Origin of the sequence: Brackiella oedipodis DSM 13743, assembly GCF_000621025.1 — a bacterium.
Taxonomy (GTDB): domain Bacteria; phylum Pseudomonadota; class Gammaproteobacteria; order Burkholderiales; family Burkholderiaceae_B; genus Oligella; species Oligella oedipodis.
In genome coordinates this window covers 57,672-173,014 of the sequence record NZ_JHZJ01000010.1, presented here as the reverse complement: position 1 = coordinate 173,014, position 115,343 = coordinate 57,672, and the positions used below count along the sequence as shown (strand labels likewise).

General features: G+C 47.4%; 107 protein-coding genes, 1 tRNA gene, 1 other RNA gene and 2 riboswitches (2 of these 111 cut by a window edge). Of the genes, 70 read left to right on the top strand and 39 right to left on the bottom strand.

Features of this window, described 5'->3' with window-relative positions:
- The 4 genes in view from Q335_RS0102295 to epsC are tightly spaced (at most 38 nt apart) and all read left to right on the top strand, a layout consistent with a single transcriptional unit that may run on beyond the window.
- Positions 1-2,240, top strand: partial view of an efflux RND transporter permease subunit gene (locus Q335_RS0102295; protein WP_028357251.1) — the 3' portion only. It extends 838 nt beyond the left edge of the window; 2,240 of the gene's 3,078 nt are visible here — the last part of the coding sequence; its start codon lies off the left edge, out of view; its stop codon occupies positions 2,238-2,240.
- A complete protein-coding gene (locus Q335_RS0102290) occupies positions 2,241-5,339 on the top strand; it encodes an efflux RND transporter permease subunit (protein WP_028357250.1) in 3,099 nt (1,032 codons plus the stop codon).
- Between the two features lie 4 nt (positions 5,340-5,343).
- On the top strand, positions 5,344-6,807 hold the full coding sequence (locus Q335_RS0102285; RefSeq protein WP_051532243.1) for an efflux transporter outer membrane subunit: 1,464 nt from the start codon (positions 5,344-5,346) through the stop codon (positions 6,805-6,807).
- A gap of 38 nt (positions 6,808-6,845) precedes the next feature.
- Positions 6,846-7,793: a serine O-acetyltransferase EpsC gene (epsC, locus tag Q335_RS08975; protein WP_051532242.1), complete on the top strand. Its 948-nt coding sequence runs from the start codon at positions 6,846-6,848 to the stop codon at positions 7,791-7,793.
- 123 nt (positions 7,794-7,916) lie between these two features.
- Here the strand turns inward: epsC and gshA are convergent, their stop codons facing one another.
- A complete protein-coding gene (gshA, locus tag Q335_RS0102275) occupies positions 7,917-9,512 on the bottom strand; it encodes a glutamate--cysteine ligase (RefSeq protein ID WP_028357248.1) in 1,596 nt (531 codons plus the stop codon).
- A gap of 163 nt (positions 9,513-9,675) precedes the next feature.
- Between gshA and Q335_RS0102270 the strand changes: the two genes are divergently transcribed.
- The 7 genes from Q335_RS0102270 to Q335_RS0102240 all read left to right on the top strand — a co-directional run bounded on the left by Q335_RS0102270 (position 9,676) and on the right by Q335_RS0102240 (position 18,287).
- A complete protein-coding gene (locus tag Q335_RS0102270) occupies positions 9,676-10,236 on the top strand; it encodes a hypothetical protein (RefSeq protein WP_028357247.1) in 561 nt (186 codons plus the stop codon).
- Between the two features lie 179 nt (positions 10,237-10,415).
- Positions 10,416-11,582, top strand: coding sequence for a homoserine O-succinyltransferase MetX (gene metX / locus Q335_RS0102265; RefSeq protein ID WP_038369257.1), 1,167 nt, complete (start codon positions 10,416-10,418; stop codon positions 11,580-11,582).
- Between the two features lie 8 nt (positions 11,583-11,590).
- Positions 11,591-12,250 (top strand): methionine biosynthesis protein MetW, encoded by a 660-nt coding sequence (gene metW, locus Q335_RS0102260; protein ID WP_084493507.1) that lies wholly within the window; start codon positions 11,591-11,593, stop codon positions 12,248-12,250.
- 47 nt (positions 12,251-12,297) lie between these two features.
- Positions 12,298-13,539, top strand: coding sequence for an AmpG family muropeptide MFS transporter (locus Q335_RS0102255; RefSeq protein WP_051532241.1), 1,242 nt, complete (start codon positions 12,298-12,300; stop codon positions 13,537-13,539).
- A gap of 105 nt (positions 13,540-13,644) precedes the next feature.
- Entirely contained in the window at positions 13,645-15,168 is a 1,524-nt protein-coding gene (gene scpC / locus Q335_RS0102250) for a succinyl-CoA:acetate CoA-transferase ScpC (RefSeq protein ID WP_028357243.1), read from the top strand.
- 138 nt (positions 15,169-15,306) lie between these two features.
- Entirely contained in the window at positions 15,307-16,485 is a 1,179-nt protein-coding gene (locus Q335_RS0102245; RefSeq protein WP_028357242.1) for an acetyl-CoA C-acyltransferase, read from the top strand.
- 140 nt (positions 16,486-16,625) lie between these two features.
- A complete protein-coding gene (locus Q335_RS0102240) occupies positions 16,626-18,287 on the top strand; it encodes a long-chain-fatty-acid--CoA ligase (protein WP_051532240.1) in 1,662 nt (553 codons plus the stop codon).
- Positions 18,288-18,370: 83 nt separating this feature from the next.
- Here the strand turns inward: Q335_RS0102240 and Q335_RS0102235 are convergent, their stop codons facing one another.
- Positions 18,371-19,816, bottom strand: a complete 1,446-nt coding sequence (locus Q335_RS0102235; protein WP_028357240.1) for an MFS transporter — start codon at positions 19,814-19,816, stop codon at positions 18,371-18,373.
- A gap of 436 nt (positions 19,817-20,252) precedes the next feature.
- On the opposite strand from Q335_RS0102235, the gene Q335_RS0102230 reads away from it, so the two are divergent.
- Complete coding sequence (locus Q335_RS0102230) at positions 20,253-20,744, top strand: aminoacyl-tRNA deacylase (protein ID WP_028357239.1); 492 nt, start codon at positions 20,253-20,255, stop codon at positions 20,742-20,744.
- On the opposite strand, the gene Q335_RS08970 is transcribed toward Q335_RS0102230, so the two are convergent.
- Positions 20,745-22,148, bottom strand: coding sequence for a chloride channel protein (locus Q335_RS08970; RefSeq protein ID WP_084493506.1), 1,404 nt, complete (start codon positions 22,146-22,148; stop codon positions 20,745-20,747).
- A 184-nt stretch (positions 22,149-22,332) separates the two neighbouring features.
- Between Q335_RS08970 and Q335_RS0102220 the strand changes: the two genes are divergently transcribed.
- On the top strand, positions 22,333-23,634 hold the full coding sequence (locus tag Q335_RS0102220; RefSeq protein WP_028357238.1) for an arsenic transporter: 1,302 nt from the start codon (positions 22,333-22,335) through the stop codon (positions 23,632-23,634).
- Between the two features lie 376 nt (positions 23,635-24,010).
- Here the strand turns inward: Q335_RS0102220 and Q335_RS0102215 are convergent.
- Positions 24,011-24,085 (bottom strand) — tRNA-Arg (locus Q335_RS0102215).
- 253 nt (positions 24,086-24,338) lie between these two features.
- Between Q335_RS0102215 and Q335_RS08965 the strand changes: the two genes are divergently transcribed.
- From Q335_RS08965 to Q335_RS09990, 6 genes are all read left to right on the top strand, one after another.
- A complete protein-coding gene (locus Q335_RS08965; RefSeq protein WP_051532239.1) occupies positions 24,339-24,911 on the top strand; it encodes a c-type cytochrome in 573 nt (190 codons plus the stop codon).
- Between the two features lie 110 nt (positions 24,912-25,021).
- Positions 25,022-25,501: a hypothetical protein gene (locus Q335_RS0102205; RefSeq protein WP_028357237.1), complete on the top strand. Its 480-nt coding sequence runs from the start codon at positions 25,022-25,024 to the stop codon at positions 25,499-25,501.
- A 208-nt stretch (positions 25,502-25,709) separates the two neighbouring features.
- Complete coding sequence (locus Q335_RS0102200) at positions 25,710-26,120, top strand: hypothetical protein (RefSeq protein WP_028357236.1); 411 nt, start codon at positions 25,710-25,712, stop codon at positions 26,118-26,120.
- Positions 26,120-26,422: a cell division protein ZapA gene (locus tag Q335_RS0102195; protein ID WP_028357235.1), complete on the top strand. Its 303-nt coding sequence runs from the start codon at positions 26,120-26,122 to the stop codon at positions 26,420-26,422. Before Q335_RS0102200 ends, Q335_RS0102195 begins: the two co-directional genes overlap by 1 nt.
- 59 nt (positions 26,423-26,481) lie before the next feature.
- A non-coding RNA gene (gene ssrS, locus Q335_RS10095) (6S RNA) lies at positions 26,482-26,663 on the top strand.
- A gap of 74 nt (positions 26,664-26,737) precedes the next feature.
- On the top strand, positions 26,738-27,463 hold the full coding sequence (locus tag Q335_RS09990) for an SIMPL domain-containing protein (RefSeq protein ID WP_051532238.1): 726 nt from the start codon (positions 26,738-26,740) through the stop codon (positions 27,461-27,463).
- Here Q335_RS09990 and lgt read toward each other — a convergent pair.
- The gene (gene lgt / locus Q335_RS0102180; RefSeq protein WP_028357233.1) at positions 27,432-28,223 is read right to left on the bottom strand and encodes a prolipoprotein diacylglyceryl transferase; all 792 of its coding nucleotides are present in this window, start codon (positions 28,221-28,223) and stop codon (positions 27,432-27,434) included. The two genes, Q335_RS09990 and lgt, sit on opposite strands and share 32 nt — an antisense overlap.
- Positions 28,224-28,389: 166 nt before the next feature.
- Here lgt and Q335_RS0102175 point away from each other — a divergent pair, with 166 nt between their 5' ends.
- Positions 28,390-28,671, top strand: coding sequence for a copper-binding protein (locus tag Q335_RS0102175; protein ID WP_028357232.1), 282 nt, complete (start codon positions 28,390-28,392; stop codon positions 28,669-28,671).
- Positions 28,668-29,150, top strand: coding sequence for a GyrI-like domain-containing protein (locus Q335_RS09985; RefSeq protein WP_051532237.1), 483 nt, complete (start codon positions 28,668-28,670; stop codon positions 29,148-29,150). The genes Q335_RS0102175 and Q335_RS09985 overlap by 4 nt, the downstream gene beginning before the upstream one ends.
- Before the next feature lie 56 nt (positions 29,151-29,206).
- Here the strand turns inward: Q335_RS09985 and hslU are convergent, their stop codons facing one another.
- The 3 genes from hslU to dksA form a co-directional block, all read right to left on the bottom strand.
- Positions 29,207-30,538: an ATP-dependent protease ATPase subunit HslU gene (gene hslU, locus Q335_RS0102165; protein WP_028357231.1), complete on the bottom strand. Its 1,332-nt coding sequence runs from the start codon at positions 30,536-30,538 to the stop codon at positions 29,207-29,209.
- A gap of 12 nt (positions 30,539-30,550) precedes the next feature.
- Positions 30,551-31,084, bottom strand: a complete 534-nt coding sequence (gene hslV / locus Q335_RS0102160) for an ATP-dependent protease subunit HslV (protein WP_028357230.1) — start codon at positions 31,082-31,084, stop codon at positions 30,551-30,553.
- Positions 31,085-31,258: 174 nt separating this feature from the next.
- Positions 31,259-31,636, bottom strand: coding sequence for an RNA polymerase-binding protein DksA (gene dksA, locus Q335_RS10430; RefSeq protein WP_425393502.1), 378 nt, complete (start codon positions 31,634-31,636; stop codon positions 31,259-31,261).
- 19 nt (positions 31,637-31,655) lie between these two features.
- Between dksA and Q335_RS10425 the strand changes: the two genes are divergently transcribed.
- Complete coding sequence (locus tag Q335_RS10425) at positions 31,656-32,060, top strand: hypothetical protein (protein ID WP_156929873.1); 405 nt, start codon at positions 31,656-31,658, stop codon at positions 32,058-32,060.
- Position 32,061: 1 nt separating this feature from the next.
- Here Q335_RS10425 and Q335_RS0102150 read toward each other — a convergent pair whose 3' ends face one another.
- The gene (locus tag Q335_RS0102150; protein ID WP_028357228.1) at positions 32,062-33,141 is read right to left on the bottom strand and encodes a CobW family GTP-binding protein; all 1,080 of its coding nucleotides are present in this window, start codon (positions 33,139-33,141) and stop codon (positions 32,062-32,064) included.
- 124 nt (positions 33,142-33,265) lie between these two features.
- Complete coding sequence (locus Q335_RS0102145) at positions 33,266-33,733, bottom strand: transcriptional repressor (RefSeq protein ID WP_038369228.1); 468 nt, start codon at positions 33,731-33,733, stop codon at positions 33,266-33,268.
- Between the two features lie 152 nt (positions 33,734-33,885).
- On the opposite strand from Q335_RS0102145, the gene Q335_RS10180 reads away from it, so the two are divergent.
- From Q335_RS10180 to Q335_RS0102080, 13 genes are all read left to right on the top strand, one after another.
- Positions 33,886-34,059, top strand: coding sequence for a hypothetical protein (locus Q335_RS10180; RefSeq protein WP_156929872.1), 174 nt, complete (start codon positions 33,886-33,888; stop codon positions 34,057-34,059).
- 33 nt (positions 34,060-34,092) lie between these two features.
- Positions 34,093-34,803 carry a metal ABC transporter ATP-binding protein gene (locus Q335_RS0102135; RefSeq protein ID WP_245588261.1) on the top strand — a complete coding sequence of 237 codons (711 nt, stop codon included), beginning with the start codon at positions 34,093-34,095 and terminating at the stop codon, positions 34,801-34,803.
- Position 34,804: 1 nt separating this feature from the next.
- Positions 34,805-35,662 carry a metal ABC transporter permease gene (locus Q335_RS0102130; RefSeq protein WP_028357225.1) on the top strand — a complete coding sequence of 286 codons (858 nt, stop codon included), beginning with the start codon at positions 34,805-34,807 and terminating at the stop codon, positions 35,660-35,662.
- Positions 35,663-35,740: 78 nt separating this feature from the next.
- Complete coding sequence (locus Q335_RS0102125; RefSeq protein ID WP_028357224.1) at positions 35,741-36,805, top strand: metal ABC transporter solute-binding protein, Zn/Mn family; 1,065 nt, start codon at positions 35,741-35,743, stop codon at positions 36,803-36,805.
- A 75-nt stretch (positions 36,806-36,880) separates the two neighbouring features.
- The gene (gene dapF / locus Q335_RS0102120) at positions 36,881-37,768 is read left to right on the top strand and encodes a diaminopimelate epimerase (RefSeq protein ID WP_028357223.1); all 888 of its coding nucleotides are present in this window, start codon (positions 36,881-36,883) and stop codon (positions 37,766-37,768) included.
- Positions 37,769-37,770: 2 nt separating this feature from the next.
- On the top strand, positions 37,771-38,436 hold the full coding sequence (locus Q335_RS0102115) for a DUF484 family protein (protein WP_028357222.1): 666 nt from the start codon (positions 37,771-37,773) through the stop codon (positions 38,434-38,436).
- On the top strand, positions 38,433-39,386 hold the full coding sequence (gene fmt / locus Q335_RS0102110) for a methionyl-tRNA formyltransferase (protein WP_028357221.1): 954 nt from the start codon (positions 38,433-38,435) through the stop codon (positions 39,384-39,386). Before Q335_RS0102115 ends, fmt begins: the two co-directional genes overlap by 4 nt.
- A 17-nt stretch (positions 39,387-39,403) precedes the next feature.
- Positions 39,404-40,831: a 16S rRNA (cytosine(967)-C(5))-methyltransferase RsmB gene (rsmB, locus tag Q335_RS0102105; protein ID WP_038369226.1), complete on the top strand. Its 1,428-nt coding sequence runs from the start codon at positions 39,404-39,406 to the stop codon at positions 40,829-40,831.
- A complete protein-coding gene (locus tag Q335_RS09975; RefSeq protein ID WP_169733493.1) occupies positions 40,815-41,513 on the top strand; it encodes a DUF4390 domain-containing protein in 699 nt (232 codons plus the stop codon). The genes rsmB and Q335_RS09975 overlap by 17 nt, the downstream gene beginning before the upstream one ends.
- Positions 41,465-43,780: a sensor histidine kinase gene (locus Q335_RS08950; RefSeq protein ID WP_084493504.1), complete on the top strand. Its 2,316-nt coding sequence runs from the start codon at positions 41,465-41,467 to the stop codon at positions 43,778-43,780. The genes Q335_RS09975 and Q335_RS08950 overlap by 49 nt, the downstream gene beginning before the upstream one ends.
- Positions 43,781-43,883: 103 nt before the next feature.
- Positions 43,884-44,588 carry a response regulator gene (locus Q335_RS0102090; protein ID WP_028357219.1) on the top strand — a complete coding sequence of 235 codons (705 nt, stop codon included), beginning with the start codon at positions 43,884-43,886 and terminating at the stop codon, positions 44,586-44,588.
- 6 nt (positions 44,589-44,594) lie between these two features.
- Positions 44,595-45,971, top strand: coding sequence for a Trk system potassium transporter TrkA (trkA, locus tag Q335_RS0102085; protein WP_028357218.1), 1,377 nt, complete (start codon positions 44,595-44,597; stop codon positions 45,969-45,971).
- 9 nt (positions 45,972-45,980) lie between these two features.
- Positions 45,981-47,450, top strand: coding sequence for a TrkH family potassium uptake protein (locus tag Q335_RS0102080; protein WP_028357217.1), 1,470 nt, complete (start codon positions 45,981-45,983; stop codon positions 47,448-47,450).
- A gap of 100 nt (positions 47,451-47,550) precedes the next feature.
- Here Q335_RS0102080 and Q335_RS0102075 read toward each other — a convergent pair whose 3' ends face one another.
- Entirely contained in the window at positions 47,551-48,021 is a 471-nt protein-coding gene (locus tag Q335_RS0102075; protein ID WP_028357216.1) for a tRNA (cytidine(34)-2'-O)-methyltransferase, read from the bottom strand.
- Positions 48,022-48,064: 43 nt separating this feature from the next.
- Positions 48,065-48,799 (bottom strand): ComF family protein, encoded by a 735-nt coding sequence (locus Q335_RS08945; protein ID WP_051532235.1) that lies wholly within the window; start codon positions 48,797-48,799, stop codon positions 48,065-48,067.
- A 106-nt stretch (positions 48,800-48,905) separates the two neighbouring features.
- Here Q335_RS08945 and Q335_RS0102065 point away from each other — a divergent pair, with 106 nt between their 5' ends.
- Complete coding sequence (locus Q335_RS0102065) at positions 48,906-49,826, top strand: methyltransferase domain-containing protein (RefSeq protein WP_038369223.1); 921 nt, start codon at positions 48,906-48,908, stop codon at positions 49,824-49,826.
- A 67-nt stretch (positions 49,827-49,893) separates the two neighbouring features.
- Here Q335_RS0102065 and Q335_RS0102060 read toward each other — a convergent pair whose 3' ends face one another.
- The 4 genes from Q335_RS0102060 to Q335_RS08935 form a co-directional block, all read right to left on the bottom strand.
- A complete protein-coding gene (locus Q335_RS0102060; RefSeq protein WP_051532234.1) occupies positions 49,894-50,937 on the bottom strand; it encodes an NAD(P)H-dependent glycerol-3-phosphate dehydrogenase in 1,044 nt (347 codons plus the stop codon).
- A gap of 9 nt (positions 50,938-50,946) precedes the next feature.
- A complete protein-coding gene (secB, locus tag Q335_RS08940; RefSeq protein WP_084493503.1) occupies positions 50,947-51,534 on the bottom strand; it encodes a protein-export chaperone SecB in 588 nt (195 codons plus the stop codon).
- A 106-nt stretch (positions 51,535-51,640) separates the two neighbouring features.
- Entirely contained in the window at positions 51,641-51,901 is a 261-nt protein-coding gene (gene grxC, locus Q335_RS0102050; RefSeq protein WP_028357213.1) for a glutaredoxin 3, read from the bottom strand.
- Positions 51,902-51,937: 36 nt separating this feature from the next.
- The gene (locus tag Q335_RS08935) at positions 51,938-52,372 is read right to left on the bottom strand and encodes a rhodanese-like domain-containing protein (RefSeq protein ID WP_051532233.1); all 435 of its coding nucleotides are present in this window, start codon (positions 52,370-52,372) and stop codon (positions 51,938-51,940) included.
- A 173-nt stretch (positions 52,373-52,545) separates the two neighbouring features.
- Between Q335_RS08935 and gpmA the strand changes: the two genes are divergently transcribed.
- The 4 genes from gpmA to Q335_RS0102025 are packed head-to-tail and all read left to right on the top strand — an operon-like array spanning position 52,546 to position 57,638.
- The gene (gene gpmA / locus Q335_RS0102040; protein ID WP_028357212.1) at positions 52,546-53,292 is read left to right on the top strand and encodes a 2,3-diphosphoglycerate-dependent phosphoglycerate mutase; all 747 of its coding nucleotides are present in this window, start codon (positions 52,546-52,548) and stop codon (positions 53,290-53,292) included.
- Positions 53,293-54,882 carry a peptidoglycan DD-metalloendopeptidase family protein gene (locus tag Q335_RS0102035; protein ID WP_028357211.1) on the top strand — a complete coding sequence of 530 codons (1,590 nt, stop codon included), beginning with the start codon at positions 53,293-53,295 and terminating at the stop codon, positions 54,880-54,882.
- Positions 54,883-54,905: 23 nt separating this feature from the next.
- Entirely contained in the window at positions 54,906-56,837 is a 1,932-nt protein-coding gene (locus tag Q335_RS09970) for a S41 family peptidase (protein WP_051532232.1), read from the top strand.
- A gap of 30 nt (positions 56,838-56,867) precedes the next feature.
- Positions 56,868-57,638, top strand: coding sequence for a HesA/MoeB/ThiF family protein (locus Q335_RS0102025; RefSeq protein ID WP_028357210.1), 771 nt, complete (start codon positions 56,868-56,870; stop codon positions 57,636-57,638).
- Between the two features lie 103 nt (positions 57,639-57,741).
- On the opposite strand, the gene Q335_RS08925 is transcribed toward Q335_RS0102025, so the two are convergent.
- Positions 57,742-59,544, bottom strand: coding sequence for a M61 family metallopeptidase (locus Q335_RS08925; RefSeq protein WP_051532231.1), 1,803 nt, complete (start codon positions 59,542-59,544; stop codon positions 57,742-57,744).
- A gap of 304 nt (positions 59,545-59,848) precedes the next feature.
- On the opposite strand from Q335_RS08925, the gene Q335_RS0102015 reads away from it, so the two are divergent.
- The 10 genes from Q335_RS0102015 to tcuC all read left to right on the top strand — a co-directional run bounded on the left by Q335_RS0102015 (position 59,849) and on the right by tcuC (position 68,789).
- Positions 59,849-60,259, top strand: coding sequence for an ATP synthase subunit I (locus tag Q335_RS0102015; protein ID WP_028357209.1), 411 nt, complete (start codon positions 59,849-59,851; stop codon positions 60,257-60,259).
- A 59-nt stretch (positions 60,260-60,318) separates the two neighbouring features.
- The gene (gene atpB, locus Q335_RS0102010; RefSeq protein ID WP_028357208.1) at positions 60,319-61,203 is read left to right on the top strand and encodes a F0F1 ATP synthase subunit A; all 885 of its coding nucleotides are present in this window, start codon (positions 60,319-60,321) and stop codon (positions 61,201-61,203) included.
- A gap of 110 nt (positions 61,204-61,313) precedes the next feature.
- Positions 61,314-61,556 (top strand): F0F1 ATP synthase subunit C, encoded by a 243-nt coding sequence (atpE, locus tag Q335_RS0102005; RefSeq protein ID WP_028357207.1) that lies wholly within the window; start codon positions 61,314-61,316, stop codon positions 61,554-61,556.
- 152 nt (positions 61,557-61,708) lie between these two features.
- Positions 61,709-62,179 carry a F0F1 ATP synthase subunit B gene (locus Q335_RS0102000; RefSeq protein ID WP_028357206.1) on the top strand — a complete coding sequence of 157 codons (471 nt, stop codon included), beginning with the start codon at positions 61,709-61,711 and terminating at the stop codon, positions 62,177-62,179.
- 12 nt (positions 62,180-62,191) lie between these two features.
- Complete coding sequence (locus tag Q335_RS0101995) at positions 62,192-62,731, top strand: F0F1 ATP synthase subunit delta (RefSeq protein ID WP_028357205.1); 540 nt, start codon at positions 62,192-62,194, stop codon at positions 62,729-62,731.
- Between the two features lie 34 nt (positions 62,732-62,765).
- The gene (gene atpA / locus Q335_RS0101990; protein ID WP_028357204.1) at positions 62,766-64,304 is read left to right on the top strand and encodes a F0F1 ATP synthase subunit alpha; all 1,539 of its coding nucleotides are present in this window, start codon (positions 62,766-62,768) and stop codon (positions 64,302-64,304) included.
- A gap of 75 nt (positions 64,305-64,379) precedes the next feature.
- Entirely contained in the window at positions 64,380-65,303 is a 924-nt protein-coding gene (gene atpG, locus Q335_RS0101985) for a F0F1 ATP synthase subunit gamma (RefSeq protein ID WP_028357203.1), read from the top strand.
- 41 nt (positions 65,304-65,344) lie between these two features.
- Positions 65,345-66,748, top strand: a complete 1,404-nt coding sequence (gene atpD, locus Q335_RS0101980) for a F0F1 ATP synthase subunit beta (RefSeq protein ID WP_028357202.1) — start codon at positions 65,345-65,347, stop codon at positions 66,746-66,748.
- A gap of 14 nt (positions 66,749-66,762) precedes the next feature.
- Entirely contained in the window at positions 66,763-67,197 is a 435-nt protein-coding gene (locus Q335_RS0101975; protein ID WP_028357201.1) for a F0F1 ATP synthase subunit epsilon, read from the top strand.
- A gap of 278 nt (positions 67,198-67,475) precedes the next feature.
- On the top strand, positions 67,476-68,789 hold the full coding sequence (tcuC, locus tag Q335_RS0101970; RefSeq protein ID WP_028357200.1) for an MFS transporter: 1,314 nt from the start codon (positions 67,476-67,478) through the stop codon (positions 68,787-68,789).
- A 54-nt stretch (positions 68,790-68,843) separates the two neighbouring features.
- Here the strand turns inward: tcuC and Q335_RS0101965 are convergent, their stop codons facing one another.
- Positions 68,844-70,523, bottom strand: a complete 1,680-nt coding sequence (locus Q335_RS0101965; RefSeq protein WP_038369221.1) for a formate--tetrahydrofolate ligase — start codon at positions 70,521-70,523, stop codon at positions 68,844-68,846.
- A gap of 254 nt (positions 70,524-70,777) precedes the next feature.
- Between Q335_RS0101965 and pepD the strand changes: the two genes are divergently transcribed.
- Together pepD and Q335_RS0101955 are read left to right on the top strand one after the other, a co-directional pair.
- Positions 70,778-72,253, top strand: coding sequence for a beta-Ala-His dipeptidase (gene pepD, locus Q335_RS0101960; protein WP_028357198.1), 1,476 nt, complete (start codon positions 70,778-70,780; stop codon positions 72,251-72,253).
- On the top strand, positions 72,254-72,841 hold the full coding sequence (locus Q335_RS0101955; protein ID WP_028357197.1) for a DUF2569 family protein: 588 nt from the start codon (positions 72,254-72,256) through the stop codon (positions 72,839-72,841).
- Between the two features lie 19 nt (positions 72,842-72,860).
- Here the strand turns inward: Q335_RS0101955 and Q335_RS08920 are convergent, their stop codons facing one another.
- A complete protein-coding gene (locus Q335_RS08920) occupies positions 72,861-73,448 on the bottom strand; it encodes a 5-formyltetrahydrofolate cyclo-ligase (RefSeq protein ID WP_051532230.1) in 588 nt (195 codons plus the stop codon).
- A 64-nt stretch (positions 73,449-73,512) separates the two neighbouring features.
- Between Q335_RS08920 and Q335_RS0101945 the strand changes: the two genes are divergently transcribed.
- Together Q335_RS0101945 and Q335_RS08915 are read left to right on the top strand one after the other, a co-directional pair.
- Positions 73,513-75,594, top strand: coding sequence for a lytic transglycosylase domain-containing protein (locus Q335_RS0101945; protein WP_084493501.1), 2,082 nt, complete (start codon positions 73,513-73,515; stop codon positions 75,592-75,594).
- A complete protein-coding gene (locus Q335_RS08915) occupies positions 75,594-76,769 on the top strand; it encodes a tRNA nucleotidyltransferase/poly(A) polymerase-related protein (protein ID WP_051532229.1) in 1,176 nt (391 codons plus the stop codon). Before Q335_RS0101945 ends, Q335_RS08915 begins: the two co-directional genes overlap by 1 nt.
- Here the strand turns inward: Q335_RS08915 and Q335_RS0101935 are convergent.
- Positions 76,738-77,922 (bottom strand): class I SAM-dependent methyltransferase, encoded by a 1,185-nt coding sequence (locus Q335_RS0101935; protein WP_028357195.1) that lies wholly within the window; start codon positions 77,920-77,922, stop codon positions 76,738-76,740. The genes Q335_RS08915 and Q335_RS0101935 overlap by 32 nt on opposite strands.
- A gap of 7 nt (positions 77,923-77,929) precedes the next feature.
- On the bottom strand, positions 77,930-78,628 hold the full coding sequence (gene pyrE / locus Q335_RS0101930; RefSeq protein WP_038369219.1) for an orotate phosphoribosyltransferase: 699 nt from the start codon (positions 78,626-78,628) through the stop codon (positions 77,930-77,932).
- 133 nt (positions 78,629-78,761) lie between these two features.
- Here pyrE and Q335_RS0101925 point away from each other — a divergent pair, with 133 nt between their 5' ends.
- The 5 genes from Q335_RS0101925 (at position 78,762) to Q335_RS0101905 (ending at position 85,145) form a co-directional block, all read left to right on the top strand.
- Positions 78,762-79,562 (top strand): exodeoxyribonuclease III, encoded by an 801-nt coding sequence (locus tag Q335_RS0101925; RefSeq protein WP_028357193.1) that lies wholly within the window; start codon positions 78,762-78,764, stop codon positions 79,560-79,562.
- Between the two features lie 79 nt (positions 79,563-79,641).
- Positions 79,642-79,728: riboswitch (glycine riboswitch) on the top strand.
- A 17-nt stretch (positions 79,729-79,745) separates the two neighbouring features.
- Positions 79,746-79,887: riboswitch (glycine riboswitch) on the top strand.
- Positions 79,888-79,973: 86 nt separating this feature from the next.
- Positions 79,974-81,083: a glycine cleavage system aminomethyltransferase GcvT gene (gcvT, locus tag Q335_RS0101920; RefSeq protein ID WP_028357192.1), complete on the top strand. Its 1,110-nt coding sequence runs from the start codon at positions 79,974-79,976 to the stop codon at positions 81,081-81,083.
- A gap of 78 nt (positions 81,084-81,161) precedes the next feature.
- Positions 81,162-81,533, top strand: a complete 372-nt coding sequence (gene gcvH, locus Q335_RS0101915; protein WP_028357191.1) for a glycine cleavage system protein GcvH — start codon at positions 81,162-81,164, stop codon at positions 81,531-81,533.
- A gap of 27 nt (positions 81,534-81,560) precedes the next feature.
- Positions 81,561-84,437: an aminomethyl-transferring glycine dehydrogenase gene (gcvP, locus tag Q335_RS0101910; protein ID WP_028357190.1), complete on the top strand. Its 2,877-nt coding sequence runs from the start codon at positions 81,561-81,563 to the stop codon at positions 84,435-84,437.
- A gap of 129 nt (positions 84,438-84,566) precedes the next feature.
- Positions 84,567-85,145, top strand: a complete 579-nt coding sequence (locus tag Q335_RS0101905; RefSeq protein ID WP_211248236.1) for an HdeD family acid-resistance protein — start codon at positions 84,567-84,569, stop codon at positions 85,143-85,145.
- On the opposite strand, the gene Q335_RS0101900 is transcribed toward Q335_RS0101905, so the two are convergent.
- The 5 genes from Q335_RS0101900 to Q335_RS0101880 are packed head-to-tail and all read right to left on the bottom strand — an operon-like array spanning position 85,146 to position 91,653.
- Positions 85,146-86,069 carry a hydroxymethylglutaryl-CoA lyase gene (locus Q335_RS0101900; RefSeq protein ID WP_028357188.1) on the bottom strand — a complete coding sequence of 308 codons (924 nt, stop codon included), beginning with the start codon at positions 86,067-86,069 and terminating at the stop codon, positions 85,146-85,148.
- Complete coding sequence (locus Q335_RS0101895; protein WP_028357187.1) at positions 86,062-88,050, bottom strand: acetyl/propionyl/methylcrotonyl-CoA carboxylase subunit alpha; 1,989 nt, start codon at positions 88,048-88,050, stop codon at positions 86,062-86,064. Before Q335_RS0101895 ends, Q335_RS0101900 begins: the two co-directional genes overlap by 8 nt.
- Entirely contained in the window at positions 88,043-88,861 is an 819-nt protein-coding gene (locus Q335_RS0101890; protein ID WP_028357186.1) for an enoyl-CoA hydratase-related protein, read from the bottom strand. Before Q335_RS0101890 ends, Q335_RS0101895 begins: the two co-directional genes overlap by 8 nt.
- A 9-nt stretch (positions 88,862-88,870) precedes the next feature.
- Complete coding sequence (locus Q335_RS0101885; RefSeq protein ID WP_028357185.1) at positions 88,871-90,472, bottom strand: carboxyl transferase domain-containing protein; 1,602 nt, start codon at positions 90,470-90,472, stop codon at positions 88,871-88,873.
- Between the two features lie 8 nt (positions 90,473-90,480).
- On the bottom strand, positions 90,481-91,653 hold the full coding sequence (locus Q335_RS0101880) for an isovaleryl-CoA dehydrogenase (protein WP_028357184.1): 1,173 nt from the start codon (positions 91,651-91,653) through the stop codon (positions 90,481-90,483).
- Between the two features lie 129 nt (positions 91,654-91,782).
- Between Q335_RS0101880 and Q335_RS0101875 the strand changes: the two genes are divergently transcribed.
- The gene (locus Q335_RS0101875; protein WP_028357183.1) at positions 91,783-92,403 is read left to right on the top strand and encodes a TetR/AcrR family transcriptional regulator; all 621 of its coding nucleotides are present in this window, start codon (positions 91,783-91,785) and stop codon (positions 92,401-92,403) included.
- A gap of 79 nt (positions 92,404-92,482) precedes the next feature.
- The gene (locus Q335_RS0101870) at positions 92,483-94,192 is read left to right on the top strand and encodes an AMP-binding protein (RefSeq protein ID WP_028357182.1); all 1,710 of its coding nucleotides are present in this window, start codon (positions 92,483-92,485) and stop codon (positions 94,190-94,192) included.
- An 11-nt stretch (positions 94,193-94,203) separates the two neighbouring features.
- Here Q335_RS0101870 and Q335_RS0101865 read toward each other — a convergent pair whose 3' ends face one another.
- Both Q335_RS0101865 and Q335_RS0101860 read right to left on the bottom strand, forming a co-directional pair.
- A complete protein-coding gene (locus tag Q335_RS0101865; protein WP_084493500.1) occupies positions 94,204-95,205 on the bottom strand; it encodes a Nudix family hydrolase in 1,002 nt (333 codons plus the stop codon).
- A 14-nt stretch (positions 95,206-95,219) separates the two neighbouring features.
- Positions 95,220-96,092, bottom strand: coding sequence for an ATP-binding protein (locus tag Q335_RS0101860; RefSeq protein WP_028357180.1), 873 nt, complete (start codon positions 96,090-96,092; stop codon positions 95,220-95,222).
- Between the two features lie 267 nt (positions 96,093-96,359).
- Between Q335_RS0101860 and ispB the strand changes: the two genes are divergently transcribed.
- On the top strand, positions 96,360-97,328 hold the full coding sequence (gene ispB, locus Q335_RS0101855) for an octaprenyl diphosphate synthase (protein WP_028357179.1): 969 nt from the start codon (positions 96,360-96,362) through the stop codon (positions 97,326-97,328).
- A gap of 104 nt (positions 97,329-97,432) precedes the next feature.
- The gene (gene ilvD / locus Q335_RS0101850; protein WP_028357178.1) at positions 97,433-99,295 is read left to right on the top strand and encodes a dihydroxy-acid dehydratase; all 1,863 of its coding nucleotides are present in this window, start codon (positions 97,433-97,435) and stop codon (positions 99,293-99,295) included.
- Positions 99,296-99,377: 82 nt separating this feature from the next.
- Here the strand turns inward: ilvD and Q335_RS0101845 are convergent, their stop codons facing one another.
- From Q335_RS0101845 to Q335_RS09965, 11 genes are all read right to left on the bottom strand, one after another.
- The gene (locus Q335_RS0101845) at positions 99,378-99,704 is read right to left on the bottom strand and encodes a YnfA family protein (protein WP_038369216.1); all 327 of its coding nucleotides are present in this window, start codon (positions 99,702-99,704) and stop codon (positions 99,378-99,380) included.
- Positions 99,694-100,311 carry an alpha-ketoglutarate-dependent dioxygenase AlkB family protein gene (locus tag Q335_RS0101840; protein ID WP_051532228.1) on the bottom strand — a complete coding sequence of 206 codons (618 nt, stop codon included), beginning with the start codon at positions 100,309-100,311 and terminating at the stop codon, positions 99,694-99,696. Before Q335_RS0101840 ends, Q335_RS0101845 begins: the two co-directional genes overlap by 11 nt.
- Positions 100,312-100,349: 38 nt before the next feature.
- On the bottom strand, positions 100,350-103,160 hold the full coding sequence (gene ppc, locus Q335_RS0101835) for a phosphoenolpyruvate carboxylase (protein WP_028357175.1): 2,811 nt from the start codon (positions 103,158-103,160) through the stop codon (positions 100,350-100,352).
- Positions 103,161-103,326: 166 nt separating this feature from the next.
- Positions 103,327-104,499: a glutamate 5-kinase gene (proB, locus tag Q335_RS08910; RefSeq protein ID WP_038369214.1), complete on the bottom strand. Its 1,173-nt coding sequence runs from the start codon at positions 104,497-104,499 to the stop codon at positions 103,327-103,329.
- A 117-nt stretch (positions 104,500-104,616) separates the two neighbouring features.
- Entirely contained in the window at positions 104,617-105,714 is a 1,098-nt protein-coding gene (gene obgE, locus Q335_RS0101825; RefSeq protein ID WP_028357174.1) for a GTPase ObgE, read from the bottom strand.
- A 225-nt stretch (positions 105,715-105,939) separates the two neighbouring features.
- Entirely contained in the window at positions 105,940-106,200 is a 261-nt protein-coding gene (gene rpmA / locus Q335_RS0101820) for a 50S ribosomal protein L27 (RefSeq protein WP_028357173.1), read from the bottom strand.
- Between the two features lie 111 nt (positions 106,201-106,311).
- Positions 106,312-106,623, bottom strand: a complete 312-nt coding sequence (gene rplU, locus Q335_RS0101815) for a 50S ribosomal protein L21 (protein ID WP_028357172.1) — start codon at positions 106,621-106,623, stop codon at positions 106,312-106,314.
- Positions 106,624-107,021: 398 nt separating this feature from the next.
- Positions 107,022-108,245, bottom strand: a complete 1,224-nt coding sequence (gene argJ, locus Q335_RS0101810) for a bifunctional glutamate N-acetyltransferase/amino-acid acetyltransferase ArgJ (protein WP_028357171.1) — start codon at positions 108,243-108,245, stop codon at positions 107,022-107,024.
- Between the two features lie 184 nt (positions 108,246-108,429).
- Positions 108,430-109,722 carry a glutamate-1-semialdehyde 2,1-aminomutase gene (gene hemL / locus Q335_RS0101805; RefSeq protein ID WP_028357170.1) on the bottom strand — a complete coding sequence of 431 codons (1,293 nt, stop codon included), beginning with the start codon at positions 109,720-109,722 and terminating at the stop codon, positions 108,430-108,432.
- Between the two features lie 12 nt (positions 109,723-109,734).
- A complete protein-coding gene (gene thiE / locus Q335_RS0101800; protein WP_028357169.1) occupies positions 109,735-110,409 on the bottom strand; it encodes a thiamine phosphate synthase in 675 nt (224 codons plus the stop codon).
- Positions 110,406-111,215, bottom strand: a complete 810-nt coding sequence (locus tag Q335_RS09965; RefSeq protein WP_051532227.1) for a bifunctional hydroxymethylpyrimidine kinase/phosphomethylpyrimidine kinase — start codon at positions 111,213-111,215, stop codon at positions 110,406-110,408. Before Q335_RS09965 ends, thiE begins: the two co-directional genes overlap by 4 nt.
- Positions 111,216-111,362: 147 nt before the next feature.
- On the opposite strand from Q335_RS09965, the gene Q335_RS0101790 reads away from it, so the two are divergent.
- The 7 genes in view from Q335_RS0101790 to Q335_RS0101760 are tightly spaced (at most 57 nt apart) and all read left to right on the top strand, a layout consistent with a single transcriptional unit that may run on beyond the window.
- Entirely contained in the window at positions 111,363-111,527 is a 165-nt protein-coding gene (locus Q335_RS0101790) for a rubredoxin (protein ID WP_028357167.1), read from the top strand.
- Between the two features lie 37 nt (positions 111,528-111,564).
- Complete coding sequence (locus Q335_RS0101785; protein ID WP_028357166.1) at positions 111,565-112,140, top strand: YqgE/AlgH family protein; 576 nt, start codon at positions 111,565-111,567, stop codon at positions 112,138-112,140.
- Positions 112,133-112,528, top strand: a complete 396-nt coding sequence (gene ruvX / locus Q335_RS0101780; protein ID WP_028357165.1) for a Holliday junction resolvase RuvX — start codon at positions 112,133-112,135, stop codon at positions 112,526-112,528. The genes Q335_RS0101785 and ruvX overlap by 8 nt, the downstream gene beginning before the upstream one ends.
- Positions 112,529-112,585: 57 nt before the next feature.
- Entirely contained in the window at positions 112,586-113,101 is a 516-nt protein-coding gene (gene pyrR / locus Q335_RS0101775) for a bifunctional pyr operon transcriptional regulator/uracil phosphoribosyltransferase PyrR (protein WP_028357164.1), read from the top strand.
- Positions 113,102-114,055, top strand: a complete 954-nt coding sequence (locus Q335_RS0101770) for an aspartate carbamoyltransferase catalytic subunit (RefSeq protein WP_028357163.1) — start codon at positions 113,102-113,104, stop codon at positions 114,053-114,055.
- Positions 114,052-115,338, top strand: coding sequence for a dihydroorotase (locus Q335_RS0101765; RefSeq protein ID WP_028357162.1), 1,287 nt, complete (start codon positions 114,052-114,054; stop codon positions 115,336-115,338). Before Q335_RS0101770 ends, Q335_RS0101765 begins: the two co-directional genes overlap by 4 nt.
- On the top strand, positions 115,338-115,343 hold the beginning of the coding sequence (locus Q335_RS0101760; protein WP_028357161.1) for a lysophospholipid acyltransferase family protein. Its footprint extends 741 nt past the window's final position; 6 of the gene's 747 nt are visible here — the first part of the coding sequence; it begins with the start codon at positions 115,338-115,340; the stop codon falls past the right edge of the window. Before Q335_RS0101765 ends, Q335_RS0101760 begins: the two co-directional genes overlap by 1 nt.

The following is a 115,343-nucleotide window of genomic DNA, read 5'->3' as shown; positions in this document are numbered from 1 at the left end:
CGATTTTATTGCGTATTCAGCGACAACCTGGCGCCAATGTGATTGCTGTGGTTGATGCGGTTGCACAATTACTCCCTACGTTACAAAAAGGTCTTCCGGAATCGATTCAAATGCAGGTGGTAGCAGACCGCACGATTTCGATTCGTGAGTCCATCGACCATGTCCAAAAAGAGATGGTGTTTGCCATTATCTTGGTGGTTTTCATTACCTATGTGTTTTTGCGTAGCCTAAGCGCTACCCTGATTCCCACAGTGGTGGTGCCCCTATCTCTGATTGGTACCTTTTTAATCATGTATTTTTTGGGCTTTAGTCTCAATAATTTAACCTTGATGGCACTGACGATTGCTACAGGTTTTGTGGTTGACGATGCCATTGTCATGATTGAAAACATCGCTCGTCATGTCGAAGAGGGTTTAAGCCCTATGCAAGCGGCTTTTAAAGGTGCCGCTGAAATTGGCTTTACGCTGGTTTCATTGACGATCTCCTTGATTGCGGTCTTGATTCCGCTGCTCTTTATGGGCGATATTATTGGCCGCCTCTTCAATGAGTTTGCGGTGACCTTAGCGACGGCAATTTTGATTTCTTTGGTGATTTCGCTCACGCTGACGCCGATGATGTGTGGTCGTATGTTACGCCCCGAGTCACAGCAGTCAGACAGTCGTCTTCATCATTATTTGGGCGCTTGGATTGATTATTTGATACGACTCTATGAGCGCGGCCTAAGTATCGTGCTTAAGCATCAATTCAAGACACTGGTGTTTGCCATTGCGACCTTAGTATTAACTGCATTTTTGTACATTATAGTGCCTAAAGGTTTCTTCCCCGAGCAGGACAATGGCTTGATTCAAGTGATCACTGAAGCGCCGCAGTCAGTCTCTTTTGAGAGTATGAAAAAAAGACAGCAAGCCTTGATCGATGAGCTCCTCAAAGAAGAGCAAATCGAGCGTATCACCGCCTCCGTGGGGGTGGATGGTGAAAACGCCAGTCTCAATACCGGTAGACTGCAAATTGAACTGAATAACGCGCAGCGCAGTGATAATATCGATACCGTCATCCAACGCTTGCAAGAATCGGCTAAGCATGTCAAAGGTATTGCGGCCTATTTTCAGCCAAGTCAGGATTTAAGTGTCGATACCACAGTGTCACGGAGTCAATATCAGCTGACATTATCCACCATTAACGCTGAACTGTTACAACAATGGGTACCCGATTATGTGCAAGCGCTAAAAGCCATTAAAGGGGTTAAGGACGTTGTCGATGACTATCAGACTCAAGGTCTACGCGTCAGTGTGAATGTTGATCGTGCCGCTGCGAGTCGCTTGGGCATCAATATGGCCGATATTGAAGAGGCCTTATATAACTCATTTAGTCAACGCTTGATTTCGACCATTTTTACCCAATCCGCTCAGTATCGAGTGGTGCTTGAAGTTGATCCAAGCTATCGCTCTGGCCTAGAAAATCTGCAAGATGTCTATGTGCGTGGTCGCAATGGTTTAGTGCGCTTAGATCAGATAGCACGGATTGAACCAGGATTCACGCCGGTGGAAATCCAACGCATTGACCAGTTTCCAGCGACATTAATCTCTTTTAATCTCGAAGAAGGTTACTCCTTATCCGATGTTTCGGGTGCGATTCAAGATTGCGCCGAAAAAATCGGTATGCCGGCGGCGATAGAGATGCGTTTCCAGGGTTCCAGCCAGGCTTTCCAAGACTCATTAAGCAATACCTTATGGTTATTGGCAGCGGCTATCTTTACCATGTATATCGTCTTGGGGGTGCTCTACGAAAGCTTTATTCATCCAGTGACCATTTTGTCGACCTTACCATCCGCCGCCATTGGTGCTTTAATTGCCTTGATTATTTCAGGAAATCAATTAGATATGGTCGGCATTATCGGGATTATTTTGCTGATCGGTATTGTCAAGAAAAATGCGATTTTAATCATCGATTTTGCTCTACAGGCGGAGCGTCAGCAAGGCTTGAGTCCGCTCGAAGCGGTACGTCAAGCCTGCTTATTGCGTTTTAGACCGATTCTGATGACGACTTTAGCCGCCTTATTTGGTGCGATTCCATTGATGATGGCCTCAGGCATGGGCTCTGAACTACGCCAACCCTTAGGCATCTCCATGGTGGGTGGTTTATTGTGTAGCCAATTGCTGACGTTATTTACGACACCTGTGGTGTATCTGTATTTTGAGAAACTGAGCAAACTGAAGTTTGGCAAAGGTAAAACCGCATAAATGAATATTTCTGCACCTTTTATCCGCCGACCGATAGCCACTATCTTATTGGTAGTGGCTATGGTGGTGACGGGTGTCATCAATTATGCACGACTCGAAGTTGCGCCTTTGCCGCAAATGTCCATCCCTTTTATTGCTGTGTCGGCGCGTTTGCCTGGTGCCAGCCCACAAACCATGGCGACGAGTGTGGCCACACCATTACAACGCTCACTCGGCAGTATAGCCGGTGTCAAGGAAATGAATGCCAGCAGCTCCGAGGGCAATACTCAGGTGGTGCTTGAATTCGATATCAGTAAGGATGTGAATGATGCGGCGCGTGAGGTGCAAGCCGCCATTAATAAAGCGCTACCGTTGATGCCCAGCGGTATGTATGAGCCGCCCACTTACCAAAAATTCAATCCTTCTTCCGTACCGGTCATCACCCTGACCATGACCTCCGATACCTATGGTAAAGACAAGCTCTACGATATGGCGAGCACTGTCTTGTCACAAAAAATTGCTCAAGTCGAGGGTGTGGCGGACGTCGATGTGGGGGGAAGTTCCATGCCTGCTGTGCGCATTGACGTGGATCCCGCTAAGCTTAGCGCTTACCATATCAATCTGAGTGAGCTGCGTAACACCATTGCTCAAGCCAATCAAATGCGGCCACGCGGCTACATCGCCAATGGCGATTGGCGTTGGCAAATTAGTACCAATGGTCAAATGCATAATGCGGCTGAATTCCAAGAGCTCGTAGTGCATTGGCAAGAGGATCAAGCCGTTAAACTGAGTGATGTTGCACACGTTTATGACTCGGTTGAAAATGAATTTAATGGCGGTTTTTTTAATAATCAAGACGCTATTATTTTGACTATTCGCCAAGAGGAAGGCGCCAATATTATCAAAACAGTCTCTGCAGTAAAAGCGCAGATGGCGGCCTTGCAATCTTTATTGCCTGCGGGTGTGGACTTGGCCGTAGGGCAAGATCGCACACCAAGTATTCGGGCGACTTTGCACGAAACCGAATTAACCCTCATCATTGCCACCGTGCTGGTGGTCCTTGTGGTGCTGTTATTTTTGCGTAATTACCGAGCCACCTTGATTCCTGCGGTGGCGGTGCCTGTTTCCTTATTGGGCACCGTGACCGTTATGCATTTCATGGATTTTTCCCTGAATAATATCTCCCTAATGGCCTTGATTGTCGCTACGGGTTTTGTGGTCGATGATTCGATTGTGGTGGTAGAAAACATTGTGCGTTATTTGGAAATGGGCCATAAACCCAAAGACGCAGCCCTTAAGGGAGCCAAAGAAGTGGGCTTTACCGTGATTTCGATAAGCCTGTCTTTAGTGGTGGTGTTTTTGCCCTTAATATTAGTCGGAGGCCTGGTCGGCAATCTGTTTTATGAGTTTGCCATGACGATGTCGGTAGCGGTCATGGTGTCGTTGGTGATTTCTTTGACCTTAACACCGATGATGTGCGCCTATTGGCTCAAATTAGAAAACCTGCAAAACCCCAAACAAAACCCTGTATTAGACGGCTTTCATTATTACTTTGAGTGGTTTTTTGCGGCCTACAAGAAAACACTAGGGCTAGCGATCAAACATCGGTTTTTAACCCTAATGAGCTTATTGGCGGCCATTGCCCTGAATGTGCTGCTGTTTATGCTGGTGCCTAAAGGCTTACTACCTCAACAGGATACAGGCGTGGTCATGGGTATATTTAGGGCCGATAAAGGCACGTCCTTTGAATCGGCGGTCCCAAAGCTGGATCAGTACCGCAAAATTATTGGTAAAAATCCGAATGTCGCGACGGTCATGGGTTATGTCTCAGGGCGAGGCGGTAATAATCGTTCCTTTTTATTGATTCAGCTCGAACCTTTCGGGCAACGCATTGCCTCAGCCCAAGATGTCATTAATGAGCTCAATCAAGAATTAGGGAAAGTGTCGGGGACACGCATGTTTTTGGTGCCGCAACAAGATATTCAAGCAGGCGGTGGTCGGGGCCCTGCCGCTGGAGAATATACCTACACGCTCAAGTCAGGGGATCTTGAACTGCTGAACGAATGGGTACCTAAAGTCACAGAGGCCTTCAAAGAATTACCTGAGCTTGTCGGCGTCAATGGTGGTGGCGATGACAAAGGCTATCGACTCGAAATCTCCATCGATCGTGACAAGGTGGCGCGTTTAGGCTTGAGCATGAGTAGCATCACAGATAGTTTGAATAGTCTTTATAGCCAGCGTCAAATCTCTCGTATGTATGATGATTTGAACCAATACAATGTGGTCCTGGGGGCCGACAAAATTTATGCACGAAGCCAACGGGATTTAGAAGATTTAGTACTATTGACTGCCGATGGTCGGCAGGTGCCTTTAAGCAGTATTGCGCGTACACAGGTGCGCAATGCGCCCCTCAGTATCCACCAAAAAGACGGCATGTTGCGTGAATCGATTGATTTTGCGCTAGCACCTAATGTGTCTTTAGATCAGGCGTCCAAAGCGATTGATGAGGCGTTATTGCGCATTAAACTGCCGACGAAACAGATTTTGGCGGGTTTTGATGGCAATGCTTTACTTTTTCAGCAAATGTCGCAGCAACAGCCTCTGATGCTGTTAGGCGTTCTCGCTCTTTTATACTTATTATTTGGTATTTTGTATGAGAGTTATGCGCACCCGCTAACGATTTTATCGACGCTACCATCGGCAGGGCTAGGCGCTTTTATTGCCTTGATGGCGTTTCGCATGGAATTTACCCTTATTGCGTTGATTGGCGTGTTCTTGTTGATTGGGATTGTCAAAAAAAATGCCATTATGCTGATTGATTTTACGCTTCATAAACAACGCCAAGACAAAATCTCGGCCGAGCAAGCCGTCTATGAGGGCTGTTTGGTGCGTTTTAGACCTATTATGATGACCACTATGGCCGCCATGTTAGGAGCTTTTCCTTTGATTATAGCTACCGGAGCGGGTGTCGAGATGCGTCAACCTTTGGGGGTGGTCATTGTCGGGGGGCTGATCGTGAGCCAAATACTGACCCTTTACACCACCCCAGTGGTGTATATTTATCTGGATAAAATGGCAAGTGCTATTCGTCAACGCTTCAAAATTTTTGCAAAAGAATAAAGGTATGTGGTTTATTTTGGGTTCTAAACAAAAACGTCTGTTTGCGGGGTCCAAGCATCGCTTTCTGCTCAGTAGTGCGACGCTTATGCTATTGAGTGCCTGCGCTGTCGGTCCAGACTATGAGGCAGCGGTCACAGAAACGGCGGCTGACTATAAGGCCGTACAAGAAGGACATTGGCAGCGCGCCACGCCGGCGGATGACCTCAGTAAGGGAAATTGGTGGGAGCGCTTTGAGGATGCTGATCTGAATGCCTTAATGGTGCAATTAAATCATCACAATAACTCGATAGCCGAGGCTTTTGCTAAGTATCAAGCTGTACAAGCGCAGGCCAAGGTTGATCGCGCCCAAGGTTTGCCAAGTATTTCAAGTACTGGTCGCGCCCAAAATCGTGGAGGTTCCAATACGTCTTCAGGACATGATTTGTCTATAGGTGCCAGTGCTCAATGGGAAATTGATTTATGGGGGCGCATCCGTCGCCTGGTTGAATCTGGCGAGGCACAAGAACAAGCGAGCGCTGCGGATTTGGCTAATGTACGTTTGAGTATGCAAAGTGATCTTGCTCAGGCGTATTTTTTGGTGCGTATGGCTGATGCCCAGGAGAAGCTCTTGTTGAGTATTGTGCGTGCTTATGAACACGCTGTCAGAACTAATCAAAATCAATACGATCAAGGCATTATTGCTAAGGGCGATGTGGTGCAAGCGCAGACGCAACTCGAAAATGCCAAAGCCGCGGCCATCGATATTCATGATCAGCGTCGTGCCCAAGAGAACCGTATTGCCGTGTTGATTGGTCAAGCACCGGCCAACTTTAGAATAAGTCAGCGCGACTATCAGCCTCATATGCCGACCATTCCTGTGGATTTACCTTCTGCACTATTGCAACGTCGACCTGATATTGCCGCCGCAGAGCGGCGTATGGCGGCCGCTAACGCCGATATTGGTGTGGCGCAGAGTGCCTGGTTTCCCGCTGTTAATTTAGCGGCTAGTGGTTCACTACAATCCTCTCAATTGCACGATTGGCTTAGCTCACCCCTCAATGTGTGGGCCTTGGGACCCACATTAGCCTATACGATTTTTAATGGTGGGGCGCGCCAGGCCCAAGTCGCGATTGCCAAAGCCAATTATCAGGCTCAAGTGGCTGCTTATCGTCAAACCGTCTTGAATGCTCTGCAAGAAGTCGATACCGCCTTGAATACCGCTAATGTCTTGGATCAAGAACTTCCTAGACGCCTCAAAGCTGTGGAGCTGGCGAGTCAGTCCCTGCAAATCACCAGAAACCAATATGATGCCGGTATGATAGACTACCTGAGCGTGGTTCAAGTCGAAAATACCACCCACAATACCGCCATTCAAACCTTACTATTGCAATCACAGCGTTTGCAGAATTTAGTCCAATTAGTCAAGGCACTGGGCGGTGGCTGGGATTTGCAGCACGATGCCCTATATCAACGTCTGGACAATGATTAACGACTAAAGCGCTGACTATAATAATTTTAGGGGGGAACATGTCTTTTTTTAATTGCACCCATTGCGGCGATGATCAATATACCTTTGATCTGGATGATGTCGTTCAGGGACTCAAAGATGAGCGCAGAAAGTGGCGCACCGATCATCACCGTTTGTCCGAAAAAGGTGGACGGCGCATGCCATCACCGCCGGTCCTAGACGAGGCCATGGATTTATTGCGAGGTGCCTTATTTCCGATGCGTTTAGGCCCCGATGATTTGACGGTCAGTCATGAGGATTTCTATGTCGGCTACACCATTGGGCGTGCCCTTAATATGTTGTTGTCTCAGGTGCGTCTCGAAATTGTTTACCAAAATCGTGGCCAAAAGCTCGACGAAAAAACCATCATGGATCAAGCCTTTGAGATTGTCAGTAAATTTTCTAGACAATTACCAAAAATTCGAGGCTTGCTTGATGATGATGTGCATGCGGCCTATCGCGGTGACCCTGCGGCGGATTCGGTAGATGAAATCTTGCTCTGTTATCCAGGCATCTATGCTATGTGTTATCACCGCGTCTCGCATGAGCTCTACTCCTTGGGCGTGCCCTTAGCGGCTCGTGTCATCGCTGAGTTGGCGCACAGTAAAACAGGGATTGATATTCATCCTGGCGCGCAAATTGGTCCAGGCTGTTTTATCGACCACGGCACTGGCGTGGTCATCGGCGAAACCGCCATCCTAGGCAAAAATGTGCGGATCTACCAGGCCGTGACCTTGGGCGCGAAGAGCTTTGAGGCTGACGAAGACGGTAATCTGCATAAGGGTATTTTGCGTCATCCGATCGTCGAAGACGATGTGGTGATTTATTCAAATGCTACGGTTTTGGGACGCATTACAATTGGTCAGGGAGCAGTGATAGGCGGTAACGTCTGGGTCACTAAAGATGTTCCTGCGGGTAGTTTTGTATCGCAAAGTGGCATTAAAAGCAAGGCTCAAAGCGGGCTCTAAAGCCAACTGATGAGGTCCTCAAAAAAACCTTGGTACTGGCAATGTACCAAGGTTTTTTGCTGAGAGAAGGATGCTATTCTAGATCCCAGATTCCACCAGATCCTAGATCCTAGCCCCTAGGGCTTAGTCATCGTCTGAGGCGGCGTTCTGGGCTTTATCGGGATCGATTAATTCCTCTAAAAAGCGTTTGAGATATTCTTCAAAACTAATATCGTCGTTCAGTTCTAATTGCTTTTGCGCATCGATGGAGTCTTTTGCCGCTTGAATGAATTGTTGCTGCACATCCTCGTCTAGCTCGCTGAGACGCAATTGTTGGCTTTGTTGCAGACTATTACGAAGTACCAGCTCATTAAAGCCCAACTCGGTAGTTTGAAGTTGTTCTACAAAACGTGCCGAAGGCGTCTGACGGACATCATGGAATTTTTGGGCCTGCTGCTCTAGTGCCTCGGTATGGGCGTTGGTCTCGAGCGCTTGATCGAGTAAGGCCGCCACAGGACGCATATCTTGAAGCAGTTCTAGCCCCCAATCCTGGAGTGAAATCGCGCCACTACCATCGGCTTTTTGGAGTTGCAGGTCAGGATGGCGTCCTTCAGTGACGACCTTGGCGAAATTCTGATTGCAAATATTACAGTTGCCATGCTTATCGAAGTTATGACTATCTTTGAGAACGCACCAGAGTAGGAAGGTATCCATAAAATAGCAGGTCACTGGACTGACACCGGTGGCTTCAAAAGGATCAATATCCAAACAACGCACCTCGATGTATTGCACGCCTTTTTGGAGGAGGGCGGTGTTGGGGCGCTCACCCCTGGCCGTCGTACGTTTAGGACGAATGGTCGAATAGAATTCGTTTTCGATTTGTAGAATATTGGTATTGAGCTGAATCCACTCGCCGTCACGGTGTGTGCCGATGGCTTGGTACGGAGGCCAAGGCTTGGTGACGGCTTTGTACATCATGCGGACATAGTCATCCAGATGATTAAAGCTGCCATTGAGGCTGTCTTGAGCCTCATCTTTGTAGCCAAAGTCGCTCATGCGTAAGCTTGTAGCATAGGGCATATAGGAGGTTAGCTCATTGAGCTCCTTTAATGTATCGCTGTTTTGCTCGATGAAGTCACGATTCATGGCAGGCGAAGCCCCAAAAAGATACATTAACATCCAGCTATAGCGTTTAAAGTTACGCAATAAAGCAAAATAACCTGTTGATTGTTTTTCTTGGGTGTTTGCGCCTTTAAAGTTGAGGACTTCCCACACCTCTGAAGGTAAAGAAAAGTTATAGTGTATGCCCGCAATGCATTGCATTTTTTTGCCATAGCGCTCTGCCAAGCCGCGACGATAAACATGCTTGAGCATGCCGCTATTTGAGGTGCCATACCAAGCGATGGGAATTTGTGGCTCGGCAGGCAATTTACAAGGCATAGAATGCATCCACATAGACTCATCTGACTGCATATTTTGAGTCACAAACACATGTACTCGTTGCAGCTCTGCAAAGAGCTCGGGCACGCTATGATGGGTGCCAGTGACCAATTCGAGTAATGATTCTGAGTAGTCCGTCGTAATAGAAGGATGCGTCAGGGCCGCGCCTAGTTTGGCTGGATGTACGGTGAGTGCTAAACGCCCTTGCGGGTTGATGCGTAGGCTCTCACGCTCAATACCGCGCTGCATACGCTTGAGTAGTTCTGGATGGGATTTGATAAGTTCAAAACGACGATACATACACGAGAGTTCCTGATGAATAAGGACGATAACGGCGCTATGCACAAAATCGATATAGTACAAGATTATAACTGTATCACTGTTTATCACCTTATAGTTATATGATGACACTATTTGGTATATACGCTAATGAGCGATCAAACATTGTTTAAGGAGTTTAGCCATGGTTGGCGCATCACCACGCCGAGGGATTGGCTCATCGAGAGCGATCATGATCGGTTTCGCTTTGCTACTTTTAACCTTAGCTTTTCCCACTTACGCGCACAGCTGGCAGCAGCAAGCAAAACCTGGCGTGATACAAGCAGATTTTCCCGATTCGGTGCGTACGACAAGTCGCGAACTTGAACGGGCGGATGGCAGTCAATTAAATTTGGTGCATTGGAGCGCGCAAGTCGGAGAACAAACCTATCATGTCTTATATGCAGTCTATCCAGAGCAGGGTGCTCGCGCTGACAGTGATGCGGCTTGGCTCTTAGATTCTATGCAACTGCAAAATATCCATGGAGCCCGACAGCCTTTGCATCCCAAAATTGGTGAGCGCTTTAAGCTGTGGTACCAAGTCATGTCGCAAAGCTTTGTGATTAATGCCGTGGTGCTACAAAAAGGCAATGTGGTGGCGCAAGTTTACGCCTTAGGCCCCGATAGTCCAGCGTTTGAGCAGAGCAGCCAAAAATTTCTCGATTCGGTACGTATCGCTTCAGAGACCACTCAGGCAGCACCTTAAACTAAACGCCTGTGTTAATGTTATGATAATTAGCACAAACTTTATAACTAGCGCCGATTTGCACGCTTGCGGGCGCCAAAAAATTCCGCTAAAAGGTGTTTATGTCTGAGACTAACGTCAATAATCAATTACAACAAACGCAACTTCAGTCCAATAAGCGAGCTGCTCAAGGAGACAAAATGACAGCTGCGCCCTTGGCTGCAAACAGCGTCGGCTACGTCCGACCACAGTTTTTACACTTTGATGAACCGTTGCGCTTGAGTAGCGGTCAAATGCTTGCCTCCTATACCCTAGCCGTCGAAACCTATGGCCACCTCAATGCAGATGCCAGTAACGCAGTCCTAGTGTGTCACGCCCTTAATGCTTCACACCATGTGGCGGGCGTCAATGCCGATGATCATAAAGACATTGGGTGGTGGGACAATATGGTGGGACCAGGAAAACCGTTGGATACCAACCGTTTTTTTGTGATTGGTGTCAATAATCTTGGTTCGTGTTTTGGTTCAACGGGACCTGCGAGTATTTGTCCAGAGACGGGTAAACCGTGGGGCGGATGTTTTCCTATGGTCACCGTCGAGGACTGGGTCAATGCACAAGCTCGCGTAGCCGATTATTATGGCATCCAAAAATTCGCAGCTGTGATGGGCGGCTCCTTAGGAGGTATGCAAGCGATGAGCTGGGCTATGCAATGGCCGGAGCGAGTCGCCAATTGTATTGTGGTGGCTAGTACGCCTAGTCTTTCTGCCCAAAATATCGCCTTCAATGAAGTCGCACGCTGTGCCATTATTAGTGATCCTGACTTTAACAATGGCAACTATTACGAGCATCAGTTGGTACCTGCCCAGGGTTTATCGGTAGCACGCATGATCGGCCATATCACCTATTTGTCGGATGATGATATGGCCGTTAAGTTTGGTCGCGAGCGTCGTAATTTTGCGGCTAATGGTCACTATCAATATGGCTATGGAGTCGAGTTCGAAGTCGAATCCTATTTACGCTATCAAGGTGAAAAATTCTCACGCTTTTTTGACGCTAATTCGTATTTATTGATTACCCGAGCCTTAGATTATTTCGATCCTGCCCGCAAATACGGTAATGGCGACCTCGCCGTAGCCTTAAAGCGCGCCCAAGCGAATTTTTTGGCGATTTCTTTTACGACAGATTGGCGTTTTCCGCCAGCGCGTTCGCGTGAGTTAGTGCGCGCCATGCTCAAAAACCAACAGTCCATTAGCTATGCCGAAATCGATGCGCCGCATGGTCACGATGCATTTTTGATGGCAGATCCTACTTATCATCAGGTGGTACGTGCTTTTTATCAACGCATTGCCGAAGCTAACGGTTATTAGGTTTTAGTATGTCAGAATCTACCTTGCACTCTCATCCACATTCTCAAGAGGTCGCCAACGCCGCGGGGATCGCCTATCCGCCGCAATTGTTGCGTGCTGATCTACAAAAAATCGCTGGCTGGATTCCAAATAAATCCCGCGTGCTTGATTTGGGCTGTGGTCAAGGCGTCTTGCTGAAACATTTGCAAACCCACAAACAGGTCGATGGCGTCGGGGTTGAGATTGATAATGATCGAGTTATTTCCTGTGTTGGCAATGGCGTGAATGTGATCCAGCAAAACCTCGAAGATGGTTTGGCTTTGTTCGATAATAAGCAGTTTGATGTGGTGGTTTTGTCCCAAACCTTACAAGCGATGCTCAATACCGAGCATATCCTCAAAGAAATGGCACGTGTGGCCGATTACGGTGTGGTGTCTTTTCCGAACTTCGGTCACTGGAGCCATTGGTGGTCCATTTTGACGGGGCGCATGCCGGTCACAGGTCAGATGCCTTATGAGTGGTACAACACGCCGAATATCCATTTATGCACACTGCGTGACTTTGAAGACTTAGCGCGATCCATGGGCTTTAGGATTTTGCAACGTTATACCCTCAATAACAATAAAGAAGTCAATTTCCTAAAAAATTGGCGTAGTAGTTTGGCTCTCTACTACTTTAAAACTTCATAAGTGGCAGAATATCGCTAATCTTTGCTTATTTTGTTTCTGGAGTTGTTTTGTTCAAAGGTATCACTACTTATTTCAGTCCTCGTGTCTACCCTTTGCTTTTTTTGGGGATGGCCAGTGGCTTACCCTTGGCATTGACAGGGGCGACTTTGCAGGCCTGGGTGACCGTTAGCAATGTTTCACTCTCTAAAATCGGTTTGCTAACTTTAGTGGGTTCAGCGTATACCTTCAAATTTTTATGGGCGCCTTTACTGGATCGTTATATACCGCCATTTTTGGGGCGCCGCCGGGGTTGGATGGTGGTTACGCAAGTGGCGTTAGCACTAGTGCTCTTTATACTTGGGCATATCGATCCCGCTCAAGACCTATTATGGGTGGCTATATTAGCCACTTTGATTGCTTTTTTATCGGCGACACAAGATATTGCGTTTGATGCTTATAGTACCGAGATTCTCAATACCGATGAGCGGGCGGCAGGCGCGGCGATTCGCACCTTTGGTTATCGTTTGGGGATGATTGTCTCAGGGGGGCTGGCCATGGTCTTGGCCGAGCGCTACTTTAATTGGGGGGGCGTGTATCAATTGATGGGCGGCTTGATGTTGATTTTTGCCCTGATCAGTGCCTTAAGTCCAGAACCTAAGGAAGTGCAACCACCGCGTAATTTACTAGATGCGTTTGTGGATCCTTTCAAAGAGTTTTTTGGGCGCCCAGAAGCCTTAATGTTGCTGTCCTTAATCATTCTGTACAAGCTAGGCGATGCTTTCGCAGGGGCGTTATCGACGACTTTCCTGATTCGGGGGGCGGGTTTTTCTCCCGAGACCATCGGCTATGTCAATAAAGTGTTAGCAGTTGTTGCTACTATAATAGGGGCACTACTTGGCGGCGCTATTATGGCTCGCCTTAGAATTTACAAATCCTTGATGTTTTTTGGTGTGCTACAGGCTTTTTCCAATCTTGCCTATTGGTTCGTGGCTATCACACCCAAAAATATCTATGTGATGGCAACAGCGGTTGGGATTGAGAATCTCTGTGGAGGACTGGGAACGGCGGCGTTCGTGAGTTTGGTCATGGGACTCTGTCACCCTAAGTTCACAGCCACCCAATTTGCGCTGCTGACCGCCTTAGCATCTGTCGGCAGGGTCTTTTTAGCGGGTCCAATTACCCCCGTTTTGGTGGAGCATTTGGATTGGCCGGCTTTTTTCTTGATTACGGTCTTAATCGCCGTGCCAGGCTTGCTACTTTTGTTTGCCTATCGTAAACGTATTCAAGCCATTGACGCGGTTCCAAACTAAGTCAGTTGCTGGCGTTTGCATGATTATAAAAATATCAATGGATTGACCATTTTTTTATTGTCAATTCTATGCATTTTCAATTATTTAATTTTGAGAGAGGAATGGATGTCAGAGCAAAATTTTGATTTATCGCGTATTAAATGTAAGCAATTACATGATCGAGTCATGTCAGCTGAAGACGCAGCGGCCTTGATTCCCCCGGGGATTAATATTGGCATGAGTGGCTTTACGGGTTCAGGCTACCCAAAAGAGGTGCCACAAGCCTTAGCGAAACGCATTAAAGCGGCCCACGATCGCGGTGAGCAGTTCCGGATTGGTGTTTGGACAGGCGCTTCTACCGCACCTGAGCTTGACGGTGCGCTAGCTGAAGCCCAGGGTATTGAAATGCGTTTGCCATACCAATCAGATCCCAAAACGCGCCATGAAATTAACCAAGGTCATATGCAATATATGGATATCCATCTATCCCATGTCGCGCAATATACCTGGTTTGGTTTTTTTGGCAAGTTATCCATGGCGATCATTGAGGTGGCAGGTATCAAAGAAGATGGAAGCCTGATTCCTGCCGCTTCAGTGGGTAATAACAAAACGTGGATTGATTTGGCCGACAAAATCATTATTGAAGTGAACGCTGATTTGTCCGAAAAACTTGAGGGTATGCATGATATCTACTATGGTACGCGCTTGCCGCCGCATCGTAAGCCAGTCATGATCGAAAAAACCGATGATTTAATTGGTCAGCCGTGCTATCAATGCGACCCCGACAAAATCATCGCTGTTGTGCCAACGCGTGGCCAAGACCGCGTCAACGCCTTTAAGGAACCTGATCAAGATTCCAAAAAAATCGCACAACACATCATTAAATTCCTCGAAAAAGAAGTCCAAAAAGGCATCTTGCCTGAGAACTTACTACCACTACAATCTGGGGTAGGTAATATTGCCAATGCGGTGTTAGCCGGCCTCCAAGACAGCCACTTTGAAAATCTCACCTCTTATACAGAAGTGATCCAAGATGGCATGTTAAGTCTGATCAAATCCGGCAAGCTCACAAAGGTTTCAGCGACCTCTTTATCCCTAAGTCCGGACGGTGTCAAAGAGCTTAACGACAATATTGATTTTTACCGTCAACGCATTATTTTGCGAACCCAAGAAATAAGTAATCATCCTGAGGTGATTCGCCGTTTAGGCGTGATTGCCATCAATGGCATGGTAGAAGCCGATATCTATGGTAATGTCAATTCCACCCACTTGATGGGTAGCGGAATTATGAATGGTATTGGCGGTTCAGGTGACTTTGCTCGTAACGCCTTCTTGTGTTTCTTTGTGCGTCCTTCTATCGCTAAAGACGGCGATATTTCCGGTATCGTCCCTATGGTCTCGCATGTTGATCATACCGAGCACGATGTACAAATTCTCGTCACCGAGCAGGGTTTAGCTGATTTACGTGGTCTTTCGCCTAAACAACGCGCCGTCAAGATCATCGAAAACTGTGCCCATCCTGATTACAAAGATAAACTTTGGGATTACTTTAACCGAGCCTGTCATAATGGTCGCGATCAACATACGCCACATATCCTGTCCGAGGCCTTAAGCTGGCACGATCGCTACGAAAAAGAAGGTCATATGTAGAACCTACTGAGTGCCTAATGTAAACCCGTATTAATTTCTGCCCTGAAGTATGCCAATATAAATGCCAATGTATTTATATCTATAAAAATTAGTTCATAGTGGCGTCATCGCTTTGGACTACACATCCACGGAGGACATATGAAAGAGGCAGTTATCGTTTCTACCGCTCGTACGGGACTGGCAAAGTCTTGGAAAGGGGCATTTAACAACACACACGGGGCAACCTTAGGCGCTTTTTCTGTCCAAGAGGCCGTTGCTCGCTCTAAAGTCGATCCAGGCTTAATCGAAGATTGCGTGATTGGTTGTGCCTTCCCAGAAGGCACAACAGGCGGTAATATTGCACGCGCGATTGCCATCCGTTCTGGCTTACCAGTTACCACGGCGGGCATGACGGTTAATCGTTTCTGCTCGTCTGGTTTGCAAGCCATTGCGATTGCGGCCGGTCGGGTCATCAACGAGGGCACCCCAGCTATTATCGCGGGGGGGGTCGAGAGCATTTCATGTGTCCAAAACGAAAGAAACCAACACATGGATAAGGACCCATGGATCCTCAAAAACAAGCCTGACTTATACCTCTCCATGTTAGAAACGGCCGAAAACGTCGCTAGCCGTTACAATATTTCTCGTGAAGAACAAGACCGTTACGGTGCACGCAGTCAACAACGTGCGGCGGCAGCTCAACAAGCGGGTAAATTCAAAGACGAAATCATCCCTGTCCAAACCATCAAACGCGTCATTGATAAAGACACGGGTGAATACCGCTACATAGAAGCAAGCATCGATGCCGACGAAGGTATCCGCCCAGACACCACTTACGAAGGGGTATCTGGCATCCGTCCGGTCTTCCCAGGTGGTGTCGTGGCCGCCGGTAACTCCAGCCAGTTTTCCGATGGTTCCTCCGCTTGCGTGATCGTAGAACGTCAACTCGCCGAAAAGCAAGGACTAGAGCCTTTGGGCGCTTTCCGTGGCTTTACAGTGGCGGGTTGTGAACCAGACGAAATGGGTATCGGTCCCGTCTTTGCTATTCCTCGTTTGTTAGAGCGCACTGGCCTCAAAATGTCTGATATTGGTCTTTGGGAAATCAATGAAGCGTTCGCCTGCCAAGTGCTATATTGTCGCGATAAACTGGGCATCCCAGACGAGGATCTGAATGTCAATGGCGGTGCGATTGCCGTCGGTCACCCTTATGGTGTGACAGGTTCACGTCTAGTCGGTCACGCGCTCATCGAAGGTAAGCGTCGTGGTGTCAAATACGTTGTCGTCAGCATGTGTATTGGTGGCGGTCAAGGGGCTGCAGGTTTATTCGAAGTATTCTAACAATCATATCCGCAGCCGCGACAGAGTGTGCTGTTGTGTTAAAGCCTGCCCCTAGTACGCCTTGTGGGTAGGCTTTTTTTGCGACTGAATTTTAGCCAAGCAGCACAATCATAACAACTAAAAACAGCTAGGAGACAAGCATGAGTCAAGTGACTAATCAGCCTAAAGTACCCAATACTTATTGGCCTAAAAACCTTACCAATCGCCTCATTGCACCGCAGACCAGTGTCTACGACAACTTAGTGGTGAGCACGGCCAGGTACCCTGATCAAATTGCGATGATTTATTATGGTCAGGAGATTAACTACACAGAATTCAAGCGCCAGGTAGATTATCTCGCGGGTTATATGCAACAACAATGCGATCTCAAAAAAGGCGATCGGGTTTTATTATTCATGCAAAATAGCCCGCAATTTATGATCGCTTATTATGCGATTTTGGCTTGTGGTGCTGTTGTGGTTCCCATTAACCCGATGTCTCAACCACTAGAGCTGCAGCACTATATCAGTGACACCGAGGCCACAGTGGCGATTGCCGCCCAAGATATTTACCATCACTTGTATGCAGATGGCAATCACGTGGAGCACACGATTGTCGCTTGCTATCGGGACTTTTTACCTGAACAAACGGATATTTATGTGCCAGGCTTTGTCGCTGATGACTATATTGAGCCTAGCAATGAGTACTGTGTGGCCTGGCGTCACGCGCTGCGTCAAGAACTGACCCCACAAGTGGCTCACGTCAATCCTGACGACCTATGTGTCATGCCTTACACCTCCGGTACCACTGGTAATCCTAAGGGAACGATGCATACGCATGGCTCGATTCAAGTCAGTGTTGTCAATGTACTCGGCTGGGGCTATACCGGGGTGCCTGCCGCTTGGGTGAGTCTGGCGGTGTTGCCATTCTTTCATGTGACGGGCATGCAGGTCATGAATTGCCATGTGTTTATGGGGGCGACTTTGGTCATCCTGTCACGCTGGGATCGTATCGCTTCAGCGCAGTGCATAGAGCGTTACGAAATTGCCTCGGCAGCGATGGTCGCGCCCATGGTCATTGATTTGCTCAACGACGAGGAGTTAATCCAAAAATACGACTTGTCTTCGTTGGTTCGTTTGAGTGGCGGGGGTGCCGCCATGCCCGAGGCGATTGCCGACAAGCTTTTTAAATTGGCTGGGATAGGTTATCTAGAAGGTTATGGGATGACTGAGACCATGGCCATGGCCACCTGCAACCCTCCCGAACACATGAAAAAACAATGCTTGGGTATCCCTGTTTTTGCAACCAAAGCCCTGGTCGTAGAACCCGGTACCACACAGCTACTACCGGCCAACGAAGTCGGCGAAATCCTCTTAAGCGGTCCACAAAATATGACGGGCTACTGGAAAAATCCTCAGGCGACAGCAGAAGTATTTGTGGAGATCGATGGTGATAAGTATATTCGTACTGGCGATTTAGGCTATTACGATGAGGAGGGTTATTTCTTCTTGGTGGATCGACTCAAACGCATGATTAATGCCTCAGGCTTCAAGGTATGGCCCGCCGAAATAGAATCTTTTATGTATAAGAACCCAGATATCAAAGAGGTGTGTGTGGTGGCGGCAAAAGATCCGCGTCGTGGTGAAACCGTCAAGGCCGTGGTGGTACCCCGTGGAGCGGCGAGCGATGAGCTCAAAGAGCAAATAATCGCTTGGTGCAAAGAACGTATGGCAGCCTACAAGGTACCGCGCATTATTGAATTTACGGATGCTTTACCGAAAACCGGGTCTGGTAAAGTTTTGTGGCGCCAGTTACAAGGCTAGCGCCAAATCTGTTGTTCGATACAGAGCCTTCATATAATAGTGAGGCTCTGTTTTTTTTGAAGCCAAGAAGGTGCGCCTAAAATTTATTTTTCGTGGCGATGCGGTTTGTGGTGAATATCTACAATATTGCTGCCGGCATCGGCTGCCAGACCATAAAACCACCAGGCCGAGAGCATAGAAAATAAGCCAATCACCCAAAGGCCTACATGAATATCAAAAATTTGTAGATGCTCATGATTAAGCAAGGTCATACTGGTATCCACACTAAGGGTCGCTAAGCCAATACCGAGGGCAAAACCAATTTGTTGAGCGGCAGATACAAAAGAACCGGCTTTACTCATTTGCCGCTTATCGATATCTGCATAAATCATGCTATTGACCCCAGTAAACATTAATGAGCGGGTCGCGCCATTAAAAAACAGGACAATCAACATAATAATGAGCGGGCTATGAGCCGTAAAAGCGCTAATGACGATAATCAATAGACCATGAATAAAGGCATTGACTAAAAGCACACTTCTAAATCCCCAATGACTATACGTGGTCGTCGTGACAAATTTAGCCACAAATGAACCAACGGCGATGGCCAAAATAATCAAGCCACTATCAAAGGCAGAGTAATGGAAGGTCACTTGTAAAAGCAAGGCCAATAAAAACGGAATAGCACTCACGGAGAGCCGTATCAGGTTACCGGCCAATAAGGAAACTTTAAACGTGGGGATTCGTAATAGCTCCAGGTCTAAAATCGGATTGGCATGATGCTTAGCATGCCGGCTATATAAAGTAAAACTGACTATGGCGATAGCGATTAATAGCAAGGCCAATATAGGACGGTGTTGTCCCAGGTATTCGATACCTAGAATAAAAGTGGCCATACTAATGCCGGTCAAAAAGAAACCGAGCCAATCCAATTTAGGTTTGTCTTCATCTTTGAATTCCCTCATGTACCGATGAATTAAAAATAAACCTAGTAAACCAATCGGAATATTGATTAAAAAGATCCAATGCCAACTCGCATAAGTCACTAGAAAACCACCCACGGGAGGGCCTAATACGGGACCCATTAAGGCCGGGATAGTCAACACATTATTGGCTTCAAGGATTTTTGAGCGCGGAATACTACGTAACATAATAATGCGCCCAACGGGGACACACATGGCGCCAGATAGACCTTGTAGAATTCGCGAGAACACTAGACTGTGCAGATCCCAGGCCAGAGCGCAAGTAATAGATGTGCCGATAAACAGAGCCACGGCCCAGAAAAAAACCCGTTTGGCACCAAAACGATCCGCTGCCCAACCACTTATCGGTACAAACACAGCGACTGTGAGTAAGTAGCTCGAAATAATGACATTCATGCGAATAGGGGTGGTGCCGAAGGCGCTGGCCATTTGCGGTAGGGCGGTGGCCACAATCGTGGAGTCAAGCATTTGCATAAATAGCGTAACGCCAACGATTAAAGGCACGATACGTAAAGTGGCTGCTTCGGAGAGCTCTGGCTGAGAATGTCTAGAAAAAGGATTTGGCATAGTCAAAGAGTCGCATGAATTCGCTATACCATTATAACCTTGCGTTATCTTAGAATGACATAGCACCGCTTTTTCCATGAGTCAGCGCCCTGCGAGCGCGTTACGGCTTGCAATAGCGGCATACGATAGCATCCATTTGTGGCACAGCAAGTCAGCAGCTAGCAGGCACGATGATGGCATCTTGGCCATGTCACATTTGCTTCAGCGCTTAGCAAACATACCCCTGTTGTGAATTGACGAAACGAGTGGCTGTCTTCGTCCCAGTAACTGGGTTTGCATCCGTCAGAATCCTATAGACGTGCTTGAAGACATTTTGAGCGTTTCAGTCATGTTTGTGCGCGCAACCACAAGCCTTGATTTAACGCTAATGGTAGTCAATTGGAGGCGAGCGTTGTACTATTTGCAATTGAGTCTTTTTTGGAACCACCAGATATTCATGAGTAAAACCAAGCACGTATCCGAAACCCCAGCCATTGTTTTTTTAAAAAAACACGGGGTGAGTTACACAGAACATAATTATGAGTATGTTGAACATGGGGGCACACGTGAATCGTCGGCCCAACTACACACAGACGAGCATGCCGTGATCAAAACGCTGATCTTTGAGGATGAGCATGGCAAACCCCATGTGATTTTGATGCACGGAGATTGCAAAGTCTCTGCCAAAAACTTAGCGCGGCAGATTGGTGTCAAGAAAATGCAAGCCTGTGATCCTGCAGTGGCGCCTAAGCATTCTGGTTATCAGATCGGGGGTACGTCACCCTTTGGAACCCGCAAAAAAATGCCGATCTGGGTTGAAAAAAGTATTTTAGACTTACCAGAGATTTTTATTAATGGCGGACGCCGCGGTTACCTGTTAAGTATGGATCCATCAGTACTCACAAAGACATTGCAAGCGCAAGTGGTTGAGGTGGCCATCCCTAAATAATTAAGACGGTTTTTGTGCTGGCGGCGTCGGACCCTGGCTGTGTTTTTGGGCCTCGTGAGCTTGCTGCTGAATTAGGCGTCTAAAGCGCTCACCTGCTGCATGATAAAAAGGACGAGGATTAAATTGTTTGGAAATTTGTGCAGCGATAATGCACGCAATCAACATCCAAAATAGCAAAGATTGACTATCCGTCATTTCCATCACCACCACACTGGACGTGAGGGGGGCCTGTGTCGCGCCCGACAAAAAAGCAGCCATACATAGCAGCACGATAATATTGGTCGCATCGTACATATTAAAGAGCTGTGCCAAGTCTTGACCCATCATGGCGCCAATCGTGAGGCAGGGCGTAAAAATGCCTCCCGGAATATTAGACCAATAAGAAAAAACTGTGGCCAACCATTTGGCGACAGAGGCTCCTAATAAGCCACTTTCCCCTTGCAAGCCGGCACTCGCAAACTGATAGCCAGTACCATAGCTAGTGCCCTGACTCAGCGACCCCAACGCCGCTAGGAGCAGTCCTAAAATGGCCGCCAACCAGAGTGGATGCTTACGGATCCAACCACGAAAATGGCTTGGTAATAACCAAGTGGGCCCCTTAAAAAGAGCACGCGCAAATAAACCACTGGTAATCCCGCAGAGAATACCAAAGACGATGACCCACCACACCATATGGGTGATTTCATCGCCTTGAAAGTGCTTAAAGTAGGGGTTGTTGCCTTCTAGCGCGACACGGACAAAACCCGCAATCAAAATACATATAAATATTTGACGTTGCCAGCGTAATTTCAAACCGCGACCTAATTCCTCGATCGCAAAAATAACCCCCGCTAACGGGGCATTAAAAGCGGCCGCTAAACCACCAGCGGCACCGGCGGCTAATAAATAATGACCATGCCAGGTGCGAACAAACCAGCCGTGTTTACGACAAAACCGACCCCAAGCCAGCATCACAGCCGCCCCTACTTGTACTGAAGGACCCTCCCTACCGGTAGAGGCACCCACAAACATCCCTAAAAAAGTCAGTGGGATTTTGAGGAGTGTTTGTTTAAATCCGACTAACCGAAGGCGTTGCTTTAGGGGCAACTCCATGCCGGCAATGACCTGCGGGATCCCACTCCCTGATGTGTAAGGAGCGAAGGTACGCGTGAGCCAAACAATGACCACCAAACCAAGGGGCAATACCAGCCAAGCGTACCACCATTTATCTTGAACCCATTCGACATTTTTAAGTAAGGCGTAATCCGCTAAATGCGCAAAAAATAAGGAACTTAATGCGACCAACGTAGCCCCGACGGTGAGCAAAATAAGGGGAATAGATTTTTTGAAAAAGCGTTTTAATTGTGAGAATTTGTGATAGGCCGCATAGCGCCAACGCTTTTTGCGAGCAGGGCTGAGTAACATTGTGGATAACAGAGATTTTGATAATCAATACAGTGCGTTACTATCATATCAAAAAAACTAATGACGCTTTTTATAGGGGCTCTGCCACCATTAAAAAGCCTAGCGAATACTTAACATCTTGTTAAAATTAAAAACTAGGGCGGTAACACACTGAGCAGGCAGGTTTTTTTCTTTTATTTCTCTTATGTTAGCTTTTACTATTTTCGTCATCACATTGGTGTTTGTGATTTGGCAACCGAAGGGCTTAGGCATAGGTTGGACGGCGCTGATGGGAGCGGCATTGGCCTTAATGACAGGCGTGGTGAATTGGCAAGATGTCACCGTGGTTTGGCATATCGTCTGGGATGCCACGTTTACTTTTGTGGCGTTAGTGGCGATTTCTTTGATACTTGATCAAGCAGGATTTTTTGCTTGGGCAGCGTTGCGCGTAGCCCGCTGGGGGCAGGGCGATGGTAGGCGTTTATTTCCTCTGATAATCGTTTTGGGCGCACTGATAGCGGCATTTTTTGCCAACGACGGGGCTGCCTTATTGCTTACGCCTATCGTCCTGGCACTATTGCTAAATCTTAAATTCAAGCCTAAGGCCGCCTTGGCGTTTATTATCGCGACGGGGTTTGTCGCAGATACCAGTAGTTTACCCTTGGTAGTCTCAAATTTAGTGAATATTGTGAGTGCCAATTTTTTTGGGATCGGTTTTAATCGCTATGCCGTGGTGATGGTACCTGTCAATATTATTTCTGTACTGACTACGTTGGTTGTGTTGTGGTTGTATTTTCGTAAGCAAATTCCTGCTTCTTATCCTGTGGCGTCGCTCGAAGCACCACAGCAAGCCATTGTCGATCCCCTTGTTTTTAAGGCCTCTTGGCCTTTATTGCTGATTTTGTTACTGGCGTATTTCGTGGCGACCCCTTTGGGTATACCTGTTTCTGTGATTACGGGCAGCGTAGCCCTACTGTTTTTGGCTTTAGCAGGACGTTGGTGGCGTGCTGGCGAGGGGGCTGTTCTATCAGTCTCGCAAGCCATCAAAAATGCGCCTTGGCAAATCGTTCTGTTTTCTTTGGGGATGTACCTAGTGGTGTACGGTATGGGCCAGGCCTTTTTGAGTCATTACGGTGCTATGGTACTGCGTTATCTGGCACAACAAGATGACGTGATCGCTACTGTAGGCACAGGTTTTTTGTCAGCCATAGTAGCTTCTGTGATGAATAATTTGCCTTCTACATTGATAGGCGCTCTCACTATTGATGAGGCACAGGTGTCTGCACATACACAAGAACTCATGGTTTATGCCAATGTCATCGGCAATGATTTGGGACCGAAATTTACGCCAATAGGTAGTCTAGCGACCCTTTTGTGGTTGCATGTATTGGCGCGTAAGGGCGTCATCATCACTTGGGGGCAATATATGAAAATTGGTTTGTTGATCACGCCGCCGGTTTTATTAATTGTCTTATTAGCTTTGGTCGCGTGGGTGCATATTTTGTAAGTGCACTCATCCTGCGCTTGAGTGCCTGACAAAGAGACGTCTATATTTAGATACTAACTCATCATTTTTTAGGCGATTGGGTAGCTATTCCATTAGCGTCCATCCGACCCATCCGCTAAGAGAGCGCATTTCACTTAGGACTGTGTGGGTGTCTGAGTGATAATAAACACTATAACCCGACTCCTGAGCGCATGCTGCTATCGGTTAATTTTTTGTGCTGGCATTTTGATTTCAGAATACTAGCAATTCACTTTTAATACCATTGAAGACCACAACAGGTGATTGATCTTAAAAAAGTGCTTCTATGAGGTAGTGATTGTTTTTATTGGTTTTTGAGGGTATTTGAAGACAATCAAAGATATTTGAAGATGGGGTTTGGCGTCACCGACAGGAATCGAACCTGTATCGAGAGCTTCGGAAACTCTAATTCTATCCATTGAACTACGGTGACTCAGCAAAATAGCTTTATATTTTAACTTAAAAGCGAGTCTCACAACAATAACGGTAGTGATGTATTTTCGAAAAGAGAGAGGTATGAGGCCTTATCAAGTAGTTTGATAAGTAAAAGACATTTGATTAATTTAGGATTTAGTGCAAAAAGCGGGGTAAATCACGTAAATTCCTACGCTATCAAGCCAGTGCTTGAGCTTATAATAGTTAGTATTTCTAATAATGATTATTCTATCGTCTAATCGGGTATTGATATGTCAAATAAGCCTCATAAGCCTGGTACCAAATTTCCTTGGTTTTCTTCAGTTACGATTGTACCGCTGGTGGTTGTCGTTTTTCTTATTTACGCTAATGGGAGTATGCCGTTGTCCGAAGAAGATCAGTTGGATGTGGATACACGTATTGCTCCAGTCGCTTTATACAACACAGGCGTCGAATTACAAGCACCAAAATCAGACGTACCACTCACCGCAGAGCAAGTGTATCAACAAGTCTGTTCAACCTGTCATAGCGCCGGTTTAGCGGGCGCACCGAAGTTCGAAGATGCCTCTGCATGGGCGCCGCGTATTCAAGAGGGCGAAGCCGCCGTTTTTGAAAAAGCCCTAAAAGGCTTTAACGGTATGCCTGCCAAAGGTGGTAATCCTAACTTATCTGATGACGAGGTAAAAAGTGCTGTCGTCTATATGGTGAACCATTCGGGTGGTCATTTTGCCGAAGTCTCTGCACAAGATGCTGGTGCCAAGGCCGAGGATTCTGCACCAGAGGCACCGGTATCAGCACCGGAAGGTCAGGAACCTGCCCCCGCTACACCTGAGCCCGCTCAATAATATCTGTGCTCATTTCAAGAAAGCTGAGCGCATTTATGATGGCATGAGATGGCGGGGTTGACCCGCCATATTTTTATTTGTGGTCAGGCTTTACGAATAGAAGAGGAAATATGCAGCGATTAAGTTTTTGGAGAATCTGGATTAGCTTTATTTTAGGGGGCTTAATCAGTGGTTTATTACTGGGTTTGAGTGTTGGCATAGAATATGTCTTTGATGTGCAACATGAGGTGGCTGGCTTAGGTTTTGTGACCAAACCTTTAGTATTTGGCGTGGCGATTGCCATATTATTTGCCACAGTCTATGGCATACCCTCATTATTGAGCGCGATCTTTTATAGTGCTATGTATCATAAGGCCTACCAAACATTATTGACGGTAATCCTTAGTGTGGTTTTGTGTTTTTTGATGTCTCGTTTTTTTATTTTGCCGCAAGCGCAAATGGCGATTGAGCAACTGCCTGTACAACAACAAATTACCTTTCCAGAAGGGTTAGTCGCCCTAATGGCTCTGACTGGTTTGGTCATTGTTTTGATTGCTTTATTCTTTATCAAGCGAGCTGAAAAAAAGCACGTATCTTCTTTGCGCTCTTAAAGCGTTAAATTCGTACCCATATCAAGTAAAAAAGCGTTGTCTTACTCCTTAGGGCAGCGCTTTTGCTTGTAAAAAAAACTGTAAAATCAATTCTATTAGACAAAAGTGTTAATATACAGCTTTAGCTATGGCACCACACGGCAAAGTCTTTTGTGTGTACAACAACACAGGCTCCTAAGTGCCTTCGATATTTTACAGTTGACAGACTATGTTAGAAGAACTTGATCAGATAGAAGCCAGGGTTGGTGTGCTTATTCAGCTGTCTAAGCAACATGAGCAGGAGCGCCAACAGCTCAAACAAGAACTGCAACTCAGTCAGCAGCATGTCACTGCTCTACAAGCGACTGAAGCTCAACAAAAGCAGGCGCTGCAAGAATCAGAAGCACGTTTGCAGGATGTTAATGCACAAATTCAGACAGCCACAGAACAAGCGCAAAAGAGCAATCAAGCGCTGCAAGCGCAGATCAATGAACTGACACAAGCTCTGCACGCTGCTCGCACAGAATTAGCGCAGCTACAAGAGCAGTCTTTGAATTATCGTCAAGGCCTCGCTCAGGCGCGCAAAAAGGTCGCCCATGTGCTCTCTAATCTACCCGGCCAACCACAAGGGGAAGCTTAATGGAACGCTTTAATGTCACCGTATTAGGCAAAGAATTAACCCTAAGTTGTGATCCAGACGAAAAAGAAAAACTGCTTAAAGCCGTCACTGAGGTTGATCGTTTGATGTCTAGAATTCAGAATAGCGCCCCTAAGATGACCGTGGATCGCGTCGCTTTAATGGCCGCTATTCAGCTTTCCAAAGAATTGCAATCGGTACAGTCACCAGATGGGCCTTTCCAAGGCTTAGCCTTCGGTGAAGTGAAAGCCAAAATGACCAATATTAATAACCTATTAGACTCTGCTATTGACCGTCTCAAATAAGCAGGCTTTTTTGAAAATAACGACCAAAAATAGTAAAATAGTCCTAAGAATTTAAAGGCTTATTCCTGCGGTATTCGTGACTTGACCTAGATTCTCTTACCGATGCTTACGGCACAGGCAGTCTAATCAAATAGTGGGAGCGATCGTCTCTTTGTCAGATGAACCCGAAACTATTTGTGTGATCGCCACTTGAACTTACTGGGTTCGAGATGCCGGTCTTGACGGTACCCGCGGGATTTTTCACAGGGGCAAACGAATCATTCGTTTGCCTTTTCTATTATGATCCTCAGATCACTCTCATAAGAGGTATTCACCATGAAACTTCGTTCTCTCATTTCCTCTCTCTCAATTCTTGGTGCAATCCTAGTGTTGCCGCCTTCAGCCCTAGCCGCAGAATCGACCGCGGTTAAGAATCAGCAAGCAGCGCAGTTGACGATTGCGGCAGCGGCAAGCAAAGAGGTCAAACAAGATCGGGTAACATTGACCCTGAATAAGGAATGGCGTGGTACCGACCAAAAAGAGCTAGCCCAAAAAATGAATAAAGCCATGCAAACCGTCGCGCAAAAGGGCAAGGAAGAGAGTGATCTACAGATCAGTACAGGTAATTACCAGATGTGGATGGAGGCCCAAGATGACGATCATAAAAGGTCGGCTCCGGTCTGGCATGCGACGGCGCAAATGTATGTGCGAGGTGCTGACCTGCAAAAAGCCTCTGCCTTTGTGAACAAAGTCGCCGATGCTATGACACTTGATAATATTAGCTTCAGTGTCTCAGATCAGCTTCGTGAACAAACCGAAAATGAATTACGGGATCAGGCCATTGCTAATTTTAAAGACAAGGCACAAGCCAGCGCTAAATCGTTTGGTTATGCTGGTTACGAGATCGGCAATGTATCCTTGCAAGACAGTCAAATCACTGCCGAACATGCCCCACGGATGATGGCCATGCGAGCAGTTGCGGCTGAAGATGCACAAGTCCCACTACAAAGTGGTAAACAAACCATTAAGGTTACCGTGCAGGGGTCTGTTTTCTTGCACTAATTACAAATAACAGAATACCAAATACGATCATAGGCACCGATAACCATTGGCCCATACTAAGACCAAGGGCGAGGGTGCCTAAATAACGATCGGGCTCGCGGGTATATTCCACTAAGAACCTAAATAAACCATAAAAGATTAAAAATAACGCACTGATCTGCCCAGTAGGACGTGGTTTAGAAGAAAAGCACCAAAGAATCAAAAATAAGACCACACCTTCTAGGGTGAGCTCATACAATTGTGAGGGATGGCGCGGTAGTGAATCACCTGCACTAGGGAAAATCATGCCCCATTGACCATTGGTAGGCCGTCCCCAGAGTTCCCCATTAATAAAATTACCCCAACGACCAAATGCCAAGGCGGGTGGCACTAAGGGAGCCACAAAATCCGCTAACTGAAAAAAAGTTAATCCATAACGCCACGCTTGCAACAAGATCACGGTGAGCACCCCAAGCAAACCGCCATGAAAAGACATGCCGCCATCCCAAATGGCAAAAATATGACTAGGATGGCTAAAGTAATAACTCGGCTGATAGAAGAGCACATACCCTAAACGGCCGCCTAAGACCACCCCTAAGACCACATAAAAAATCGTATCTTCCATTTGCTTAGTCGAAATCGGCGAGAGTCCTTTTTTGATATGAAAAGAGGCCAATGCCCATGCTACCGCGAAACCTAATAAATACATTAGGCCATACCAATGCACGGATAAAGGGCCAATACTAAAGGCGATAGGATCAAATTGAGGGTGGGTGAGAATCATGCTGTACCGTCTAAAAATAGGTGAAGCCCTATTGTACAGTAATGTGCTGATGCTTGGGCTCGGCCTTTTAGACCAATGGCACTAGCGCCTTAAGATTATTGCTGTGGGGGGCGAATTTTCAGTAAAATTAAAGAATAACCTTAAATTGCAGAGGAGAACGCTCATGAAAAAACTACTACTTTCTGCGTCTTTATTACTGGGATTAGTACCACTGTTGGCCAATGCACAAGAAGCCAGCGCCAAAGGCGAGGTCAGACGGCTTGATCCCAAAGCCGGCACTGTCGCCATCAAAGCCGATGCCATCGCTGATCTTAACTTACCGGCCATGACCCTCGTGTATCAAGTGGATGGCAGCAAATTACAAGGCATTAAAGCTGGCGATACCGTGCGTTTTACGGTCAAACATGAAGGTAATGAGTACCGTATCACAGAGATCAAAAAATGACGTTTGCAGTACAACATATCGAAGCCTTTACCGTCCACGGTATTCAAGTACAGACCACCCCCCAAGCAGAAGGGCATATCCAAACGGCTAAATTACCTCTCGTCTGGTTTGCTGTTGACCAAGAGCTTTTTTTGGATCCCAATCAGAAGAACTTTTATGGGGTTACACAAGCCCAAGGTCAAGAAGAAAATAGTCCCTACCTGTTTACAGCCGGTGCTAAAGAGGTCATCGATGCGCATGAGCTTGATCTAGAAGATGCCAAAATGGCTCATGTGCAAGTCCAAGCAGGCACTTATTTAGTGTTTGAACGTAGCGGCCGTGTCACTGAAACAGCCATGAAATTATGGATTGATGTGTGGGAGTATTTCAATAGTGCCGATTGTCAACATAAACGCTTGTTTGCTACTGATTTTGAGGAATATCTCAACTACCATCATGACAATATGACGGTGCGTCTTTATATAGGTGTAGAGACCTAACAAAAAAACCAAGCGAAAGCTTGGTTTTTTTTGTGGGATAGGATCGTTGTATAAATTTATAAAACGTAGCGCGCCAGATCTTGGCTAGATGCCGTCTCATCAAGCTTATCGTTGACATAAGCCGTATCAATTGTGACCGTTGTCTCTTGGCTAGCCGTTGCATTAAAGGATAAGTCCTCAAGCAATCGCTCCATGACGGTATAGAGCCGGCGAGCACCGATGTTTTCGGTTTGCTCATTGACATTAAAGGCAATTTCAGCGATGCGTTTAATGCCATCCTCGGTAAATTCGAGGGTAATGCCTTCGGTCGCTAAGAGCGCTGTGTACTGCTTAGTCAAAGAGGCATCTGTTTCAGACAGAATGCGCACAAAATCTTCGGTAGACAGTGAATCTAATTCGACCCGAATCGGAAAACGGCCTTGCAACTCAGGAATTAAGTCAGAAGGTCGTGATAAGTGGAACGCGCCAGAGGCCACGAACAGGATATGATCGGTTTTGATCATGCCGTATTTTGTATTGACCGTAGTGCCTTCAACCAACGGCAAGAGATCACGCTGCACCCCTTGGCGTGATACATCGGCACTGCCTTCACCTTGGCGTACCGCGATTTTGTCGATCTCATCCAAGAAAACAATACCGTTTTGTTCCGCATTCTTGATGCCTTTTTCACGACTTTCTTCTTCGTTAATGCGTTTGGCTGCTTCTTCGTCGATTAAACGTTTAAAGGCATTGGCGACGGTGATTTTTTTGCTCTTGGTTTTTTCTTTGCCTATATTGGCAAACATACTGCGCAATTGCTCCGTCATGTCCTCCATGCCTGGAGGGCCCATAATATCCATTTGTGGCAATTGCTGTTGCAATTCGATTTCGATTTCAGTGTCATCGAGCTTGCCCTCTCGCAAACGCTTGCGGAAAGTTTGGCGCGTTGCGTTATCGGAGCGGATCGGCTCGTTATTGGCATCGCGAGCGGGCGGTAATAAGGCATCTAGGATACGATCCTCTGCGGCATCTTCGGCCTGCGTACGCACGCGTTTCATCTCGCGTTCACGTGTTTGTTTGACTGAAATCTCTACTAAATCCCGAATGATGGTGTCGACATCACGACCGACATAACCGACTTCTGTAAATTTAGTGGCTTCAACCTTGATAAAGGGGGCATTGGCAAGCTTGGCTAGGCGGCGGGCAATTTCTGTTTTGCCGACGCCAGTAGGGCCAATCATAAGAATATTTTTAGGTTGGATCTCGTGGCGGAGAGGCTCTGGCACTTGCTGACGGCGCCAACGATTACGAAGAGCGACGGCCACAGATTTCTTGGCTTTATTTTGGCCAACAATGTTTTTGTCTAATTCTGAGACAATTTCTTGTGGTGTCATGACACTAGAATTCATAAAGTTTCCTGCTTATAGAGTTTCTACAGTGTGATTTTGGTTGGTATAAATACACAAATCACCCGCTATTTCTAAGGCTTTTTTGACAATTTCCTCTGGTTCTTTGTCAGTATTTTGTAGTAGCGCGAGGGCGGCGGATTGCGCATAAGCGCCGCCCGAACCGATAGCGGCTAAGCCATGCTCAGGTTCGAGTACATCGCCGTTACCGGTAAGAATAAGCGTATGCTCCTTATCGGCCACAATCATCATGGCTTCGAGGCGACGTAAGACCCTATCGGTCCGCCAGTCGCGTGTCAGCTCAACAGCCGCACGCATTAAGTGACCTTGGTGCTTCTCGAGCTTAGCTTCAAAGCGTTCAATCAAGGTAAAAGCGTCTGCGGTTGCCCCAGCAAAGCCCGCTAATACCTTGTTGTGATAGAGCTTACGGACCTTTTTGGCCGTGCCTTTAAAGACAATATTACCCAAGGTGACTTGGCCATCACCAGCGATGGCCACTTTTTCGCCCTTACGGGCACAGATAATAGTCGTAGCGTGAAATTGTTCCATATTGCTTTTGTTTGTTTGCTGAATGTTAGGTGTATGTGGGGGCGCTGTATGGATTTTCAAGCAAAAAAAAACCTCATTGCATGCAATGAGGTTAACCCATATAGGGAAAGAACATTGACGAACAAATACAAAACATGGGTATTTGTACGAAATAGAGGTAATTATTAAAACGCCTTAGTCACCAAATTGTTTTTGACGTTTTTCGCGGCGTTCCTGCGCTTCCAAAGACAGTGTGGCCGTTGGGCGTGCTAATAAACGAGGAATCCCAATCGGTTCGCCTGTTTCTTCGCACCAACCATATTCTTTGGAATCAATTAAATGTAATGATTGTTGGACTTTTTTGAGTAATTTACGCTCACGATCACGCGTGCGTAATTCTAACGCATATTCTTCTTCAATGGTAGCGCGGTCAGCGGGATCGGGGGCGTATTTAGTGTCACGCAAATTATCGGTCGTGGCATTGGCATTCTTCAGAATGTCTTGCTCCAAGTCGATTAAGCGTTGCTTGAAAAATGCCAATTGCTCATCGTTCATATAGTCATCTTCAGGCATAGCCAATAACTGTTTTTCTGTGAGCAAATGGCTGCTTTTTGCTTTGCTTGCTTTGCTTTTTTTGGGTTTACTCGTGCTTGCTGCTTTAGTTTCCGTCTTGGCTTTGGTTTTGCTTTCGGTTTTTGGCTTTGCTGGAGCGTTAAGTTCTGTTTTAGCTGTTTTAGCTTCTGTTTTATGTGCTGCTTTTGCGTCTACTGCTTTAGCTTCGACCTTTGAGCGTGACTTAGCACTTGCCGTTTTGCCAGCTTTGTTGGTTTTTGGGGTAGCCGCTTTTTTTGCTCGAGTGGTAGCGGTTTTTTTGGTACTTTTGCTGCTGGATTTGGCGGCTTTTGGTTTTGTAATCGTTTTGCTTGTTTTGGTTTCTTTGGTTTGGGTCGTTTCTTGGTCTTTTGTTTTGGCGGTCATAACACTGCCTCCTGGTTAAATTATTTCGCTAAACACTGCTCTAAGCCTTTAAGTAGCACTGCTTTAGGCAGTTGATGGCCAATAAAAACAATCTTGTTGTAGGGTTTCTCGTTTTGCCAAGCTTTGCCTGGCTCGGTGCCAATCATCATATGTACCCCTTGCAACAACATGCGCTGTTTGATGCCTTGGATGTACAAAATCCCCTTGTAACGATATAGATCTGGACCATAGACTTGTACCACTCCTCCCAGAAAATCTTCGAGCAACACAGGATCGAAGGCGCGATCAGATGTAAAGACAAAAGCGCCAATACTGTCGTCGTGATGATGGTGGTGATGGTGGTGCTCGTGATTGCAGTCAGCCCCACATTCGTGGCCGTGGCCATGATCGTGATCATGGTGCTCATGATCGGCGTGTTCTTGTTTAAGAAAATCAGGATCAATATCTAGAACGGTATTGAGATTAAAACCGTGTAAGTTGAGAAGATCCTGAATATCCGCTTCACCGAAATGCACGGGCGTGATATGAGCGCGCGGATTAATATGCACTAAACGCTGTCTAAGTGCCTGGTATTCGTCCTCGGTGACAAGGTCTTTTTTGGAGACTAAAATCCGGTCCGCAAACCCCACTTGGCTTTGTGCCTCAGTCTGCTTATCAAGTGTCTCCATACCGTGTTTGGCATCGACCACAGTAATAATAGAATCTAAACGATAGTAAGTGGCGACCTCGTCATCCATAAAGAAGGTTTGACATACAGGGCCAGGGTTGGCCATGCCTGTGGTCTCGAGGATGACGCGATCAAATTGCGTTTTGCCTTGTTCGCGATTGTCTTTGAGTTTGGTGAGGGCGTTGAGTAAGTCGCCACGTACAGTGCAGCACACGCAACCGTTGCTCAGCTCGATAATTTGTTCGTCATTATCTTGAACTAGGATTTCATTATCGATGCTTTCGGGACCGAACTCATTTTCGATAACGGCGATTTTGTGGCCATGAGATTCCGTAAGAATACGTTTAAGAAGGGTGGTTTTACCCGCGCCCAAAAATCCAGTCAAGATGGTGACAGGTACCATTTCGTTGGCAACTTCTTCTGTGACGGCCATTATTATTCTACCTTTTGATTGACTTCGCTCTTTCCGGAGAGTTCGTAAATTAGCTATACATCATATACTGAATTACAAATAATGCAAATTGATATAGGTTGCATTTTAATAATATTTGTAATCATTACAACGGTTGACATTGTTGGCAGAGGGCGCGAATCTCTATTTGTTCGGAAGCGCGACTATAACCGTGTTGTTTGATGATGCTTTGGAGTTCTAGTCCCAGGTTAGGGGATTGCACCTCAGAGACCTGACCGCAAGCCGTGCAGACAATCAATAGCCCCGCTGGATGTTGATGCGCTTGCTGGGCGAGATGGATGCATGGCGTCCAGCCATTCATGGCATCTAAGCGATGGATGAGGTCTTCTTCCTCGAGAAACTCCAGGGCGCGATAAACCGTGGCAGGCTTAGCTTGGCTAAAGGTCTCTGTCATGGTATCCAAAATCTCATAAGCTTTCATGCAACGTTGCTGCTCGAGCATAATGCGGAGTACCTGACGTCGAATCGGCGTCAGACGCTTGCCACGCTGCTTGCAAAGAGCTTCGGCCTGCGCTAAGAGTGCTTGCGTATCAGAAACAGAAGCGTTTGTCATTAGAACCAAGAAAATCCAAATTAAACGTTGATAACGAGAAATAAGGTTGTCAATTATACAAGAAATGTTATAACATAACAAAAGTGACAACCTGCCCAAGTGGCAAACTGCCATGGGTTCAATCAATTAGTTTAAACCTATATTTAACCTAAATGAAAGCTATTAATTATACCGAGACACAATTAGATACACGCCTACATGATCCTGATTGCCAGTGTCATTCCTGCATGATGCTCTCAGCTTTGACGCGTAGCTTTCGTGTTTTAGCGGCGCTTGTCGTACTCTGGTTGGCAGCTTTCTTAGCCATGGGTTGGCTGCCATTCTAAGGCTGCACTTATACATTTAAGTGGCTGTGTATTGTGAATAACGCAATAGAACTAAAAAATCTCACCTTATCGCACCGCAAAAATATCATTCTTAACAATATTTCGGGTGTTTTTCCAAAAGGGACCTTGACTGCAATTGCCGGCCCCAATGGCGCAGGTAAATCGACATTAATCAAAGGAATTGTCGGTCTTATCAAGCCCAGCCAAGGTCATATTCTGATAGATCCTAAGTTGCGCAAACATATGTCGCTGCTGCCTCAGGCGAGCGATCTAGATCTTTCTTTTCCGATTACCACTTTTGATTTAGTCGCTATGGGTGCCTGGAAAAAAACAGGTCTTTGGCATTCTTACTCCAGCGAAGACAAGAACCGTATTTTCGATGCCCTTAGCCAAGTAGGCTTAAGTCACAAGGCGGATGATTTAATCGGAGCGCTTTCTGGCGGTCAATTACAACGCGCATTATTTGCTCGCCTGATGGTCAGTCAAGCCCAAATCATGATCCTAGACGAGCCCTTTGCCGCTGTGGATGAAGAAACTTGCCAAGATCTTATGGCGCTGATTAAGCACTGGCACGAGCAAGGCCGAACCATTATTGTGGTGTTGCACGACGTCAATTTGGTGCGCCAAAAATTCGAGCAAGCTTTATTGCTGGCTCATCAAGTAGTGGCTTGGGGGCCAGTGGCCGAAGTCATGACCGATGACAATATCGAAAAAGCAAGACGCTTAAGTCTGGGAGGCTTTTAAGATGGCGCACCTTTATGACATTTTTGTCAGTCCCTTTGTAGAGTTTGCCTTTATGCGGCGTGCCTTATTTGCCGCGCTTTTTGTGTCATTGGTGAGCGCACCGATAGGCGTGTTTTTGATGTTGCGACGCATGAGTCTGGTGGCGGACTCTATGTCGCATGCGATTTTACCTGGTATTGCCATCGGTTTTTTGTGGGCCAGTGGCTCCATGCTGGCGATGTTAATTGGCGGTCTCGTGTCTGGTTTGGTGGTAGCGTTGGCAGCTGGTTTGGTATCGCAACACACTAATCTCAAAGAAGACAGTAGTTTTGCGGGCTTTTATCTTATCTCCTTAGGCCTGGGTGTACTGCTGATTTCACTGGGCGGCACTAATCTAGACCTTTCTCATATTCTGTTTGGCTCCGTATTAGCGGTGAGTGATAGCAATCTGCTGCTCATTATGGTGATCAGTTCTATCTCGGTCTTACTACTTTCTGTGATTTATCGAGCCCTTGTGATTGACTGTTTTGATCCTGCCTTTTTGCGTGCCGAAAATGGTCGTCAATCTCTAGTTCATATTGTTTTCTTATTACTAATGGTGGTTAATGTTGTGACCGGCTTTCAGGTGCTCGGTACCTTGATGGTGGTCGGCATGATGCTGCTGCCAGCCATTAGTGCACGATTTATGGGCCGTACCCTTGGCCGCCAATTAGTCATTGCCGGTCTCAGCGGTATGTTCTGCGCTTATTTGGGCCTGGTTTTTTCCTATAGTTTTGATGTCCCCGCTTCAGCCGTCATTATTCTCTTGAATGGCGTGTTTTATGTTTATGCCATTTTGTTCGGCCGCTGGGGTGGTTTGCTACGTCAGTCACAGTCCTGAGTATTGGCTATGTCGCAACCGCATAGCCAGCATTCAAGGTGTAAATGCTTTTTTTCTGTTTTATTTAATGGAGCAATCATGAAAACTTTTCAAAAAAGTTTATTAAAAACAGCTGTCATGGCGGCCTTAGTGGGTGGATTGGGTATGACCAGTGCTCACGCCGATCCCCTCAAAGTCGTGGGTAGTTTTACGATTATTAGTGACTTAGTTAAAAACGTTGGTGGGGACCATGTTAAGGTCGAGACCGTCGTCGGTCCTGATGTTGATTTACATCACTTTGAATTAAAGCCTTCTACCATGAAAATTTTACAAGGTAAAGGCGATGATGAAGTTAAGCTCTTTTTTGTCAATGGCTTAGAGCTTGAACCTTGGGCCACTAAACTAAAAGAAGCGGCTGATTTTAAAGGCCAAACCGTCGTGGTGAGCGAGGGCGTACAAACGATTGCCAATACTCATGAACATGAGCACGAGCACGAAGGTCATGACCATGATCACGAAGGCCATGATCACCACGACCATGACCACCATGATCATGCTGATCACGATCACGATCACGATCATGAAGGTCATGATCACGAACATGAGCACGCCCATGAGGGTCATGAACATCATCACCATCACGGTGCCTTTGATCCGCATATTTGGCAAAGTCCAGCCAATGCTAAAGTCATGGTGGACAATATTGCCAAAGCGCTCGAGGCCGCCGATGCTGAGCATGCCGCTGACTATCGTAAAAACGCAGAAGCTTACAAAGACAAAATCACTAAGCTAAGCGATGAGGTAAAGGCTGATTTTGACAAATTGCCAGCTGAACAAAAAGTCTTAGGTACCAATCATGAGGCCTTTGCATACTATGTTAAAGACTTTGGTCTTAAACAAATTGCCGTGTCTGGTTTAGGTGATTCTGAGCCTTCTGCCCAAGAAGTTGCCAAAATCATGCAAGCCCTAAAAGCTCAAGGCGCTAAAGCCTTGTTCTTAGAAAACACCAAAAACGGTGATTTACTAAAACAAGTCGCTAAAGATACCGGGATCAAAATTGGAGGTACTTTGGTCAGTGACGCCTTGACAAAATCAGGTGCGACATCCAGCTATTTGGGTATGATTGAAGAAAATAGCAAAACCATTCTGAAAGCATTAAAATAATTTTTTGTTTTGCAGAAGCAACCAAAAAGTCCCATGCTGTCATGGGACTTTTCTTTTCTTATAAGGGCATAGTCGATGGAATGGACCTTTACAAAAATGCAAGGTGCGGGCAATGATTTTGTGGTGCTCGATGGCGTCTCTCAAGCCATCGATATGACGCCAACTATTGCGGCGGCCATCGCCGATAGACATTTTGGGATCGGTTGTGACCAAATTCTCTTGGTCGAAAATCCCTCACACCCCGAGGCACATTTTCGCTACCGTATTTTTAATGCGGATGGCAGTGAAGTGGAGCATTGTGGCAATGGTGCGCGTTGTTTTGTGCGTTTTGTTCATCAACAAAGGCTCTCGGCTCGTAATCCACTGTTAGCCGAGATTTGCACAGGTCTTATTGAATTGCGCGAATATGAAGACCAGACGGTTGCGGTTGCTATGGGGCAGGTCAGTTTTGAGAGTATTCAGGCTGGATTTGAGAACTCCGGTTTGGCTCAGCGACAACAGGACCAAGAGACCCTCTGGCAATTGCCTGTAGAGGGCAAGCAAGATCTGGAGTTTGCGGTACTATCGATTTCCAATCCTCATGCGGTACTCGCCGTACCAGACAACGAACAAGCCGATGTGGCGGGTATCGGGGCTTTTCTAGAAAGTCATGAACGGTTTACCAACCGCGTCAATGTGGGCTTTATGCAGATAAAGAATCCACACGAAATTAACTTACGTGTCTACGAAAGAGGGGTTGGCGAAACCTTGGCGTGTGGTACCGGCGCTTGCGCCGCGGTCGTCTCAGGGATCCGTCGCGGCTTGTTGCGGTCACCGGTCAAGGTGCATACTCATGGCGGCGATCTCAGCATTAGTTGGGAATCTGGACGTTTATATTTGCGTGGTCCTGCCTGCACAGTGTTTAGTGGTAGTGTTAAGATTGATGAATTAATTAGCAATAATCCTAATCTAAAAGGGAAGTAGTGATGACTTCAGAAGCACTAACGGCACAGCAAGTGGCTCAATTCTTGCAACAAAACCCTGATTTTTTTGCACAGCATGCGGAGCTGTTTTCCGAATTAGAGCTGGCTAACCCTAAAAGTGGTAAATCGCTCTCCTTGCCGCAGCGCCAATTTCAGAACCTTAGAGACAAGGTGGTAAGCTTAGAGCAACATATTCGAGAATTATCGATTTATGCCTTTCAGAGTCATGATATTGGTCAGTCAGTGACGGCATGGTGTGTAGCGCTACTTGCCGAAAATGATGCTCGTAAACTACCACGACTGAGCACTGAGTATTTGCAACAGGCATTTCCTGAACTCAAAGTGGCCCTGCGTTTGTGGGGCGAGGTCGATGCCCCCGAGGTGCAGTGCGATGACAAAGAATTTCAAGAACAAGTCGCTAGCATGACGCGGGCCTTTACAGGTTCACCTTGCCCACCAAAAGTGGCTGAGTGGTTCGAGCAAACGCCGGCTTCTGTCGCTATTTTGCCTTTATATAATCAGCAAGTCTGTTTTGGGGTGTTGGCCTTTGCATCAGATAACCCCGAGCACTTTAGCGAAGATATGGAGCAGGATTTTTTAATCATGATCTCGGCCTTAGCGAGTGCAGCACTTAGTCGCTTATATCCGCCCCAAGAGTTAGTATCGTGAACATAGTTTTTGCAGGAACACCAGAATTTGCGGCGATCGCCTATCGTGCCATTGTCCAAGCAGGATTTAATGTGCCCATGGTCTTGACGCAGCCGGATCGTCCAGCGGGTAGGGGCATGAAACTCACGCCGAGTGCTGTCAAGGTGCAAGCGCTGCAGTTTGGTGCGGAGGTATGGCAACCACATAGCCTCAAGCTAGAGGGGCCATATGGCCAGGAAGCGCAGCAGGTGCAGCAACAATTGCAAGCCTTACAGCCAGATGTCATGGTAGTGGCGGCCTATGGGCTATTATTGCCGCAATGGGTCTTGGATTTACCGACGTATGGTTGCCTAAATATTCACGCCAGTCTCTTACCGCGATGGCGTGGTGCGGCGCCGATTCACCGAGCCATCGAGGCGGGTGATGAATACAGCGGCGTCGGTATTATGCAAATGCAACGAGGGTTGGATACGGGGCCTATTCTCCTCGAAAAAAAATGTGCGGTCGCACAAAACACCACTGGGCAATTACACGATCGACTCGCCGCGCTGGGTGCCGAAGCCATCGTTGAGGTGCTTGGGCAACTCGGCCAAGCGCCCTTAGCCGCTCAGCCGCAAGACGAGTCTCAAGTAACGTATGCACACAAAATTACCAAACAAGAGGCGCGTTTAGATTGGCAACAAACCGCTAGTGAGTTAGCGCGCAAGATTCGCGCCTTTAATCCCTTTCCGGGGGCGACCTTACCTCTACCTGGATTGCCTGACCCCATTAAGGTTTGGCAAGCAGAGGTACTCGATAGCGAGAGTCAGCGCGGTGCCATCGGCGAAATACTCGCGGTTTCAGCCGCTGGCATTGATGTGCAAAGTGCCCAAGGTGTGCTGCGCTTACTCGAATTACAAAAGCCTGGAGGTAAACGCCAAAGCGTGAGCCGCTTTATACAGGGGTGGAATGCTAAGCAGTCCTCTACATAGCACGCCTGGATAGCATTATGAGTTCTTCACCCCCTAGTTCTGAGCGTACGGATTTAGCCTCATTATTGGCCCTCACAGCGGCTATTTTGCTTAGAGTGCGCAATGGTGAGTCGCTGAGTCAAATTTTGCCACAGCAAGCGGCGCCACTACGTCCCGCCTTACAAGCGCTGAGCTTTTATGTGATGCGCTATTTGGGGCGAGCTCAAGCCCTGCGCCAAATCTTACTTAGCAAAAAAGCACCGAACCCCAAAGTAGCCGCCTTGCTCGATGTCAGCCTCTGTTTACTGAGCGCGTCTGATTATTTAGCGCTTGAAAAAAACGATCCTGCTTATGCGCAGGTTAATCACGAATGGGCACAACAGCGTGTGCCGGCTTACGATGATTTCACGATAGTCAATCAGGCCGTGGAGGCCACTCAAGCACACAAAAAAACCGCGGCCTTTAAGGGTTTGATCAATGCTTGCTTGCGTCGTTATCTCAGAGAAAAACAGCGTTTACTGGCCACGCTTTGGCAGCAAGAAGAGGTAAAGTTCGCCTTTCCCCAATGGTGGATTGCGCAGATTAAAGAGGATTATCCACAACAATGGCAACAGATACTGATTCAAAGTAACCAAGCAGGGCCTTTATGGTTGCGAGTGAACCAACGCCTCATTAGCGTCACGAAATTTTGTCAGCACTTACAGGCGGCGCACATTGCCCACCTGGCCTTTGATGATGTGGCCGTATTGATTCTAAAAGCCACACCCCTCGCAGACTTGCCTGGTTTTCAAGAAGGTTGGTTTGCAGTTCAGGACTGGGCAGCGCAACAGGTCAATCAAATACTCCCTTTGCGCAATGGCCAACGCGTCTTAGATGCTTGTGCGGCGCCAGGCGGCAAAACCGCACATTTATTAGAACAGTATGAATTGGATTTGTGGGCTTTAGATAGAGATGCTCAGCGTCTACAACGCATTCAGGAGAACTTACAACGCCTGCATCTTTTGCCCGAACAAAACCCCAATCTAGGGCAGACAAGGGTCAGGGTGCAGGTGGCGGATGCTACGCATGCACAGGCCTGGTTTGAGGGACCTGCTTTTGATGCAATTTTAGCCGATGTGCCTTGTACGGGTACCGGTGTGGTGCGTCGTCATCCCGACATGAAATGGTTGCGTCGGCCGAGCGATATACAACAAACTGTGGCGCTACAACGACAAATCGTTAGCGCTTTATGGCCAACCTTAGCGGTTGGCGGTAGGCTTTTGTATATGACTTGCTCGGTTTTAGCGCAAGAGGGTGAAGCCCAAGCCCATTATTTTAGTCAGCACTTGGTAGGCGCCAAGCGGCTCGAGGCCCCCGGACAATTATTACCGGGGCAAGATCAATGGCTAGGTAAGCCGCCCGCGTCGTTAGCGCCAGAGGTGAGTCATGATGGCTTTTTTTATGCACTTTTTGAAAAAGTCAACTAGGCCTAGCCAGCGCCAGCACAAGTGTGACTGGTACCGAGGTTTACGCTATTACAGTGCCGTGGGCAGTGTGTTGTGCTTATTAGAGTGCACCGTTTTTGTGCCATTAAGCCAGGCGGCGCACGAAGCCAATGAGGCGGCTCGCGTGCATGCAGCTAGCGATGTGATGCAAGAGCAAGGTAAAGTCGTCTTTAAAGCGCTACAAGCCAGCCATGAGGCCGATAAGTTGTTAGTGTATGCACAACCGCAATTAGAGTTAAGTTCAGAATTAATCGCGGCGAGTAATAAAGGCGTGCCTTTGTATCTGAAAATGGAATTGCAAATCTACCGACCGCGCTGGTACTGGACCGATGAAGTCATGTATAGCAATACCTATAATTGGCGTATTCAATACAATGCTTTGTTGCGGCAATGGACGGTCAGTGAAAACGGCCAGCGTTATACCGAATATAGTCTAGCGGATTGCCTGCAGCATATCAATACTAGTTATAGTTGGACGATTGCCCTGGCTCAAGACTTGCCCGCGAGCAATGACCTCAAGGGCCGAATTCGTTTGTTTTTAGACAGCGAACAATTACCTAACCCCTTTAAAATCAATACATTATTGCCAAATAGCGCTTGGTCGCTAAGCTCAGCATGGAACAATTTCGATTTTCAAAGTTCGGCCGTAATACCCGCACCTTAGTAAAGTGGTTGTTACGCCTAGGCTTTTTGGTAGGCGGGCTGCTGGTACTCGCACTGGTGGTGCTTTTGGTACAAGCCGCCAGTAGTTCTTCAGGCATCTCTCATCAATTTAATTTATTGTTGTTTTTAAATATTGCCCTGACAGCCTTACTTTTTGTTTGGGTCTTGTCCTTTACCGTGCGCCTGATCCGTCAGATTCGCCGGCGTCAGTTTGGGGCCCGCTTGACCACGCGCTTTGCCGTGGTATTTGCGGTGATGGCGATTATTCCTGGTGTCTTGATTTATTTACTGTCCATTCAATACATCTCCAAAACCATTGAGTCTTGGTTTAACGTCAAGGTGGATAGTGCGCTAAGTGCTGGCTTGACCTTAGGTCAGGCTTCGCTCGATAGTCTGGTTGCTGATTTAAATTTGCGGGCACGTCAGATGGCCAATGAGCTGAATGACGCGTCCGAGCGCGAAATTGTCGAGAAACTCACCAGCTTGCGTGAGAGTAATCCAACAATTAGTGATGCGATGGTGTTTACGACAGGTTCAGGGGCCCGTGTGGTAGGGTTTTCGAGTTCCAGTTTTGGGAGTTTGCTACCGCAGTTCCCCGATTCAGCCATTCTCAATCAATTGCGCTTGAGCCGCCACTATAATCAAGTCGAGCAGCAAACAGACGCACAAGACGGTGATATTGAGTATCGAATTCGCACCATTGTGCCGGTCTTTAATCATCAATATCAACAAAGCAGTTATCTCAATCAGAACTCTGATCCTTATTGGTTACAGGTGACTCGTTATGTACCGGATAATATCGCGACTAATCTCAATGAGGTGCAAAGAGGCTTTAGGGACTATCAAGAATTAGCCTTATCTCGGGGCAATTTACGTCAGTTGTTCATTATCACCTTGAGCTTGGCGTTGCTACTGACGGTATTTTTCTCGATTGCGGTGGCCTTGTGGTTGGCGCGTCGCATGGTACGGCCACTATTAACGTTAGCTGAGGGGACGCAAGCGGTCGCGGTCGGCGATTTTAGACCGCTGCCAGAATCTAAGGCCAGTGATGAAGTCGGGCAATTAACACGCTCCTTTAATGTGATGACTGCCCAACTGGCGGAAGCTAGTCGTTTGGTAGAAAGCAACCGAGCACAATTAGAACGCAGTAACGTGTTCTTAGAAAATATTCTTGCGAGTCTGAGTGCGGGGGTGATTGTATTTGATGAGCACTTTAAGATCACTTCGAACAATAAAGGGGCAGAAAAAATCCTTGAGTGCGATCTTAAAGCTTTACGTCAGCAATCTCTCGATCGTGTGCCACATTTACAAAAACTCGCAGAAACGGTCTACCATGCTTTTGCTAATCACACCGCGGTCGAGTCGAATAAGGCCTATTGGCAAGAGCAAATTGAATTGCACATTGGCGAACAGGTTCTTGAAACGCTAGATAATTATCGTATTTCTACACTCTTAATGCGCGGTACGCGCTTAGTCGCTGACGGTGAGTTTACTGGCTATTTGTTGGTATTTGATGATATCTCTGAGGTGATCTCTGCTAATCGGACAGTAGCTTGGGGCGAAGTGGCGCGCCGTTTAGCTCACGAAATCAAAAATCCCCTCACACCAATCCAGTTATCGGCCGAGCGCTTAGCCATGAAATTAAAACCACAATTGGGTGAACGTGACCAAAGCTTTTTGTTGCGCTCGACCAATACCATCATCAATCAAGTCGATGCCCTGAAAACCTTAGTGAATGACTTTAGAGAATACGCGCGCATGCCACCGGCCCAAATGCAGGACGTTGATCTCAATGAATTACTGCGTGATTTGGGGACCTTGTACGGCTGGGAAGCCGATGCCCACATGCACACAGGCAGCTCGCATTTTCATCTTGATTTAGCTCCTGATTTACCCCTAGTGGTTGCCGATCCTAACCAAATCCGTCAGGTTTTGAATAATCTTTTATCAAATGCGCGTGATGCGATTGAGGGCATGCCAGCACCGGCGCCAGAACCTAATATCACGATTCAGACTAAATTGATTCTTGATACCCAACAGACCCCTAAAGCCGTGCGTTTATTGGTAGAGGATAATGGCCCTGGCTTTTCGAGCAAAGTGCTGCAAAGCGTTTTTGAGCCTTATGTCACCACTAAGGCGCATGGTACTGGTCTTGGTTTAGCGATTGTGCGCAAAATCATTGAAGAGCACCAAGGCAAGATAGAAGTGAGCAATCGCGAGGATGGTGGCGCCCGCGTTTCTATTTTATTTATGAATTTAAAAACATAAGCAAAAAAGTAACTGATTGTTATAATAGCTTTACTAAAAACTGTTGATAATGAATGCTTAGCGACCCACGTCTACAAGCACATTAAAAAGAGGATTGTAGTTTATGGCCAAAATTTTAGTGGTCGATGACGAAGTTGGTATTCGCGAACTTTTGTCAGAAATTTTATACGACGAGGGGCATACGGTCGAAATTGCCGAAAACGCCTCCCAAGCTCGTTTAGCCCGCCAAAAAAGTCGCCCTGACTTAGTTTTACTCGACATTTGGATGCCAGACACCGATGGTGTTAGTCTTCTCAAAGAATGGGGCTCACAAGGCTTACTAGATATGCCTGTGATTATGATGAGTGGTCATGCTACAGTCGATACTGCCGTAGAAGCCACGCGTATTGGCGCCATGGATTTTCTAGAAAAGCCCATTACGCTCCAAAAACTCCTTAATGCCGTGCAAACAGCACTTACGAGCAGTAACTACAAACGCACCTCTATTGCCAACGCTAAGGCAAGTAACGTCAATACCCTAAAAGCCGCTCCCGAACAGAAATTTACTGTGCCAGAGGGCCCTAAGACTGAAGTCGCCAAGACGAATGAGCCTGCCGAAAGACCAGGTTATATTGGTAAAATTAGCCTGACGCAACCGTTACGCGAGGCCCGCGACGAATTTGAACGTTATTATTTTGAGTATCATCTAGCCCAAGAAAATAACAGCATAACCAAAGTCTCTGAGCGTACCGGTCTAGAGCGCACCCACTTATATCGCAAGCTCCGACAGCTCGGCATTGACACCGCTAGGCGTCGCAATAACCAATAATCCATCATGAAAATTCTCATCGTCGGAGCGGGGCGCTTTGGCTCCAGTGTGGCCGAAAACCTAGTTTCGGAACGCAACGATATTACTGTGGTCGACATCCATGCCGGCAAACTTGCCTACCTTCAAGAACGCTTTGATTTGCGCGTGGTGCATGGCGATGGCAGCTTACCTAATGTGCTTGAAGAAGCTGGCGCTGAAGACTCCGATCTTATTGTTGCCTGTGCCGCGCACGACGCGGTCAATCTTGTGGCCTGCAAAATCAGTCGTGATTTATTTAATATTCCTCGACGCATCGCCTGTTTACGCACTTCGTATTATTATCACAATGCGGATTTTGCCAAAGAAAGTTTTGGTGTCGATTCCATTATCAGCCCCGAAAACAGCGTTACCGATTATCTCTATAGTCTGATTGATTTCCCAGAAGCCTTACAAATGGTGGAATTTGCCAACGGCAGATTATCTATCATGACGCTGCGAGTCGGACGCCAAAGTGTGCTGCAAAAACTCAAAATCAATGAGCATCATCTCAATCTCCCCGATATCAATGGTCGGATCTTAGAGGTGATACGTCACGGTGAGAAGCTACCACTTTCGCGGACCTTTAGCTTGCAAGCCGATGATGAGGTCGTGCTCGTGATCGATTCGCGCGAAGCTCGCAAAACCATTTCCCGAGTGCATCGTCAACAACAAAAAGTCCGCAGCATTATGATTGCGGGTGGTGGCAATATTGGCTCACGCTTGGCCTCTTTATTAGCCGATGATAATTACAATGTGCGGGTGATTGAGTCTGACAAAGAGCGTTGTAAGCATTTGGCCGCGAAACTCCCTGACGAGGTGTTAGTGCTTCATGGCGATGCCACGGATGAGTCTTTGCTCAAAAACGAGAACATCGCAGAGATGGATACGTGGTTGGCTCTGACCAGTGATGACGAAGACAATATCATGTCTTCTTTGCTGGCCAAACGCTTAGGTGCTCGTAAGGTCATTACCTTGATTACTCGTCAGGCTTATGGTGAATTGATGCAAGGCAGCATGATCGATATCGCCGTCTCGCCGGCCATTGCATCGCTTGGCACGTTGCTGCACGATGTGCGTCAAGGGGCCGTGGTACGTGGTTATAAATTGCACCAAGGCGCTTCCGAGGCGGTTGAGTTCGAAGTGGTAGGTGACGAAAACGATTCTAATATCACCGGCCGCAAGACGAGTGATGTGCGTTGGCCGCGTTCATCGGTTCTGGCAGCCATTATTCGTGAAGATAAAGTCATCATCCCCGAGCCCGATACCGTCTTCAAACAAGGTGATCATGTGGTGATTTATGCTACCAATCGCAAGGTCATGGAACGTGTCGAGAAACTTTTCCAAGTCAAGGTCTTACATTTTTAGGAAGTCGTTGTGCTACGTTTTTTAAATGTTTTCCACAGCTTGGGACTGATCTGGATGGCCATCTCCCTAACGCTGTTGTTCCCTGCTGCCTTCTCCTACTTCGAGGCAGATGGCATGATGCATTACTTCCTAGATACCTGTTCAGGGACGTTTGCGATTGGTGCGGTCGTTGCCTTGGTCACGCGACCCTTCAAATCTGAACTGCGGGTACGCGAGGGTTTATTTATCGTGGTGGTGGTGTGGACAAGCTTTGTGCTGATGGCCGCCACTCCCATGTATCTGGCTAGAACTCATATTGCGCCTAATTTTGACTTCAGTCATGCCATGTTTGAAGCCATGTCAGGCTTGACCACAACAGGATCATCGGTGATCGACAATGTGCGTGGTCTGCCACTGTCGATTAATCTTTGGCGTCATACGATCATTTGGATGGGCGGTATGGGTATTCTCTTGTTAGCCGTGGCGATTTTGCCGCTACTCGGTGTCGGGGGCAACCAGATCATGAAGGGCGAGATGCCAGGCCCCTTTAAGGAAGAAAAACTAACTCCGCGTATTGCCAACACCGCCAAAGCCTTATATGTGATCTATATTTCAGCCTCGTTTTTATGCTTTTTGTGCTATCACTTTGCGGGCTTGAGCTGGTTTGATGCTTGGTGCCATGCGGCTTCTACACTTTCTTTAGGTGGTTTTTCGACTTTTAATTCTGGTTTTATTGACATTAATTCGCCTTGGGTCGATTTGGTGGCGGTGGTCTTTATGTTGTTCGCGGGTATTAATTTTGCGACACACTTTAGAGTTATCCAGCGACGTAGCTTCAAGTATTATCTGTACTGTCCAGAAGCCATTCCATTTTTAGTGGTGGTGGTAGGTAGCGGTACGTTGATAAGTATCTTCCTTTATGTGGGCAATGATTATTCTAGTTTGTTAGAAGCCTTTCGCTACGGGATTTTTAATACCGTTGCATTGGCTACCACTACCGGTTTCTCAAGTGCTGACTATACTGTATGGCCGTTATTCCTAGCACTTTGGATGTTGGTCCTAGGCTCGTTCAGTACTTCAGCAGGATCCACCGGTGGTGGTGTAAAGCTCATTCGCATGATTATCCTAGTGCGCCAAATCAAAATCGAATTGCGTCGCCTACTTCATCCACATGGCATCTTTCCGGTACGCTTAAAAGGGCGTGTGGTACCGCCAAAAATCATTATGTCAGTGTTGATTTACTTTGTGATTTATGCCTGCGTCGTGTTGGTGATGACCACACTCATGACGATTTCTGGACTTGATTTAACGACAGCGTTTTCAGCGGTGTTCTCATGTCAGGCCAATATCGGTCCAGGTCTGAATCTCGTAGGGCCCGCCAATAATTACGGTGTATTGAACGATATCCAGTTATGGATTTTGACGGCGACTATGTTGATTGGTCGTCTTGAGATGTATACCGTGCTTATCCTCTTTACGCCTTGGTTCTGGCGCAGTTAATATAAAGCAACAGATAGTAAGAGCCAGAATCACGCCTAAAAAAGCGCCCCAAGACGGGGCGCGCGAAGCTCAGCATCTGCACAAACGTTGCATGCGCTCGCTACACCCCCCCTACAAAATCTAATTGACGCCACGCTTCATAAATAACAACGGCGACAGTATTCGATAGGTTCAGGCTTCTTGAGTCGGGTCGCATCGGTAAGCGTCGAGCCTGTGCCTGGCCCACTACCTGCCACTCTTGAGGTTTGAGACCTGCGGTTTCTCGACCAAAAATAAAGCAGTCTCCCGCTTGGAATTGCTCTTGGGCGAGGTATTTTTGGCCCTTGGTAGAAATTGCAAAACAACGCTCTGGACTTGCACCGGTCGCGGCGATAGCTTGCTCTAGGCTATCGTGTATTTGTAAATTGGCAAATTCATGATAATCCAATCCAGCGCGACGTAAGCGTTTATCATCTAATAGAAAGCCTAGGGGTTTGACGAGATGCAATGAAACGCCTGTATTGGCGGCCAAACGGATAATATTACCGGTATTGGCAGGGATTTCTGGGCAGACAAGAATAATATGAAACACGATACAAGGCTAAAATACTAAAACTGCCATTATACTCTGTTACTCAACTTGCTATAGGGTGATCTGGGTCATGGCTCAGGGCGCGTGAAATCACAATAGCATCGACGCGCTGCGCGCCTGCCGCAAAGAGGGCGCGTGCAGCCGCATTTAGGGTCGCACCACTCGTCATCACATCATCAACCAAGATTAAGTGGGGTTGTTGCAGAGCTTGTAAGCAATAAAATCGATCAGTCATATGCTGTTGACGGTGTAAAGCAGAGAGATTTTTTTGTTCTGTGACGCTGGGATTTTTGTAGAGCACAAAAGGTGCTAACGGTAAGTGAAATACCTTACTTAGTGCGCGTGCCAATTCCGTGGGAGGGTTATAACCGCGGCGTTGTAAGGCCTTAGGGTTGGCGGGGATGGGAATGAGAGAAGGCCGCTCAGCAGATGGCCAGTACGGCGTGAGCGACTGCTTAAAAAGTTGCGCAAAGCACTCGGCCAAGTAAATCTCCCGGGCATTCTTAAAACGCAGTACCAAGCTATCGAGCGGCGCATGATGGTAAAACAAAAAATCAATACGCTGGATCACTGGCTTGAGATGGTGGCATTGCGGACACGTCGCATGTAGGCCAAGACGAGATGGCAACGGTAAATGACATTGTGGGCAAGCTGTGAGGGGCGCGTGACGTGCTTGCAAGATATCTTTTTGGCAGCCCGCACAAAATTGCCGTGGCGCTGCGGCGGCCATGCATAGTGGGCAACGGCTGAGGGGCATTTGCTGCAAAAAACCAAACATAGGCTTAAGGAGTTAAATGGTTATAAAGCATGACGCCAGCTTAGCAAAGCCTTAAAATAGAAGGCTTAGACAGTTAGCAATTTGTCCACCCCCAATAGATCGATTTATGCCTACGGATGTCCCACAAAATCAACTGCCGATTAATTCTCAGCATGTCATCGCGCAGTTTGCAAGACGGCCACACTTAGCACAGCAAGCTGGTTTTTTATTAGATGAAATTGCCGAGCGCATGTTAGCACGTCTGCGCTATATTAAATTGCAACCCAAGACGATTCTCGATGTTGGCTGTGGTGCCGCGGTGCGTACAAAAACCTTGCAGGACTACTACAGCCAAGCGCAATTGCTCGGTATCGATAGCAATCCACATTACATTGCTCAAGCGCAGCAACAATTTAAAGATAAGGTCTGGCAAAAGCTTTGGCCCAAATGGCAAGCACAACAAAAACCACGTTTTACCTGTGTGGATATGGCAAGTACCGGTCTGGCTCCGCAATCGGTAGAGTTAATTTGGTCTAATTTGGCGCTGCATTGGCACCCACGACCACATGCAGTGATTGCTGAATGGCAACGTCTCTTAAATAGTCAAGGGCTGGCGATGTTCTCCTATTTTGGACCGTTTACCCTGATTGAATTGCGGCAAGCATTGCAACACGTGAGTTGGCGTACGCAAACCATGCAATTTGTAGATATGCATGATTTTGGTGATTTATTGTTGGAGAATGGTTTTATGGATCCTGTCATGGATCAAGAGCATATTACCTTGACCTATAAAGATCCCCATAAACTGCTGGCAGATGTGCGGGCTTTGGGAGGCAATCCCTGCCAGGAGCGTCATGCGGGTTTATTAAGTCGCCATCAATATGAGGAATTGTGCCACGCGCTTGAGACCCAAAAAGATCAAAATGGGGTGATTAAACTCACGTTTGAAGTGGTCTATGGGCATGCTTGGCGAAGTGCTGTCCGACAAAAAGGCCAAGAAACCTTTATCTCAGTGGATGCAATTGGTCGTCGACCGGCGGCACACTAAGCAATCAAAATTCCAAAGCAACACAGCAAGCGCTCGATCAGTACCATAAAGCGTCTCAGAGATGCGGTTATTCTTCTTTGATACCGCGATCAAATAATTCGGAGACCGCCTGACGAGCCGGTTTATGATCGAACAGTACTTCACACACGCTTTGGGTGATTGGCATGTCGATGTTGAGGCGTTGGGCCCGCGCCAGTGCCATGCGAGCACAGCGCACGCCTTCTGCTGTCAGGCCTGTGGCCAGAATCTCTGGTAATAATTGGCCTTGGCTTAGCGCCAGCCCGACACGACGGTTGCGCGATAAGTCACCGGTGGCGGTGAGAACAAGATCGCCCAGACCCGTTAGCCCCGCAAAGGTCTTGGCGCGGCCACCCAGCGCTACGCCAAAGCGTGTCATTTCAGCCAAGCCCCGAGTAATTAAGGCAGCGCGGGCATTATTACCAAATTTAAGACCATCACAAATACCGCAAGCAATAGCCAATACATTTTTGAGCGCGCCACCAATTTCGACCCCGAGCAAGTCGTCGCTGGTGTAGATACGTGTTTGATGGTGATGCAAAGCATCAATCACGGTAGTGTTTAGACGGTTATCTCTCGAGGCAACTGTGAGGGCGACGGGCAGCCCGCGCGCGACCTCTGCCGCAAAAGAAGGGCCAGATAGTGCCCCGCCACTGATACCTTCAGCTTCTGGCAATTGCGCCATGATTTCGTGGGGTAATAAGGCCGTGTCTTCTTCAAAGCCCTTGCAAGTCCACACCACAGGCACTGGTAGCGGGAGTGCTTGTAAGAGCGGTAACCATTGTTGACAGACACTTCTGAGCGCTTTGACGGGAACCCCTAAAATGATTAAAGGCTTTTTACTCTGATGCAGAAAGTCCAGCGCGCGCTCTTGGCTCGAGGTGCTCTGTAATGAACTGGGTAAGCGCACCCCTTGCAAATAATCGGGATGCGTTTGCGTCGCTTGAATATGCTCAGCCACTTCTGGACGCCTAGCCCAGAGCAGGGTAGGACCGCCTTGACAAGCCGCTACCGCTAGGGCGGTACCCCAGCTACCAGCTCCGATCACCAAGGTATCGGTTGGCTTGGTCAGCTGTGAATTGAGCATATTCATAACAACGGCTTACTGCTTGGTTTCTTGCGCCGCTTCTTCTTGTAAGCGTTGTTCGTATAAGGCTTGGAAGTTAATGTCTGCCAAGTGTAGAGTTGGTAAGGACGTACGTGTGATGAGATCAGATACATGAGCACGTAAGTATGGGAACAACATACTAGGGCATACAATGCCAAGCAATGGATCGAGCTGTTCTACAGGTAGATCACGGATCTCAAAGATACCGGCTTGGGTGACTTCAACTAAGTACAAGGTCTTATCGTCGATCTTAGTCGTAATAGTCGCCGTCAAGCTGCTTTCGTAGAAATTGTCAGGTAATTCTTTGCGATCAATATCGATGCTAATATCGACCTTAGGCTGATTTGGATTCAAAAAGATCTCTGGTGCATTTGGCATCTCTAAAGAAGCGTCTTTGATATAGGTTCTTTGTAGCGCAAATACAGGACGATGGGCTTGGTCCGCTGGGGCTTCAGTAGCAGGCTCCTGAGTATTTTCGATAGTGGCGTCCTGAGTGCTTTCTGGCGTTGCCTCTTTAGACGCGTCTTTGCTGCTCTCTTGAGCTTGTGATTTATCGTGTTTTTTGCTGTCTTTTTTTGCCATGATGATTCCTTTTTAAGACGTAGACTAGGTCAACAGAGTGGCCTAGCCAAGGTTAATGATTAGTTGACATATTGATGGAGTGGCCGGTAACAGACCTCGCTGAGTCTTAAGCCTTGAGTAGCTCGTCTAATTTGCCCTCTGCATCGAGTTCAAAGAGGTCATCGCAGCCACCAATGTGCTGATCATTAATAAAAATTTGCGGCACGGTCGAACGACCCCCAGCACGCTCTATCATCGCGGAACGTTGATCGCGATGGAGCTCGATATTGATTTTGTTAAGGTCTTGTACACCTTTGTCTCTGAGCAGCTTTTCGGCACGGACGCAAAAAGGGCAGGTAGGTTTGTAATACATCGTGATTTGGCTCATAACAATTCCTTATTTGATTCGCCTCGATAGATATGTTTACTTACTTTTGGCATTTTTGGTCACAGGCGTGGCGGATTTTTTGAGTGGAAGCTCTTCTTTGTTCCAAGCAAATATACCACCAATTAGCCAATTGACAGGCTCATAACCAAGTTCTTTAAAGGCTTTGACAGCTTTTTGGGCTTGACGTTCTTGGTTAGAGACAATGATTAACGGTTTTTTCTTGGGGAGATTTTTGTTGTTGGCGTTGATATCCTGTAGCTCAATGTGACGCGATTGTGGAATCGCACCGGCGCTATAGTCCTCAGCAGAACGAATGTCCACAAAAATCGCTTGTTGACGATTGGATAGGCGCACCGCTTCGGCAGGGCTGACACCATCAGGTTTGGGACGATATTGTGCTAATAACAAACCGCCCGATATCACTGCACCTATGATATAGATATAGGTGAAGTCAAATGTTAAAAAATCCACAGTGATTCCTTTTGAGTAATAAGGGCTAACACAGATCGCCTTATGGCGAGCTTAATTTACAGATTATAAATTAGGCTATATGATTTATTAGGTATTGTTAGCTAAAATAGTAAAAATTAATGCCTCTAGCAGGCAATCTCTAAGCCAGCCAATTTACTTAATCGGAAGTCAGCATGTATAAATTAGTCCTTATGCGCCATGGCGAGAGCCAATGGAATCTCGAAAACCGTTTTACAGGATGGACCGATGTCGATCTGACCGAAACTGGTTTACAGCAAGCACGCCAAGCCGGTGAGCTCCTCAAACAAGAAGGCTACCAATTCGACCTTGCCTTTACCTCAGTCTTAACGCGTGCGATTCGTACACTTTGGACGGCGCTGGATGCGATGCAACAAATGTACATTCCCTACGTGCCGCATTGGCGTCTTAATGAGCGTCACTATGGTAATCTTCAGGGTCTCAATAAGGCCGAAACAGCGGCTAAATTTGGCGAAGAAAAAGTCTTGATCTGGCGTCGCGCTTTTGCTATTGCGCCCGACCCATTAGATTTTGATGATAAGCGTCATCCGCGCTTTGATCCCCGCTACGCCAATGTCCCCGTCGAGGAATTGCCGAGCACGGAGTGCCTCAAAGACACCATCGCGCGTGTCGTGCCATTTTGGCAAGAGCAAATTGCCCCAGCCATCAAAAGTGGCAAAAAAGTCTTGATTACCGCTCACGGCAATAGCTTACGTGCCCTAATTAAGTATTTGGATGATATTTCCGAAGAGGATATCGTCGGTCTCAACATACCCACCGGCCAGCCATTGGTGTATGAGCTCGATGAGAATCTTAAGCCGCTCAAACACTACTATTTGGGCGATGCCGAAGCCATCAAAAAAGCCATGGCACAAGTGGCCGCTCAAGGTAAGGCAAAATAAGTGAAATTTCGGTATGTGATTTGGGCATTGTTGCTATTACCAACATCCCTAAGCTGGGCTCAGTCTGTCGCTGATCTCAATAAGCAGCAACAAGCCGAGCAACGCAAGAAAACCTTGCAAAAACAAATTGCCAAGGTAGAGAGTCAAATTGAAGCCCAAGAGGCGGACAAGAAAGATATTCTTGACCGTCTCAAAGACTCTGAGCAATCCATCTCCAAGATTAATGCCAAAATTGATCAGCTCTCGACTCAGCAACAACAAGCCCAAGCCCAAATCACCGCTTTGCAACACAAAGCTAAACTACAACAACAGGCCCTCGAAGAAAGTCGTCAAGACTTAGCGGATCAATTGTATATCCAATACACCAGTGATTTGTCTCCTTGGTCGGCGCTGTTGTCAGGGCACGATGCCCAAAAAATTGGCCGGGATTTAGGTTATTTGGGCTATGTCTCCAAAGCTCGGGTGCAAGCTGTCAAGGATTACAAAGAGCAAATCCGCAAGATTAAAGTCACCGAAACGTCGATCGCACAAGAGCAACAAAAACTCTCTAAGCTAGCGAAAGAAACCAGCGCCCAAAAAGCGTCACTCCAAAAAGTCCAAGATCAATACCAGAACGACTTGCGAGTGGCCGAAAAGAAACTCAAACAGCGGCGCTCTGAGGCACAAGTGTTGGGTCAAGACCAGAAACGACTCGATCAGTTATTAAACGCCATTACCCAAAACATAAAAACGCAAGAAGCCGCTCGACAACAGGAAATCGCGCGTCAAAAAGCCTTGCAAGCGCGACAACAACAATTGCAGGCGCAGCAAGCAGCACAAGCACGTGAGCGTCAGCGCCAGGAGCAGCTCGCACAAGCACAACGGCACAAGGCCGAAGAGCTTCAGAAAAAAGCACAAGCCGCTCGGGAGCGAGCCTTGGCGCAACAAAAACAACAACAGCAAGCATTGCAACAAGCTCGCAATCAATTGGGCTTGGCCATGAATAGTGCCGAAGAAGAGCTTGCCAAAAAACGTATTCAAGAAGCGCTGGCACAACAAAGCGCAACGCAAGCGCAGCTCAAAAGTGCGCTTAAACAATCGGAGAATGCCGAAATCGAAAAAGCCAAAGCTCGTATTGCCCGTCAAAAAGCGATTCGCGCGGCTGAACTTGAGCGTCAAGCGGTGGCCGATCAAGCCCTAGCGCAACAATCGGCAAGTAGCTCAGGGCTCAACAAAGGGGCTCCTTGGCCTTTACGGGGTGAACTACAGAGCCGCTTTGGCGCGCCTCGTGCAGAAACGGGGGGTGTCTGGCGTGGCATTTTGATTGCTGCCAACAGCGGCGCACCGGTCAAGGCGGTGGCGGGTGGCAAGGTGGTTTACGCCAACTGGATGCGTGGCTTTGGTAATCTGATTATTATCGATCATGGCAACGGTTATCTCAGTGTTTATGGTTATAACCAAAGCTTGTCTAAATCAGTGGGTGATAATGTCAGCGTCGGCCAGACCATTGCCCGCGTGGGTTCAAGTGGTGGTCAGGTAGAACCGGCTTTGTATTTTGAAATCCGTAAAGGCTCACAAGCCGTCGATCCTTTAACGCTCTTAAGCAAATAACATCAGTAGGAATGTGAGGTTTTATGTGCAACTTCCCCAAAAAAGCCTTAGCGTTGCGCCTGAGTGCGATTGTACTGGGCACAAGTCTTATCTCAACCGGTGCTTTGGGCCAAAATACCGCCTCTGACGCAGATAGCAAAGCCCCAATGAGTATCGCTGCAGCGACTGTTGCACAACAGCATACAGCCGATGCAGAGTCAGCCCAGTCATCTGCAAGTGCTAATCAAACGCCGCAAACCGCGGGCAATGATGAAGTAGTGGACGGAGCCGAACCGACAGAAGTCCCTGCCGCCGATGATGGCAACGCTGCGCCGGATGACGAAGAGGGCGTGTTTGGTGAGACCACAGTGGATCCTGCCGCCAATAGTGCTGATGAGGAAATGCTCAAACAAGTGCTAGCTCAGCCTGATGGCGAAAATAGCGATGAGTCTTTACCCTACGAAGATTTACGCCGCTTTGCTTTGGTCTTTGCCGCCGTCAAAAATCGCTATGTCGAGCCCGTTAATGACAATGACCTAGTCGATTCAGCTATCCGTGGCATGTTAAGTGATTTGGACCCGCATTCAAGTTACCTCGATAAAGAGGACTACGAGGACCTACAAGAGTCCACAGAGGGTGAATTTGGTGGCTTAGGAATAGAAATTAGTGAACGCGACAACCATATTTTGCAGATCATAGCGCCGATAGAAGGCAGTCCAGCAGATAAAGCCGGGATTCTGCCTGGTGACCAAATTGTACAGGTCAATGACACCGTGGTGACGGGGCAATCCATGACGGAAGTCACCAAACAGTTACGAGGCGAGCCAGGCACGAGTATTCGTTTACTCATTAAGCGCCAAGGCCATGAAGACCCGTTGCCTTTTACCATCAAGCGCGATCTTGTCAAAATCCGCAGTGTGCGTAGCAAAATGCTGCCGTCCCAAATCGCCTATGTCAGAATTTCGCAATTCCAAGAACAAACCGTCAAAGATCTCGTACAGCAGCTTAAGGATTTCAAAAGTACACCCAAAGCATTGGTGTTGGATTTGCGCAATAATCCAGGTGGTTTATTGAATGCTGCCGTCGGTGTGGTGGGTGCCTTTATCAAAGAACAAAGCCTAGTGGTCTACACCAAAAACCGTAGTCAAACCGGCATTCATTATCGCGTCGTGCCTGGTGACTATAGTTTAGATGGCAAAGACAGTCTACAGGGCCTACCAAAATGGACCCGCAAAGTACCGCTGGTGGTGTTGATTAATGTTGGCTCTGCCTCCGCTTCCGAAATTGTCGCAGGTGCCCTGCAAGATTATCAACGTGGCCGCATTATGGGTAATCGCAGTTTTGGTAAAGGTTCGGTGCAAGTGGTCATGCCATTGGACCAAGACACCGGTATTAAATTAACAGTAGCGCGCTATTACACCCCTAAAGATCGCTCCATTCAGGCGACTGGAATTAAGCCAGATATCACCGTTTCGGATACGGCTGAAGGCGATCTTTTTTCTTTGCCGCGAGAAGCTGATCTGCACGATCACCTCAGTAATGACACACTCAACCTCGACAAAGACCACAGCCAAGTCAATCATCCTAGCAAGGTGGGGCCCTTAGATCCCGCGGATTTATTTGATTTTGGTTCCGAACAAGACTTTCAGCTACACCAGGCGGTCAACTATCTGCGCCATAAAAAAGTCAATCCAGGTAAGCCGCAGCATTTCAAGTATCAACAAGAGAGTGCGGATGACGCCGCCAAGAATGCTAAGGAATCCAAGGCGCCACTGACTCAGAAACCTGCGCAATCAGCGGCGCAACCGGCCACCTCGCAAGAGTCTCAAACAGCGCCGGTTCAGAAGTCAGAGAGCCAGGATGACAATGACGCCGCGAAGGCCGATGCTCAGACGGATGCACAAAACAAAACCAATCACGATGCCATGGTCGACACGCCAAGCGCACCAGAGCAAAAAAATGAGCAAAGCAAGTAGCCGTTAGAATGGTAAGCACAGAGCAGTATCATGAATGATCAACAAATGTTGCGCTATGCCCGCCACATCATGCTTGATGATTTTGGTTTTGAAGGGCAAGAAACTTTATCACAAAGCAGAGTCTTGATTTTAGGGCTTGGCGGCCTGGGCTCGCCCGCGCTGGCCTACCTAGCCGCGGCGGGTGTCGGGCATTTGGATTTGTTGGATTACGATACGGTCGAGCTCAGTAATTTACAACGTCAAATTGCGCATACGACGGCCCGGGTGGGCGAAACCAAAGTGGCCTCTGCTGCGCAGTTTGTGCAGCAACTCAATCCCGACGTGCAAGTGAGGCAACATGCTTACAAAGCTGATGATCAGCAATTGGCAGCACTGATTGCGCAAACAGATGTGGTGCTCGATTGTAGCGATAATTTTAGTGTTCGCCAGCAACTCAACCGCCTGTGTTTTGCGGCTAAAGTCCCATTAGTGTCTGCCGCCGCCATCAAATACAATGCCCAAATTACCGTTTTCGATTTTCGCAAAGGACAGGGGCCGTGTTACGCCTGTTTATATGACCCGCAGGAACCTATAGCCCCAGATAATTGCGCTACCTTAGGCGTCTTTGCCCCCTTACTGGGCATTATTGGGAGCATGCAGGCAGCAGAAGCGCTTAAGTTACTGCTAAATTTAGGCCAGAGTCTGCAGGGACGCCTGTTGATGCTCGATATTCTACCTATGCGCTGGCATAGCCTGACTCTGCAAGCGCAGCCTACATGCCCTGTATGCAGTCATCATCAAGGGCACATCAAAGACCATTAAGACCGTTATTTTAGCGGTCCTTAGCCCTTATCTTTGTGCCCTCAAGGTGGATGCTAGCTCGGTGGTCCTAAGATGGCGTATTCAGGCACACGCCGAGTAGCCACTAGCGCTTTTTAGCCTTCCAATACAGCTCATACTCGGTGTCAGGCGCCGCGAACTTGATTTCAAACGCGCATAATTCATCGCCTCTAAAGACGTGGATGACGGCACGTTGCCCTGCTTGATAGCGTTGTAACAAGGTCTCTAGATTATTGCCTGAGACACGTAGATGGTCGATGGCTACGAGGATATCGTTTGCCGATAAACCGGCCTGATGCGCGGCTCCATGCTCGAATACCGCCGCCAGCACCGTTTGATTATTTTCTTGTTTGATACGCGCATTCAGTGAAACGCTGTCTTTTGTAGGTGTTTTTTTGCGTAGACGAATATGGCTTTTACTTTGTTTGAGCAAGGCTTTAAGGGGTAGCGTTTCGGTGCCATACACATAGCGCCGCAAGAAGTCGGCGACGGCTTCAGCCTGCAGTCCACAAGCCGCCGCGACGATTTGTTCAAAACCACGCTCGCTAAGACCTTGTTGGCTTGCGTCACCCCTATAAAAATCACGACCAAAATGCTGCCATAAATAACGCATCACATCATCTAGGCTCTTGCGTTGCTGACTTTGAATGCGAATCCATAAATCCAAGCAAAGTGCGGTTAGGGCACCTTTGGTGTAATAACTGACGATCGCATTAATGGAGTTTTCGTTTTGTTTGTAGTATTTGGTCCAAGCTTCAAAAGAACTCTGAGCCACGGTTTGCTTATGCTGGCCTGTGCCCTTAAAGACGATATTGACAAAACGTTGCAGTAAGCGGCAGTAGTCTTCGGTCTCAATCACGCCACTACGCCATAGCATTAAATCATCATAATACGAGGTAAAACCTTCGAAGACCCAAAGTAATTCAGTGGGTGTGGCTTGCGTGAGGTCATAGGGCACGAAACGAGCTGGCTTAATGCGTTTCACATTCCAACTATGAAAATATTCATGACTGACTAAGCCCAAAAAGTTCTGATAACCCGTTTGGTTTTGCGCTTGCCCTATACTCGGTAAGTCGCTGCGCGCGATCATCAGAGCGGTACTGCTACGATGCTCCAGACCCCCATAACTATTTTCGGTGATATGCGTCATAAATACATACCGATCACTACTATCCGCAAAAGGCGCTGTGGCGGTTTGCGGCTCAAAAAGCTCGATTTGGCTCTGGCAGATTTGCTGGCAATCCTTAGCAATGCGAGCTAGATCCAAATTAGGTGCCAACCCCGTAAAGACCATCTCGTGAGTGATACCACCCGCTTTAAAAGTGACGACTTGTGGGGTTCCCATTTCAACAGGATGATCAATTAGGGCATCATAATTGGGCGCTTGATAAAATCCAAAGCCATGACGCTTAGCACAAGATTTATGCGTTTTAGCTAAAGGTAAACTGGTGTAGACGTGCCAATGTTTAGCGCCTTTGGGTGCTTGAATATCAAGTAAGCAAGGCAGGTGTTCTTGTCCTTTCACCGCCAAAAAGACACTGCTACCGTTAAAAAAACCATGATGTTGATCTAAGTGGGATTCACGTACCGATAAGTCCCAGGCATAAACCACATAATTGAGCGTAACCGAAGTTTGCGAAGTGTGGATACGCCACGTGCTGGTATTAATGGCCTCAATGGCGAGGGCCGCGCCTGCGTCATCGAATGCCTGCATAGATTCAATGTGGCGCGCAAAATCGCGAATCAAGTAACTCCCAGGGATCCAGGTTGGCAGATATACCTCTACATAAGAGTCATGACGGCTTTTTTTGCAATGCAAACTGATTTCAAAACGATGGCCGCTCAGATCACGCGAAGAAATACGGTAAGAAATTAACTGTTTAGACATAAATCAAGAATAAAAATAGTAAGTGGATTCATCATAACAGCCTAGCGAATAGTTCGCATAGGTTCGCAAGCCGCACAGCGTTCACTTTTTGGACGATAGTGCCTTTATCAACGTAAATGCATGAATTTGAAACATTATTAATTTACTTTAGGTAAAATCCCAAAAGTACCTATGTGACAAACATGGTTTTTTAATTTTTGTAAAACTTATTAGTATTTATTTACAAATTATAATTAAAAAGCTATACTTTAACGGCTTTTAATATGGCGCAGTGTGGTGAGTAAGATAGGATTAACTGCTTTTTATGACAGAACCCGTAAGGCTTACCCCATCCGAAAGAAAGCGTCTTAACCAAAAAGCATTTAAAGGCTTATTAAATGCTGTCATTGCGCAGTCTTGTGCCTTAGTCGTGGTTGTACTCATTGCGGCAATTTGGGGACTATGGGCAGCCGTGTCAGCATTGGCTGGGGGACTAGCATATTTATTGCCATCGGCGTTTTTTGTATTGCATATGCTGATCAAGCTCTTTGCACAACAAAATGCCAGTGCCATGACTTTTTTCTATGGTGAAGGCTTTAAATTATTTGCCGCCGTGGCTTTGCTATTTATCAGCTATCGCCTTTTAGGTAGTCACATAGTGTGGCCAGCGTTGCTATTTGGGTTGCTGGCTGTACTAAAAGCTTATGTGTTGTTATTAGCCACTAAAAAGCTCTAAACAGCACCTAAGTTAACGAGTTTAATTTCTACAAACGTATCAGTTCGGAGAAGCATTTCATGGCTGCATCAGAAGTCTCCCCTCAGTCATATTATGTAACGCACCACTTGGTGCACTTTAATAGCTACGGCGAAGCCCAAAGCAAAATTGCCGACTTTTCAGTCGTCAATTACGATTCATTATTCTGGTCCATTCTTATGGGCATCATTGCATTGTTAGTGTTGTTTTTAGCCGCACGCAAAGCCACCAACGGTGTTCCAGGTCGCTTTCAGACCGCCATCGAAATGCTTGTCGAAATGGTCAATGATCAGGCCAAAGCTATCATCCACAACGCGACTTCTCGCAAATTCGTAGCGCCACTCGCACTCACCGTGTTTTTGTGGATCACACTCATGAATGTACTCGACTTGATGCCTGTCGATTTGCCAGGTCAAATCTTAGGTTGGGTTGGCTTAGCTGGCGATCATGAGCAACACGGCCCACTCTATTATCATCGTATTCTTCCAACAGCAGACCTGAATGTGCCTATGGGTATGTCTATTGGTGTCTTGCTCTTGTCTTTATACTACGGTATCAAAATCAAGCATCCAGGCGGCTTTGTCAAAGAACTATTCACCGCACCATTTCATGCTCATGGCTTTGGTGCTATCTTGCTTGCCCCAGCCAATTTTTTACTCAACTTAATTGAATATGCGGCCAAAACGGTATCGTTGGGTATGCGGTTGTTCGGTAATATGTTCGCGGGCGAATTGGTCTTTATGTTGATCGCTTTATTAGGCGGCGCTTGGACCGGTTTTAATGCCCTGAGTATTGGCTTAGGTATTGGTCATGTCTTGGCTGGTTCCATCTGGGCGATCTTCCATATTTTGATTATCTTGTTACAGGCCTTCATTTTTATGATGCTCACGCTTGTCTACATTGGTCAGGCTCACGAAGGTCACTAAATCGTTTTTTCTCACAGCCTACGTAGAGAAGCCGGACGTAGTGCTGTGAATCACTTAACCGGTTTCATCCATCTTTAATTATTTTAGGTTCATTACCACAAGGAGTTGTTATGACCACAGCAGGTTTAGTCGCTCTCGCTTGCGCGTTCATTATTGGTTTAGGTGCTATCGGTGCATGTATCGGTATTGGTATCATGGGCGGTAAATACTTAGAAGCGTCAGCTCGTCAACCTGAGTTGATGAATACCCTTCAAACCAAAATGTTCTTGTTAGCAGGTCTTATCGATGCGGCCTTCTTGATTGGCGTCGGTATTGCCATGATGTTTGCGTTCGCTAACCCATTTGCAGGCTAATTGAGCGAGACAGTTTTTACCATCGCTGATGGTGTTTGAACTGGATGGAGTGTGATGCAGAGCGAGTCAGTTCTGCATCAATATACCGCTCAAAAACTCTGGTTAAGCTTTTTAAGCCTAACCGTAACTTCATAGCTTAAAGGGAAACGAACGTGAATTTAAATGCTACCCTCATCTTTCAGGTGATTGTCTTCTTCGTGTTGGCATGGTTCACAATGAAATTTATTTGGCCGCCGTTGATCAAAGCGATCGATGAACGTCGCCAAAAAATCGCAGAAGGCCTAGCAGCCGCTGACAAGGGTAAAGAAGATCTCGAAAAAGCTAAGGAGCGTATCAACGAGATTGAACACGCCACCAAAGCTGAAAACCAGCAACGCATTGCTGATGCCGAAAAAACGGCGGATAGCATTGTTGCTGAAGCACGCGAAAAAGCCGAAGCGGAACGTGCTCGTATTCTAGAACAAGCCAAACAAGATGCGCTTCTAGAAGTCGAACGTTTACGCAATAGCTTGCGTAATGATGTTGCAGATCTTGCCGTTAAGGGTGCTGAACAAATTCTTCGTAAAGAAGTTGATGCCAATGCCCATGCAGAATTGTTGAATCAACTTAAAACCCAGCTTTAAAGCGAAATAAATATGGCTGAACTTTCCACAATCGCTCGTCCTTATGCAGAAGCTGCTTATGCTGCCGCTAAACAAGCTGCAGACTTGCCGGCTTGGCAAGAGGCTCTCAATGAGTTGGCGCAAATTGTCTCTTTGCCAAAAATTCAAGAATTATTGGCAAACCCGAAACTTGACAATGACCAACGAGTCTCTCTACTCAAAGAGTTAGTGTCTGATAGCGCCCCAGAGCATTTCGATAACTTTATAAATGTCATCGTTGAGCAAGAGCGCTGGATTGCACTACCTTCTATTGCCGAGCAGTTCCGAGTGCTCAAGAACCGCGCCGAAGGTTCTGCTACAGCTAAGATTATTTCTGCTTTCGAGCTGTCTGAGTCTCAAGTACAAGAATTGCTTAGCGATTTACAACAAAAATTCAATGTGACGCTCAAACCCGAAGTAAGCGTAGACCCAAGCCTTATTGGTGGTGTACGCGTGGAAGTAGGCGATCAAGTGTTAGATACTTCAGTGCAAGCGCAACTTACGCGTTTGCGCCACAAATTGGCTGCCGACTAAGCAGTTAAAATAACAGGATTTCAGGAGTCTGAATATGCAACTCAATCCGTCAGAGATCAGCGATTTGCTCAAAAGTCGTATAGAAGGCTTAGGCGTATCTACTGATGTTCGTACACAAGGTACGGTGGTTTCCGTGTCCGACGGTATTACCCGTATTCACGGTTTATCAGATGTCATGCAAGGGGAAATGTTAGAGTTCCCTAATAACGTCTTTGGCTTAGCACTTAACTTAGAGCGTGACTCTGTTGGTGCTGTAATTCTAGGTGAAGCCGACTTAATTTCTGAAGGCGATGTCGTCAAAACAACAGGTCGTATTCTCGAAGTACCTGTGGGTCCAGAACTTTGTGGTCGGGTTGTTAACACCTTAGGTCAACCTATCGATGGTAAAGGTCCAATCAACGCCGCCGCTAGCGACGTCATCGAAAAAGTCGCGCCTGGCGTGATTGCACGTAAATCAGTCTCTCAACCTTTACAAACGGGTCTTAAATCTGTTGACTCCATGGTGCCTATCGGCCGTGGTCAACGTGAGTTGATTATTGGTGACCGCCAAACCGGTAAAACTGCCGCAGCGATTGACGCCATCATCAACCAAAAAGGCCAAGACGTATTTTGTATTTATGTCGCGGTAGGCCAAAAAGCCTCAACCGTAAATAACGTCGTACGCCGTCTCGAAGAAGCCGGTGCCCTTGAATATACGATTGTGGTAGCCGCCACTGCTGCAGACTCTGCCGCTATGCAGTACTTAGCACCTTACGCCGGTTGTACCATGGGCGAATACTTCCGTGATCGCGGTCAAGATGCTCTTATTGTGTATGACGATCTTACCAAACAAGCTTGGGCATATCGTCAAGTATCCTTGCTATTGCGTCGTCCACCTGGACGTGAAGCCTACCCAGGCGATATTTTCTACTTACACTCTCGTCTACTCGAACGTGCTGCACGCGTGAACGAAGAATACGTAGAAAAATTCACCAATGGCGAAGTCAAAGGCAAAACGGGCTCATTAACGGCATTGCCTATCATCGAAACGCAGGCAGGTGACGTTTCAGCCTTCGTGCCAACCAATGTTATTTCGATTACTGACGGTCAAATCTTCCTAGAAACTGACTTGTTTAACGCGGGTGTGCGTCCAGCAATCAACGCCGGTATTTCCGTTTCTCGTGTCGGTGGCTCCGCACAAACCAAAGTCATCAAGAAACTTTCTGGTGGTATTCGTACTGACTTGGCACAATATCGTGAATTGGCCGCCTTCTCACAATTCGCTTCTGACCTTGACGAAGCGACCCGTCGCCAGTTGGAACGTGGTGAGCGTGTAGTGGAATTACTCAAACAACCGCAATACAGCCCACTAAAAGTATGGGAATTGGCAGCAGGCTTGTATGCCATCAATAACGGTTATCTTGATGACATCCCTGTGGCACAAATTCTACCTTTCGAGAAAGGTTTACTAGAATTCCTTAAAAACAAACATAGCGATTTAATTGATCGCATCCAAACGAACAAAGAGCTATCCAAAGACGACGACGCTGCCCTCAAAGCTGCTGTTGAAGCCTTTAAAAAAGAGTTCTCTTAATTGACTAATGGTTCTAATATATGTTTCGACATATATTAGAACGCAACCTAATAAGGAATCCCATAGGAAAGCATTATGGCTGGAATTAAGGAAATCCGCAGCAAAATCAAAAGTGTGCAAAATACGCGTAAGATCACGAAAGCCATGCAAATGGTAGCGTCATCTAAAATGCGTAAAGCACAACTCAGAATGTATGCTGGTCGTCCGTATTCTGACAAGGTGCGTAGTATCGCTCAGCACTTAATGAGTGCTAATACAGACTTTACCCATCCATACATCGAAGAGCGCCAAGCTATTAAGTCAGTGGGTGTTGTTTTAATCACTACCGACAAAGGTCTCTGTGGTGGTCTTAATACCAACTTATTTAGGCTTGTGCTCTCTAAACTGAAAGAATTTAAAGAGCAAAGCATTAGTGTTCAAGGCACGGCTTTTGGTAACAAGGGCTTGGGCTTTTTTAATCGCGTTGGTGTGAATGTGGTTTCACATCAAGTGCAAATGGGCGATGAACCTAAGTTAGATAATCTTATCGGCGCCCTTAAAGTTCAGTTTGATGACTTCAAAGCCGGCAAGATTGATGCGATTTATATTGCTACCAATTTGTTCATCAATAATATGCAACAAACACCTGTTTTTGCCCGTTTATTACCTTTACCGACGGGTTTAAATGATGTTTTCCAAAGTGTTCCAGGTCGAGTTGCTAAGCAAGCGCAAGAAAGTGAAAAAGCTACGCTTGACACCTATTCATGGGACTATATTTTTGAGCCAGATGCGACTACCGTCCTTAATGAGTTGTTGCAACGTTACGTCGAAGCAGTGGTTTACCAAGCGGTTGCCGAAAATATGGCTTCTGAACAATCAGCTCGTATGGTGGCCATGAAATCAGCCTCTGACAACGCCAAAAAAGTCATCGACGATTTGCAGTTGGTCTACAACAAAACTCGTCAAGCAGCAATTACCAAAGAAATTTCAGAAATTGTCGGAGGTGCAGCAGCGGTCTAAGGATCCTGTGCGTCTCCAAATATTAAGAGTAAGGAAACAACATGAGTAACGGAACCATTGTTCAGTGCATCGGCGCCGTGGTAGATATTGAATTCCCACGCGATAATTTGCCTCATATTTACGAAGCCGTTGTCTTAGATGACGATCAAGGTAGTGATTTTGCCGAAAAAGGCTTAACTCTTGAAGTTCAACAACAATTAGGTGATGGCGTTGTACGCGCAATTGCCTTGGGTTCTACTGACGGTTTACGCCGTGGTATGACAGTGAACCGCACCAACGCTCCTATCTCTGTACCAGTTGGTGCAGGTACCCTTGGTCGTATCGTTGATGTATTGGGTCGTCCAATTGACGAAGCGGGCCCTATTGAGCACTCAGAAACCCGTGCAATTCACCAACCAGCGCCTAAATTCGACGAACTCACCCCTTCAGTTGAATTGCTTGAAACTGGCATTAAAGTAATTGACTTGATTTGTCCATTCGCAAAAGGTGGTAAGGTCGGTCTATTCGGCGGTGCGGGTGTAGGTAAAACCGTCAATATGATGGAATTAATTAATAACATCGCTAAGCAACACTCTGGTCTATCCGTGTTTGCCGGTGTCGGTGAACGTACTCGTGAAGGTAATGACTTCTACTACGAAATGGAAGAATCTAACGTTCTAGACAAAGTAGCGATGGTCTTCGGTCAAATGAATGAACCACCAGGTAACCGTTTACGTGTGGCACTAACTGGTCTTTCAATGGCCGAAAGCTTCCGTGACGAAGGTCGTGACGTCTTGTTCTTTGTGGATAATATTTACCGTTATACCTTAGCAGGTACTGAGGTTTCTGCTTTGCTAGGTCGTATGCCATCTGCCGTGGGTTATCAACCAACCCTTGCAGAAGAAATGGGTAAATTGCAAGAGCGTATTACTTCCACTAAGACTGGTTCTATTACCTCTATTCAAGCCGTTTATGTCCCAGCGGATGACTTGACTGACCCATCACCTGCTACCACTTTCTTACACTTAGACTCTACAGTGGTATTGTCTCGTGATATTGCCTCTTTAGGTATTTATCCAGCGGTTGATCCACTTGATTCAACTAGCCGTCAATTGGATCCTCAAGTGGTCGGCGAGGAGCACTATCAAGTGGCTCGTCAAGTTCAACAAACCCTCCAACGCTACAAAGAATTGCGCGATATCATCGCCATTCTTGGTATGGATGAGTTGTCCCAAGAAGACAAACAAATCGTGGCTCGTGCTCGTAAGATCCAACGCTTCTTGTCACAACCATTCCACGTAGCAGAGGTCTTTACCGGTGCTCCAGGTAAATTCGTTAGCTTGGCAGACACCATCCGTGGTTTCAAAATGATTGTAGAAGGTGAGTGTGACTCATTGCCAGAGCAAGCTTTCTACATGGTTGGCTCTATTGATGAGGCTATCGAAAAAGCCAAAACCTTAAAATAAGGAAGTAATTAACTATGGCAGCATTAATCAAAGTTGATGTAGTTAGCGCAGAAAAATCTATTTACAGCGGTACTGCGAAACTCGTTGTGCTACCGGGTGAATCAGGCTCTTTAGGTATTTTGCCTGGTCATACGCCGTTAATTACTCGTATTCGCCCGGGTGTGGTTAAACTCATTCACGAAAACGATCAAGAAGAGGTCGTTTTCGTGGCGGGTGGTATCCTCGAGGTGCAACCTAATGCCGTGATTGTACTGGCTGACGTGGCCGAACGCGTCGAAGAACTCGACCGCGAGAAAGCGCAACAAGCACGTCAACGTGCCGAAGAAAATCTGCGTCGTGTCAAATCTCAAGACAGAGCCGAAATTGCTGTGGTTGAAGCTGAACTTGCGATGTTGGCAGCACAAGTCAAAGCCATTGACACCTATCGCAAATTAGGTAAACGCAGCTAAGCATTTTAGTACAAACACTAGGTCACAAACGACACTAGTCAGCGTATAATAGAAACAGACTTCTTTTGAAGTCTGTTTTTGTTTGTATGCAAGCTTTTCTCTCAGGATGTTGTAGTTCTCCGCCTGACCCGATCACGTTCTGTGGTCTTCACGCTTAGTCTTTTCAACTTATAATACGTTTTAGTATTTCATCACTCTCACCCTGAAAGCTTCTATTTTTATTGCCACGACTACAGACGCCAAGTCGTCTGGGTTATTTCTTTTTTTAGTAGTTAGCTATGTCTTCTTCAAATACGCATCATCAGGCCGCAGGTGCTTTAACCGGTTCTGAAGCCTTTAAAGCCATTTTACGTGTGACCAGCGGCAACTTTATGGAGCAATTCGATTTTTTCTTGTTCGGATTTTATGCTTCTTATATTTCTCATACCTTTTTCCCGTCAGATAATGATTTAACCAGCCTCCTCAAAACCTTTGCAGTATTTGCGACAGGATTTTTGATGCGCCCAATTGGGGCGGTCATCTTGGGGGCTTATATTGATCGTATCGGGCGTCGCCAAGGCCTCATTTTAACGCTGACTCTAATGGCGTTTGGTACCTTGATTATTGCTGTGATGCCTGGCTATGAGCATATTGGACTGTTTGCACCACTACTTGTCTTGTTAGCACGTTTAGTGCAGGGTTTTTCGGCAGGTGTTGAGTTAGGCGGTGTCTCTGTTTATTTATCTGAGATCGCTAAACCTGGTCACAAAGGTTTTTATGTGAGTTGGCAGTCGGGTAGTCAACAAATTGCTATTCTGATTGCCTCAATCCTAGGGTTTGCTGTCAATGAGTTTTTTAGCTCAGAAGAAATCAACGCCTGGGCTTGGCGTATACCCTTCTTGGTGGGCTGTGCCATCATCCCATTGATCTTTATTTTGCGTCGCAATATGCAAGAAACTGCAGCCTTTGAACAAAAGAAAACGAAGCCGAGTTTCAAGCAAGCGCTCGGCATCATGCGCGAGAACTGGAAGATCGTGCTCTGTGGTATGTTGTTGGTGGCCATGACCACTACCAATTTTTACTTTATTACTGTGTATACACCGACCTATGGTGTCGCCGTGCTCAACTTATCTAAGACCAGCACTTTAGCGGTCACGGCCATGGTGGCCATTTCTAACTTTATATGGTTGCCTATAGGTGGCGCCATCTCTGATAAATTTGGCCGCAAACCCTTAATGTTAGCGATGAGTGCCTTAGCCTTTTGTACGGTCTTGCCGGCCATGCATTGGTTGGCTTCTGCGCCAAGCTTTGGGCGGATGGCATTGGTCTTGTTGTACATGTCTTTCACATACGGTATTTACAATGGCACGACGATCGCTGCGCTCACCGAAATTATGCCAGAATCCGTGCGAACGGCTGGTTTCTCTTTGGCTTATAGCTTAGCAACGGCGGTCTTCGGTGGCCTGACCCCCATCATTGCTACGTATTTATTCCAAAGCACGGGCAGCCGAAGTTCACCTGCCCTCTGGTTAATGTTTGCGGCCGTATGCGCTTTTGTGTCAACGTGCTTGATTTATTCCAAAAATAATAAAGTCGGTCGAGTCATACAATAAAAACCGCCCTTAAAAAAGCCTGCCTAGTAAATGCTAGTGCAGGCTTTTTGACATTTAGAATAAGCCGACAATATCTTCGTTATCGTCGATATCGATTTTTTCGGCGGCTGGACGCTTAGGGAGTCCCGGCATACGTAAGACATTGCCTGTCATGACCACAATGAAACCAGCGCCTGCATTGAGGATGATATCGTTGACACCGACAGTAAAGCCTTTGGGTCGACCCAATTCGTCTTTATCATCACTTAATGAATACTGGGTTTTGGCGATACAAATAGGTAAGTGACCAAAACCCTGCGCTTCGAGCTGCGCGATTTTTTGTGAGGCTTGACGGCTATAACTCACCCCTTGACCACCGTAGACACGGCATACAATGCTATTGATCTTGTCTTTAAGCGCATCCTCATCGGCGTAGCTCAAACTGAGTGACGGTTTTTCTTGTTGCTCTATCATGGCCATGATTTGTTTGGCTAAATCAATGGCACCAGCGCTGCCTTGTTCCCAGGCTTTGCACACAGACATAGCAACCCCTAGTTCTGTGCATAATTGGCGGATAGCCTCGATTTCGTCCTCGTAATCGCCTTCAAAGTGATTAAGCGCCACGATGCAGGGTAATTTAAACACATCACGAATATTTTCAATGTGTTTGCGTAAATTCGCTGAACCTTTTTGTAAAGCCGCTAAATTCGCCTCTTGTAGCTGTTCCTTGGCGACGCCACCATTGTATTTAAGGGAGCGGGTGGTAACCACGAGGGTCACGATATCGGGGCATAAATCGGCACTACGGCATTTGATATTGATGAATTTTTCGGCGCCCAAATCGGCTCCAAAACCTGCCTCAGTGACCGTATAGTCTGCTAGAGCCAAGGCATATTGGGTGGCCATGACACTATTGCAGCCATGGGCGATATTGGCAAAAGGGCCACCGTGAATAATGGCAGGAGAACCTTCTAGACTTTGCACTAAATTAGGTTTAAAGGCATCGCGCAAGAGGGCGCAAAGAGCGCCAGTGACCTGTAAATCATCGCAGGTAATGGCTTGATTATCCGTACTAAAAGCGACCACCATGCGCCCCAAACGTTGGCGCAGATCTGCAAAGTCTTTGGCAAGGCAAAACACCGCCATAATTTCTGAGGTGACGGTGATATCAAACCCATCTTGACGGCAAACACCGTCTTTGTCCCCCCCTAAACCGTTGACGATATGACGTAACTGTCTGTCATTCATATCCAAGACGCGTCGCCAAGTGATGCGTTTGGGATCTATATTGAGTTCATTGCCTTGGTAAATATGATTGTCGAGAATAGCAGCTAAGAGATTATGGGCGCTGGTGATAGCATGAAAATCACCCGTAAAATGCAAATTAATATCATGCATAGGCACCACCTGAGCTTTACCGCCGCCAGCAGCGCCGCCTTTAATACCAAAGACAGGCCCCATCGAGGGTTGACGTATAGTGACAATACTTTTTTGTTGTAATTTGTTGAAGGCATCATTTAAGCCCACGCATAAGGTGGTTTTGCCCTCGCCGGCTGGTGTCGGATTGACGGCGGTAAGCAATATTAAATGGCCTTTTTTAGAGAGATCGGGTTGCCGGGTGATTTTGGCTTTGTAGTTGCCATACAAACTCAAATCTTCTTCTGCTAGGCCGATTTTTTGGGCGATTTGGCGGATATCCTGCATGGTATATTGGCGCACGATGCGCTCATCATAAGATATTTTGGATGCGGTCATAATTACCTCAAAGAAATCATTAGTGGGCGTGGGCAGTAGTGGCTGAGTTGTCCTACAATCTTAAACTATAGTGATTGTATATGACAAAAGTGTGGTGCTCAGGGCGGTATCGATATGAAGTTTTCGAGGCCGTTAAAGACGCAAATCATCCATGTCTACGGGTTAAACATCAATACTCACAGACTGTTATTTTTTGTATAAAACTGTTAAAGTAAAATTTGCTTTGACTGTGTTTTTAGAGTGAACCTACCACCATGACGTCTTCCACTTCAACCCTGCAACACCTCGAGCCCAAAGCCGTTTGGCAATGGTTTGCCAAATTTTGCGAAATTCCTCATCCGACCTATCATGAGGCTGAGCTGGCTAGTTACATTAAGCAGGCTTGTCAGCAACGTGGCCTTAGGGTGGAACAAGACGCTAAGGGTAATTTACGTATCTCTAAACCAGCCACTCAGGGGCTCGAGCAGGCGCCAGTGATTGGCTTGCAGGCTCATATTGATATGGTGCCCCAAAAGTCCGATAACAGTCATCATGATTTCCAAAAAGACCCCATCTTGCCTCGCATAGCAGATGGTTGGGTCAGTGCCACAGAGACCACTTTGGGGGCAGACAATGGGATTGGTGCGTGTATGGGCTTGGCCTTATTGTTTGCAGACGATATCGCCCATCCGCCTTTGGAATTAATTCTCACGCTCGAAGAAGAAACGGGTATGGGCGGTGCCAGAGCGCTGGCGCCAGAGTGGCTAGATCTACCTTATTTGCTCAATCTGGATACCGAAGAAGAAGGGTGTTTGTATGTCGGTTGCGCGGGCGGTCGTGATATGAGTTTTAGCGTTGATATGGCACCGCAACCGTCCGACCCAGAATCATCGCCCTGGCTAATCGAGGTCTCTGGCTTGCAAGGTGGGCACTCCGGTCTCGATATCCATCTAGGATTGGGTAATGCCAACAAAATCCTTGCCGACTTGCTGTTGCAATGGCATCAGGAACAAGCCTTTGGCTTAGTTAGTTTGCAGGGTGGGACCTTGCGTAACGCTATTCCACGCGCGGCCAGTGCCGTGATTATGCCGTCGCAACAAACCGATATTAGCGAGTTCCGTCATCGCTTTAGCCAATTAGTAAGCAAGATCAAGCATCATTGGCATTCCGAAAAGCAGCTTGAAATTAGTTTGCAACCTAACCCAGCGGTGTCGCACTATTACAGTGCTAAGCAGACAGAGCAATTATTGCAATTAATACACGCTATTCCCAATGGTGTGATTGCAGAGAGTGCAGATTTCGACGACGTGGTAGAGACCTCAATAAGCATGGGCGTTATTGAGCATACCGAGCATCAGGTCCGAATTCATTGCTTAATGCGCTCTTTATTAGAATCCCCCAAAGATGAACTCTGCAGTCAGCTCGAAGCTATTGCACGCAAATATGGTGCGCAAACGCAGGTGAGTGGTGATTATCCGGGTTGGCAACCGGATGCCCATTCAGTACTACTCAAAAAGGCCAGTCACATCTTCAAAGAGCGTCTAGGATATGAGCCCGATATCAAAGTCGTACATGCGGGCTTAGAGTGCGGCATTCTCAAAGGCCATGCGCCAGCCACCGATATGATTTCTTTTGGTCCCAACATAGAAAATGCCCATTCACCTCGAGAATGTGTCGAGATCGACAGTGTGCAATTGAATTGGCAATTGTTATGTGATTTATGCCTTGCCCTGAGCAAAGAGGATTGCTAAATGAGGCCAGATACGATTACGTGGTTGTATATTTCTCTGGTGATTGTGGTTTTGCCTTTTGTGCTCTTAAGCGCCGTCTTTGTCTTGCGTCACCCAGACAAAAGCTCTCGTCAACAGGGGATTGCCGGCGGCTTGCTTCTCTTTATTCTGTGCAGTATCAATATCGCGCTCTACAATATCACGAGTATTTTGGTCTATCTTAAGTATTTGCGTCATAGCAGTTTGCGTTACAAATACCCTATGGTGCAACAATTGTTGGGTGTGGAGTTTGCCATCAGCGTAGCGCTCGTGTTTGTGACGCTTTTTATGGTGTTTTTAGTTTTCAAAAAAACACCGGATACTCCGCAGCGCATCATTAAATGGCTGATAGCAACGAGTTTTTTGCTGGTGTTCTATCTGTTGGTCAATATCTCTTACCCCAAATACGTGGCCAGTTCCATCGGGCAAGATATTCCGATAGCCATGAACTTATTTGTGCTGCTCGTCATTATGACCGCCTTTATTGCTTACTTTGCCTTGGCTAGTCGCGTCCACCTGACTTACCAAACACCGCAGTTAGCGCAAGCCAAACAAAAGGGTGAAATCTAAGCACAAGCCCGTGGTGGTGTTAGAAAAAGCGCAGACCGTTTTCGGTCAAAATACCATTAATGGCCTGGTCGTGGCGTTGTGGCAAATAGTCTTGAGGAAGTTGCAGACATTGCCAAGTCACCCCAAGTACCAAGGGGGCAGGGGGCTGTTGTCTGAGTTGCTCGAGCGTGCGATCATAAAAACCCCCGCCATAGCCCATGCGTTCACCATTTTGGCCATACGCGAGCATGGGCGTGAGCATGATGTCTGGTTTTGCGGCAGGACGATGACGGGCCGGTTCTCGGGTACCAAACGGCGCTTCCTGTAAAGGTTCATCTGCTTGCCACTCAAAAAACGCTAAGGGCTCGTGATTGGCCTCGATCACAGGTAAACTGATGGTGTGTCCGAGTTTGCTCAAGTGCTTGAGTAAGGGGCGCAGATCGGGTTCTTCACGGATGGGCCAAAAAGCACTGATTTGACATGTCCTGTCAGCATAATCACTGGTCGTAAACCAATCCAAAAAGTGCTGACAGAGGCGTTCTGAGTCTTTGGCAATCTGAGCGCGGCTCAATTGCTTGCGCTGATCTAATAATTGGCGGCGAAGGTCTTGATAAGCGTCTGGTGTCATCGTATTTATCTAGGTTATAAGCAAGTATAGCCGCCAGTATAACGCGACAAAAAGGTAAGAGTTCATGAAATTTTTTGCGGATTTACGGTCATCCACGTCTTCCACGCAAGTCCTGCGAAGGCCCTATAAAGGCTTGCTGTTGAGTTTGCAAGGCTTGAGTCTGGCTGGACTTATCGGCTTGGTGGCCGCTTGTGCGCCGCAAGGTCAATCAGAGGCGGCGGATGAGTCTCAAAATCCACAAGCAGAGCAAAGCAGCCTGCATCCCGATCGTCATTTTTTGCAGCAGCGCGCGCTTAAGCCGGTAGATCCGACGGCTAGACAGGCGGTGGTACAGGCCTATGAGGCGCAGCGTACACGCCAATGGCAACGCTTACCTACGCTTGCGCAAAGCGCCCAAAATGACTATCAATTGGGCGCTTATCCAATGTTTTGGTATTTGCGTCATCAAGTTAATGATGCGACACAATTATTTCCAACGACTGAACTTAATCGTTTTTTACAAACATACAAGCACACATACGTCGCTGAGCGCCTAAAAGCCGATTGGGCCAAAGCGGCGGCCAATCGTGGTGATTATCAGGTGATCTTAGCGCTAGATCCCATTAATTTAAATGACAGCCAAGCACAGTGCGCGCTGACGCAGGCCAAATTAATCGCGGGGCATGCCATCCGTACCTCAGAGGCCATGTCTACATTTAAGCCCGGCAAAAACTGTTGGGGTTTACTCAATACCCTCCAAAGTCAGGGGCAGTTGCATCTTAAAGATGTTCAAGCGTTGTTACGCGACGCGGTCGAGTACGACGATAAACAAGCCGCCAGACATTATGCCAATGCGGTGTTTACGGCCGCGCAGATGTCTGACTATGATCGTATTTATGCTAATCCCAAGGCTTGGATAGCACAGCAAAGTGGGGTGCCGGCCGATGATGCCCATGCTGAATTACGTGCCATTGCGTTTAGTCGTTTGGCACGTCAGGACCGTCAGCAGGGCATAGAGGTATTGCGGCAAACCCAATTGCTACGCGAAGACGACAAGCGCTGGGCCTTTACACAATTTGCCTTAGTCGCGGCGCTGAATCGTGAACCGCAAGCGCACGCCTGGTATCAAGAAGCCAAGGGGGTGTATTTACGTGATTACAATGCCGCGTGGCGAGTCAGGGCGGCATTGTATCAGGCACAGATTGATTGGCAAGCGGTGTTCGACAATATTGAACGTATGAATCAGGCACAGCGCCAAGAAACAGCCTGGCGTTATTGGCGGGCCCGCGCCTTGCAAGCCTTGGGCAAACAAAGCCAGGCTCAGGCGGGTTTTACATCTTTATTGTCGCATGATGATTTTTATGGACAATTAGCTCGCGAGGCCTTAGGTCAAAAAATCCAATGGCCGCAAGAGGCTCGTGCAGTGAGCAGCCAAGAAGTCCATCAGATCCAACGCAATAGCGGTCTGCAAAACGCGATTGCCTTATTTAATATGGGCGCGCACGCCAGTGCGGTGGCTGAATGGAATTTTGCGATTCAAGGGCTTAGTGATCGGCAATTATTAGCCGCGGCACAATGGGCCTTAGATTCCCATTTTTATGATCGAGCCATCAACACTTCGCTGCAAAGCAAGAGTCAAATCAATATGGCTCAGCGTTTTCCGGCACCTTTTGATCAACAAGTGCGTGCGGAAGCCTCCAAGCAAGGGGTTGATCCCGCCTGGGTATATGGCTTAATTCGGCAAGAATCCCGTTTTGTGACGGTGGCACGCTCAAGTTCGGGGGCGGCTGGATTAATGCAAATCATGCCAGAAACTGCGCGTGTGGTGGCGCGCAAACTCGGTATGGGCGGAGTCAATCGTGCTGATTTACATGATTTTAATCTCAATACGCTCTTAGGGACGGCCTATTTACGCATGACCTTAGATCGTCTAAATGGCTCCGAATTGCTGGCTACCGCAGGCTATAATGCTGGTCCGAATCGTGCTATTCGCTGGCAAAATGATTTTTCTCATCCCATCGAAGCGGCCATTTTTGTTGAAACTATTCCCTATACCGAGACCCGTATTTATGTCAAAAACGTCATGGCCAATACGATTTGGTACAGCATGATGTTTAATCATCATCAAGCACAATCCTTGACCCAACGTTTAGGCACGGTGCGCTAATGGCCACTACTGTAGATGCAGCCACCGCAGGTTTAGACGTTTATTTGGTAGGGGGCGCAGTTCGTGATGCCTTATTGCAGCTGCCTGTTGGCGATAAGGATTGGGTCGTGGTGGGCGCCGATCCGCAAACCATGGTGGCGCGCGGCTTTACACCCGTGGGTGGTGACTTTCCAGTGTTTTTGCATCCGCAAACCAAAGAGGAATATGCGCTGGCGCGCACCGAGAGAAAAATTTCTCAAGGTTACAAGGGCTTTAGCTTTTATACGGGTCACGATGTCAGTCTCGCACAGGATTTACAACGACGCGATCTTACGATTAATGCTATTGCTCAGGATCCTGAGGGGCAATTGCATGATCCCTTTGGTGGCCTCCAGGATATCCAAGACCGACGTTTACGCCATGTTAGTGAGGCCTTTGTCGAGGATCCCGTGCGAATTCTACGGTTAGCACGGTTTTTAGCGCGTTTTACTGAATTCACGGTGGCCCCAGAGACCTTGACGTTGTGTCGGCAAATGGTCGCCAATGGTGAGGTGCAAGCGCTTGTGCCTGAGCGCGTCTGGCAAGAAATCCGCAAGGCGCTGATGGCACAACAACCCTCACGTTGTTTTAATTTCTTAACAGAGATTCACGCCCTAGAGATTATTATGCCAGGGCTCGTCCTTACCCCTTTGGTTTTAGAAAGCCTGGATCAAGCGGCGCAAAGGCGATTTAAGGTGGAGCAACGGGTAGCCTTATTATGCGCCCAAAGCCCAGATCCTAAGCGCTTATTACAGGCATTACGGGCCCCTACGCTGGTGCTTGAGTATGCACTTTTAGTGCAACAACTCAGCGCTGCACTTAGTGTTACGCGGCTGAGGGACGCACAACAAGCTCTCGATCTACTCTTACAGAGCGATGCTTTGCGCAAGCCACAACGCTTTTTGGATAGTATTCAAGCCTGTCAACTGCTTACCGAGTTACAAACTCAGGTCAAGTCAAGCACCGCGTTGTGCTTTGAGCAGTGGCAACACGTGCTAGAGACCGTACAACAAGTGGATGCTGGCCGCATTGCTCAACAATGTGAGGGGCAGGTCGCGAAGATTAAAACGGCCATTTATGAGGCCCGTTTGCAAGCTCTACAAGCAACAGCCCTATTTGCAGAGTCTACAACTGATGACGGCGATCCCCTCGACTAAAACCGAGAGGATCCATATCCAAACCCTTGCCCAGTAACATCGCTTTAAAGAGCTCACCCATTTCGGCTTCGGAAAGTAGTTTTTGGACGGGACCCACTTGACTCGCGTAATGGGCAATATCCTGTGGATCGAGCTGACTCAAAAGCTGCAAAATACCGCAATTGATCAAGAAATTCGCCTGCGAAGTGTAGCCGAGGATCTCTAGACCTTGTGCATGGGCACTCTCGGCAATGGCCGTAAAGTCCACATGCGCAGTGATATCTTGTACGCCAGGATAGCTTAAGACGTCGTCATGAGCTTGATGATGCAAGTGACAGATCAAGGTGCCTTGCTGTCGTTGCGGCAGATAGTATTCATCCGCAGGAAAACCGTAATCGATCAGCAAAATGGCGCCTTGCCGTAATATTTGCGCTAATTGTGTAATCCAAGCGCGTCCTTGATCATTAAATTCGCTGCAGTAAGGATGAGTCTGTGGCAAACGCTCAATACCGATAGGCAACTCATCGGCGTTCAGGCGCTGCTCTTGCCAGATAAAGCGATGATGCGTATCTAGGCTCACGTATTTTTCGGTGATAGCGCCATCGGCTTGGCGTTCGACCAGTCGCACAGGCATGGCATCGAGCACCTCGTTAGCAAGCATGCAGCCGCTAAACTGCTCGGGCAATTGGCTCAGCCAAATCACTTGATCGGCATATTCTTTTAGGGTTTCTTGCTGCAGCGCCTTGAGGTCTGCAGAGACTTCGAGAATGTAATACTTAAGATCGGCTCGGTTTAAGCTTTGCAAAATACTGTGGGCTAATTTACCACTGCCAGCACCAAATTCCAGGATCTGCGGCGACTCTACCTGCTCCAACACCTGCGCAATTTGTAATGCAAGGGTGCGGCCAAACCAAGGACTAAGCTCAGGCGCCGTCACAAAGTCGCCCGAGGGTTGTGGACTTGAGACATTGTGATGACTGCCTGCTAGCTTGATTTTGGGGCTGTCGTAATAGCCCAAATGCGGTTGGTACAGGGCATAATGCATCCATTTCTGAAAGCTAATAGCGCCTTGCTGTTGAATGATGCTAGCAATAAAGTCATGCGTTGCTTGACAGTGCTCTCTTTCGGCATCACTTAATTGCAGAGCGACTGATTCTTGTGAAGGGGTAGCCATTGGAGTGTTATTTGACACCATATTGGTCACGGTAGGCCGCGACTTTGCTGCGATAGTCCGCTAGTTCTTCTGAGCCGTCTAACAACGCCATAATATCATTAAGATCAGCAATACTAATGACGGGTACGCCATAGCGTTGCTGTACCTCTTCAACGGCAGAGTGCGCTGTGAGTTGCTCTGCGTTTCCCGCTTTTTCCATGCGGTTAAGGGCAATTAAAATCGCCGCGACTTCGGCGCCGGCTTGACGAATAATCGAAACGGCCTCATTCACAGAAGTCCCCGCGGTGATTACGTCATCGATGATCACCACTTTGCCTTGTAAAGGCGCCCCAACTAAGGTGCCGCCTTCACCATGATCTTTGGCTTCTTTGCGATTAAAGGCATAAGGAATAGCACAATCAAAGCGACTACTATAGGCGACCGCCGTGGTGGCTGCTAGGCTAATTCCCTTGTAAGCAGGCCCAAACAACATATCAAAGGCAACACCGCTGTCATGCAGTGTTTGTGCAAAAAACTGCGCCAATTTGCCAGCACTGTAACCATTATTAAAGAGTCCTGCATTAAAGAAATAAGGACTGTGACGCCCCGATTTGGTGACAAAATCACCAAATTTAAGGACACCTTGCTCGAGCGCGAACTGCACAAATTGTTGACTCAGATCGTTGGCTTGTACGGGGTGTAGATTTGATTCACTGCTTGCTGACATACTTAGCCTTTCATGAAGATAAATTACAATAGAGAGTATTTTACAAAATTATCTATTCAAAAGGGCGCCAGAAACTGGACGGTTGACCGACACTAAGCTGCCACTCTCAATGAGCGCTCAATAAGGAGTTTTTGTGTTAAGAATTACCTCAGTCAATGTCAATGGCATTCGTGCCGCCTCACGGAAGGGCTTTTTTGAGTGGTTACAAACGCACCAAGCCCAATTAGTGGCCCTGCAAGAAATTAAGATCAGCGCCGCCGATATGACAGAGGCCTTGCGTCATCCTGAGGGCTATCAAGGCGCTTTTTGTCATGCTGCCAAAAAAGGCTACAGCGGTGTTGGCCTGTATTGTGCTACGTCCTTGCCGCAACCGACGATTAGTCATGGTTTGGGCTGTGATGAGTTTGATCCAGAGGGTCGAATTATCCGGGCAGATTGGCGTAATTTAACCGTCATTAGTGCCTATTTGCCATCGGGTTCCAGTAGTGAAGAGCGTCAAGCCGCCAAATTTCGTTTTTTAGATAAATTCGGCCCTTGGATAGATGCTTTTATGCAGCATCATCGAGAAACGGGGCACGAATATATCATTTGTGGCGATTGGAATATGGCACACAAAGAAATTGACATAAAAAACTGGAAGGGCAACCTTAAAAACTCTGGGTTTACGCCAGAAGAGCGAGCATGGATGACGCATTTATTCGAAAAGCGTGGCTTTGTCGATGTATTTAGACGCCTAAATCCTAATCCTGACGAATATACCTGGTGGAGTAACCGTGGTCAGGCGTGGGCCAAGAATGTGGGCTGGCGTATTGACTATCAGATTGCTACGCCAGGGGTGGCTGCTACCGCCGTACATACGGCGGTTTACAAGGCGCAGCGATTCTCTGATCATGCACCACTGACAGTGGATTATGATTTTACGATTGAGGCTTAAATCAAGCGGGCAAATTTTTTTTCGATACGGGTCAGACCGCATGGATTTTTTACGGCTATGCGGTTATGCTTAAGCTTGCTGCAAATCCGTGGGAGAAGTGAGTCTCACTACCGAAGGCGTAATCCTCTACCCGTAATCGCTCAGGTTCCTGTACTGCGGATGGCATAGCGGCTTAGTCACTATGCGTAGCACTCTGGAGAGATTCTAGCGATAGAACGCCGAAGGGGCGTGATTATGATTTACGATATTAGTAAGTGGGTACTAAAGTGGCAAACGTAAACCATAATGACATTCAACTCTCAGGCAATAGGACAGAGGGGTGGATCAATATGAATTCGGATTTGATATCGTCAAGTCGTCATGTTGTCACATTGCGTCAGTATATCTATATCTAACTTCAAAGGTTCCCCTATGTCAGATAATCAATCAACAACTCTTTTACAAACTGCGCTCCATCCTGTTCATGTGGCTGCCGGCGCCAAAATGGTCGACTTCGGTGGCTGGTCTATGCCGGTTTCTTACGGCTCACAAATCGAAGAACATAAAGCCGTTCGCGAACATGCGGGCATGTTCGATGTCTCTCACATGCTTAATGTCGATATTACGGGTCCAGATACGTACGCTTTCTTACGTCGTTTGCTTGGTAACGACGTCAGTAAAATTCATACTACCCCTGGCAAAGCGCTTTATGGCTGCATGCTCAATGAAGAAGGCGGCATTATTGATGATCTTATCACCTATTATTTTGATGATACACACTGGCGTTCCATCGTTAACGCTGGTTGCGCCGACAAAGATGTCAACTGGATGCAAAGTGTGATCGACAAAGAAGGTTTTGATGTCAAACTCACGACTCGTCGCGATCTCTCTTTAATTGCCATCCAAGGTCCTAAAGCTCGCGAAATCGTATGGCAAGTTCGTCCACAATGGCAAGCCGCGGCTGACCTCAAACCGTTTAATTCAATGGCCTTCGAGAATGGTCAAGTGGTCGTTGCTCGCACAGGTTACACCGGCGAAGACGGGGTCGAAGTGGCTCTACCGTCAGAACAAGTCGAACAATTTTGGCAAGATCTGCAACAAGCCGGCGTGCAACCTTGCGGCTTAGGTGCGCGAGACACATTACGCCTTGAAGCAGGTCTTAACTTGTATGGTTCAGATATGGATGAGAGCATCCAACCCACAGAAGCGGGACTGGCTTGGACCGTCGACAAAAAAGACGAAAGTCGTGACTTTATCGGTCGCAAAGCCTTGGAGAACCCACGCAAGCGTGCCTTCAAAGGTCTTAAACTCGAAGGTCGTGGTGTGATGCGTGCCCACATGAAAGTCAAAGTCGAAGGGGGTGAGGGCGAGACTACGAGTGGTACTATGTCACCAACCTTAGGCTACTCAATTGCGTTTGCACGTTTGCCAAGTGGCACCCCAGAAGGCGCTGAAGCCGAAGTTGAAATCCGTGGTAAATGGCTCAAGGCCACTGTTTGCAAACTACCATTTGTGCGCAACGGCAAAGCGGTTGTCAGTTAATATTACGTGTGGATCAAGTCGCCGATGATTTGATCCATTTTCTTATTTTAAAAATAGCTCTGAAATCAGGAGAAAACTATGTCTTTACCTACCGATCGTAAATATACCAGCTCACACGAATGGATCCAAAAAGAAGGGGATGTCTTTGTCGTCGGTATTACTGATGACGCCCAAGAGCAATTAGGCGATTTAGTCTTTGTTGGTGAAGTAGAAGTGGGTGCCAAACTGGGTGCCGAAGAACAGGCCGGTGTTGTTGAATCTGTCAAAGCGGCTTCCGACATTTATGCGCCAGTGGCTGGCGAAATCACTGAATTTAACGAAGCCCTTGATGCTGAACCTAACCTCATCAACGAGGATGCATATAAACATTGGATTTTCAAAATCAAACCTGACAATCCAGACGATTACGAGAATCTCTTAAGCCCAGAACAGTACGCTGACCAACAATAATCCCTACGGTTTTCAAAAGATAAGATTATGCTAAATACCCAACAAGATGTATCCAGAGGATTCATTCACAGGCATATTGGTCCTGCCGAAGAAGACTTGGCAAAAATGCTAAAAGTGGTGGGTACCGAGTCGCTAGATACACTAGTGGATGAAATTGTCCCTGCAAATATTCGACTCCAAGAACCCTTAGCACTGGATCCTGCTCGTAGCGAGGTCGATGTGCTGGCCGAAATTCGCCGCATCGCTCTTCAAAACAAGGTCTATCGTAATTACATTGGTCAAGGTTATTACGGTACGCTCGTACCTCATGTGATTCTACGCAACATCCTAGAAAATCCTGCTTGGTACACGGCTTATACCCCTTATCAACCAGAAATTTCCCAAGGTCGCCTTGAAGCCTTGTTGAATTTCCAAACAATGGTGGCCGATCTGACCGCTCTTGATATTGCCAATGCATCCTTATTGGATGAAGGGACGGCCGCTGCTGAAGCCATGACCTTGGCTAAGCGTGGTAGTCGCTCCAAAAGCAATGTCTTTTTTGTCTCTCAATTCTGTCATCCGCAAACTCAAGAAGTCATTAAAACCCGTGCCAAAGCCCTAGGCATCGAGGTTGTCGTGGGTGATGAACGCCGTGAATTGCCCGATGATTATTTTGCGGTGATTGTGCAATACCCACAAAGTCAAGGTGAAGTCGTTGATTACTCTGAATTAGCACAGACGGTTCATGACAAAAAAGCCTTGTTAATTGCAGCGACCGATTTACTCGCACTTTGTGTCTTGCAAGCCCCAGGTGAATGGGGCGCCGATATTGCTGTAGGTAATAGTCAGCGGTTTGGTGTGCCTTTAGGCTTTGGAGGCCCACACGCGGCGTTCTTAGCATGTAAAGATGCCTTCAAACGCAATATGCCAGGTCGTTTAGTCGGCGTCTCCAAAGACGCACAAGGCAATTACGCTTATCGATTGGCATTACAAACCCGTGAGCAACATATTCGTCGCGAAAAAGCCACGTCTAATATTTGTACAGCGCAGGCATTATTGGCGATCATGGCTAGCATGTATGCGATTTTCCACGGACCACAAGGTCTACGCAAAATCGCACAACGTGTCTATGGTAGTACGGCTGTGCTTAAGGCCGGTCTTGAAGCCTTAGGCTTGCAAGTCAAGACCCAACAGTTCTTCGATACGCTCACTATCGAATCTGAACAAACACCGCAAATTCTGAAAACTGCTGAGCAACATCAAATCAATCTGCGCGAATTAAGCGATCAAGCTTTTGCGATTTCTTTAGACGAGACAGTCACGCTTAAGGATTTGCAAGCGCTTTTAGATGTGATTGCAGAGGCGCTGGGGGCCACTAAACTAGAGGTGCAAGCGCTTGCCGACAAAGCGCCGCAAGAATTGCCATCAGAGATTGCTCGTCAGTCCGAGATTCTTGCGCATGAGATCTTCTCTAGCGTGCGCTCTGAAACGGATATGTTGCGTTATTTACGTCGCTTGGCCGACAAGGATTTGGCACTCGATCGTAGCATGATTCCGTTGGGTTCTTGCACCATGAAGCTCAATGCCACGACAGAAATGATGCCGATTACTTGGCCAGAATTTTCCAATATCCATCCTTTCGCCCCCAAAGACCAAACTCAGGGTTATGAGCAACTGATCAAGAAGTTATCAGCTGTGATGTGCGAAATTTCTGGTTATGATGGTTTTACGGTGCAACCGAACTCTGGTGCCCAAGGTGAATATGCAGGTTTATTAGCGATTCGCGCCTATCACCAAGCCAATGGCCAAGAGCAACGTCGCGTGTGTTTGATTCCTGCTTCGGCTCATGGAACCAATCCAGCCTCTGCGCATTTAGCCGGCATGGAGGTCGTGGTCGTAAAATCCGATGCCAACGGTAACGTCGATTTAGAAGATCTTGATCTCAAAATCGAAAAGGTCGGCGATACGTTAGCGGCGATTTTGATTACTTATCCATCTACCCATGGTGTGTTTGAAGAAAAAATCGTCGAAATCTGCGACAAGATTCACAAGGCAGGCGGTCAGGTTTACCTTGATGGTGCCAATATGAATGCCATGGTCGGCATTGCTAAACCAGGTAAATTTGGCTCTGACGTCTCACACTTTAACCTCCACAAAACCTTTTGTATTCCGCATGGCGGTGGTGGTCCTGGTGTCGGCCCGATTGGGGTTGGTAAACACTTGATTCCATATCTACCTGGTGTGGTCAATCGTCATGGCGAATTACACGATGCACCGGTGGGCCCAGTGGCTTCAGCCCCTTATGGATCAGCAAGTATTTTGCCGATTTCCTTAAGTTACATCCTCATGATGGGTCAAGAAGGCCTTCGCAAAGCGTCACAAGTGGCTTTGCTTAACGCCAACTATATTGCGACGCGCTTATCCGAACATTATCCAATCCTCTATAAGGGACGAAATGGCCGCGTAGCGCACGAGTGTATTCTTGATTTGCGGGGTATCAAACAGAGTGCGGGTGTGACCGTTGATGACGTTGCAAAACGCTTAATCGACTTCGGTTTCCATGCACCGACCATGAGTTTCCCTGTGCCAGATACCCTTATGGTTGAGCCGACAGAGTCTGAGAGCTTGGCAGAGTTGGATCGTTTCATCGATGCTATGATTCAAATTCGCACCGAAATCCAAAAAGTGGAAGACGGTGAGTTTGATGCCACAGACAATGTTTTACGCAATGCGCCGCATACGAGCGCCATGGCGAGTGCTGATGATTGGTCTCATCCATATACACGTAAGTCTGCGGTTTTCCCGCCGTCAGTCACATTGGAAGGTAAGTACTGGTCGCCTGTGGCACGCGTCGATAACGCCTACGGTGATCGCAATTTAATTTGCAGTTGCTTGCCGATTGAAGCCTATATGGATCAAGACTAAAGTCTTTGAGGCTGCTCTCATTGATTGCATGATTGCCAGACCTCTCAAAAACCCCTGCTGAGTACTTTTAATGTGCAAAGCAGGGGTTTTGTGTAAGATAAGCTTACGTTTAGTCACTTTTTGAGGAAAATGATGGAAAACAAAGTTAAAGAAGCGCAGGATTTACTGCAGCGTCAAGCTGCAGACTTGCAAGAACGCATTAAAAAACACCGTCCTTGGTACATTGGTTTGGGTGTTTTGTTATTGATTTTTAGTTTTATTTTATTGGGCTCGCTACCTTTTGCGACCTTGACGGCAGTGTATCTCTTTGGTTCTCTTATGATTTTAGGGGGGATTTTGCATGCGATTGCTGCTTTTAAATTCTTTAGTGGCGGCCGTTTTGTAATGTGGACCTTGATCGCCGTGTTATATATTGTTGCCGGTATTCTCGTCTTTAAGAATCCGCTCACAGCCGCCGCTTTTTTGACCTATTTCTTGGCGGCCGCCATGAGTATCATGGGGTTGATTCGAATCTTTGCCAGTTTTTCGATTAAGCCGGCTAAGGGTTGGGGCTGGATTTTGTTTTCAGGCATCCTTAGCGTGGTAACGGGTATATTGATTTTTAGTAGCGCCTTTTCAGTCTTTTGGGTACTAGGTTTATTCCTTGCACTCGATATGATGTTCCAAGGTATTAACTATTTAAGTATTGCGAGTTTGATTAATAAATAATCAAACACCTTGATCATCACCGCTGGACTCGCATTGACGCCAATAGGCTTTGGCAAAATAAGATTCCGGCGGTTTTTTGAGAACGGTGCTGATATAACGGCTAGCCACCATCAACGCCTCTACATCGATCCCCGTATCTAAGCCCAAGCCTCGTAACAAATAAAAAAGGTCTTCGGTGGCGACATTACCGGCAGCCCCCTTGGCATAGGGGCAACCGCCCAAACCAGCAATCGACGCGTCGAACGTACGCACCCCATAATCCAGCGAGGCATATATATTCGCAATTGCCATGCCGTAAGTGTTATGAAAATGTCCAGCCAGGTGTAGCATATCGAATTCAGTTTGGCACGCTTGCCATAAGGCTTGGACGCGATTGGGCGTTGCGCTACCGATAGTCTCGCCGAGCGAGACCTCATAACACCCTAAATCAAATAAGCGGCGGGTCACTTCAATGACTTTAGCGGGTTCGATGGCGCCCTCGTAGGGGCAATCAACGACACAAGACACATAACCTCTGACTTTGATATTATCGGCTTTAGCCGCTTCACACAGGGGGGCAAATTTGCTAAAACTTTCGGCTATAGAACAATTAATATTTTTGCGCGTAAAGCTTTCTGAGGCGGCGGTAAAAATGGCGACCTCTTGGCAACCCGCGGCTTTAGCGGCTTCATAACCTTGTAGATTCGGTGTCAATAAGGATAAGTCGATCTCTGGCACAGAGGGTAGGCTAGCAAAAAGCTCGGCACTACTGGCCATTTTGGGAACCCATTTGGGCGATACGCAAGCACCTACTTCAATGTGCTGTAAGCCAGTTTGCATTAAACGTAATATAAGTTGGCGCCGTTGTTCTAAACTAATGGCTCGGCTTTCATTTTGTAGGCCATCGCGAGCGCCGACTTCGACAATGTTGACATGATCAGTCATGGTTAGCCTCTGTATTTAGACTGAGTAATTCTTGGCCGCTTTGAACCTGATCATTGGGGCCAAAAAAGAGCTCCTCTACGACGCCATCAGCAGGAGCGAGGATGGAATACTCCATCTTCATTGCCTCCATGGTGATGAGTAAATCGTTTTTTTGTACGCTTTGTCCTTTGCTCACGAGCACCTGAGTGATGACCCCAGGCATAGGGGCTTTAAGGGCATTATCGATATCGCTCTCGGCCGCGCTATCTTGAATCGTAGGAAACGTAAATAAGTATTGCTCTGCACCGATAAAAATTCGCAAATATTCACCCGCGCGCCAACTAAAATGCACCTTAACCAATTGTTGTTGCAGACCAATCTGTGCGGTATGGGCATCGATGAGATGGCCCGCTATGCGCTGGTGCTCTGAATCTATATGCACCTCATAGGCTTGCTTGTCTTGAACAAAACAGACCTCAAACGGCTCCTGGTCAGCGATCAGTTCAAGTTTTATTGTGGGCGCTTGGTTGAGTCGCCAATGCGGAGCTTGCAGCCACAACGATGGGTTGTGTTGCTGTTGCTCATGCTGCGTTAGAAGTAGGGCGATAAACGCCGCTACTAACTTGATTTTTGAGCTGATGGGGGCTGTTTTGAATAAAAAGTCCTCTTGTTTGGCGATCAAGCCCGTATCCAATTGCGCTTGACTAAACGCTGGGCAAGTGGCGACACGACTTAAAAATTGGATATTATTACTCAGACCATCCAAGTGAAAATTGTTCAGTGCTTGCTGTAATTGCTTGAGCGCATTGTCACGATCAGCCCCCCAAACAATTAGCTTAGCGATCATGGGGTCGTAATAACTACTAATGCTATCCCCCTCGACAATACCGCTATCGATGCGTACATGAGCGCTAGTAGACGGGTAGTGCAAGTAATCGATGCGTCCCGTTGCAGGCATGAAATTATGCTCGGCATCTTCGGCATATATCCTGGCTTCTATCGCATGGCCATGCTGTTGAATTTGGGCCTGCTGTTTGGGTAAAGCTTCCCCGCTAGCAACACGTAACTGCCATTCGACTAAATCCTCACCAGTGATCATTTCGGTCACAGGATGTTCTACCTGAAGCCGTGTATTCATTTCCATGAAATAGGCCGTACCGTCTTGCTCGACAATAAATTCTATGGTGCCAGCACCGACATAATTGACGGCTAAGGCGGCATCAATGGCTGCCTGGTGCATTTGCTCAAGCTTGGTGGCGCTAATGTGCGGCGCTGGCGCTTCCTCAAGCACTTTCTGGTGACGTCGTTGCACAGAGCAATCGCGCTCGAACAAATGCACGCAATTGCCAAAACTATCGGCAAAAATCTGCACCTCGACATGACGCGGATTCTGTACATAACGCTCGATCAAGACCGTGTCGTTACCAAAACTCGATTGTGCTTCGCGCTTACATGCCGCCAACGCTTGTATAAAATCCGCACTCTGGGTGACTAAACTCATCCCCTTGCCGCCACCCCCAGCACTGGCTTTGATAAGGAGGGGATAGCCGATTTTGTCGGCTTCTTGATGCAGAAAGTCCGGATCCTGGTTGTCGCCATGGTAGCCAGGTGTTAAGGGAACGCCGGCCTGCGCCATTAAGGTTTTGGCGGTGCTTTTTAGGCCCATGGCCTGAATTGCTTCGGCACTCGGACCGATAAATACTAAGCCATGATTCGCACACGCTTGTGCAAATTCTGCATTTTCAGAGAGAAAACCATAGCCGGGGTGAATGGCTTGCGCACCGGCGCGTAAGGCGGCCTCAATGATGGCGTCAGCATTGAGATAACTCTGGCTGGAAGCGGCCTCACCAATACAGACAGCTTCATCAGCCTGAAGCACATGTTGGGCTTGGCTGTCTATACTGGAAAATACGGCTACCGTGCGTATGCCTAGGCGTTTGGCTGTGCGTATGACGCGGCAAGCGATTTCACCACGGTTAGCGATTAGAATTTTGTCAAACATCTTTAGGTTCCTTAAAGTTTTTGATTTCGCGGAACCAGGCGGCCTTGCGTCTTTCTAAAAAGGCCTGAAAACCTTCGCGAGCTTGCTCAGTTTGACGAAGATCGGCAATATGCTTGCTGGTATAGGCCGCTAATTCTTCATCAATAGGGCGATCTACGACGTGTGCGATCAGTTCTTTACTAGCACGAATAGCATATTCTGAGCCTTTGTAGATATGATTGATAAGAGCAGCGATTTCGGTGTCAAGCTGCTCTGGGCTGGTGACAATATGAGCAATGCCCAGTTTATTAGCGCGTTTGGCATTGATCAGTTCCCCTGTCAAAAAATAGCGACTGGCTTGGCGAGCACCAATGGCACGAATCACATAAGGGCTAATCGTCGAAGGTGCCAAGCCTAAACGCACTTCAGAAGTGGCAAAATGCGCTTGATCGGAGGCCACGCAAATATCACAGACTACCGCCAGACCAAAACCACCGCCTAGGGCTGCGCCTTGAACTCGAGCAATGGTAGGGCAGCGCATTTTGTCGAGAGTTGAGAACAATAAAGCCAAGCGTTGTGAATCGGCGTAATTGTCGGCCGCATCGGCCTGACCGGCTTCTTTCATCCAATTCAGATCAGCCCCCGCTGAAAAGGTCTTACCCTTACTGCCTAAGACCATGACACGGATGCTTTCATTGTTGTGAATATGATTAAGGCAATCCAGCAATTCTTCGATGATTTGCGGATTAAACGCATTATGCTTTTCGGGACGATTGAGCCAAACCTTAGCAATAGCACCGGTTTTTTTGTAGATAATATGTTGGTAATTCATGCTGCCTTCCTAAATCCTAAATATGCCAAAATGAGTATCTTGAATCGTTGCGTTTAAGGCGGCGGCCAGTCCTAGGCCAAGCACGTGACGGCTTTGTGCGGGGTCAATAACGCCATCGTCCCAAAGCCGTGCTGACGCATAATAGGGGTGTCCTTTACGCTCGTAATCGTCCTTGATGGGTTGCTTAAAGGCCTGCTCCTCGGTGTCTGACCAATCTTGATTCTTGGCCTGTAATTGCTCGCGCTTAATGGTGCTAAGCACACTAGCCGCTTGCTCGCCACCCATGACTGAGATTCTGGCATTGGGCCACATCCACAAAAAACGAGGGCGATAAGCGCGCCCGCACATACCGTAATTACCAGCGCCGTATGAGCCGCCCACAATCAAGGTCAGCTTCGGGACATTGGCATTGGCAACCGCCATCACTAGCTTAGCACCATGGCGCGCAATGCCTTCGTTTTCGTATTGTTTGCCGACCATAAAGCCCGTGATGTTTTGTAAAAACAATAAAGGAATGTGCCGTTGGCAACACAATTCAATAAAATGCGTGGCTTTTTGGGCCGATTCAGAAAATAAGATGCCGTTATTTGCAATAATGCCTACGGGCATACCGTAAATGCGCGCAAAGCCAGTGACAATAGTGGTGGCAAAACGGGCTTTGAATTCCTCAAAGCGAGAGCCATCGACTAAGCGGGCAATGATTTCTTTGATATCAAAGGGCTTGCGCGAATCACTCGGTATGATGCCGTATAAATCCTGGCTGGGATAAAGTGGCTCTTCATAATCGTGAGGGATAGGGTTCTTGGGCAAATTTAGATTACTCACGATGTCGCGCGTAATGGCCAGAGCGTGCTTATCGTTGTCGGCCAAATAATCAGCCACTCCAGAAATTCGTGTATGCACATCACCGCCTCCGAGGTCTTCGGCCGAAACCACTTCGCCCGTAGCGGCTTTTACTAGGGGCGGCCCCCCTAGGAAAATCGTGCCCTGGTTACGGACAATGACGGTTTCATCTGACATCGCCGGGACATAGGCGCCTCCGGCGGTACAACTGCCCATGACCACAGCAATCTGCGCAATACCTAGCGCTGACATGCGCGCTTGGTTGTAGAAAATCGCCCCAAAGTGATCCTGATCGGGAAAGACCTCATCTTGTAGCGGCAAATAGGCGCCCCCCGAATCCACCAAATAAATACAAGGAAGACGATTTTGTTCAGCAATCGCTTGCGCGCGAAGGTGCTTTTTGACCGTAAGCGGATAATAGGTGCCGCCTTTGACGGTGGCATCATTGGCCACAATCATGCAGGTAATGCCGTTGATTTGGCCAATACCAGCGACAATACCGGCGGCCGGGACCACGTCTTGGTAAACATCATAGGCCGCCAGTTGACTCAATTCCAAAAATGCAGAACCGCTATCGAGTAACTGAGCAATGCGATCACGCGCCAACAACTTACCCCGTTGTAAATGCTTTTGGCGTGACTGTTGTGAGCCGCCTTGGCTGATCAGTTGAATTTTTTCGTGCAGATCCTGCACCAAGCCTTGCATGGCTTGCGCGTTATCTTTGAAGGCTTGTGACTGGCGGTTGATTTGGCTATGTAAAATGTCCATGGCAGTCTTTATTTAGTTTCATTAAAAAGTTCACGACCAATCAACATCCGTCTGATTTCTGACGTGCCCGCGCCGATTTCGTAAAGTTTGGCATCACGCCACAAGCGACCGCAGGCATATTCGTTGATATAGCCATTGCCACCGAATAATTGAATGGTTTCGCCTGCCATCCAGGTGGCTTTTTCGGCGGCATATAAAATAGCGCTGGCGGCGTCCTTACGTTGGCTCCGATGATGGCTGTTTTGATCAAGCGCCCGTGCCACACCATAGACCAAGGCTTTGCAGGCTAGGGCTGTGGCGTACATATCTGCCAATTTCCCTTGAATTAATTGGAACTGGCCGATGGCCTGACCAAATTGTTGCCGTTCGTGAACATAGGGTAAGACCAAATCAAAACATGCATCCATAATGCCAAGCGGACCCGCGCTGAGCACAGCGCGTTCAAAATCCAAGCCACTCATGAGCACTTGCACGCCTTGATTAAGCTGTCCTAACACATGACTGGCAGGCACTTTGACATTGTCAAAAAAAAGCGGGTAGGTATTGGAGCCGCGCATGCCCAATTTGTCTAAATGGGAACCATGACTAAAACCAGGCATATCTTTTTCGATGATAAAGGCGGTGATGCCTTTGGGGCCAAGCTCGGGAGCAGTTTTGGCATAGACCACCACGACGTCGGCATCGCCACCATTGGTAATCCACATCTTGGAACCATTGAGCACAAAATAATCGTCTTTGGCTTGAGCCTGTAGTTGCATACTGACTACATCGGAACCGGCATTGGGTTCGGACATCGCGAGGGCGCCTATATATTCGCCAGAGATTAACTTGGGTAGGTATTTTTGTTTTTGGGCGTCGGAACCATTGCGTTTAATTTGGTTTACACAGAGATTTGAATGAGCGCCATAGGATAAGCCGACTGCTGCACTGGCGCGCGAGATTTCTTGCATGACGACGACATGGTCCAGATAACCGAGTCCCGCACCACCATATTGCTCGGGCACGGTGATTCCTAACAGGCCCATATCTCCAAGTTTACGCCAGAGATCAGCTGGAAAAAAATTCTCCTGCTCGATGCTGGCCGCCCGCGGGGCAATTTCACGTTGGCAAAATTCCGCCACTGCTTGGCGCAGTTGCAACGTGTCCTCACTCATTCCAAAATTTATACTTTGCAAGTCCATGATGTCTCCTCACGTTTAGGCATGAATTGCTGATTCATGATCTTTATATTACACAAGCTTGCAAAAAAAGTGAATAATGATTTAAAAAATTAAATATAATTCATTTGTTCAATGATTGAGAAATTTTTTATGGGTTACAAACGATCAAAATTAATGCAACGACGTTTGGCGGAAAATCGCCAAGCCATTTTAGACAGCACTAGACACTTATTAAGTCAAGGCGGTTTTGCCAATGCCTTAGTACACAATATTGCCGAAGACGCTGGGATTTCGAGTGGTCTGGTGTATCAGTATTTCAAAAACAAAAATGCCATTCTGATCGAAACACTACAGAGTGCCACCCAAAAAGAGGTGGATGTGTTGAGCGCTATTGCGAGTTCGGAGTTGAAGTCTGAGGATAAGCTTTATAAGGCCGTCAGAGTCTTTGTCAAACGTGCTCTCAATAACCCGCGACTCGCCTATGCGCTGATGTTTGAGCCGATTAATAGCGATCTCGAGTATGCGCGTTTTAATTGTAAAGAATTGCTCAAGCAGCAAATCCTCAAGATCGTCACGCAATGCTTAAAGCATAAGCATTACAGCGCAGGCAAGCTCAACACACTAGCACTATGTATTGTGGGCACTATGACGTATGCCGTGATTGAAGACTTGGATGGTGCGCAGGCGCAGACAGTCAGTACTAACCACAATACTAAAATCGCCGAGCAGGTTGCACAATTTAGTGTGGCAGCAATTCAAGCACAACAATAACGCGTTGCAAACATCAGCACTACCATACCAATAAACTTTGCACTACTTTTTATGAATGTCACTACAACTGGAGGCAAGCATGCATTCACAAAAAATCAGCTATAGTTCAGGCACGGGTACGACGCCATTGTGTGGCGTTACCATCGGTCAGCGGTTTGATGAGGTCTGTCAACAATTTGCGCAACAAGAAGCGCTTGTGAGTATTCACCAAGACAAGCGTTTTACCTATGCTGAGTTACATCAAGTCGTCGAAAATGTGGCGGCTAATTTATTGGCCATGGGCCTCAAACCAGGCGATCGATTGGCAATCTGGTCACCCAATTGTTGGGAATGGTCGGTGATTCAATTTGCAACTGCCAAGGCAGGAATTATCCTGGTTAATTTGAATCCCGCATATCGTGCCTTTGAGCTCGAATATGTACTCAACAAAGTCAGTTGTGTAGGGATAATTATTGCCCCCACCTTCAAGAGCACCAATTACGAGCAAATCCTCAGATCACTCGCCCCAGAATTAGCCACCTTATCCTCATCCACGTCCACGCCCTCTCTGGCTAAATTACCTTCACTCAAATATGTCATCAAACTGTGCAAAAGTGATGAGGGCGGGATACGTGATTTTGCTGATTTATTGCAGCCCGCCAGTGACGAGCACCTCTACAAATTACACCAAATAGAAAACACACTAGACTGCGACGATACAATCAATATCCAATTTACATCGGGCACCACAGGCCAACCCAAGGGTACGATGCTGACGCATCATGGCATGCTCAATAACGCGATTTTTGTGGGTCAACGGTTGGCACTCACTAGCCAAGATCGTTTATGCCTGCCGGTACCGTTGTTCCACTGTATTGGTATGGTATTGGGTACACTCACCGCTTGCTGTTATGGGGCGGCTTCCATCTATACCGATTATTCGTTTAATGTCAGCACCACACTCCAGGGCATTGAGTCCGAAAAATGCACCTCCATTAATGCCGTGCCAGCGATGTTGATTGCGATGTTAGATCATCCAGACTTCAAAAAATACAACTACCAAAGCCTGCGCACTGGTATTGCCGCCGGCAGCCCTTGCCCCAGAGAAATTATGGTGCGTGTCGTCAATCTCATGCACCTCAAAGACATCACGATTGCCTATGGTATGACAGAGACTTCGCCGGTGAGTATCCAAAGTTACGTTAATGACAGCATAGAAAAGCGGGTGAGTACCGTCGGTCGTGTGCAGGATCATATCGAGATCAAAATCATTAATGATCAAAACAAAATTGTGCCCTTAGGCGAAAGAGGTGAGCTCTGCGTACGCGGCTATTCCGTCATGGCCGGCTACTGGGACGACGAGGCCAAAACCCGAGAAGTGATTGACGAGCATGGCTGGATGCATACGGGCGATATTGCCCAGATGGATGAAGAAGGCTACGTGCAAATTACGGGTCGCATTAAGGACATGGTCATTCGGGGGGGCGAGAATTTATTCCCCAAAGAAATTGAAGAATTTTTATATAAGCATCCTGATATCGTCGATATTCAGGTGGTCGGCGTGCCTGATCCTAAGTACGGCGAGGAGCTATGTGCGTGCATTATCCTTAAATCAGAGGTTGAGCCCAATGAAGAGGGCATCAGGGAATTTTGCAAAAGCCAATTGTCTTTTCATAAGATCCCGCGCTACTTCCGATTCTATAAGGAATTCCCTATGACCGCCTCTGGTAAGATCCAAAAGTATCGCTTACGTGAAGCACTTATAGAGGAACTGCAGATCACCGCTACGGTGTTTGATAATCAGTCATAAGGCGTGAGCGTTTAGTCTGGCCACAGGGCGCGTATGGCGGCAATGCCATGGGCGCCATTTTTGTGCGCGAGCGCTAGATCCTGAGAGCCCAGGCCACCAATGGCATACACAGGGCAAGCCGCTTGCGTGGCCCATTCATGGAACTGTGGCCACCCTAAAGCAGCGCTGTGTGGATGGCTAGGGGTAGCTTGCACATGGCCGAGAACACAAAAATCGGCTTGCAGGACTTGCGCGTATAGGAGATCGGCCAGATTATGCGCCGAGACAGCCACCCATTTATCGTGCTCGAGCGGGCGCTGCTCGAGCAGTAAGGCGTCATTTGAACGTAACTGTACCCCGTCAGCGAGCTGCCACCAGGACTTAGGATGGGCGCTGTTGACCAGTAATTTGACCTGATGTTGGCGACAATACGCCAAAACTTCATCAAAAATCTCTTTGAGATTGGCAGCCTTAGGGCCTTGTGGCCATTGCGCTTGTCTAAACTGCAACATGCGAATCCCTTTGCTAATCAGTACGTGCAGTTGCTGCATAAATGCCTCTCGTTGCTCGTAAGCAAAGGCAGGTGTGACGGCATAATAATCAGGTAACTGGAGCCAACGCAAGGGGGCGACTGAAGCGGGTAATAATTGTCCTAATTGCTCAGCGTGTTGTGGTAAGGTCCAAGCAAATTGCTGATTCTCGAGCCCCTTGGGCTCGCCATGCCAAGCGGTCACCCTGCAAAACTCCAGTAAGACTCGGGTGCTTGGGTATTCGTAATGAAAAGTCACCCATGGGCGCGATTCAGTAATACAAATGTCGAGTTCTTCTTTAAGCTCACGAATGAGCGCGTCTTGCACAGTCTCGCCAACTTCGAGTTTGCCACCAGGAAACTCCCACCAACCGGCCCAAGGTTTATCGGCGGGTCGTTGCCCCAATAACACCTCACCTTTGTCATTGACAATGACGGCAATGGCACAATGAAAAAAAGGTTTTTGCTCGCGACTAAGCGGGGCGGTTTGCGAAGGTTCGGACATAAACGGGGAAGATTTTATTTGGATAAATGACGGGCGGCCCAATCACGGGCAAAGTGCTTGGCGACGCGACCTGAACGCGAGCCTCGCTCAAGCGTCCATTGTAGTGCTTCGGTACGACTCTCTGCAATTGCATCGGCCGGGCAGCCAAATTGCTCTAACCAATAGTAAACAATGCTGAGGTAATCCTCTTGTTTAAATGGATAAAAGGAAAGCCAAATGCCAAAGCGCTCAGAGAGTGAGATCTTTTCTTCGACAGTTTCTCCTGGATGGATTTCACCGTCTGACATGTGCTGATAGCTATCGTTATCGCTCATGCGTTCAGGCATGAGATGGCGACGATTCGAGGTGGCATAGACCAAGACATTATCCGCAGCGGCAGAGACAGTGCCATCAAGCACCGATTTGAGCGCCTTGTAACTGACTTCGCCCTCTTCGAAAGACAAATCATCACAGAAAATAATAAAGCGCTCTGGACGCTCACTGAGTACATCTACAATCTCGTTCAGGTCACCCAAATCGCTTTTGTCGACTTCCACTAGACGCAAACCTTGGCTCGCAAATTGATTTAGCATAGCCTTGACCAATGAACTCTTGCCGGTGCCACGGGCACCTGTCATGAGTACATTATTAGCGGGTTTGCCTTCGACAAAATGCTGCGTATTGCGCTCAATAATCGTTTTTTGGCGTTCAATATGCATTAAGTCAGCTGTTTCTATGGTATCAACATGCTTAATGGGCTCGAGCCAAGAGGTATTGTTACAAGTGCGCCAGCGGTAAGCGATGGCCCGCCAATCGTTCTGAGGAGGCACCGGCGGTAGCCAAGCCTGTAATTGCTGTAGCACTTGGTGGGCGCTGACGATGAGTTCAGATAAATTGGCTTGCGACATGGTAGATACCTTAGTGTGAATTAGGGCTAACAATAATGCGTGTTAAGAGAGACTGATAAGCACGCCATAGGTATGCCAAAAGGGTGCCATAGCTAGGGTTGACGCCAGCGATCAGGCCACGGTGCAGGTCGTCTTGCATATCGGTAGCTCTGATATTTTTCAAGACTTTGTAAAAAATCAACCTTATAATATAGACTTGTAATAGTCAATGCATAGTAATGCCAGCACTGGCATTACTATTATTTTTTAGTCATCTGGGGAAAGGTTTTGAGTATTATTGATATCATGAGTCCCATCAAGGCGGATATGCAGGCCGTCAATGGCGTGATTAGAGCACATCTTAATTCGGATGTCGTGATGATCCGCACCATTGGTGAATATATTATCAGTGCCGGCGGTAAGCGTCTTCGTCCAGCAATGGTACTCATGATCGCCAAAGCCTTAGGTTACCAGGAGGGTACACATCACCACGAATTGGCGGCGGTCGTCGAATTTATTCACACTTCCACCCTGTTACACGATGATGTGGTGGACGAGTCTGATATGCGTCGTGGCCGTCAGACAGCAAATGCGATCTTTGGTAATGCCGCCAGTGTGTTAGTGGGTGACTATTTGTATTCGCGCTCATTTGAGATGATGGTTGCGGTCGACTCCATGGAAGTCATGCGAGTGCTCTCGGCCGCCACCACCGTCATCGCCGAAGGTGAAGTCCTGCAATTACTCAATATTCACGACCCAGATGTCACCATCGAGCGCTATATGCAAGTCGTGCGCTACAAAACGGCCAAACTCTTTGAAGCAGCGGCCGAAATTGGCGCAATTATCGCTAATGTTAGCCCTGAGCAGCGCCAAGCGGCCGCCGATTACGGCCGCCATGTGGGCACGGCTTTCCAATTGATTGATGATGTTCTTGACTATTCTGGTCAGGCCGAGGCCCTCGGCAAAAACGTCGGAGATGATTTACGAGAAGGTAAACCGACGCTACCACTCATTCGTGTCATGGAAAATGGCACGCCCGAACAAAGTGCACTGATCAAAGAAGCCATCCGTAAGGGCGATGCCGATTTTGCGCAAATCGCCGCTGCCATTACTAGCACAGACGCCCTAGCGTTTACCCGTGCTCAAGCCGAGGCTGAGGCTCACAAAGCAGAACAAGCTTTACAATATTTCCCTGAGTCTGACTACAAAAATGCTTTGTTGGCACTCAGTAAATTTACGGTAGCACGCGACCGTTAATCAGCTAAAAACATTCATTATTTTTCGTTAAGTCCCTTAAGTGTTTTCCCTTAACGGAGGTATTTTAGCTCGTCCATTACCAACTTTAATTACAAGGAATTTTTATGCCCGACTATCGCTCCAAACGATCCACTCATGGCCGTAATATGGCAGGGGCACGCGCTTTATGGCGTGCCACTGGTGTTACCGATGCAGATTTTGGTAAGCCTATTATTGCTGTGGTCAATTCTTTTACACAATTTGTACCTGGTCATGTACACCTGAAGGATATGGGGCAACTGGTTGCACGGCAAATTGAGGCGGCCGGCGGTATCGCCAAAGAATTCAATACCATTGCTGTCGACGATGGCATTGCCATGGGGCATTCAGGCATGTTGTATTCTTTGCCGTCACGTGAATTAATCGCTGATTCAGTCGAATACATGGTCAATGCGCATTGTGCCGACGCCATGGTCTGTATTTCTAACTGTGACAAAATCACTCCCGGTATGTTGTTAGCTGCGTTGCGTCTAAATATACCCGTGGTATTTGTCTCGGGTGGTCCTATGGAAGCAGGCAAAGTGCAAGCAGAGGGTGAACAAAAAATCATTAAACTGGATTTGGTCGACGCCATGATTATGGCGGCCGATAGCAATGTCTCAGATGCTCAGACCGAAGCAGTCGAACAAAACGCCTGTCCGACCTGTGGTTCCTGTTCAGGCATGTTTACGGCTAACTCTATGAACTGTCTGACCGAAGCGCTGGGGCTCTCTTTACCAGGCAATGGCAGTTTGTTAGCGACGCATGCTCGCCGTAAACAACTGTTCTTAGATGCTGGTAATTTAGTAGTGGAACTTTGCAAGCGCTATTACGAACAAGGTGATGACTCTGTTTTGCCTCGTCGCATTGCTACGAAGCCTGCCTTCGAAAATGCCATGTCTCTCGATGTAGCGATGGGCGGCTCGACCAATACCGTTTTACACCTTTTGGCCGCGGCTCAAGAAGCTGGCGTAGATTTCACCATGGCCGATATCGATAGGATTTCTCGTCATGTGCCTTGTCTTTGCAAGGTTGCACCGGCAACCAACAAATACCACATGGAAGACGTGCACAGAGCTGGCGGAGTGTTAGGCATTTTGGCAGAGCTAAATCGTGCTAATTTGCTCGATACCTCCGTTTCAAGTATTCATGCGCCTAGTCTAGGCCATGCTCTACAACAATGGGATGTGTTGAGCGATCAGGCGCTAGACGAAGCTAAACAACGCTTTTTGGCGATGCCAGGCGGTGTACGTACGACTCAGGCCTTTAGCCAAGAGCGTTATTATCCTAGCCTTGACTTAGATCGCGCCAACGGCTGTATTCGTGATCGTGCTCACGCCTATTCCCAGGATGGTGGCTTAGCCGTGCTTTACGGTAATCTCGCCGAAAATGGCTGTATCGTAAAAACTGCCGGTGTCGATGAAAGTATTCTTACCTTCACGGGCAAAGCCGTTATTTTTGAGAGTCAAGAAGAGGCTACCGAAGGGATCCTGAATGATCAGGTCCAAGCGGGTGATGTTATTATCATTCGCTACGAAGGTCCAAAAGGAGGGCCTGGTATGCAGGAGATGTTGTATCCGACGTCTTACATTAAATCCAAGGGTCTAGGCAAAGAGGTCGCACTCTTTACAGATGGGCGCTTTTCTGGGGGCTCCTCAGGGTTAGTGATTGGTCATGCTTCTCCAGAAGCCGCAGAGGGTGGTACCATTGCTCTGGTCGAAAGTGGTGACGTGATTCACATCGATATCCCGAATCGTCGCATCCACCTTGATGTGCCAGAGTCTGAGTTAGCCGCTAGAAAGCTAGCCATGTTGGCCAAAGGAGCCCAAGCTTGGCGACCTGCAACACGTCAACGGGTGGTTTCACAAGCCTTGCGTGCTTATGCAGCAATGGCGACCTCGGCCGATCGTGGTGCCGTGCGTGACGTCAGTCAAATTGAACCCAAATAAACACTGTGCGCCTGTGGCAAATGGTTGATGTTGTCACTGTTTGACAGGATGAAGAGCTAAACCCCTGCCTTGGAGCAGGGGTTTAGTGTCTGAGCTCGCCCAGAATAATCACCATGGCTCCACCCAGCGTGAGTGTGACACCAATCAGATCGGTGACACTAGGGCTGACATGATCGACGAGCCAGAGCCAGAATAGAGAAACCAACACATAAACACCCCCATACGCGGCGTAGACACGCCCAGGGCTACTATCGTGCAAGGTCAATAAATAGCCAAAAAGGGCTAAGCTGAGTACGGCGAGTAGGCCAAATAACAGCGGCTGCTGCTTTTGGCTCAATTGCAAAATGCTATAGCACCCCAGAATTTCAAAAAAAGCCGTGATGGCATATAAAAGCAGACTAACAAGCATGTTCAAGCATGGTCCGAAAGGTAAGATTAATGCGTGCTTGATGGATTTTTTTGCTGGCAGGTAAACTGTGCCACCAGTGTTCTTGGACTGTACCAGCCATGACGAGTAAACTACCGTGAGGCAAACTAAAACTAAGTTTTTCTTGTGTGCTTTTGTGCTTGAAAACAAAGCGCCTTTCAGCCCCCAGACTGAGAGAGGCAATCGCCGCGTTTTTTTGCAGACTACTTTCGTTATCACTATGCCAGCCCATGGCCTCACTACCATTATGATATAAATTTGCCAAACAACTATTAAAGTCACAAGCACAGAGACGTTGGATATGCTGTTTGATGCGTTGCAGCGTTGGCGTCCAAGGTTGAGCTTGTCGCAAGAAACCCGCGTATTTATAGCTATAGGCCTTATCACCATGCCAGCTACTTAGGCGCTTGGTGATATGGGTTTTGCCAAAGAGGCGGATGTGCTCGGCTTGCCAATTGAGCTCAGTCAGCAAGTTTGCAAATAAATCATCCGCCTCGCTAGGCGTATAAATCACACCATAGTCATAGACTTCGCCCTCGTAAGGCAGGCGATTGATGAGCGAGGCGGGGGCGGTATGATTTGAGTTCATCACAAGCGTCATTTGGGGGCTGGGTTAATTAGTCCTTGCTAACCACTATTCCGAAGGCCCGAAGCAATCCCATTAATGGTCAACAGTACACTTTTGCGAAGATTAAGCAGATCCTGAGCATTGTCTTGCTCATTGTTACTATGGCGCAGTAACCGTAAAACCTCCACTTGTAGGTAATTGAGCGGATCAATATACGCAAAGCGCTCTTGTAAGGACTGTGCCAATTCAGGATCATCACTTAACAAATCGCCGCCGTTAATAATGGCAATCATCTTGAGGGTTAGCTCGTATTCTTTTTCGAGTTTACCAAAGATGCGGTTACGTAATGCTTGATCATGTACCAAGGTGCTGTAGTGGCGAGCAATCTCCAGGTCTGATTTGGCCAAGACCATTTCTGTGTTGGATAATAAAGTCTTAAAGAAAGGCCAATGTTGACTCATATATTGCAATTTAGCGATGCGCTCAGCGCTACTTAATTTTGAATCGGGCAACCCTTTTTCGATATAGGTGCTGAGCGCTTGACCCATGCCATACCAGCCAGGGATCATGAGGCGACATTGAGCCCACGAAAAACTCCACGGTATGGCTCGTAAGGCACTGATTTGCGCCTTGGCTTTGCGTGAGGAAGGACGTGATCCAATGTTCAAGTTCGCAATCTCTGTGACGGGTGTAGACTCAAAAAAGTATTGCTCAAAACCCTCGGTGCCATAGACTAAGTCACGGTAATGTTGCTCAGAAATCGTCGACAAAAAAGCGGTAATCTTCTGAAAATCTTGTTCTTGTTCGGCGCTGACTTTTTGGCTGCTCAGTAAGCTGGCTTGCAGAGTGGCCGCGACTAACTGCTCGAGACTGCGTAAACCAGCACTAACGGTTTTGTATTTGGATTGGATCACTTCGCCTTGTTCGGTCAAGCGAATTTGACCATTCACAGTGCCGGCGGGCTGCGCCAAAATCGCATCAAAACTAGAGCCGCCGCCACGACCGACAGACCCGCCGCGGCCATGGAATAAACGCAAACGGATATGGTGTTTTTTAAATACTTTGACCAGGGCGAGTTCTGTTTTGTACAAAGACCAGTTGGAGGTCAGATAACCGCCATCTTTGTTGCTGTCGGAGTAACCTAACATCACCTCTTGGATGCCGTCTTGAGTTTCTTGGATCCGTTGTTTGACGGCATCGATTGACAACCAATTATCCATGATGGTAGCGGCGGCTTCTAGGTCAGGAATGGTCTCAAACAAAGGCACCACTAATAACCCATCGTGATTTGCAAAAGGCATGATTTGGCCTTTGCTATCACGTTGCATGGTCAGCAAGCCTGTTTCTTGTTGCAAGACCAAGACTTCGAGCAAGTCACTAAGGGTTTCAGTATGTGAAACAATGCTTTGGCGCAGTGCACGATGACCGTAGATTTTACGAATTTTGGCAGCCGTTCTGAGGATGTCTAACTCTTTTTCGGTTTCGGGATGATAGGTTTGCCAACGTGAGACTAAAGGACGATTGTGCTTGAGTTCTTGAAGTAAGAGCTCGACCCGCTCGGCTTCTGACAGTTGATCATAGGCGATGGCTTTGCCCTGGTGTTGCAAACCACTGCGATAATAAATATCGGTAAACACACGCTCATGTACGTCAGAGCTTTGGCGTAAGTCAATGGTCGCCAAATGAAAACCAAAAATACGTACAGCATAGATTAAATCCTGTACATACAGGCTATAAATATGCTCTGCACCATTGGCGAGCAGTGATTCGGCAATGATTTCTAGATCTTTAAGAAATTCGTCCGCTGATTGATAAGGTTGAGCCAGTGCCGCTTGTTTTTTGTGGATATGGCCTTGCGTGAGGACTTTGGCACTGGCGCATAAACGTGCATAAATCCCAATGGCCGCGCGCCTGTACAACTCATCGACACGATGCTTAGATTGGTCGTGACTGGCTTGGGCTAAGTGTTTTAGTTCCTCGGACACTTCGGTATTGAGAATACTGACAGAGAGCTCATTGGCTAATTGGCGGACTTCTTGTAAATAAAAAGTAAACACCGTCGAGGCTTGTTGTAAAACCGCCTGCTGTAAGGTTTTTTCATCGACAAAAGGATTGCCATCGCGATCACCACCAATCCAGGAACCCATATTCAGAAAATTCGGTAGTACTTGTTCCTTGTTGAGACCTAATTGCTTGGCTAGCAGACGATAGAGCAAGGGGATGGCTCTAAAAAAAGTCGAGTCAAAGTAGTTCAGTGCGTTACTGATTTCGTCTTCTACAGTGAGCTTTTCGGAGCGTAGCATGCGTGTTTGCCATAGCAGTTGAATATAGCCCGTGAGCTGCGCGGTGATGTCTTCTTGGTCTTGTGATTGTTGTTGCAACGCCTGTAGGCGCTCGGCAATATGATGATGTAAATCTAAGGTGCTTTTGCGTTGAACTTCGGTGGGATGAGCCGTAAGGACGGGCACAATCAGACTATGCGCCAAAAAATCGAGCAATTGTGCATTGTCATAGCCATGTTGATGTAGCTTCGTGAGTGTATGCGCGATACTATGAGCTTGTTCGTTGGCACTAGGGGGTGTCACTTGGTGCTGACGGTCTTCTGCAATATTCGATAAATGTAAAAAATAACTAAAGGCACGACAGATGAGCTTGATGTCCTGCGGCGAGAGTTGTTTGACTTTGTCGTTTAAACTCTGAAAATCAATGCGTTGGCCTTGACGGCGACGACTGACGGCATTGCGTCGCAGCATTTCAACGTGGTTGTAAAGTTCCTCGCCGTTGCTTTGTTTGAGCGCCTGCCCCAAAAGTCGCCCGAGCAAGCGAATATCTGCTTTGAATTCTTGGTTTGATGGAGTATGTGCAAGCATGAAACACCTCAAGTCCATAGTGACAAGCCGTGGCAATTGGGCTAATCACACGGGATTAAAAAACGTGGGATATTTTTTAGTATAAGCAGTTGCCTGATACTTATCAAAAACCTTTGCTAATTCTAGGTATAAGCGATTAGACGTGAGTGGCGGCCCCCACGATGACTTATGAATTTGAGGATGAGGGGGGGTGGCGTTCAGCTTGGAAGGAGGCCAGAATCATATTATTGCGATGCACGATATCGTAATCAGAAATACCGCCTAAGATCTCTTCGATCTGCGTGGTTGATTTACGCATAATACGGCGTGCATCCGAAGAGCTAAAATTGCTTAGCCCTCGGGCAATTTCGTGGCCGTTGGCATCATGAATGCTGACGACATCGCCGCGTTTGAATTCACCGTCGACAGCCGTGACACCGACTGGCAGCAAGCTAGTACCGCGTTGTGTGAGGGCGTGTACAGCGCCGTCATCGATGGTGAGGCGCCCGGCCGTATGCAGATGATTAGCCAGCCATTGTTTACGCGCGGATAAGACTTCTGTGGCGGAGTGCAGCTCGGTGCCAATATGCTCACCCTGAGCCAAACGCACCAGCACATTGGGCTCGTGACCCGAGGCAATAATCGTATTAGTACCACTTCGAGCCGCGCGTTTGGCGGCTAAGACCTTGGTGAGCATACCGCCTGTGCCGACGTGAGTGCCAGCACCACCCGCCATTTTTTCGAGTGAAGGATCGCCCGCTTTGACATGTCTAAGTAGCTTGGCATTGGGGTTGTGGCGTGGGTCGCTATCGAATAAGCCGACTTGATCGGTCAAGATAATCAGTGCCCCGGCTTCGAGTAAATTGGCAACTAGGGCGCCAACCGTGTCATTGTCTCCGAGTTTGATGGCTTCGGTGGCAATGGTATCGTTTTCGTTGACTATCGGTAAGACACCCTCATCGAGCATTTTGTTGAGGGCATAACGCGCGTTAATATAACGGTTGCGATCGGCAAGGTCTTCGTGTGTAAGGAGAATTTGCGCGGTGTGGATATGATACTCGCTAAAAGCGGCGGCATAGGCTTGGGCCAGACCCACCTGACCCACCGCTGCCGCGCATTGCAGCGCATCGATTTGTTTTGGGCGTTGCTGCCACCCTAAGCGTGCCATGCCTTCGGCGACGGCACCGCTCGAGACCATGATGACTTTTTTGTGTAATTGGCGCATTTGCGCAATCTGCGCTGCCCATTGTTTGATGGCCTGCAGATCAATGCCCTTACCACTATTGGTGACGAGCGACGAGCCGACCTTGACGATAACAAGATTAGATCGTTGAATAAGAGTCGTCGCTGAGTAAGTCATGCTAGTCCTTGGCAGTAAGTCAGACAAATTGTCCTTAAGACTCACATGATAGCAAGGACCCTCGCTGCTTACAATGCAGAAGACTACCGATATTCGGCGCCAACAACGCGTTGGGATTTAGTCACGATTGGGATCAAAACGCGGGTCATCGTAATCGAAACTACCTTCTGCGATATCCTGGGCTTGATTCTCTGCTTGCTTGAGTTGATCCAAAAAGTCTTGAAGAGCATAGACGAGATTTTGCACCCCATGGTTGCTTAAGGCCGAAATGCTAAAGACTGGCCCTTGCCACCCTAAACGCTGACAAAGACTGGCTTGCAACTGTTCAGGATCTTCAACCATATCGATCTTGTTGAGTACTAGCCAACGGGGTTTGTTATATAAATTCTCATCGTAGCGTTTAAGTTCCACTTGCAAAGCTTGGATGTCCTTGACCGCTTTTTCAAGGGGATCCGTATCGGGATCTAAACTTGCGACATCGACGAGGTGTAATAATACCCGCGTACGTGCTAAGTGCTTGAGGAACTGATGACCTAGACCGGCCCCTTCTGAGGCGCCCTCAATTAAACCTGGAATATCAGCCACCACAAAACTGCGTGAATCCTCAGTTCGCACCATACCTAAATTAGGGTAGAGGGTCGTAAAGGGATAATCGGCGATTTTGGGTTTGGCATTAGAAACACGACTAATAAATGTCGATTTGCCTGCATTTGGCATGCCTAAGAGGCCAACATCGGCTAAGACTTTCAGCTCGAGGCGCAGTTTTTTGTGTTCGCCTTCTTTACCATAAGTGAATTGTCTGGGCGCGCGATTGACGCTAGATTTAAAGTGCAAATTACCGAGACCACCTTCACCGCCTTTGGCGAGGGTGATTTGTTCGCCGTGATGTTTGAGATCACATAAGAGCTCACCACTTTCTTCGTCATACACCATGGTCCCTACAGGCATGCGCAAAATAATGTCGTCGGCGCCGGCACCGTATTGATCCGAGCCTCGACCATTTTCGCCGTTGCGAGCGCGGTGTAGGCGTGCATAACGAAAGTCAATTAAGGTATTGATGTTACGGTCAGCCACTGCATAAATACTGCCTCCACGACCACCATCACCTCCATCGGGACCGCCTTTGGGAATAAATTTTTCGCGACGGAAACTGGCGGAACCATTGCCACCTTTGCCTGCGATAACTTCAATTTTGGCTTCGTCTACAAATTTCATAAGCTAAGTCTTTGTGAGAGGCAATCCAGAGTGATTGCTTTGCATAATAATAGATAATTATACTGAATGCACCAAGCGCCAAGTATAAATACGGCATCCAAGCCAAGTACCTTTGGCGATTTGACGGCTAATTTGATGACTATTCAATACAAAAAAGACCGTTCATGTCATGAACGGTCTTTGGGATTAACAGTCGTGCCAAGCGTGCTTGGCGTTGTTGTGTGCTTATTCAGCAGCAACGACAGACACTGTTTGCTTATTAAGTGCGCCTTTGGTAGAGAATTTAACCTCACCATTGACTAAAGCGAATAATGTGTGATCTTTGCCCATGCCAACGCCTTCACCTGCATGAAAACGTGTACCACGTTGGCGTACGATAATTGAACCCGCTGGGATTTGTTGACCGCCGTAGGCTTTTACACCTAAGCGTTTAGATTCTGAATCACGACCGTTGCGGCTTGAACCACCACCTTTCTTGTGTGCCATGTTTAGCTCCTATAAATAGATTAAGAATGCAGAACTGATCTTTTAGCTGCTTGCCAACTTAGAAACCTTGGGTCTAAAGCTGACTAAATGACTTAATTAAAGTGCCTTAACTTAAGCGTTGATTGCAGCGATTTCGATCTCTGTGTAGTTCTGACGATGACCTTGACGCTTTTGGTAGTGCTTGCGACGACGCATTTTGAAGATTTTTACCTTGTCATGACGTCCGTGTGCAAGAACTTTGGCCGTAACCGTAGCACCAGCAACCAAAGGTGTACCAATTTTGAGTGATTCACCTTCGCCAACTGATAATACTTGGTCTAGCGATATTTCTTGCCCGATGTCTGCAGGTATCTGTTCTACCTTGATTTTTTCGCCTTGGGCAACACGATATTGTTTGCCGCCGGTTTTTATGACCGCATACATGTGGCTTTCCTCTATAACTTTTAAGTTAGTTAAAATAATAACTGGGATTATTTATAAATAATAAATTTATAAAATAAGCCCAATTTCCAAGATTCTAAGGGTTGTCCGTTGTAATCTTTTGTGGGAAACTCTGGTGAAGAGCTTTTGTTGAGAACTTCGAGTCACATAAATCGACACATCACTCGCGCCATATCACTCGACACATCATTCGACATATAACTCTATATGCTCTCTATGAATATGCTCTCTATGAGTTTCTCTGATATGTTCTCTATAGACTTCTCTATAAGCTCACATCACTTATACTCTAAATGAGTATTATAAGATTACAAACACCCTTTTATGTAAGCTCTCCATTATAACCCTGAAATTCTAAAAATAGCAAATAAATCAAGAAATTAAGTGCGGTAATCCGCATTAATTGAGATATATTCGTGGCTTAAATCACACGTATAGACGATTTCAGTGTGATGGCCCCTGCCTAAAGACACTGTCACATCGATTTCGTTAGCTTGCATAAGGTGATGAATGCTATCTTCGGTGTAATCAGGTTGCAATCCGCCTTGACTCGAAACTAAGACATCGCCAATCCAAAGTTTTATGGTGTTGGGGTCTAGATCGTCTATGCCCGCATAACCAATCGCCGCTAGAATTCGACCCAAATTAGCGTCGCTGGCATAAAAGGCCGTTTTGACCAGAGGAGAGTGAGCAATAGCGTAGGCAACCTTAAGGGCTTCGTCTTGATTGCCTGCATCGGTGACATGAAGGGTAATTAATTTGGTCGCCCCTTCGGCATCGCGAATAATTTTTTTGGCTAGATCGAGACAAATATCGAGTAAATGCTGTTTGAATTCTTGGAAGTAGGGCGCTTGTGGGGTGATTTCTAGGCCGCTTTGGGCGGTCGCTGCAATAATAAAAGAGTCATTGGTTGAAGTATCTCCATCGACCGTGATGCGATTAAAACTCTGATTCGCAATCTCAGTTGTCATTTGCTTGAGTAGTTCGCAATCAATTTCGGCATCGGTCGCCACAAAACTTAACATAGTGGCCATATTCGGCTTAATCATGCCGGCACCCTTACTGATACCTGTAATCGTGATGACTCTACCATTTAGGGTAAATTGGCGTGAGCTAATCTTAGGCAGGGTATCGGTTGTCATGATACTGTGTGCCGCTTCGAACCAATGATGGGCGTTTAAGTCTTTGACGGCCGCAGGTATAGCTTTGATGATTTTTTCGTGTGGCAGGGCTTGCATGATCACGCCCGTCGAGAAAGGCAGGACTTGTTCGGCAGTAAGACCGAGCTCTAGCGCCAGCGCCTTACGGGTTTGCAAGGCACGTTCGACGCCATCAATCCCCGTGCCTGCATTGGCATTGCCAGTGTTGATTAAAAGGGCACGTATATCATTACCACAGCGTAGTGAGTTTTCACATATTTGAACCGGAGCAGCACGAAAGCGATTACGGGTAAATACCCCCGCGACTTGGGTACCTGGACTAAAGCGAAACACGGTTAAGTCTTTGTTATGTTTATTTTTGATGCCAGCATGACTGGTGCCAATGTCAACACCTGCTACCGCAAATATTTGGTCATTTTCTGGAATATGTAAGTTGACTGCCATAAAACGGTTAAACGTGAAATTAAGAGATTGTAACGAATTATTCTATACCATTCTTTGTATATAGGTATTTTCCCTCTGTATTTTCAAAAAATTATCATGTATCAAATTAAATAGCTTGTCAAGCGCAAAAAACCGCTATCACTTATGCGGCGATAGCGGTTTTAAGTGATTGATTTTATGGTGTTTAGGCGATTGATTCGGCTACTTTTGCAAAAGCGGTTTGCGCCTTTTGTAGTGTGGCTTCAATGACGTCATCGCTATGCGCGGCAGACACAAAGCCGGCTTCAAAAGCAGAAGGTGCTAAATGCACGCCTTGTTCTAGCATGCTATGGAAGAAGATTTTGAACTGTTCTGTGTCAGCGTCAGACACCTCTGCAAAAGAGCTTGGAATCTGATCGCGGAAGTACAGGCCAAACATACCGCCCACAGAGTCAGCACTAAAATTGACACCATGGTCTTTGGCCGCTTGACATAAACCTTCGACTAGACGAGAGGTTTGCTTTCCTAAAAATTCATAAAAACCATCACGGGCTAGAATTTCGAGGGTTTTAAGGCCGGCCGCCACTGCCACTGGATTACCAGAGAGTGTGCCCGCTTGATAGACCGCACCTAAAGGTGAGATGTTATCCATAATCTCGGCACGACCCCCAAAGGCCCCCACAGGCATACCACCACCAATCACTTTGGCTAGGGTAGTGAGGTCAGGTGTGACGCCACTAAGCCCTTGTACCCCTTGAGGGCCCACTCTAAATCCGGTCATGACCTCATCAAAAATTAAGAGCGCTCCATGGGCATCGCACAGGCGTCGCAAGCCCTCTAAAAAGCCAGCCTTAGGTTTGATTAAATTCATATTGCCGGCGACAGGTTCGACGATAACGCAGGCAATATCCGAACCCAATTCGGCAAAGCTTTGTTCAACTTGCTCAAGGTTGTTGTACTCAAGCACGATAGTGTGGGTGATGAACTCCTCGGGTACGCCTGCCGATGTTGGGTTACCAAACGTCAGTAGGCCTGAGCCCGCTTTTACTAATAGGCTGTCCGCATGACCATGATAGCAGCCTTCAAATTTAATAATTTTGCGACGATTGGTTGCCCCGCGTGCTAGGCGAATCGCACTCATCGTGGCTTCGGTACCGGAACTGACGAGACGAATTTTTTCAATCGATGGCAGACGCTGACAAATGGTCTCTGCAATCAAAATCTCGCCTTCGGTAGGGGCACCAAAAGATAAGCCTTTGGCGGCTGCTGCTTGTACTGCTTCAACCACCTCAGGGTGGCTGTGGCCCACAATCGCAGGCCCCCACGACCCTAAATAGTCAATGTACTGGGTGCCCTCGGTATCCCAAATATAGGGACCTTGGGCTTTACTAATAAAACGTGGAGTGCCTCCGACAGATTTAAAGGCACGGACTGGGGAATTGACGCCGCCAGGAATAGAGTGTTGGGCGCGTTCAAATAAGGCTTGATTGCTTGACATAAAATCTCTTGCTTAGTTATATAAGTCACTAAAAAAACGAGCGGTCGTTTGGATTTGCTCGGTTTCAAAAAGTCCGGTAATCACGGCAAGGCAGTCAGCGCCAGCCGCCACCACGGCAGCGGCATTGGCGCTGGTGATGCCACCAATGGCGCAGATAGCGGGGCGCTTATGAGCGGCTTGCGGAGGATATTTCTGGTCTAGATAGGCTTTGAGCTCGGTAAATAAACGCAACTCAGCATGAGTCGCATTGGGTTTCGTGCTAGACGGATAGACAGCCCCAAAAGCCATGTAGTCAGCGCCCATAGCAGCGGCTTGTTTGGCGGACTCAAGTTCATTATAACAACTCACTCCTACTAGCATCGAGCGCTGTAATTGCTGTAAACGCTGACGCACGGTTTTGAGGTCATCATCGTCACGACCCAGGTGCACACCATCGGCTTGGCACTGGAGTGCGAGTTCCAAGGAGTCATTAACAATAAACAGACAGCCATGGCGATGGCAAAGCTCACGCATCTGCGGCGCTAACTGCAAGGATTGCTCAAAAGACAGATGTTTTTGGCGCCATTGGAGGATTTTCATGCCGCCCTTGCAGGCTTGCTCGACGGCTGCTTTGAGGCGCGTAAAATCTTGCCAGTCAGGTGTAATGCCATACAAGCCCTGAGGTAGGGTAAGGGCAGTGGTTGTCATGGGTTCTCCTTAGGCGTTGGCAACGTGACTTGACGTTTGGGTTGAGCCCGTCCCATACCCAAACTAAAAGCTTTTTCTTGCATGTTACGCACCTGATGCAGACTGTATTTGGCCGCTTGTAGGACATCCTCGGTGTGTAATAGTTGACAACAAAAAATCGTAGAAAAAATATCGGTGTTTTCGACGTGATTTAAATGGCTAGGGAGGCTTGGCAATGTATACTGGCGGCCATTGGACTCACATATATAATTCTCGGCAAAGGAGTCTTTACTGGCACCAAGCACCACGGTGTATTGCACACCGTTTTCGAAAAGTGACTCGAGGTATTCGTCGATACTGTAGTCACTGGGTAGCCATGGTTCAATGTAGCGGCCATTGATGACGACATATTTGGCCAAGGGCGCCACTAAATGCATAACCCCGGTGACGGTGAGCTCATTATCTTCGTCTTGATCCTCTAGCTGTGCCAAAAAGGCGGGATTGATGACGACGACGGCGGGTATAGTTTCGTAGTCCATGAGGATCTTAGCCACCGTGCCACATGTGCTGGGATCAAAGAGACCGCTGACCTTAAAGATGTCTGGGGGTATGTCTTCGAGCAGACAACGGGCTTGGTCCTCCATCCATTCACTTTCTATGGGCGTGAGGTCTTCAAGCCCACTGGAGTCTTGGTTGGATAAGGCGGTTAAGACGCTTAAGGGCTGGCAACCTTGGTGGATGATGTCAGCCGCTTCGGCGGGTAACCAAGCACGCCCGACAGGATCAAACAAATTAAACGTCATGACCACAGGTACAGTATGAGGCATAGTACTTGAATTTTCTTTAACCATCACAAAATTAAATTTTAGTCTTTTCAGCTTGATAAAACTACATAAAGTGTTAGCACGGCATGAATAAAGCTAACGTTTTATAATAGAAGTTGGTGTATTACGTATTAATTAAATGAGATTTATATGAGAACATGGATGTGTATTATTTGTGGCTGGGTCTATGACGAGGAGCTCGGCTGTCCCGAGGAGGGGATCCCGCCGGGCACTAAGTGGGAAGACGTGCCTGCTGACTGGACCTGTCCAGAATGTGGTGCGCGCAAAGAAGATTTTGAAATGATGGCCATCTAAGGCCTGTCATTGACCGTCTCTACCGTGTGGATGTTGTATGGCACATAGTACTTATCAACCTCACTTCACCAGTTTAAACCACCATTTTTTGCTGGCCATGCCTGGCATGCACTCAGACCTATTTGATGGGGCGGTGGTGTATGTTTGTGAGCACTCGCCAGAAGGCGCTTTTGGTTTAATTATCAATCGGCCGACCAATATCAGCGCCAACGAATTACTCAAAAGTGAGCAAGATAGCGTTAGTCTTTCTGAGCAAATGGTGTTTTTTGGTGGCCCGGTCGAGCTCAATCACGGGTTTGTCTTACACAAACTCGACGCCGCGCAACACTATCGTTCGACCATTAGCAACCAGCGCCTAGGTATCACGACCTCCAGTGACATCCTCGAAGACATCGCGACCCATCAAGGCCCAGAGCAATATTTGATTTGTCTGGGTTATGCGGGCTGGTCTAAGGGGCAACTCGAACTTGAACTGGCTGAGAATAGTTGGTTGACCTTACCCGCCGAGGATCGCATTATCTTTGAGACGCCAATTCCCGCACGCTACAAGGCCGTACTTAATCTGATGGGGATTGATCCTGCCCAACTTAGCGACGTCTCTGGCCATGCTTGAGCAAACTTTTTTAGCCTTTGATTTTGGTCTCAAAAAAATCGGTGTGGCTATTGGTGACTCCATCCTCAAAGAAGCTCGTCCCCTTAAAGTCCTTAAATCCGAAACTAAAGCGCGGCGTCTACAATTAGTGGAGCAAGAATTACAGACCTGGCAACCGGATTTGGTGATTGTCGGCCTGCCCTTAGATGCCGAGGGCAAAGAGCAATTAACCACACGTCAAGCGCAAAGGTTTGCAAATCAAATTCAAGGCCGTTTTGATTATCCGGTGCAAATGGTGGATGAGCGTTATTCTAGTTTGCAGGCACAAACTATCCAAGGTTACAAAAACGTCGATGATGCCGCTGCGGCGGCTATTATTTTGCAACGCTATTTGGATACACTCTCCTAGTATTGGTGACAGAGTGTTAAAATCATTGCCTGTATTCAATGGATATGGACTGAGACAATGGATCATGTGATTCCTAAGGCAGAGGATTTATATCAGCACTTCAAGCAAGGGGTTGCCGACCTTCTGCACAAGTACTCCCCCCAAGACACGCATTTAATTGGCATTTATTCAGGCGGCGCTTGGCTTGCGCAACGCTTACAACAAGACCTTCAAATCAGCACTCCACTCGGCTTTATTAATACCAGTTTTTATCGCGACGATTTCCACAAAATCGGTTTGCATAGCCAGGTGGCGCCCAGCCAAATCAATTTCGATCTTGAACATAAACATTTAATCCTGATTGACGATATTTTGTATACCGGTCGCAGTGTGCGCGCTGCCATCAATGAGTTGTTTGATTATGGTCGGCCCCAAACGATTAATCTTGCGGTGCTTATCGATCGCGGTGGTCGTCAATTACCGATACAGGCGGATGTTTGCGGCGGTGTTTTTGAGCTCCCAGCGCATCGCTATTTTGAGTTACAACAAAATCAACAACATATCTTCGACATCACTTTAAAAGAGGTCGCTTAAGTGCATAATCCACAATTAAACAAGGATGGTGAACTCACACACCTATTAAGCACCGAAGGCCTGCCACGGCGTATTATCGAGCAAATTTTACACACGGCAGAAAGTTTTGTGCCTTTAGCGGATAGGGACATCAAGAAGGTGCCTTTGTTGCGCGGTAAAAGTGTGTTTAATCTGTTTTTTGAGAATTCCACCCGTACCCGCACAACCTTTGAAATCGCTGCGAAACGTTTATCGGCTGACGTCTATAACCTCAATATCAACGCTTCCTCAACGGCCAAGGGTGAAACCTTGCTAGATACAATTAGCAATCTGACGGCCATGCAAGCCGATGTCTTTGTCGTCAGGCATCAAGCCAGTGGTGCACCGTATCTCATTGCTCAGCATGTGCAACCAGGTGTGCATGTGGTGAATGCCGGTGACGGTCGTCACGCCCATCCAACGCAGGCTTTGTTGGATATGTATACCATCCGTCACTACAAAAAAGAATTTCACAATTTACGTGTCGCTATCGTGGGGGATATTGTGCACTCAAGGGTGGCACGTTCAGACATTCACGCCCTATCGACCTTAGGTGTCCCCGAAATTCGTGCCATCGGACCACGGACATTGTTGCCTGCAGATATGGCAGAGTTGGGGGTGCAAATTTACACCGATATGAACGAGGGCCTTAAGGACGTCGATGTGGTCATCATGTTGCGCCTACAAAATGAAAGAATGCAAGGTGCTTTGTTACCGTCAGCGGCAGAGTACTTCAAACAATATGGTCTCACTGCCCAAAAGCTACAGTTAGCCAAACCCGATGCCATTGTCATGCATCCAGGTCCTATGAACCGTGGGGTTGAGATTGCCTCTGAAGTGGCCGATGGACCGCAAGCCGTGATTCTTAATCAAGTGACATTTGGGATTGCTGTTCGTATGGCAGTCATGAGCATTGTCGCTGGAGCCAGTCAATGAAAATACTAATTAAAAATGGTAGGGTGCTAGACCCAAACACTAATTTAGATAAGCAAACCGATGTGTGCATTGCGGGTGGACGTATTTTAGCGCTCGAACACGTGCCTGATTTCACCCCCGACGAGGTCATCGACGCTAGTCATTTGTGGGTTTTGCCGGGTTTAGTCGATCTGGCTTTGCGCCTCAATGAAAGTTCTCAAGAGACCACTACCTTATCGACAGAGATGCGTGCCGCCTTAGCAGGTGGTATCACGAGTATGGTTTTACCACCGGATACGACACCCGTATTGGATGAGCCGATACTCGTAGAGATGCTCAAACGTCGTACGCAATTATTACAACAAGCCCAAGTGTATCCTTTAGGTGCACTAACCAAAAGCCTGCAAGAACAAAAAATCACCGAAATGGGTAAGTTGCATCAAGCCGGTTGTGTGGCTTTTTCTCAAGCAGATAAGGCCTTACCGGATTTAGCCGTATTAAATAATTGCATGCAATATGCCAGTAGTTATCAATACAGCTTATGGTTGCGTCCTCTGGAGCGATCTTTATCCGAGGGCGTGGCGGCAAGTGGCGCGTTTGCTACACGTTTAGGGTTACAAGGTGTACCGACTCAGGCCGAAACGATTGCCTTACATAGTATTTTTGAGTTACAGCGCAATGCTGATATTCATATTCATATTTGTCGCGTTTCGAGTGCAGAAGGCATTGAGTTGATCCGTCAAGCCAAAGCGTCAGGTTTATCGGTGAGTGCCGATGTTTCTATCAATCAACTGCACTTTATTGATATTGATATTGGCTATTTCAATAGCGATTTTAGATTAGACCCGCCATTGCGTTCTGATGCAGATCGACAAGCCATTCGGGCAGGGCTATTGGATGGTACGATCGATGCCATTTGCTCTGACCATACCGCGATTGCTGACGAGTATAAAAATCTGCCATTTGCCGAAGCTCAAGCTGGTGCAGTGGGTGCTGAACTGTTGCTTTCTGCAGTACATAAGTGGTCACAGCAAGCACAAGTTCCGGTGTTGCAAGCCTTACGAACCATTACCGCTAATCCAGCGTCAGTGCTACGTCGGGGTACGCCAGAGTTAGCACCGATAGGGCAATTAAGCCCGGGCTCTTTAGCCAATCTGGTTTTGTTTGATCCTTCATGCCACTGGTCTGTGAATGCTCAGAACCTACACAGTCGTAGTGTACATACGCCGTTTTATGGCTATGAATTACCAGGTAGAGTGCAGACAACCATTGTGGGTGGGCGTATTTTATGGCAGGCGCAGTAATGGCA

What these genes read in the sequence shown, in the direction of transcription:
- rpmA (WP_028357173.1), bottom strand. Translation starts at nt 106,200, where the DNA reads ATGGCACACAAGAAAGGTGGTGGTTCAAGCCGCAACGGTCGTGATTCA.
- Q335_RS09970 (WP_051532232.1), top strand. Translation starts at nt 54,906, where the DNA reads ATGTGCAACTTCCCCAAAAAAGCCTTAGCGTTGCGCCTGAGTGCGATT.
- Q335_RS09990 (WP_051532238.1), top strand. Translation starts at nt 26,738, where the DNA reads ATGAAACTTCGTTCTCTCATTTCCTCTCTCTCAATTCTTGGTGCAATC.
- tcuC (WP_028357200.1), top strand. Translation starts at nt 67,476, where the DNA reads ATGTCTTCTTCAAATACGCATCATCAGGCCGCAGGTGCTTTAACCGGT.
- Q335_RS08965 (WP_051532239.1), top strand. Translation starts at nt 24,339, where the DNA reads ATGTCAAATAAGCCTCATAAGCCTGGTACCAAATTTCCTTGGTTTTCT.
- Q335_RS0102290 (WP_028357250.1), top strand. Translation starts at nt 2,241, where the DNA reads ATGAATATTTCTGCACCTTTTATCCGCCGACCGATAGCCACTATCTTA.
- dksA (WP_425393502.1), bottom strand. Translation starts at nt 31,636, where the DNA reads ATGCCTGAAGATGACTATATGAACGATGAGCAATTGGCATTTTTCAAG.
- epsC (WP_051532242.1), top strand. Translation starts at nt 6,846, where the DNA reads ATGTCTTTTTTTAATTGCACCCATTGCGGCGATGATCAATATACCTTT.
- hslV (WP_028357230.1), bottom strand. Translation starts at nt 31,084, where the DNA reads ATGGAACAATTTCACGCTACGACTATTATCTGTGCCCGTAAGGGCGAA.
- hemL (WP_028357170.1), bottom strand. Translation starts at nt 109,722, where the DNA reads ATGTCAAGCAATCAAGCCTTATTTGAACGCGCCCAACACTCTATTCCT.
- atpG (WP_028357203.1), top strand. Translation starts at nt 64,380, where the DNA reads ATGGCTGGAATTAAGGAAATCCGCAGCAAAATCAAAAGTGTGCAAAAT.
- Q335_RS08970 (WP_084493506.1), bottom strand. Translation starts at nt 22,148, where the DNA reads ATGTTACTCAGCCCTGCTCGCAAAAAGCGTTGGCGCTATGCGGCCTAT.
- grxC (WP_028357213.1), bottom strand. Translation starts at nt 51,901, where the DNA reads ATGAGCCAAATCACGATGTATTACAAACCTACCTGCCCTTTTTGCGTC.
- Q335_RS0101765 (WP_028357162.1), top strand. Translation starts at nt 114,052, where the DNA reads ATGAAAATACTAATTAAAAATGGTAGGGTGCTAGACCCAAACACTAAT.
- Q335_RS10180 (WP_156929872.1), top strand. Translation starts at nt 33,886, where the DNA reads ATGAAAGCTATTAATTATACCGAGACACAATTAGATACACGCCTACAT.
- Q335_RS0101865 (WP_084493500.1), bottom strand. Translation starts at nt 95,205, where the DNA reads ATGTCCGAACCTTCGCAAACCGCCCCGCTTAGTCGCGAGCAAAAACCT.
- Q335_RS0102015 (WP_028357209.1), top strand. Translation starts at nt 59,849, where the DNA reads ATGACAGAACCCGTAAGGCTTACCCCATCCGAAAGAAAGCGTCTTAAC.
- Q335_RS0102205 (WP_028357237.1), top strand. Translation starts at nt 25,022, where the DNA reads ATGCAGCGATTAAGTTTTTGGAGAATCTGGATTAGCTTTATTTTAGGG.
- Q335_RS0102245 (WP_028357242.1), top strand. Translation starts at nt 15,307, where the DNA reads ATGAAAGAGGCAGTTATCGTTTCTACCGCTCGTACGGGACTGGCAAAG.
- Q335_RS0102285 (WP_051532243.1), top strand. Translation starts at nt 5,344, where the DNA reads ATGTGGTTTATTTTGGGTTCTAAACAAAAACGTCTGTTTGCGGGGTCC.
- Q335_RS08920 (WP_051532230.1), bottom strand. Translation starts at nt 73,448, where the DNA reads ATGACACCAGACGCTTATCAAGACCTTCGCCGCCAATTATTAGATCAG.
- Q335_RS0102060 (WP_051532234.1), bottom strand. Translation starts at nt 50,937, where the DNA reads ATGAATATGCTCAATTCACAGCTGACCAAGCCAACCGATACCTTGGTG.
- pyrE (WP_038369219.1), bottom strand. Translation starts at nt 78,628, where the DNA reads ATGTCAGCAAGCAGTGAATCAAATCTACACCCCGTACAAGCCAACGAT.
- Q335_RS0102220 (WP_028357238.1), top strand. Translation starts at nt 22,333, where the DNA reads ATGTTAGCTTTTACTATTTTCGTCATCACATTGGTGTTTGTGATTTGG.
- Q335_RS0102240 (WP_051532240.1), top strand. Translation starts at nt 16,626, where the DNA reads ATGAGTCAAGTGACTAATCAGCCTAAAGTACCCAATACTTATTGGCCT.
- hslU (WP_028357231.1), bottom strand. Translation starts at nt 30,538, where the DNA reads ATGAATTCTAGTGTCATGACACCACAAGAAATTGTCTCAGAATTAGAC.
- Q335_RS0102090 (WP_028357219.1), top strand. Translation starts at nt 43,884, where the DNA reads ATGGCCAAAATTTTAGTGGTCGATGACGAAGTTGGTATTCGCGAACTT.
- metW (WP_084493507.1), top strand. Translation starts at nt 11,591, where the DNA reads ATGTCAGAATCTACCTTGCACTCTCATCCACATTCTCAAGAGGTCGCC.
- Q335_RS0101905 (WP_211248236.1), top strand. Translation starts at nt 84,567, where the DNA reads ATGATGGAAAACAAAGTTAAAGAAGCGCAGGATTTACTGCAGCGTCAA.
- Q335_RS0102025 (WP_028357210.1), top strand. Translation starts at nt 56,868, where the DNA reads ATGAATGATCAACAAATGTTGCGCTATGCCCGCCACATCATGCTTGAT.
- Q335_RS0101785 (WP_028357166.1), top strand. Translation starts at nt 111,565, where the DNA reads ATGGCACATAGTACTTATCAACCTCACTTCACCAGTTTAAACCACCAT.
- secB (WP_084493503.1), bottom strand. Translation starts at nt 51,534, where the DNA reads ATGGCAAAAAAAGACAGCAAAAAACACGATAAATCACAAGCTCAAGAG.
- Q335_RS0102145 (WP_038369228.1), bottom strand. Translation starts at nt 33,733, where the DNA reads ATGACAAACGCTTCTGTTTCTGATACGCAAGCACTCTTAGCGCAGGCC.
- Q335_RS0101840 (WP_051532228.1), bottom strand. Translation starts at nt 100,311, where the DNA reads ATGAACTCAAATCATACCGCCCCCGCCTCGCTCATCAATCGCCTGCCT.
- Q335_RS0101895 (WP_028357187.1), bottom strand. Translation starts at nt 88,050, where the DNA reads ATGTTTGACAAAATTCTAATCGCTAACCGTGGTGAAATCGCTTGCCGC.
- Q335_RS0101900 (WP_028357188.1), bottom strand. Translation starts at nt 86,069, where the DNA reads ATGACTGATCATGTCAACATTGTCGAAGTCGGCGCTCGCGATGGCCTA.
- scpC (WP_028357243.1), top strand. Translation starts at nt 13,645, where the DNA reads ATGTCAGAGCAAAATTTTGATTTATCGCGTATTAAATGTAAGCAATTA.
- atpA (WP_028357204.1), top strand. Translation starts at nt 62,766, where the DNA reads ATGCAACTCAATCCGTCAGAGATCAGCGATTTGCTCAAAAGTCGTATA.
- Q335_RS0101845 (WP_038369216.1), bottom strand. Translation starts at nt 99,704, where the DNA reads ATGCTTGTTAGTCTGCTTTTATATGCCATCACGGCTTTTTTTGAAATT.
- Q335_RS08950 (WP_084493504.1), top strand. Translation starts at nt 41,465, where the DNA reads ATGGAACAATTTCGATTTTCAAAGTTCGGCCGTAATACCCGCACCTTA.
- Q335_RS0102175 (WP_028357232.1), top strand. Translation starts at nt 28,390, where the DNA reads ATGAAAAAACTACTACTTTCTGCGTCTTTATTACTGGGATTAGTACCA.
- atpB (WP_028357208.1), top strand. Translation starts at nt 60,319, where the DNA reads ATGGCTGCATCAGAAGTCTCCCCTCAGTCATATTATGTAACGCACCAC.
- gcvT (WP_028357192.1), top strand. Translation starts at nt 79,974, where the DNA reads ATGTCAGATAATCAATCAACAACTCTTTTACAAACTGCGCTCCATCCT.
- Q335_RS0101965 (WP_038369221.1), bottom strand. Translation starts at nt 70,523, where the DNA reads ATGACCGCATCCAAAATATCTTATGATGAGCGCATCGTGCGCCAATAT.
- Q335_RS0101790 (WP_028357167.1), top strand. Translation starts at nt 111,363, where the DNA reads ATGAGAACATGGATGTGTATTATTTGTGGCTGGGTCTATGACGAGGAG.
- pyrR (WP_028357164.1), top strand. Translation starts at nt 112,586, where the DNA reads ATGGATCATGTGATTCCTAAGGCAGAGGATTTATATCAGCACTTCAAG.
- pepD (WP_028357198.1), top strand. Translation starts at nt 70,778, where the DNA reads ATGACGTCTTCCACTTCAACCCTGCAACACCTCGAGCCCAAAGCCGTT.
- Q335_RS08945 (WP_051532235.1), bottom strand. Translation starts at nt 48,799, where the DNA reads ATGTTTGGTTTTTTGCAGCAAATGCCCCTCAGCCGTTGCCCACTATGC.
- Q335_RS0101870 (WP_028357182.1), top strand. Translation starts at nt 92,483, where the DNA reads ATGCATTCACAAAAAATCAGCTATAGTTCAGGCACGGGTACGACGCCA.
- gcvH (WP_028357191.1), top strand. Translation starts at nt 81,162, where the DNA reads ATGTCTTTACCTACCGATCGTAAATATACCAGCTCACACGAATGGATC.
- Q335_RS0101890 (WP_028357186.1), bottom strand. Translation starts at nt 88,861, where the DNA reads ATGAATTACCAACATATTATCTACAAAAAAACCGGTGCTATTGCTAAG.
- argJ (WP_028357171.1), bottom strand. Translation starts at nt 108,245, where the DNA reads ATGGCAGTCAACTTACATATTCCAGAAAATGACCAAATATTTGCGGTA.
- Q335_RS0101880 (WP_028357184.1), bottom strand. Translation starts at nt 91,653, where the DNA reads ATGGACTTGCAAAGTATAAATTTTGGAATGAGTGAGGACACGTTGCAA.
- rplU (WP_028357172.1), bottom strand. Translation starts at nt 106,623, where the DNA reads ATGTATGCGGTCATAAAAACCGGCGGCAAACAATATCGTGTTGCCCAA.
- proB (WP_038369214.1), bottom strand. Translation starts at nt 104,499, where the DNA reads ATGACTTACTCAGCGACGACTCTTATTCAACGATCTAATCTTGTTATC.
- Q335_RS08915 (WP_051532229.1), top strand. Translation starts at nt 75,594, where the DNA reads ATGGCCACTACTGTAGATGCAGCCACCGCAGGTTTAGACGTTTATTTG.
- Q335_RS0102125 (WP_028357224.1), top strand. Translation starts at nt 35,741, where the DNA reads ATGAAAACTTTTCAAAAAAGTTTATTAAAAACAGCTGTCATGGCGGCC.
- Q335_RS0102230 (WP_028357239.1), top strand. Translation starts at nt 20,253, where the DNA reads ATGAGTAAAACCAAGCACGTATCCGAAACCCCAGCCATTGTTTTTTTA.
- Q335_RS0102235 (WP_028357240.1), bottom strand. Translation starts at nt 19,816, where the DNA reads ATGCCAAATCCTTTTTCTAGACATTCTCAGCCAGAGCTCTCCGAAGCA.
- Q335_RS0102065 (WP_038369223.1), top strand. Translation starts at nt 48,906, where the DNA reads ATGCCTACGGATGTCCCACAAAATCAACTGCCGATTAATTCTCAGCAT.
- Q335_RS0101945 (WP_084493501.1), top strand. Translation starts at nt 73,513, where the DNA reads ATGAAATTTTTTGCGGATTTACGGTCATCCACGTCTTCCACGCAAGTC.
- thiE (WP_028357169.1), bottom strand. Translation starts at nt 110,409, where the DNA reads ATGACAACCACTGCCCTTACCCTACCTCAGGGCTTGTATGGCATTACA.
- Q335_RS0102115 (WP_028357222.1), top strand. Translation starts at nt 37,771, where the DNA reads ATGACTTCAGAAGCACTAACGGCACAGCAAGTGGCTCAATTCTTGCAA.
- atpD (WP_028357202.1), top strand. Translation starts at nt 65,345, where the DNA reads ATGAGTAACGGAACCATTGTTCAGTGCATCGGCGCCGTGGTAGATATT.
- ilvD (WP_028357178.1), top strand. Translation starts at nt 97,433, where the DNA reads ATGCCCGACTATCGCTCCAAACGATCCACTCATGGCCGTAATATGGCA.
- dapF (WP_028357223.1), top strand. Translation starts at nt 36,881, where the DNA reads ATGGAATGGACCTTTACAAAAATGCAAGGTGCGGGCAATGATTTTGTG.
- metX (WP_038369257.1), top strand. Translation starts at nt 10,416, where the DNA reads ATGACAGCTGCGCCCTTGGCTGCAAACAGCGTCGGCTACGTCCGACCA.
- Q335_RS09965 (WP_051532227.1), bottom strand. Translation starts at nt 111,215, where the DNA reads ATGCCTCATACTGTACCTGTGGTCATGACGTTTAATTTGTTTGATCCT.
- obgE (WP_028357174.1), bottom strand. Translation starts at nt 105,714, where the DNA reads ATGAAATTTGTAGACGAAGCCAAAATTGAAGTTATCGCAGGCAAAGGT.
- Q335_RS09985 (WP_051532237.1), top strand. Translation starts at nt 28,668, where the DNA reads ATGACGTTTGCAGTACAACATATCGAAGCCTTTACCGTCCACGGTATT.
- trkA (WP_028357218.1), top strand. Translation starts at nt 44,595, where the DNA reads ATGAAAATTCTCATCGTCGGAGCGGGGCGCTTTGGCTCCAGTGTGGCC.
- Q335_RS0102130 (WP_028357225.1), top strand. Translation starts at nt 34,805, where the DNA reads ATGGCGCACCTTTATGACATTTTTGTCAGTCCCTTTGTAGAGTTTGCC.
- ruvX (WP_028357165.1), top strand. Translation starts at nt 112,133, where the DNA reads ATGCTTGAGCAAACTTTTTTAGCCTTTGATTTTGGTCTCAAAAAAATC.
- Q335_RS0101935 (WP_028357195.1), bottom strand. Translation starts at nt 77,922, where the DNA reads ATGGCTACCCCTTCACAAGAATCAGTCGCTCTGCAATTAAGTGATGCC.
- Q335_RS0102195 (WP_028357235.1), top strand. Translation starts at nt 26,120, where the DNA reads ATGGAACGCTTTAATGTCACCGTATTAGGCAAAGAATTAACCCTAAGT.
- Q335_RS0101975 (WP_028357201.1), top strand. Translation starts at nt 66,763, where the DNA reads ATGGCAGCATTAATCAAAGTTGATGTAGTTAGCGCAGAAAAATCTATT.
- Q335_RS0101860 (WP_028357180.1), bottom strand. Translation starts at nt 96,092, where the DNA reads ATGTCGCAAGCCAATTTATCTGAACTCATCGTCAGCGCCCACCAAGTG.
- Q335_RS0101875 (WP_028357183.1), top strand. Translation starts at nt 91,783, where the DNA reads ATGGGTTACAAACGATCAAAATTAATGCAACGACGTTTGGCGGAAAAT.
- Q335_RS0101955 (WP_028357197.1), top strand. Translation starts at nt 72,254, where the DNA reads ATGAGGCCAGATACGATTACGTGGTTGTATATTTCTCTGGTGATTGTG.
- Q335_RS0102270 (WP_028357247.1), top strand. Translation starts at nt 9,676, where the DNA reads ATGGTTGGCGCATCACCACGCCGAGGGATTGGCTCATCGAGAGCGATC.
- Q335_RS08925 (WP_051532231.1), bottom strand. Translation starts at nt 59,544, where the DNA reads ATGTCTAAACAGTTAATTTCTTACCGTATTTCTTCGCGTGATCTGAGC.
- atpE (WP_028357207.1), top strand. Translation starts at nt 61,314, where the DNA reads ATGACCACAGCAGGTTTAGTCGCTCTCGCTTGCGCGTTCATTATTGGT.
- ppc (WP_028357175.1), bottom strand. Translation starts at nt 103,160, where the DNA reads ATGCTTGCACATACTCCATCAAACCAAGAATTCAAAGCAGATATTCGC.
- Q335_RS0101885 (WP_028357185.1), bottom strand. Translation starts at nt 90,472, where the DNA reads ATGGACATTTTACATAGCCAAATCAACCGCCAGTCACAAGCCTTCAAA.
- Q335_RS0101995 (WP_028357205.1), top strand. Translation starts at nt 62,192, where the DNA reads ATGGCTGAACTTTCCACAATCGCTCGTCCTTATGCAGAAGCTGCTTAT.
- rsmB (WP_038369226.1), top strand. Translation starts at nt 39,404, where the DNA reads ATGAGTTCTTCACCCCCTAGTTCTGAGCGTACGGATTTAGCCTCATTA.
- gcvP (WP_028357190.1), top strand. Translation starts at nt 81,561, where the DNA reads ATGCTAAATACCCAACAAGATGTATCCAGAGGATTCATTCACAGGCAT.
- gshA (WP_028357248.1), bottom strand. Translation starts at nt 9,512, where the DNA reads ATGTATCGTCGTTTTGAACTTATCAAATCCCATCCAGAACTACTCAAG.
- Q335_RS0102200 (WP_028357236.1), top strand. Translation starts at nt 25,710, where the DNA reads ATGTTAGAAGAACTTGATCAGATAGAAGCCAGGGTTGGTGTGCTTATT.
- gpmA (WP_028357212.1), top strand. Translation starts at nt 52,546, where the DNA reads ATGTATAAATTAGTCCTTATGCGCCATGGCGAGAGCCAATGGAATCTC.
- Q335_RS0102150 (WP_028357228.1), bottom strand. Translation starts at nt 33,141, where the DNA reads ATGGCCGTCACAGAAGAAGTTGCCAACGAAATGGTACCTGTCACCATC.